Source organism: Rossellomorea sp. LjRoot5 (assembly GCF_964253455.1).
GTDB lineage: Bacteria > Bacillota > Bacilli > Bacillales > Bacillaceae_B > Rossellomorea.
On sequence record NZ_CAXUQN020000001.1, the window covers coordinates 3,787,403 to 3,902,745 of the forward strand.

The 115,343-nt window shown below is 46.5% G+C and carries 113 protein-coding genes and 2 other annotated features (2 of these 115 running past the window's edge); of the genes, 28 read left to right on the forward strand and 85 right to left on the reverse strand.

Annotation, left to right across the window (positions count from 1 at the left end; genetic code table 11):
• A protein-coding gene (locus tag ACSQ2E_RS19445) for a YybH family protein (protein ID WP_435993289.1) crosses the window boundary here: on the forward strand, positions 1 to 36 show its end. 390 nt of this gene lie to the left of the window's left edge; only the last 36 of its 426 coding nucleotides appear in the window; its start codon lies beyond the left edge, outside the window; its stop codon occupies positions 34 to 36.
• A gap of 385 nt (positions 37 to 421) precedes the next feature.
• On the opposite strand, the gene ACSQ2E_RS19450 is transcribed toward ACSQ2E_RS19445, so the two are convergent.
• From ACSQ2E_RS19450 to ACSQ2E_RS19530, 17 genes are all read right to left on the reverse strand, one after another.
• Positions 422 to 1,405 (reverse strand): phosphotransferase, encoded by a 984-nt coding sequence (locus ACSQ2E_RS19450; RefSeq protein WP_435993291.1) that lies wholly within the window; start codon positions 1,403 to 1,405, stop codon positions 422 to 424.
• 217 nt (positions 1,406 to 1,622) lie between these two features.
• On the reverse strand, positions 1,623 to 2,159 hold the full coding sequence (locus ACSQ2E_RS19455) for a GNAT family N-acetyltransferase (protein WP_435993293.1): 537 nt from the start codon (positions 2,157 to 2,159) through the stop codon (positions 1,623 to 1,625).
• A 21-nt stretch (positions 2,160 to 2,180) separates the two neighbouring features.
• On the reverse strand, positions 2,181 to 2,327 hold the full coding sequence (locus tag ACSQ2E_RS19460) for a hypothetical protein (protein WP_435993294.1): 147 nt from the start codon (positions 2,325 to 2,327) through the stop codon (positions 2,181 to 2,183).
• Positions 2,328 to 2,527: 200 nt separating this feature from the next.
• Positions 2,528 to 2,725, reverse strand: a complete 198-nt coding sequence (locus ACSQ2E_RS19465) for an HAD-IA family hydrolase (RefSeq protein WP_435993296.1) — start codon at positions 2,723 to 2,725, stop codon at positions 2,528 to 2,530.
• Positions 2,722 to 3,006, reverse strand: a complete 285-nt coding sequence (locus ACSQ2E_RS19470; RefSeq protein WP_435993298.1) for a hypothetical protein — start codon at positions 3,004 to 3,006, stop codon at positions 2,722 to 2,724. The genes ACSQ2E_RS19465 and ACSQ2E_RS19470 overlap by 4 nt, the downstream gene beginning before the upstream one ends.
• A 30-nt stretch (positions 3,007 to 3,036) precedes the next feature.
• Positions 3,037 to 3,573, reverse strand: a complete 537-nt coding sequence (locus ACSQ2E_RS19475) for a hypothetical protein (protein WP_435993300.1) — start codon at positions 3,571 to 3,573, stop codon at positions 3,037 to 3,039.
• A 24-nt stretch (positions 3,574 to 3,597) separates the two neighbouring features.
• Positions 3,598 to 4,215, reverse strand: coding sequence for an NUDIX hydrolase (locus tag ACSQ2E_RS19480; protein WP_435993302.1), 618 nt, complete (start codon positions 4,213 to 4,215; stop codon positions 3,598 to 3,600).
• Complete coding sequence (locus ACSQ2E_RS19485) at positions 4,212 to 4,808, reverse strand: GNAT family N-acetyltransferase (protein ID WP_435993304.1); 597 nt, start codon at positions 4,806 to 4,808, stop codon at positions 4,212 to 4,214. Before ACSQ2E_RS19485 ends, ACSQ2E_RS19480 begins: the two co-directional genes overlap by 4 nt.
• Before the next feature lie 5 nt (positions 4,809 to 4,813).
• Positions 4,814 to 5,602: a class I SAM-dependent methyltransferase gene (locus tag ACSQ2E_RS19490; RefSeq protein WP_435993306.1), complete on the reverse strand. Its 789-nt coding sequence runs from the start codon at positions 5,600 to 5,602 to the stop codon at positions 4,814 to 4,816.
• A gap of 122 nt (positions 5,603 to 5,724) precedes the next feature.
• Entirely contained in the window at positions 5,725 to 7,497 is a 1,773-nt protein-coding gene (locus ACSQ2E_RS19495; protein WP_435993308.1) for a M3 family oligoendopeptidase, read from the reverse strand.
• A 79-nt stretch (positions 7,498 to 7,576) separates the two neighbouring features.
• On the reverse strand, positions 7,577 to 8,539 hold the full coding sequence (locus ACSQ2E_RS19500; RefSeq protein ID WP_435993310.1) for a DUF2268 domain-containing protein: 963 nt from the start codon (positions 8,537 to 8,539) through the stop codon (positions 7,577 to 7,579).
• A 124-nt stretch (positions 8,540 to 8,663) separates the two neighbouring features.
• Positions 8,664 to 9,107: a cell wall hydrolase gene (locus ACSQ2E_RS19505; protein WP_435993312.1), complete on the reverse strand. Its 444-nt coding sequence runs from the start codon at positions 9,105 to 9,107 to the stop codon at positions 8,664 to 8,666.
• Positions 9,108 to 9,203: 96 nt separating this feature from the next.
• Complete coding sequence (locus tag ACSQ2E_RS19510; RefSeq protein ID WP_435993314.1) at positions 9,204 to 10,295, reverse strand: hypothetical protein; 1,092 nt, start codon at positions 10,293 to 10,295, stop codon at positions 9,204 to 9,206.
• A gap of 21 nt (positions 10,296 to 10,316) precedes the next feature.
• Complete coding sequence (locus ACSQ2E_RS19515) at positions 10,317 to 10,811, reverse strand: NUDIX hydrolase (protein ID WP_435993315.1); 495 nt, start codon at positions 10,809 to 10,811, stop codon at positions 10,317 to 10,319.
• 14 nt (positions 10,812 to 10,825) lie between these two features.
• Positions 10,826 to 11,269, reverse strand: coding sequence for a hypothetical protein (locus tag ACSQ2E_RS19520; protein ID WP_435993317.1), 444 nt, complete (start codon positions 11,267 to 11,269; stop codon positions 10,826 to 10,828).
• 198 nt (positions 11,270 to 11,467) lie between these two features.
• Positions 11,468 to 12,109: an SDR family oxidoreductase gene (locus ACSQ2E_RS19525; RefSeq protein ID WP_435993319.1), complete on the reverse strand. Its 642-nt coding sequence runs from the start codon at positions 12,107 to 12,109 to the stop codon at positions 11,468 to 11,470.
• Positions 12,110 to 12,496: 387 nt separating this feature from the next.
• Positions 12,497 to 13,111 carry an HAD-IA family hydrolase gene (locus ACSQ2E_RS19530; RefSeq protein WP_435993321.1) on the reverse strand — a complete coding sequence of 205 codons (615 nt, stop codon included), beginning with the start codon at positions 13,109 to 13,111 and terminating at the stop codon, positions 12,497 to 12,499.
• Between the two features lie 116 nt (positions 13,112 to 13,227).
• Between ACSQ2E_RS19530 and ACSQ2E_RS19535 the strand changes: the two genes are divergently transcribed.
• From ACSQ2E_RS19535 to ACSQ2E_RS19555, 5 genes are all read left to right on the forward strand, one after another.
• A complete protein-coding gene (locus ACSQ2E_RS19535; protein WP_435993323.1) occupies positions 13,228 to 14,010 on the forward strand; it encodes a CPBP family intramembrane glutamic endopeptidase in 783 nt (260 codons plus the stop codon).
• Positions 14,011 to 14,044: 34 nt separating this feature from the next.
• On the forward strand, positions 14,045 to 14,500 hold the full coding sequence (locus tag ACSQ2E_RS19540; protein ID WP_435993325.1) for a hypothetical protein: 456 nt from the start codon (positions 14,045 to 14,047) through the stop codon (positions 14,498 to 14,500).
• Between the two features lie 14 nt (positions 14,501 to 14,514).
• Positions 14,515 to 15,132 (forward strand): class I SAM-dependent methyltransferase, encoded by a 618-nt coding sequence (locus ACSQ2E_RS19545; RefSeq protein ID WP_435993327.1) that lies wholly within the window; start codon positions 14,515 to 14,517, stop codon positions 15,130 to 15,132.
• A gap of 5 nt (positions 15,133 to 15,137) precedes the next feature.
• Entirely contained in the window at positions 15,138 to 15,332 is a 195-nt protein-coding gene (locus ACSQ2E_RS19550) for a hypothetical protein (RefSeq protein WP_435993329.1), read from the forward strand.
• An 82-nt stretch (positions 15,333 to 15,414) separates the two neighbouring features.
• Positions 15,415 to 15,738, forward strand: a complete 324-nt coding sequence (locus ACSQ2E_RS19555; RefSeq protein ID WP_435993331.1) for a DUF3221 domain-containing protein — start codon at positions 15,415 to 15,417, stop codon at positions 15,736 to 15,738.
• A 179-nt stretch (positions 15,739 to 15,917) separates the two neighbouring features.
• Here ACSQ2E_RS19555 and ACSQ2E_RS19560 read toward each other — a convergent pair whose 3' ends face one another.
• A complete protein-coding gene (locus tag ACSQ2E_RS19560; protein WP_435993333.1) occupies positions 15,918 to 16,286 on the reverse strand; it encodes a YkvA family protein in 369 nt (122 codons plus the stop codon).
• Between the two features lie 142 nt (positions 16,287 to 16,428).
• Here ACSQ2E_RS19560 and ACSQ2E_RS19565 point away from each other — a divergent pair, with 142 nt between their 5' ends.
• Together ACSQ2E_RS19565 and ACSQ2E_RS19570 are read left to right on the forward strand one after the other, a co-directional pair.
• The gene (locus ACSQ2E_RS19565; RefSeq protein WP_435993335.1) at positions 16,429 to 16,755 is read left to right on the forward strand and encodes a YnfA family protein; all 327 of its coding nucleotides are present in this window, start codon (positions 16,429 to 16,431) and stop codon (positions 16,753 to 16,755) included.
• 58 nt (positions 16,756 to 16,813) lie between these two features.
• Complete coding sequence (locus ACSQ2E_RS19570; protein ID WP_435993337.1) at positions 16,814 to 17,386, forward strand: DUF6434 domain-containing protein; 573 nt, start codon at positions 16,814 to 16,816, stop codon at positions 17,384 to 17,386.
• A gap of 91 nt (positions 17,387 to 17,477) precedes the next feature.
• Here the strand turns inward: ACSQ2E_RS19570 and ACSQ2E_RS19575 are convergent, their stop codons facing one another.
• Complete coding sequence (locus ACSQ2E_RS19575) at positions 17,478 to 18,230, reverse strand: hypothetical protein (RefSeq protein ID WP_435993339.1); 753 nt, start codon at positions 18,228 to 18,230, stop codon at positions 17,478 to 17,480.
• 635 nt (positions 18,231 to 18,865) lie between these two features.
• On the opposite strand from ACSQ2E_RS19575, the gene ACSQ2E_RS19580 reads away from it, so the two are divergent.
• Complete coding sequence (locus tag ACSQ2E_RS19580; protein ID WP_435993341.1) at positions 18,866 to 20,608, forward strand: ABC transporter ATP-binding protein; 1,743 nt, start codon at positions 18,866 to 18,868, stop codon at positions 20,606 to 20,608.
• Between the two features lie 44 nt (positions 20,609 to 20,652).
• Here the strand turns inward: ACSQ2E_RS19580 and ACSQ2E_RS19585 are convergent, their stop codons facing one another.
• From ACSQ2E_RS19585 to ACSQ2E_RS19595, 3 genes are all read right to left on the reverse strand, one after another.
• Positions 20,653 to 21,093, reverse strand: a complete 441-nt coding sequence (locus ACSQ2E_RS19585; protein WP_435993343.1) for a hypothetical protein — start codon at positions 21,091 to 21,093, stop codon at positions 20,653 to 20,655.
• Positions 21,094 to 21,261: 168 nt separating this feature from the next.
• Positions 21,262 to 21,972 (reverse strand): YwaF family protein, encoded by a 711-nt coding sequence (locus ACSQ2E_RS19590; RefSeq protein WP_435993345.1) that lies wholly within the window; start codon positions 21,970 to 21,972, stop codon positions 21,262 to 21,264.
• A gap of 115 nt (positions 21,973 to 22,087) precedes the next feature.
• Complete coding sequence (locus ACSQ2E_RS19595) at positions 22,088 to 22,921, reverse strand: SDR family NAD(P)-dependent oxidoreductase (protein WP_435994653.1); 834 nt, start codon at positions 22,919 to 22,921, stop codon at positions 22,088 to 22,090.
• 109 nt (positions 22,922 to 23,030) lie between these two features.
• On the opposite strand from ACSQ2E_RS19595, the gene ACSQ2E_RS19600 reads away from it, so the two are divergent.
• A complete protein-coding gene (locus tag ACSQ2E_RS19600) occupies positions 23,031 to 23,999 on the forward strand; it encodes a helix-turn-helix transcriptional regulator (protein ID WP_435993347.1) in 969 nt (322 codons plus the stop codon).
• A 51-nt stretch (positions 24,000 to 24,050) separates the two neighbouring features.
• Positions 24,051 to 24,983, forward strand: coding sequence for a nucleoside hydrolase (locus ACSQ2E_RS19605; RefSeq protein ID WP_435993349.1), 933 nt, complete (start codon positions 24,051 to 24,053; stop codon positions 24,981 to 24,983).
• A 55-nt stretch (positions 24,984 to 25,038) separates the two neighbouring features.
• Here the strand turns inward: ACSQ2E_RS19605 and ACSQ2E_RS19610 are convergent, their stop codons facing one another.
• Both ACSQ2E_RS19610 and ACSQ2E_RS19615 read right to left on the reverse strand, forming a co-directional pair.
• Positions 25,039 to 25,722, reverse strand: a complete 684-nt coding sequence (locus ACSQ2E_RS19610; RefSeq protein WP_435993351.1) for an MBL fold metallo-hydrolase — start codon at positions 25,720 to 25,722, stop codon at positions 25,039 to 25,041.
• Positions 25,723 to 25,869: 147 nt separating this feature from the next.
• Positions 25,870 to 26,265, reverse strand: a complete 396-nt coding sequence (locus tag ACSQ2E_RS19615; RefSeq protein WP_435993353.1) for a VOC family protein — start codon at positions 26,263 to 26,265, stop codon at positions 25,870 to 25,872.
• Positions 26,266 to 26,498: 233 nt separating this feature from the next.
• Here ACSQ2E_RS19615 and ACSQ2E_RS19620 point away from each other — a divergent pair, with 233 nt between their 5' ends.
• The gene (locus ACSQ2E_RS19620; protein WP_435993355.1) at positions 26,499 to 27,260 is read left to right on the forward strand and encodes a DUF3891 family protein; all 762 of its coding nucleotides are present in this window, start codon (positions 26,499 to 26,501) and stop codon (positions 27,258 to 27,260) included.
• Between the two features lie 33 nt (positions 27,261 to 27,293).
• On the opposite strand, the gene ACSQ2E_RS19625 is transcribed toward ACSQ2E_RS19620, so the two are convergent.
• The 3 genes from ACSQ2E_RS19625 to ACSQ2E_RS19635 form a co-directional block, all read right to left on the reverse strand.
• Positions 27,294 to 28,568, reverse strand: coding sequence for an MFS transporter (locus tag ACSQ2E_RS19625; RefSeq protein ID WP_435993357.1), 1,275 nt, complete (start codon positions 28,566 to 28,568; stop codon positions 27,294 to 27,296).
• Entirely contained in the window at positions 28,568 to 29,173 is a 606-nt protein-coding gene (locus ACSQ2E_RS19630) for a TetR/AcrR family transcriptional regulator (protein ID WP_435993359.1), read from the reverse strand. The genes ACSQ2E_RS19625 and ACSQ2E_RS19630 overlap by 1 nt, the downstream gene beginning before the upstream one ends.
• A 135-nt stretch (positions 29,174 to 29,308) precedes the next feature.
• Positions 29,309 to 29,740 (reverse strand): MarR family winged helix-turn-helix transcriptional regulator, encoded by a 432-nt coding sequence (locus ACSQ2E_RS19635; protein WP_435993361.1) that lies wholly within the window; start codon positions 29,738 to 29,740, stop codon positions 29,309 to 29,311.
• 167 nt (positions 29,741 to 29,907) lie between these two features.
• Here ACSQ2E_RS19635 and ACSQ2E_RS19640 point away from each other — a divergent pair, with 167 nt between their 5' ends.
• The 3 genes from ACSQ2E_RS19640 (at position 29,908) to nagZ (ending at position 32,397) form a co-directional block, all read left to right on the forward strand.
• The gene (locus ACSQ2E_RS19640) at positions 29,908 to 30,291 is read left to right on the forward strand and encodes a CidA/LrgA family protein (RefSeq protein WP_435993363.1); all 384 of its coding nucleotides are present in this window, start codon (positions 29,908 to 29,910) and stop codon (positions 30,289 to 30,291) included.
• The gene (locus ACSQ2E_RS19645; protein WP_435993365.1) at positions 30,276 to 30,968 is read left to right on the forward strand and encodes an LrgB family protein; all 693 of its coding nucleotides are present in this window, start codon (positions 30,276 to 30,278) and stop codon (positions 30,966 to 30,968) included. Before ACSQ2E_RS19640 ends, ACSQ2E_RS19645 begins: the two co-directional genes overlap by 16 nt.
• Positions 30,969 to 31,197: 229 nt before the next feature.
• Positions 31,198 to 32,397, forward strand: a complete 1,200-nt coding sequence (gene nagZ / locus ACSQ2E_RS19650) for a beta-N-acetylhexosaminidase (protein ID WP_435993367.1) — start codon at positions 31,198 to 31,200, stop codon at positions 32,395 to 32,397.
• A gap of 38 nt (positions 32,398 to 32,435) precedes the next feature.
• Here nagZ and ACSQ2E_RS19655 read toward each other — a convergent pair whose 3' ends face one another.
• The 8 genes from ACSQ2E_RS19655 to ACSQ2E_RS19690 form a co-directional block, all read right to left on the reverse strand.
• Complete coding sequence (locus tag ACSQ2E_RS19655) at positions 32,436 to 32,618, reverse strand: DUF4177 domain-containing protein (protein ID WP_435993369.1); 183 nt, start codon at positions 32,616 to 32,618, stop codon at positions 32,436 to 32,438.
• A 168-nt stretch (positions 32,619 to 32,786) separates the two neighbouring features.
• The gene (locus ACSQ2E_RS19660) at positions 32,787 to 33,698 is read right to left on the reverse strand and encodes an MBL fold metallo-hydrolase (protein WP_435993371.1); all 912 of its coding nucleotides are present in this window, start codon (positions 33,696 to 33,698) and stop codon (positions 32,787 to 32,789) included.
• Between the two features lie 23 nt (positions 33,699 to 33,721).
• Positions 33,722 to 34,675, reverse strand: coding sequence for a phosphotransferase family protein (locus tag ACSQ2E_RS19665; protein WP_435993373.1), 954 nt, complete (start codon positions 34,673 to 34,675; stop codon positions 33,722 to 33,724).
• Between the two features lie 83 nt (positions 34,676 to 34,758).
• The gene (locus ACSQ2E_RS19670; RefSeq protein ID WP_435993375.1) at positions 34,759 to 34,935 is read right to left on the reverse strand and encodes a hypothetical protein; all 177 of its coding nucleotides are present in this window, start codon (positions 34,933 to 34,935) and stop codon (positions 34,759 to 34,761) included.
• A gap of 14 nt (positions 34,936 to 34,949) precedes the next feature.
• Entirely contained in the window at positions 34,950 to 35,768 is an 819-nt protein-coding gene (locus tag ACSQ2E_RS19675; protein WP_435993377.1) for a hypothetical protein, read from the reverse strand.
• A 69-nt stretch (positions 35,769 to 35,837) separates the two neighbouring features.
• Complete coding sequence (locus tag ACSQ2E_RS19680) at positions 35,838 to 37,337, reverse strand: malate:quinone oxidoreductase (protein ID WP_435993379.1); 1,500 nt, start codon at positions 37,335 to 37,337, stop codon at positions 35,838 to 35,840.
• A gap of 404 nt (positions 37,338 to 37,741) precedes the next feature.
• On the reverse strand, positions 37,742 to 40,150 hold the full coding sequence (locus ACSQ2E_RS19685) for an MMPL family transporter (RefSeq protein ID WP_435993381.1): 2,409 nt from the start codon (positions 40,148 to 40,150) through the stop codon (positions 37,742 to 37,744).
• Positions 40,147 to 40,599 (reverse strand): MarR family winged helix-turn-helix transcriptional regulator, encoded by a 453-nt coding sequence (locus ACSQ2E_RS19690; RefSeq protein WP_435993383.1) that lies wholly within the window; start codon positions 40,597 to 40,599, stop codon positions 40,147 to 40,149. Before ACSQ2E_RS19690 ends, ACSQ2E_RS19685 begins: the two co-directional genes overlap by 4 nt.
• Positions 40,600 to 40,789: 190 nt before the next feature.
• Between ACSQ2E_RS19690 and ACSQ2E_RS19695 the strand changes: the two genes are divergently transcribed.
• A complete protein-coding gene (locus tag ACSQ2E_RS19695; RefSeq protein ID WP_435993385.1) occupies positions 40,790 to 41,476 on the forward strand; it encodes a GntR family transcriptional regulator in 687 nt (228 codons plus the stop codon).
• A gap of 2 nt (positions 41,477 to 41,478) precedes the next feature.
• On the forward strand, positions 41,479 to 42,096 hold the full coding sequence (locus tag ACSQ2E_RS19700; protein WP_435994655.1) for a sterol desaturase family protein: 618 nt from the start codon (positions 41,479 to 41,481) through the stop codon (positions 42,094 to 42,096).
• Between the two features lie 162 nt (positions 42,097 to 42,258).
• Here ACSQ2E_RS19700 and ACSQ2E_RS19705 read toward each other — a convergent pair whose 3' ends face one another.
• The 13 genes from ACSQ2E_RS19705 to abc-f all read right to left on the reverse strand — a co-directional run bounded on the left by ACSQ2E_RS19705 (position 42,259) and on the right by abc-f (position 56,893).
• Positions 42,259 to 42,435, reverse strand: a complete 177-nt coding sequence (locus ACSQ2E_RS19705; protein WP_435993387.1) for a hypothetical protein — start codon at positions 42,433 to 42,435, stop codon at positions 42,259 to 42,261.
• 149 nt (positions 42,436 to 42,584) lie between these two features.
• Entirely contained in the window at positions 42,585 to 43,676 is a 1,092-nt protein-coding gene (locus ACSQ2E_RS19710) for an ABC transporter permease (RefSeq protein ID WP_435993389.1), read from the reverse strand.
• Positions 43,673 to 44,599, reverse strand: coding sequence for an ABC transporter ATP-binding protein (locus tag ACSQ2E_RS19715; RefSeq protein ID WP_435993391.1), 927 nt, complete (start codon positions 44,597 to 44,599; stop codon positions 43,673 to 43,675). Before ACSQ2E_RS19715 ends, ACSQ2E_RS19710 begins: the two co-directional genes overlap by 4 nt.
• Before the next feature lie 60 nt (positions 44,600 to 44,659).
• Positions 44,660 to 45,088 (reverse strand): DUF6526 family protein, encoded by a 429-nt coding sequence (locus tag ACSQ2E_RS19720; RefSeq protein WP_435993393.1) that lies wholly within the window; start codon positions 45,086 to 45,088, stop codon positions 44,660 to 44,662.
• A gap of 322 nt (positions 45,089 to 45,410) precedes the next feature.
• Positions 45,411 to 45,854 (reverse strand): hypothetical protein, encoded by a 444-nt coding sequence (locus ACSQ2E_RS19725; protein WP_435993395.1) that lies wholly within the window; start codon positions 45,852 to 45,854, stop codon positions 45,411 to 45,413.
• Positions 45,855 to 46,028: 174 nt separating this feature from the next.
• Positions 46,029 to 47,081: a D-xylose ABC transporter substrate-binding protein gene (xylF, locus tag ACSQ2E_RS19730; RefSeq protein ID WP_435993397.1), complete on the reverse strand. Its 1,053-nt coding sequence runs from the start codon at positions 47,079 to 47,081 to the stop codon at positions 46,029 to 46,031.
• 15 nt (positions 47,082 to 47,096) lie between these two features.
• Entirely contained in the window at positions 47,097 to 48,623 is a 1,527-nt protein-coding gene (locus ACSQ2E_RS19735; RefSeq protein WP_435993399.1) for a response regulator, read from the reverse strand.
• Positions 48,598 to 50,058, reverse strand: coding sequence for a sensor histidine kinase (locus ACSQ2E_RS19740; RefSeq protein WP_435993401.1), 1,461 nt, complete (start codon positions 50,056 to 50,058; stop codon positions 48,598 to 48,600). The genes ACSQ2E_RS19735 and ACSQ2E_RS19740 overlap by 26 nt, the downstream gene beginning before the upstream one ends.
• Positions 50,055 to 51,035, reverse strand: coding sequence for a sugar ABC transporter substrate-binding protein (locus ACSQ2E_RS19745; protein WP_435993403.1), 981 nt, complete (start codon positions 51,033 to 51,035; stop codon positions 50,055 to 50,057). The genes ACSQ2E_RS19740 and ACSQ2E_RS19745 overlap by 4 nt, the downstream gene beginning before the upstream one ends.
• A gap of 165 nt (positions 51,036 to 51,200) precedes the next feature.
• Entirely contained in the window at positions 51,201 to 52,373 is a 1,173-nt protein-coding gene (locus ACSQ2E_RS19750) for a sugar ABC transporter permease (protein ID WP_435993405.1), read from the reverse strand.
• Between the two features lie 14 nt (positions 52,374 to 52,387).
• The gene (locus tag ACSQ2E_RS19755; protein WP_435993407.1) at positions 52,388 to 53,908 is read right to left on the reverse strand and encodes an ATP-binding cassette domain-containing protein; all 1,521 of its coding nucleotides are present in this window, start codon (positions 53,906 to 53,908) and stop codon (positions 52,388 to 52,390) included.
• Between the two features lie 76 nt (positions 53,909 to 53,984).
• Positions 53,985 to 55,076: a sugar ABC transporter substrate-binding protein gene (locus ACSQ2E_RS19760; protein WP_435994657.1), complete on the reverse strand. Its 1,092-nt coding sequence runs from the start codon at positions 55,074 to 55,076 to the stop codon at positions 53,985 to 53,987.
• 188 nt (positions 55,077 to 55,264) lie between these two features.
• Positions 55,265 to 56,893: a ribosomal protection-like ABC-F family protein gene (abc-f, locus tag ACSQ2E_RS19765; RefSeq protein ID WP_435993409.1), complete on the reverse strand. Its 1,629-nt coding sequence runs from the start codon at positions 56,891 to 56,893 to the stop codon at positions 55,265 to 55,267.
• A 370-nt stretch (positions 56,894 to 57,263) separates the two neighbouring features.
• On the opposite strand from abc-f, the gene ACSQ2E_RS19770 reads away from it, so the two are divergent.
• The gene (locus ACSQ2E_RS19770; RefSeq protein WP_435993411.1) at positions 57,264 to 58,037 is read left to right on the forward strand and encodes a TerC family protein; all 774 of its coding nucleotides are present in this window, start codon (positions 57,264 to 57,266) and stop codon (positions 58,035 to 58,037) included.
• Between the two features lie 43 nt (positions 58,038 to 58,080).
• On the opposite strand, the gene ACSQ2E_RS19775 is transcribed toward ACSQ2E_RS19770, so the two are convergent.
• The 9 genes from ACSQ2E_RS19775 to ACSQ2E_RS19815 form a co-directional block, all read right to left on the reverse strand.
• Positions 58,081 to 59,202, reverse strand: coding sequence for an NADH-dependent flavin oxidoreductase (locus tag ACSQ2E_RS19775; RefSeq protein WP_435993413.1), 1,122 nt, complete (start codon positions 59,200 to 59,202; stop codon positions 58,081 to 58,083).
• 109 nt (positions 59,203 to 59,311) lie between these two features.
• Positions 59,312 to 60,556: a YecA family protein gene (locus ACSQ2E_RS19780; RefSeq protein ID WP_435993415.1), complete on the reverse strand. Its 1,245-nt coding sequence runs from the start codon at positions 60,554 to 60,556 to the stop codon at positions 59,312 to 59,314.
• 135 nt (positions 60,557 to 60,691) lie between these two features.
• Positions 60,692 to 62,092 carry a 23S rRNA (uracil(1939)-C(5))-methyltransferase RlmD gene (rlmD, locus tag ACSQ2E_RS19785; protein WP_435993417.1) on the reverse strand — a complete coding sequence of 467 codons (1,401 nt, stop codon included), beginning with the start codon at positions 62,090 to 62,092 and terminating at the stop codon, positions 60,692 to 60,694.
• 15 nt (positions 62,093 to 62,107) lie between these two features.
• On the reverse strand, positions 62,108 to 62,977 hold the full coding sequence (locus tag ACSQ2E_RS19790) for a DNA-3-methyladenine glycosylase family protein (RefSeq protein ID WP_435993419.1): 870 nt from the start codon (positions 62,975 to 62,977) through the stop codon (positions 62,108 to 62,110).
• Positions 62,978 to 63,100: 123 nt separating this feature from the next.
• A complete protein-coding gene (gene pdaA, locus ACSQ2E_RS19795; protein WP_435993421.1) occupies positions 63,101 to 63,874 on the reverse strand; it encodes a delta-lactam-biosynthetic de-N-acetylase in 774 nt (257 codons plus the stop codon).
• 194 nt (positions 63,875 to 64,068) lie between these two features.
• Positions 64,069 to 64,641, reverse strand: coding sequence for a DUF4825 domain-containing protein (locus ACSQ2E_RS19800; protein WP_435993423.1), 573 nt, complete (start codon positions 64,639 to 64,641; stop codon positions 64,069 to 64,071).
• A 125-nt stretch (positions 64,642 to 64,766) separates the two neighbouring features.
• Positions 64,767 to 66,323, reverse strand: coding sequence for a fumarate hydratase (locus ACSQ2E_RS19805; RefSeq protein WP_435993425.1), 1,557 nt, complete (start codon positions 66,321 to 66,323; stop codon positions 64,767 to 64,769).
• A gap of 82 nt (positions 66,324 to 66,405) precedes the next feature.
• A complete protein-coding gene (locus tag ACSQ2E_RS19810) occupies positions 66,406 to 66,852 on the reverse strand; it encodes a GNAT family N-acetyltransferase (protein ID WP_435993427.1) in 447 nt (148 codons plus the stop codon).
• Between the two features lie 219 nt (positions 66,853 to 67,071).
• On the reverse strand, positions 67,072 to 67,254 hold the full coding sequence (locus ACSQ2E_RS19815; RefSeq protein WP_034761313.1) for an SE1561 family protein: 183 nt from the start codon (positions 67,252 to 67,254) through the stop codon (positions 67,072 to 67,074).
• A gap of 116 nt (positions 67,255 to 67,370) precedes the next feature.
• On the opposite strand from ACSQ2E_RS19815, the gene yfkAB reads away from it, so the two are divergent.
• Complete coding sequence (gene yfkAB, locus ACSQ2E_RS19820; RefSeq protein ID WP_435993430.1) at positions 67,371 to 68,498, forward strand: radical SAM/CxCxxxxC motif protein YfkAB; 1,128 nt, start codon at positions 67,371 to 67,373, stop codon at positions 68,496 to 68,498.
• A gap of 87 nt (positions 68,499 to 68,585) precedes the next feature.
• On the opposite strand, the gene ACSQ2E_RS19825 is transcribed toward yfkAB, so the two are convergent.
• The 4 genes from ACSQ2E_RS19825 to cax all read right to left on the reverse strand — a co-directional run bounded on the left by ACSQ2E_RS19825 (position 68,586) and on the right by cax (position 73,584).
• Complete coding sequence (locus ACSQ2E_RS19825; RefSeq protein ID WP_435993432.1) at positions 68,586 to 68,762, reverse strand: hypothetical protein; 177 nt, start codon at positions 68,760 to 68,762, stop codon at positions 68,586 to 68,588.
• Positions 68,763 to 68,866: 104 nt separating this feature from the next.
• Positions 68,867 to 69,709, reverse strand: a complete 843-nt coding sequence (locus ACSQ2E_RS19830) for a YfkD family protein (RefSeq protein WP_435993434.1) — start codon at positions 69,707 to 69,709, stop codon at positions 68,867 to 68,869.
• A gap of 231 nt (positions 69,710 to 69,940) precedes the next feature.
• Entirely contained in the window at positions 69,941 to 72,400 is a 2,460-nt protein-coding gene (locus ACSQ2E_RS19835; RefSeq protein ID WP_435993436.1) for a hypothetical protein, read from the reverse strand.
• Between the two features lie 125 nt (positions 72,401 to 72,525).
• Positions 72,526 to 73,584 carry a calcium/proton exchanger gene (gene cax / locus ACSQ2E_RS19840; RefSeq protein ID WP_435993438.1) on the reverse strand — a complete coding sequence of 353 codons (1,059 nt, stop codon included), beginning with the start codon at positions 73,582 to 73,584 and terminating at the stop codon, positions 72,526 to 72,528.
• Positions 73,585 to 73,672: 88 nt separating this feature from the next.
• Here cax and ACSQ2E_RS19845 point away from each other — a divergent pair, with 88 nt between their 5' ends.
• Complete coding sequence (locus ACSQ2E_RS19845) at positions 73,673 to 74,086, forward strand: pyridoxamine 5'-phosphate oxidase family protein (protein ID WP_435993440.1); 414 nt, start codon at positions 73,673 to 73,675, stop codon at positions 74,084 to 74,086.
• Between the two features lie 138 nt (positions 74,087 to 74,224).
• Here the strand turns inward: ACSQ2E_RS19845 and ACSQ2E_RS19850 are convergent, their stop codons facing one another.
• Positions 74,225 to 74,608: an OsmC family protein gene (locus tag ACSQ2E_RS19850; RefSeq protein WP_435993442.1), complete on the reverse strand. Its 384-nt coding sequence runs from the start codon at positions 74,606 to 74,608 to the stop codon at positions 74,225 to 74,227.
• A gap of 130 nt (positions 74,609 to 74,738) precedes the next feature.
• Between ACSQ2E_RS19850 and ACSQ2E_RS19855 the strand changes: the two genes are divergently transcribed.
• The 6 genes from ACSQ2E_RS19855 to ACSQ2E_RS19880 all read left to right on the forward strand — a co-directional run bounded on the left by ACSQ2E_RS19855 (position 74,739) and on the right by ACSQ2E_RS19880 (position 84,422).
• On the forward strand, positions 74,739 to 75,923 hold the full coding sequence (locus ACSQ2E_RS19855) for an MFS transporter (RefSeq protein ID WP_435993444.1): 1,185 nt from the start codon (positions 74,739 to 74,741) through the stop codon (positions 75,921 to 75,923).
• A 213-nt stretch (positions 75,924 to 76,136) separates the two neighbouring features.
• On the forward strand, positions 76,137 to 78,053 hold the full coding sequence (locus tag ACSQ2E_RS19860) for a heavy metal translocating P-type ATPase (protein ID WP_435993446.1): 1,917 nt from the start codon (positions 76,137 to 76,139) through the stop codon (positions 78,051 to 78,053).
• A 414-nt stretch (positions 78,054 to 78,467) separates the two neighbouring features.
• Positions 78,468 to 80,102 carry a PTS transporter subunit IIBC gene (locus tag ACSQ2E_RS19865; protein ID WP_435993448.1) on the forward strand — a complete coding sequence of 545 codons (1,635 nt, stop codon included), beginning with the start codon at positions 78,468 to 78,470 and terminating at the stop codon, positions 80,100 to 80,102.
• Positions 80,103 to 80,105: 3 nt separating this feature from the next.
• Positions 80,106 to 80,903: an endonuclease/exonuclease/phosphatase family protein gene (locus ACSQ2E_RS19870; RefSeq protein ID WP_435993450.1), complete on the forward strand. Its 798-nt coding sequence runs from the start codon at positions 80,106 to 80,108 to the stop codon at positions 80,901 to 80,903.
• Positions 80,904 to 81,068: 165 nt separating this feature from the next.
• Positions 81,069 to 82,790: a pyruvate oxidase gene (locus tag ACSQ2E_RS19875; RefSeq protein WP_435993452.1), complete on the forward strand. Its 1,722-nt coding sequence runs from the start codon at positions 81,069 to 81,071 to the stop codon at positions 82,788 to 82,790.
• A 51-nt stretch (positions 82,791 to 82,841) separates the two neighbouring features.
• Positions 82,842 to 84,422, forward strand: a complete 1,581-nt coding sequence (locus tag ACSQ2E_RS19880) for an FMN-binding glutamate synthase family protein (RefSeq protein WP_435993454.1) — start codon at positions 82,842 to 82,844, stop codon at positions 84,420 to 84,422.
• Positions 84,423 to 84,486: 64 nt separating this feature from the next.
• Here ACSQ2E_RS19880 and ACSQ2E_RS19885 read toward each other — a convergent pair whose 3' ends face one another.
• Positions 84,487 to 87,444, reverse strand: a complete 2,958-nt coding sequence (locus ACSQ2E_RS19885) for a carbohydrate binding domain-containing protein (RefSeq protein ID WP_435993456.1) — start codon at positions 87,442 to 87,444, stop codon at positions 84,487 to 84,489.
• A gap of 419 nt (positions 87,445 to 87,863) precedes the next feature.
• Positions 87,864 to 88,889, reverse strand: coding sequence for a LacI family DNA-binding transcriptional regulator (locus tag ACSQ2E_RS19890; RefSeq protein WP_435993458.1), 1,026 nt, complete (start codon positions 88,887 to 88,889; stop codon positions 87,864 to 87,866).
• 139 nt (positions 88,890 to 89,028) lie between these two features.
• Between ACSQ2E_RS19890 and ACSQ2E_RS19895 the strand changes: the two genes are divergently transcribed.
• Positions 89,029 to 90,714: a hypothetical protein gene (locus ACSQ2E_RS19895; protein ID WP_435993460.1), complete on the forward strand. Its 1,686-nt coding sequence runs from the start codon at positions 89,029 to 89,031 to the stop codon at positions 90,712 to 90,714.
• Positions 90,715 to 90,754: 40 nt separating this feature from the next.
• Here ACSQ2E_RS19895 and ACSQ2E_RS19900 read toward each other — a convergent pair whose 3' ends face one another.
• The 12 genes from ACSQ2E_RS19900 to ACSQ2E_RS19955 form a co-directional block, all read right to left on the reverse strand.
• Positions 90,755 to 91,312, reverse strand: coding sequence for a GNAT family N-acetyltransferase (locus tag ACSQ2E_RS19900; protein ID WP_435993462.1), 558 nt, complete (start codon positions 91,310 to 91,312; stop codon positions 90,755 to 90,757).
• Between the two features lie 112 nt (positions 91,313 to 91,424).
• The gene (locus ACSQ2E_RS19905; RefSeq protein ID WP_156030071.1) at positions 91,425 to 91,598 is read right to left on the reverse strand and encodes a hypothetical protein; all 174 of its coding nucleotides are present in this window, start codon (positions 91,596 to 91,598) and stop codon (positions 91,425 to 91,427) included.
• Between the two features lie 107 nt (positions 91,599 to 91,705).
• A complete protein-coding gene (gene proS, locus ACSQ2E_RS19910) occupies positions 91,706 to 93,136 on the reverse strand; it encodes a proline--tRNA ligase (protein ID WP_435993464.1) in 1,431 nt (476 codons plus the stop codon).
• A 79-nt stretch (positions 93,137 to 93,215) separates the two neighbouring features.
• Positions 93,216 to 93,421 (reverse strand) — a binding site (T-box leader).
• Between the two features lie 46 nt (positions 93,422 to 93,467).
• Positions 93,468 to 94,493 (reverse strand): hypothetical protein, encoded by a 1,026-nt coding sequence (locus ACSQ2E_RS19915; RefSeq protein WP_435993466.1) that lies wholly within the window; start codon positions 94,491 to 94,493, stop codon positions 93,468 to 93,470.
• A 27-nt stretch (positions 94,494 to 94,520) separates the two neighbouring features.
• Positions 94,521 to 95,744, reverse strand: coding sequence for an MFS transporter (locus ACSQ2E_RS19920; protein ID WP_435993468.1), 1,224 nt, complete (start codon positions 95,742 to 95,744; stop codon positions 94,521 to 94,523).
• A gap of 59 nt (positions 95,745 to 95,803) precedes the next feature.
• Positions 95,804 to 96,055, reverse strand: a binding site (T-box leader).
• A gap of 52 nt (positions 96,056 to 96,107) precedes the next feature.
• Positions 96,108 to 96,671, reverse strand: coding sequence for a hypothetical protein (locus ACSQ2E_RS19925; RefSeq protein ID WP_435993470.1), 564 nt, complete (start codon positions 96,669 to 96,671; stop codon positions 96,108 to 96,110).
• Positions 96,672 to 96,739: 68 nt separating this feature from the next.
• The gene (locus ACSQ2E_RS19930) at positions 96,740 to 96,940 is read right to left on the reverse strand and encodes a hypothetical protein (protein ID WP_034761269.1); all 201 of its coding nucleotides are present in this window, start codon (positions 96,938 to 96,940) and stop codon (positions 96,740 to 96,742) included.
• Between the two features lie 327 nt (positions 96,941 to 97,267).
• Positions 97,268 to 98,716, reverse strand: coding sequence for a carbon starvation CstA family protein (locus ACSQ2E_RS19935; protein ID WP_435993472.1), 1,449 nt, complete (start codon positions 98,714 to 98,716; stop codon positions 97,268 to 97,270).
• A gap of 327 nt (positions 98,717 to 99,043) precedes the next feature.
• On the reverse strand, positions 99,044 to 99,757 hold the full coding sequence (locus ACSQ2E_RS19940) for a LytR/AlgR family response regulator transcription factor (RefSeq protein ID WP_435993474.1): 714 nt from the start codon (positions 99,755 to 99,757) through the stop codon (positions 99,044 to 99,046).
• Entirely contained in the window at positions 99,754 to 101,493 is a 1,740-nt protein-coding gene (locus tag ACSQ2E_RS19945) for a LytS/YhcK type 5TM receptor domain-containing protein (protein ID WP_435993476.1), read from the reverse strand. Before ACSQ2E_RS19945 ends, ACSQ2E_RS19940 begins: the two co-directional genes overlap by 4 nt.
• 117 nt (positions 101,494 to 101,610) lie before the next feature.
• Positions 101,611 to 102,453, reverse strand: coding sequence for a YihY/virulence factor BrkB family protein (locus ACSQ2E_RS19950; protein WP_435993478.1), 843 nt, complete (start codon positions 102,451 to 102,453; stop codon positions 101,611 to 101,613).
• Between the two features lie 17 nt (positions 102,454 to 102,470).
• Entirely contained in the window at positions 102,471 to 102,890 is a 420-nt protein-coding gene (locus tag ACSQ2E_RS19955; protein ID WP_435993480.1) for a hypothetical protein, read from the reverse strand.
• A 255-nt stretch (positions 102,891 to 103,145) separates the two neighbouring features.
• Between ACSQ2E_RS19955 and ACSQ2E_RS19960 the strand changes: the two genes are divergently transcribed.
• A complete protein-coding gene (locus ACSQ2E_RS19960; RefSeq protein WP_435993482.1) occupies positions 103,146 to 103,373 on the forward strand; it encodes a DUF1128 domain-containing protein in 228 nt (75 codons plus the stop codon).
• A gap of 74 nt (positions 103,374 to 103,447) precedes the next feature.
• Here ACSQ2E_RS19960 and ACSQ2E_RS19965 read toward each other — a convergent pair whose 3' ends face one another.
• The 9 genes from ACSQ2E_RS19965 to motB all read right to left on the reverse strand — a co-directional run.
• Positions 103,448 to 103,963, reverse strand: coding sequence for a type 1 glutamine amidotransferase domain-containing protein (locus ACSQ2E_RS19965; protein WP_060671407.1), 516 nt, complete (start codon positions 103,961 to 103,963; stop codon positions 103,448 to 103,450).
• Positions 103,964 to 104,038: 75 nt separating this feature from the next.
• Positions 104,039 to 105,346, reverse strand: coding sequence for a lysine N(6)-hydroxylase/L-ornithine N(5)-oxygenase family protein (locus tag ACSQ2E_RS19970; RefSeq protein ID WP_435993484.1), 1,308 nt, complete (start codon positions 105,344 to 105,346; stop codon positions 104,039 to 104,041).
• 886 nt (positions 105,347 to 106,232) lie between these two features.
• Positions 106,233 to 107,240, reverse strand: coding sequence for a class I SAM-dependent methyltransferase (locus ACSQ2E_RS19975; protein WP_435993486.1), 1,008 nt, complete (start codon positions 107,238 to 107,240; stop codon positions 106,233 to 106,235).
• On the reverse strand, positions 107,237 to 108,553 hold the full coding sequence (locus tag ACSQ2E_RS19980; protein WP_435993488.1) for an FAD-dependent oxidoreductase: 1,317 nt from the start codon (positions 108,551 to 108,553) through the stop codon (positions 107,237 to 107,239). The genes ACSQ2E_RS19975 and ACSQ2E_RS19980 overlap by 4 nt, the downstream gene beginning before the upstream one ends.
• A gap of 274 nt (positions 108,554 to 108,827) precedes the next feature.
• Positions 108,828 to 111,260 (reverse strand): PAS domain S-box protein, encoded by a 2,433-nt coding sequence (locus ACSQ2E_RS19985; RefSeq protein WP_435993490.1) that lies wholly within the window; start codon positions 111,258 to 111,260, stop codon positions 108,828 to 108,830.
• Between the two features lie 132 nt (positions 111,261 to 111,392).
• Entirely contained in the window at positions 111,393 to 112,322 is a 930-nt protein-coding gene (locus ACSQ2E_RS19990; RefSeq protein ID WP_435994659.1) for a pseudouridine-5'-phosphate glycosidase, read from the reverse strand.
• A 19-nt stretch (positions 112,323 to 112,341) separates the two neighbouring features.
• Positions 112,342 to 113,436 (reverse strand): carbohydrate kinase, encoded by a 1,095-nt coding sequence (locus ACSQ2E_RS19995; RefSeq protein WP_435993492.1) that lies wholly within the window; start codon positions 113,434 to 113,436, stop codon positions 112,342 to 112,344.
• 132 nt (positions 113,437 to 113,568) lie between these two features.
• The gene (locus ACSQ2E_RS20000) at positions 113,569 to 114,960 is read right to left on the reverse strand and encodes an alanine/glycine:cation symporter family protein (protein WP_435993494.1); all 1,392 of its coding nucleotides are present in this window, start codon (positions 114,958 to 114,960) and stop codon (positions 113,569 to 113,571) included.
• 348 nt (positions 114,961 to 115,308) lie between these two features.
• Positions 115,309 to 115,343: the end of a flagellar motor protein MotB gene (gene motB / locus ACSQ2E_RS20005; protein WP_435993496.1), read on the reverse strand. Its footprint extends 757 nt past the window's final position; only the last 35 of its 792 coding nucleotides appear in the window; its start codon lies beyond the right edge, outside the window; it ends in the stop codon at positions 115,309 to 115,311.

The window sequence follows — 115,343 nt, forward strand, 5'->3', positions numbered from 1 at the left end:
ATGGAGGATGGGAAAGGGATGTTTGGGCTCAGGTAGGAATCATTAGACAGACTTGGAGGACGACATGTACATTCAACAAAATGTTAAAACTTCCCCAGTCTATGGATCTAAAGCTCCCCAGCATGTAATAGGATAAGGATGAATGGTAACAGTGACACTACGATCATTGAAAGCAAACCAATGAAGATTATTTGTTTCAGAGGTAGGTGCCAGATTAAACGAAAAGCTGATCCTATCAATAAAACAACCAGGAAAAGACCAGCAACCGTTCCAACCGGCTCCGTTATCCCGAACTGCGATTGGATAAAGGAGCCTTGATTTACATCAAATGAAGTGAAGTTCACCCCTAACAAAATGAGTAGCAGCAGTCCCATTGCCATTGCAACAAAGCCACTTATCTTTTCACTTATTCATCCCCCGCCTATTTTATTTCCTGGATCCATCTCAGTATTTGGGGCATATGACACGCGTATTCCCTAAGTTCCCCTATCGTTTCGATTACCTGCCTCGTCCCCAACCGCTGCTCTTCTTCATCCGTACATTCCAACCACAATGACCTTTTCAAGTTATATCCCAACCAACCCAATTTTCCAGAGAACCCGTTTGCAAGCACCGCTTCCCAGTCTGCGGTAATGGGCCCGTTTTCACCTTTGTACCCACTAATAAACGATGAAAACCGGTCTTGATTGGTCGTACCGGACCAGTACAAGGCAGTCTCAATCAGATCTTGCATCGGATGGATAAAGCCCGCCGACTCCCAATCAATTACGACCGGTTCCTCCTGTACCCACATCACATTCTTCGGATCTAAATCCCGATGACTCATCACCATATCGCTTCCCAGCCTTGACTCAGCTTCACTGGCCCCTGCATCCCACTCATACAGATTCTCAATGATATCTTCGAAGGACTTCATCCAATCTGCTTTCATATCCTGACCTTTCTGTAGATAGGCATTCCAATCAATCGAGGGACGGACCTCTGTTTCTTCCGGTACTATTCCCAGCTCTTGAAAATCTGTATCATGAATGTCTGCCAGAAGTGACCCTATCAATTTACAATGTTTAATGCCGATTTCATCCTGTTTTACACTTCTGCCTTCTACCCATTCAAACACCAGAAACCATTGGTCCCGCACTTTCTGAATCGCATCCCCATCGAACGTCTTTGCCGGAAGAGCCGGCACATTCTCGGATACGAGTCGGGCTACCTGTTCTGAACGGACGTAATTACCAAGGGCTTCCGGTCTTTTCATAATGGAAGGGTTCAATGCTTTGACGGCATATTTTCCTGTAGTAGTTTCCACTGCATACATGGTATGTAAGAGGCCACCCGACACTTTAACGGGCTCTGTTATCCATTCGCCGAGATGGGTTTGGCGGCAAAGTTCTCTCAATTGATCCATAAGTGTTCACTCCCTTTCAGCAGTAGAATCATCATATTTCAATTCCACATTTCCTTAAAACAAATGCCGACGAAAAATAAACAGCCGGAAGCGCGACTAACCAGTAAAATATATTTTTCGGCATGATTATATTAAAATAGTAAAAAAACAACGTGATCCAACTAAGTATCAATACTATTCCGAGTGCTTTTTTCATCGTTTATGTAAAACCCCTTCGTTAAAATCTTTTCACTAACTCCATATCGGCAAAGCGACCTTCTCCATACTCAGAATCTCCATAGATTCCATTGATCGTATCCAGTCCAAGCTTTGTCCAGAAACGAATGGCTCCCCAGTTCTTCAAAGCGACATTGGCACGAACTTCCTTGAATTCGTGGTGTTTCGCGATTTCCAGTAATTCCTCCACCACTTCCTGCCCCAGTCCTAATTTTTGATAGTCAGGATCAATCGATAGATAGTTGATGTAAAAGGAGTCCAAGAAAGGGTGACCATGATAACTGACAAGCATACCAACTAATTCTTCGGACTCCTTCATACGCATCACCTGAATCCTAAAGTTTTCTTTCGTTCCACACGGCGGCAGATCCCCCTCAAAGAAACAACGCTTAACGAACCCTTCATCCAACGATCCGCCGTCCCATTGATGGATGTAGCTGCCCTTTTCATAGATAGCCTGAACGCGGTGAATCTCCTCTTTTCTGAGATCCCCTACTATTAATCTCTTTGTTTTCCATTTAGTTGGAATAGGTTTCATGAATCGTTCAACCTCCATCTGTTAATAAAATGGCTCGTCATTATCGGTGACAGTCACGAACCATGGCAACACTAGTACATACCCAATGACCCACACCATGAACAAAGCCATGTAGCCAAGCATGAACGCAAGCACAAATAACACGGGTATCAGCAGGGTCATGCCCATCAAAATCCTCTTGGAACGTGAAGTGAAATACAGCCTCTGACCGCAGTGAGAGCACTCCATATCAGGTCTTTTCACAAGCATTAATCTCTTGAAAATATAAAACCAAGCTTGCATTACAATGGATACAGCGTGCCACCTGTCAGCCCCCTTACTCACCCTATAACTCTGCATCTCTCTTATAAAACAGTTAAAAAGAAATACTATAAAATATTTTCCTCTATCAATACTTCTAATAAATTTTTTTCTGCTCTATCTAAATGTACACCCTTAATTCCGACCTGTTCAGCTCCTTGAACATTCTTTATGATATCGTCTATAAAAATACTTTCATTCACAGTAGCTCCCAGTTTATATAATGCTGTATGATAGATGGTTTCGTCTGGTTTTTCCGCATTCACAAAAGCAGATAAAATAATTCATTGGTAAGATCATCTTCTCCAAGTTCTTCAGCAATGGCCCCATAAAAACGTTTGTAGTATTGCTCTTCTTCCTCCCACTTGGTGATAAATGATAACTTCTGCTCTTTTGCTTTTCTGATAGCCTTATTTATTTCTGCTATTTGATATCCTCTTGCCGCCAGCAAGGTCCTTATCCGGTCATCTCCCTTTTGAAAGGTATCAAAAAGGACACCACCAGCGTCAAAGAAGATAAATTTGATATTGCTACTACTTTTCTCCAACTTCTGAACCTCTTTTCCCTGGCAGCTTTTCTATGTTTTTATATTCGCAATAATATTATTTACAATCTTGGATTTAGGAAGAGTCCCATCAACAATCAAATCAGAATTTGGCTTTACTGAATTTAGCATACTAATATAGCCCGATTTCCCTCGAAGCATGTAGTTTTCCAAATCCGCAAGAATCTCTTTTGAAGAACGATTTTGATAATCCCTTATTATTCTACGGGCCAAGGCAATATCCAATGGCGTGTCAATAAATACTGCATAATCAATGAAATCCCTGGTTTCGTTATGTAAATAGGCAAATGGAAAATCTAGTATGATGTAGTCCAGAGGTTCATCCAGTAACTTTTTAATATCTCGAATCAAAGGTGTTAAATTCCACTCATCAGGAGTACAACCATTCTCAATCCACTCTATCATGTCATCTGGACCCTCAAAGTCATACGCATCAAAAGAAAGAACTTCACTTTGATCCAACTTTGTTTTCAAACCAGTTGCTATTGTCGTTTTCCCGCCTCCTGAAACTGCTGCTATGGCAATCACCTTTGGAAATTTATTATTCATATACTCCCGGATCCTTGACGGTATTCAATCATACACAGCTTCCTTCCCACCATCCCTCAAAAATTCAAACATCATCTTAATCTGTGATTCTGTATTTCTTCCAACGGAAAGCACCGGCAAATCGTCTTCTTGAAAAAAACCGATCCCCTTCGTTTCGACGCCACTTTTGGCTTCTCCGCCGGTCAACCTGCATTGAATGAATATTTTGTAGTAATGGTGTGACTGCGGGGGATGGGGATGTTTGTTCAAGTCGAGCAATGCGAGTAATTTTACAGGGGTGACATCATACCCTGATTCTTCCCTTATTTCCTTCACCACGTTTTCACTAGGGGACAGGCCGATGTCACAGAATCCGCCTGGCAACGACCATTTGTCATCGATTTTTTCTTTGACCATCAGTACTTTATCGTCTTTGAACACGACTCCTCTCACATCGACTTTCGGTGTCTGATAGCCTGATTCGTTCGCGAACAAATCTTTTATCTTCGTCATCTCCAAGCCGGTATATTCCTGCATGATTTCCGTACTGATCGCCCTCAATTCTTCATATCTTTCCCGATCGTAAACGTTCTTGGAAAAGGCCAGACCTGATTGAGAAAATGCCTGTATCCGCCTCGCCCATTCCAGCCATTTATCGCTCATCGCTTTGCACTCCTTTCGTATTCCGATTTGTTCATTCGATAATGAAGATAAGGTTCTTCATCAATCGTTACCTGTCCTTGATAAGGAAACCCGCACTTCTCTATTACTTTTAGAGATGCATCATTGTCTATGAGGGCTACGGCGTTTAGGAGGTCAACATTTGTATGAGTAAACAAATAGTCAATCAACCCGATAGACGCCTTGGTTGCATAGCCCTTCCCTTGATGTTCACTGGAAATGGCATACATGATTTCCCGGTTCGGTGCAGGCAGTCCTTCCTTCATCCCTGTACAGCACCACCCGATCATCTCCTCTGTATCCTTTCGAAATACCCCCATTTTCAAAAAATGATCCGCTGCGTTTCCTGTATTATCAGCCGCTTCAAGAAAAGCTATATTTGCCGGAATTTCATAATGGATCAACCACTCGACCCTCTGTTCTACTGTTGATTTCCAGTCAGGCAGGTAATGGGCTATTTCTGGTTGGTTGGAGATTCTTTGTATATGGTGGGCATCTTCAATGGAGAATTCCTGCAGATATATGTCTCCACAATCGATTCTGAAAAGTTTGTGATTCATTCTTTCTCGTCCCATCACGATCACCCCTTCTTCCCCATCTTCACCGACAACCTCGACTCCTCTTTAAACACTCCAGATTCACTCATCTCAAGCATCGCCTCTCTCACTTCACGTTCAAATAGCGGTACATCCGATCCAAGGAAACGCTTTGAACCATATGAAGTCGAGAAAAGGTTCCCGAGCAACGACTCGATCGTCCAGGTGATTTCGTATGTAGGCAGGGTATGTTTTTCAAGGTTGAACTTAGATTGAGAAATGATATCTTCGTGAGGGGTGACGGGATGGGTGTAGGTGGAGTTCCCGGCTTTCCGCTCGTTTCCATACCATTTATGGACCAGTTCATTAAATCTTTCTTGCCATGGTCGCAACGTCTTATTGGGCTCGTAATTGTCTATGATCACTACCCCGCCACCTGGTGTCACGATGTCAAATAATTCATCCAACACCTTTGCCCGGTCCATCCAGTGAAAGGCTTTGGCGATCGTCACAAGGTGGTATTGATGGGAATGGTTGTATTCTTCTAACGTCCCATTGAACCACTGAATATCGCCTGTCCTCATTTCCCGGTGCAGCCGTTCCGCTTCTTCTATCATTTCCGGTTCCCTATCGATCCCGACAATCCTTTTACACCAATCTGAAAACCGAATGGTCAGTTGTCCCGTCCCGCAACCCAGATCCAGGAGGTTCTGATCTCCGTTTAATGAGAACTCTTTTACTAGGAATCTGATTAAAGTAGATGGATAGATGGGTCTGTATTTGGAATAATAGGGTGCTGCTCCCTTAAATAATTCTGTGGCGTATGTATTCATTTTTGTAAACCTCCATCGTAAGCTTCTTACCAATTATTTCAAACAGAAAGGATGAACTCAATCATTTTTCATAAAAAATATGCAAAAAGCAACCTCCTATGACAGAGATTGCTTTCAAAAACTCAACTATACTTTTCCGTCTCTTTCAAATACAGCTCAACCGCTTCCTTCAATGGGCGTACAGCCGCATCCCAGAAGTCCGTCCCTAATTGTTCCTGCAGGAATTCAATGCTCAGTTCGTCCATGGAATGGTTCCCGGATCGAGTAAGGAGCTGGTCGTACCGTTCAGGGAATGTTTCTTTGTCCTGCTGATAGAGTGAATAGACTCCGTTGCTGAATAGATAGCCGATCGTGTACGGCAGATTGTAAAAGGCTTTCTCCGTACTGAAGAAGTGGGGGATGGTCATCCAGTTATGGGTAAACACTTCATCCACGGAGTCATGGAACCAGTCCCTTTCTGTTTCTTCCATCAGTTGAACGATCTCTCCTGCTGAAAGCTTCCTGTTCAGTCTTTTTTTGTAAAAGGCCGCTTCGAACTCGAACTTGGCCGGGATGAATGTGGTGTATTTCAGTCCGTTGGTGATTTTCATCTCTAATAGAGATAGACGGTCCTCTTCTGTTTCCGCCATATCAATCGCCGCATCCAAGACGAGATTTTCCGCGAACGTCGACGCTGTTTCGGCTAGTCCCGTACCCACCTTGTGGGAGAACCCGGGCTGTTCATGAAGCAGGGAATTGTGATAGGCATGGCCCAGTTCATGAGCGATGGTGACGACATCGTTGTAGTTGCCCGTGAATGAGAGCATGACGCGGCTTTCCTTCGCATTCGGGAATGAGGCACAGAAGGCACCGTGCTGTTTGGAATCTCCAGGCTCCGCGTCAATCCATCCTTCTTCAAAGGCCGTTTGGGCAAATTGGCCGAGCTTCTCGCTGAAGCGACGGAACTGCCCGATCACGATGTCTGCCGCTTCCTCATACGTCAAGGTCGCCTTGGATGTGAAGGTCGGAGCATAGATGTCATACCAGCTCAGTTTTTCCATTTGAATCAGTTTGGCTTTTCGTTCAAAAAAACGATGAAGCAAGGATTTGTGTTGATGGAGCGTATCCATCATGGTGTTCACGGACCTTTCACTAATCCGGTTTTGTTCAAACATTTCCTTCAGGGGATTCGTCCATCCCCTCAACCGGTAAAGTTCATTTCGGAAACCGGCAAAATGGTTGAAGATCGAGGCAAACCGGTCGTCGTTCTCACGGCAAACCTTGGAGATGGCTTCACCCATTTCCATCCTCGTCTCCCGGTCATTTGAGAGCATTCCGCGAATATAGGCCATATCAAAAGAAATGTATTCCGTCTTCCCATTATCCGTTACCGGCACTTTCAGTCGGGCGTATTCCTGATCATAATGATCTTCCCAACCGGCAAATCCGTCGACGGAAAGGGCATGAATCAGCTTCTCCATCTCGGGATCAAGCTGGTCCTTCACCTTTCGTCTCTGTTGCTTCAAGAACCGCTCACTGCCCGTCACTTCCCTGCGTCCGATGAAAGCTTTCCAGTCTTCGTCCGCCATATGGGCAAGACACTGACTATACGCGAGGAGCAAGGTGTCCATTTTTGCCTGCAGCTGAGTGCTCCTGGCGTTTAGATCCTGCGCTTCCACATCCAGGACATTTATCGATTGGAGACAGATGATATACTCATCCATGTGAAATGCCTCTGTATAAAGGTCCTGCACCCGTTTCGTGATGTCGACCGCTTCATCGGGATTCATCCCATGCCCCAATGCAGATTGCGCTTCCTCGATATGTAGAAGAATCTCCTGAATTTGATCTTTAACCGGTTGGCTTCCAGGTCGTACACTCCCCAGATTCCACTCTTTGTCACGTACTTGATTCACATTAATCCCCTCCTATTACTCTATTATTATGGTATAGATAAATGGAAAATTTTACATCAGATTAGGGACTGAGATTGTCTCATTCATAGGCCGTGATTTTCTCAAAGTCGCTTCCTGCTATGATTTCGGCTTCGTGCATGCTGGTCCATCTCTCAATCGAGATTTCAGGATGATTCTTCCGGTAGCTTTGGACGATTTCATATCCGATTTTGTAGTTGGCCCATTGGGGGATGCCTTTAGAAGAGTCTCCTTTTCTTAACTTCTCGTATTCCTTCATATCATCGGAGTATCGAAGTTCAGTAATCTCAGCCACTACCTTTTCCTTTTCCTCCGGTGTCATCGGTTTCTGCCAGGGTGCCTCGATCTTTGGATAGATGGTATGGGCAAAGGCATCCGCCTTCCCTTCCACCACAACCCCACCGAGGATGGTCCTTATCATCCCCCGATTACTTTCTTCTGCCATGAGATGGTTGTATTCATGAGCGACAGTGTACTTCAAGATGTCTTCTTGCACGGATGGTGAAAGTTGCAATACAATGACATCCTCTGATAGGGCAAACCCCGATACACCTCCCATTTGTTCCACTATAAACGTATCCTCTGGGTTCGCTGGAAAAACAATAAACTTCTTATCCTTACCTGGAAGCTCTTTAGCTGATTTCAGCAATGCTTCTTTAATGATTCCGCTCGTCGTATCTTTATCCTTTTCCAGATCCTTTATGGATTCTCCAAGCTTGTCCACTTCTGAGGACGGATCAAACGTATATCGTAAGCTGATTTCCTCCATATTGGACTTCTTTTTAAATGGCTCAAACACCTTTTCAATGAACACAGTCTCATTGCTTTTTCCCGTCTTTTCCCGTACGGTGTCTACATACTCCTGCACTTCATCATACATATAAATGATTTCAAAATTCTGTTCCTCTTGGGAGAAGATGATATGCGTTTCCTGTTCCTTCTTATCCACTGGCTCTTTATTGGAGCATCCTACAAACATGAAGCATAATGCCGGTATGAGTAACGCCTTCCCAACAGTCTTCAAGTGTTCCATCTCCTCTATTCATTTCCATTTGTTACTAACTATACGTTTTTCATTTGGAAATAGTTTCAAATAAATACGCATAAAAAAGAACCACCCGATTTCAACCAGGAAGTTCTCATGATCCTCACCCACCGGTATACACACTTGCACACGTCCCTGCCGCCGGTTCATAATAGCAATGATTTTTGAATTGTCCCGTAAAGGGCTGGTCGTACCATGTAGGGGGACAAGGGGCGTAAGGATTGAAGTACCAAAGGGCAAATTTAGCCGGGTGCTGTGCCCAATAATCCAGATTCTTTTTAGCCAGTCTTTTCTCGACCGACCTTGCCCGGTTATAGAAAAGATTTCCTTTTTGGACGGCTTCAAATGAATAGTTCCCACCCTGGACCTGGAAGATGACCTGACGGATGGTTCTTACTTTCTTGAAGTCCAAACATTCCGCCTTCGCACGATTCACGATGACATTGCCCACGTACAGCATCCCCTGTTTCCCTTCGCCTTCCGCTTCCGCTCTCATCATCCTCGCCATCAAGGCCACATCGGCATCGGTGTATTTGACTCTTGGCATTTTACTCACCTCAGAATAGTTTATGAGGAATACCTGGTTTCATGTCAGGAATTATTCGAGAAGATGCAGTCGGATATGCTTTCAACGCCATCCTTCTTAAAATCGTTCAAGCTCCTTTAAAAAGTTACCGATTCGCTCTTGTATCTGCTCCTTCGTCCCGTACCGGATCACTTGCTCACGGCTCAAAGTTTCCTGCTTCAGAAGCAGATCATGTTCATAGGTCATGGTGACGAGCTTCAAGTACACTTCCACGTTCAGGTCATTCCATTTCTGCTTTGAACCGTTCACATACCCCTCCACAAAACCTTCTGCACTGGCCTTCAATTGTGGGATCAAGAGGTGGTATTGGTTTTTGCCATGCCGCTTTGTGTTGTGCAGAGCATGAAATAGTGTCCGGTAGTTGAAAACGTAATTGGCAGCGAGAGAAGTTCCCGTATAGAGAATCGGGAACGGGTCGATCATCCAGACGCCGCTACGAGTGAAAATCATATTCTCAGGCGACGTATCCTGATTCGTAAGGACGAGCTTTTCCCTTTCGACGGACCGGGCGGCAATCAGTTCTTCCCCCGTCCTTCTCACTTTTTCCTTATTAAAAGAATAAGAGCTTTCAAGAAGGGACCCCCATTCTTCCCGGTATTCTCCCGTTTCTTCCCGGATGAACGCACATAGGTCTCCCTCGTATAGTCCTTTTATCTCTCCGTGTTCCCCAACCGTTATATATCCGATGCCTGGAATGGGTGAATCCAGCTCTTCAAGGGCCAGGAAGAACTCACCTAGTTCCCTTCCATAACGTTTCGATTGATCCGGGGTCTGTCCGGCTAGCCCGATTGATTTTCCTACATACGTTTCGAGCGTATAAGTTAATTCCTCAGAGATGCAGTATTCGTAATGTGCAGGACACATCCCCTTTCCCGTCCTGTTGGCATGCTCATAAAAAGCCTTGGTCCCGGCATAATCCGCTTTAAGCTCATCTCTGTTGAAGACGACCTCTTTCTCATAGGCGATTCTTTTCGGGATGCGGAGGACGAGCTGTTCTGCCTCAATCAAATATGCATAGTGCCAGGCACCTTCTCCTAAACTGGTGATCTCGGAATCACTTGAGATTTGTTTTAATCCTTCGTTTTTAAGAGCTTTATTGATGAGTTCTTTTTCTGTTAGTGTTGTGGTTGTTAAAAATAGCTTTAACATTTTTTCTCCTTTTTCACTTCATTATTTTTCTATGTTGGTGCTATGTTCATGATTTTTGAAGTTGTCTTGTATACCGATTTCCTCATTCAGCTTCCACGCTTCCTCTATTGCCCAATAATGATGCTCATGTATCAGGAGCCTTTTCGCATCCTTTCGACCCATCCACACTGGAACATGGTCATCTTCCATTGGTTTCTGCGTCTTTTCATTCAGCTCAACCAGATAAAAGTGTCCTTCCCCAAGGAGCGGATCTCCCTTTTTTGAAACAAAGTAGCACATGGCATTTCCGATATAAGAACCAATCGATACACTGTAACCTGTTTCCTCCATCAGTTCTCTTTGCAGACACTCTACATGACTTTCATTTCTTTCTATGCCGCCACCCGGCAGAAAGTAGTGCCCCGTCTCGTTTCGAACCGTCAGGATTTTGTCTTTTTCATGATGAAAGATGACGGCATAGACACCTTTTCTCTTTTGATAATCCATTCCAGGAACTTTTTCACCGAATACATTCATTACCTCTCCACCCTCTATCTCCCAACATGGGTGTCCTCATTTTGGTGATCTTCCGTATCTAAACTCAAAAAATTCAACACCAACACATAAAAAGGAAAAGCAACCAATGCCCCGATCAACACTAAACCTGTCGCAGGGTTAGGAGCGTCTCCCCCATATGTCGTTGGAAAGAAAGTGGCGATGACGTACGTAAATAGCAGAAAGTATGGAAACCAAAGAACCGACGTCCAATAGCTTGCCCTCCGCCCCTCCATCCACTTCCACGTTAATAAGTAGAGGAAGACCGTTCCCATCAGAAAAATCGCGACAATCAGGAATCCACTGACATCCATCACCACTCCCATTTCCCAGCTCGTCAGTCTCGTCAACCTGTATACATTCACCATCAGCTCCACGGGAACGAGAATCATCAGGGCATAAATCATGCTGACCACATTTAATTTGACAAAATAATTCAATTCGAATCACCTGTATCCTTATGCCAATTATTCCAAATCAACACAATATTCTCAACCCCATAAAAGAATGACCTTGATATGGGGCACTCTGGCTGAGATTCCTATATTATTTGAATCATACGTCAATCCATATGTCGTCTACCCGTTTTTACATAAAAAAAGAATGACCATCCAACGATGATCATTCCTTCCTCTTATTTATACGTTTTTAACGGCTTCTTCTATTCCAGTACTTCCTGAAATAAGATCGAATCCTTTATTAAACGTGCTCGCTTCCGTTAACGATGCCACGATGGTTCTCGCCACATCTTCACGCGGAATGGATCCTCTTTCAAGATTCTCACCCGCCGATACCTTACCAGTACCTTCTTCGTTCAGCAATCCTCCCGGACGAATGATCGTATAGGTAAGTCCACTGTCCTCAAGTGCTCGGTCCGCAAAGTGCTTCGCCACATAATACGGCTTCAGGGAGTCATTCCAGTTCTCACGGTGATGAGCCTGCAGGGCACTCACGATGATGAAACGTTCTATTCCAGCCTCTTTTGCAGCCTCCATCGTTTTCACCGCTCCGTCAAGATCGATGAGAAGGGTTTTGTCTGAACCAGTGCTGCCACCTGATCCTGCAGAGAATACGACGGCATCGGCTCCCTTCAATCCGTTTGAAATTTGATCCACCGTGCCTTCCAAATCAACCAGTGCAGCTTCTACACCGTCCTGCTCGAAAGACTGTACCTGCTCTTCTTTTCTCACGATCGCTCTCGGAGTATGTCCCACTTCCTTCAAGAATCCGACCACTTGCTTCCCGATCTGTCCATTTGCTCCAACAACTGCTACGTTCATAACCTCATCTCCTTATTCCGATAATTTTGGTATGAATTTATCATCACATGTTTGGCAGGGTGATGACAAATCATCTGTTTGGTGTGTGCTCATATAATGTATCCGAAATGGGGAGATTCAAAACAAAGATGAGCACATGCAGTAATAAATGGAGAATGATTTTGAAAAGAAGCAGGAAATTGGTAGTGTCATAGACTCCTGAGAAGTGGATTATATTCATAAGGGGCGTCGGCGGACAGGAATTGCGTCGTTTTTTCATTTATTGCGTCATTTTTCAATTAATTGCGTCGTTTTCACGATAATTGCGTCATTATTTTGTTTTATGCGTCTTTTTCCAAAATTACCCACAAAAGACCATCGAGGTCCGTCCCTCAATGGTCTTCATCCTTAAATAATCTTATACAGTTCCTCCACACTCGTGACCACGTAATCAGCGTGGCGGTTCTCTACCCGCTCATCTGCAAAGTAGCAGGAACTGATTCCGGCATTTTTTCCCGATTCGAGATCCAAATCCCGGTCACCGATCATGATTGCTTCTGATGGCTCGATATCATGTGTGCGGATCAGATACTGAATGGCATTCGGACTCGGCTTCCTCTCAAACCCGTGCTCGGAAGTGATGAAATCAGAGAAGTAACCCGTCAGCCCGTAGCTCTCCAGCATCGTGATGGATGACTCACCTCTGTGGGTGTACAGATAATTTCTGCGCCCCGATTCATGAATATACTTACATATTTCAGCGATTCCTTCAAAGGGCTTGGACAAATCGAACTCGATTTCTTTTCTGCGGGTATTGTAGGCTGTGATAAATTCGTCCCCAATCCCATACATTTCACCATAATGATTAAATGTGTGAGTCATCGATACCTTCATTTGTTTCATGATGTCCTTTAACGGTTCCTCAATCCCCCGGCTGTCCAACGTGTCTTTGAAGGCTCCCGCCATCACGGGATATGTATCAAAAAGAGTGCCGTCAAAGTCCCAAATGATATGCTTGTACATGTCCTAACCCTCTCTCTTATGTAAACTATCTTCATGGTACCACAATGAAAAATGAACAGATACAAAACAGGAAAATTATGCTAAACTATTTTCAACGATTGCCCTAGGAGGACTATATGACCCGTTCACCGCATACCCTTTTCCTTATAAGCTCTGCCTCCCTGTTTTTCTCAGGCATCATCCTTCTTTCGTATCGCGCATACGGATGGGAACTTCTGCCGATGCTAGGGCTTCTCATCCTCTATATATCTACTAAAAACAACCGATCCGTCGTTTCCTTGTTCTTATTCTTCCTTATCGGATTCCTTACCTTTCAATGTGCAACAGGCTGGATGAACGGCTGGGAGATCTTAAAAGAAACGAAAATCCTTTTGAACAGAAGTTTTCTTCTATTCATCCTGTTTGCCTTAGCCGTCTCACAATGGATTGCGAAGGGAAAGGTCCGTCTCTACATGACATTACCGGATTGGAGCAAGCGCATCTCCATGCCTTCACAAACTATTTCACTGCCGCTTTTTTTATTAATCGGGCTTGCGGGATCAAGCACCATCTTCATTCCACTCATCTGGTCGGAGGGAATCAGTGAGTTGAAATCATTATTCCTTTTTGCAATAGGATTCACCATCCTGAACGCTACGCTGGAAGAACTCATCTGGAGAGGCGTCATGCTGTCGTCATTGATCCAAAACACCTCAGTCGTTTATGCCATCACCGTGACAAGTATCGGATTCGGACTCCTGCATCTCTCCATCGGTATCCCGCTCCTCCTCAGTCTTCTATTCTCTTTCGGAGGACTTTTTTACAGCATCGTAGTCTTGAAGACAGATAGCATCTATCCTTCGATCGCCTTTCATATGGTGATGAATATGGGGATGGTGTTAAATGGATGGATAAACTAGACTTACAACCTCAGAAAAGAAAGGATTTGTATGTATGAAACATTTTTTAAGGGCTCTAATCTGTTTATTCCTTATTTTCTCCCTGACAGGTTGCATCGCTGAAGACTATGACTTCACTCCCCCCACTGTTACCCTTATGGAAACGGACAGCGTCGACTCCGTAGAATTAACCGAAACCAATATTGAGTGGCGGGGTGAAAACGGCAAACCATTGGAGAAAGAAACGAAAGAAGTAGTAGACTTCGCACGGGAACAGAAGGAACTGACATTTCCATCCGGGCAGCAGGTAGACGTCCTTTTTGACAGTGAAGACTTTGCAGTGGAGGAATTACGTGCATTCTTATGGATCGGCAATGAAAAGTTGCAGCTGAAAATGGATGAGAACCGTTCCTTCACATTCCCTAAAGGAAAAGGGTCTTACGTTTTGGAGGTCGACCTTCAAACGGATAGAGGCAGTGCACAGTATGTTGGGAATATTGTTATACAGTAAATAGGGAGGGAAAAATGAACAACCGATGGAACGAAATCATTTATAAACTCTGGTCCCCTGTATACGACAGGATTTTTAATACAGGAAAATTCCTTGAAGCCCGTCAAAAACTCTTTCTTCACCCACCATTCCATCCCCACCAACGAATCCTGTTCGTCGGCGTTGGCACAGGGGCTGACCTGGAGCTCTTGAGTCACACTCAATTCCAGATTACAGCCATTGACTATTCCAGTGACATGCTTCAAAAGGCGAAAGACAAATTCAAGGATACCAAGATCGATTTCATTCAAATGGACGCCCAACAGATGAGTTTAGCAGAAAACAGCTTTGATGCAGTAGTAGGCAGTCTCATCTTATCCGTCGTCCCTGACCCGGACCGATGTATGAAGGAAATAATCCGGGTATTAAAGCCTCAAGGAACCATGATCATTTTTGACAAGTTTTCCCCCCCTAAAATGTCGATGATCAAAAAAGTGGTCCGACCCTTTGTAAAGATGATGGGAACTGATATTGGAGTGAACTTTGAGAATTTATATGAACAGAATCGTGAAGCGATCATTCTTAAAGAAGATGAGCCTCTTCTGTTCAATGGAATGTACAGAAAGATCATACTAACCAAAATAAGGAGGTGAACAGCATGGAACTCTTTATTATTTTCATAAGTGTCATCCTCCTCATCGTGTTTCTATTTATCTTCTACATCATAGTGGAACGGGCCGTTCGGCAAGGCATTAATAACTCCGTAATCGGAAGATACCTCGAAGAAAAGCATGGAATCAAAGAACCACAGGGGGATGAAGATTTGTACGACGACACGTTCAAGGGGGAATGATGGTTGTTCGGGATGATTGGGGAAGAAATATGGATGTAACGTCCCTTCCCCTTCTCCCGACTAATTCACTGAGGTGAATTCAATGAAAATGCAAGGCTTATGGATTCTATTAGTATCGACCCTGCTTCTAGGCTGTGAAGACCAAGACTTGGCTTATGACAAAATATCCGACAATAAAACACTGAATGGGAAGGTTCTTGAAAAACGCAGCAAGGGAATAACTCTCGCTTTAGCCGGGGAATCAAGGGGTAGATACTCTGAAACGATTCGTGTATCTGTTCAGGACGAAAATATGATTAAGCTTATAGAGGAAGGACAGGATTTATTTGTATGGTATGACTTCGTTCGGGAATCCGACCCTCCCCAGACTACTGCACTTAATATAGAGATTATAAGGAATAGATAAAAACCATCTCTAATTTAAATTCCCCTTCTAATCTCCCTGCAAATTCGTTGAGAATCTATCTGGCTTTTATTCTTGAATTGTTTGGCAAACTTCATTAAATTCTTTCTATCTGATTCTGCTATTGACTTTTCACCTGAGGATAAAGACATGTCCGTTCACCTCCCCCTTAGAGAAAAAAATCACAACTTCCCGTCAACCTCAGACGTATCCACATCATCACCGAACCAGTCACTCAACTTCGCCTTGGCCTTCCCTTTCACTTTATCATCGATATACATGGATACCTGCAATAACGCGAGACCCAGGGCCCCAAGGTCATCTGTAAACCCTACTCCCACTGCCATGTCCGGAATGAAATCCGTTGGAAGGATGAAGTACCCGAGCGCCCCGATGATGATCATCTTCGTCTTCTTCGGAACATCCGGTTTTTGCAGAACAAAGTAAAGGAGCAGCGCCGTATACACGACGGAATGTCCCGCCTTCAAGCCGTACCTTTTTAACTTGCTCCAGAACTTTTCTTCTGAATAATGCTTTTCATTGTTGTCCATATCAGTTCCACCTCCGTATTGAGACAAGTGACGATCTCTTATTCTTTTCATTGTAGAAGGTTTGGGGAAAATAGACAAATGTTTGCTAACCCGGATGTGCGTTATAATTCAATTACGCAAAACAAATTGAAGGAGTGATCACATGGTAAATGCCATCATCTTATTCATCCTTGCCGGAATCGCGGAAATCGGCGGAGGCTACCTTATCTGGCTATGGCTCAGGGAAGGGAAACCCGCCTATTGGGGAGTCGCCGGCGGGATAGCCCTGGCCCTTTATGGCGTCATCGCCACCTTCCAGTCCTTCCCGTCATTCGGCCGTGTCTACGCTGCTTACGGCGGGGTCTTCATTGTCCTGTCCGTCCTATGGGGATGGGGAATCGATAAGAAGACACCTGATCTGTATGATTGGGTCGGTGCCGGGATATGTATCGTTGGGGTTGGTGTGATGCTGCTTGGACCAAGACAGTAGACAAACAGGAACGCTTGTTCTAAAATGGATGTAAATGGAATTTCAGGAGCTGGTAGCATTGAGACCCACCTTAAACAGGGACACCCCAATTGAAATGTTTAAAAAGTACTATTGGTTGAAAGAAGAACTGCAATCATTCTGCCGCGCTAACGGAATCAATACTTCTGGTTCAAAGATAGACCTATCGAATCGAATTTGCACTTTCTTGGAAACAGGCGAAATCAAAAAGCCCGTCAGAAAATCAAAAGGGATTCGAAACACAAATCATAATGAAGTGTTAAGTCTAGATACCGTCATTACTGACCATCATCGTTGCAGTCAAAACGTCAGAACCTTCTTTAAGTCTGTCATTCCCGGTTTTCATTTCTCTACTTATATCCAAAACTATTTTAAAAATAACATAGGAAAGACGTATCGTGACGCAATCGAAGCTTGGTACGAAGAAGCAAATCGGAAGAAAGACCCGGCATATGAGAAGCAAATCGCACCTCAATTCGAATACAATCAATTCACACGTGACTATTTTGCCGACACGACCAATAAAGGGAAAAAGAGAGCAGACGCCATTGCAGCCTGGAATGAAATCAAGAAGCTTCCGGGGAGTAATAAGTATGTTGGGGATTCTTTATGATTTAATCATGGGTTTTAAAGAGCCTCTATCTACAAATAAAAGCTTGCCCATGGTACGGGAAATCTTTAATGTACCATGGGCAGGTTCTAAGTTACGCTTTTTCCACCGGTATACGGTAATCAGGGTTACTCTGACTCCAGCCCCCGCCCTGTTCAACGGTTCGATCTACACTTGTATCGCCATCACCATCTCTCCAGTACCCCTCTACAAACGTACCGTCTGCTCGATAATGGCCGTCCACCCAATGAGGAGCGACTCCGTGATTGTTCGGATTATCATCCACTATATAGTCCTGATTAATTGTTCCTTCAGTCGCAGAAACAGGGGCATTTGATTGACCTTCCATTGCCAAGGTTCCTGAATCATTGCCACCTCCGTCAATGCCTCCCTCATTCCCATTTACATCCACTACATCTGCAATGTCCAAAATCGATACGCCAAGAGCTCCAACAGCAACGGTTTTCCCAACATCTCTTAGACCCTTTTTCCAGCGATCTTCGTCTCCATCCATCACTCCGCCTGCTACATTCCCCACACTTTTGACAGTAGAACTGATACCTTGTCCTACGGCTTTCGCTGTGCTTCCGACGCCTTCTCCAATATCAGAAATTCCCTTGTCGATTTTAGAATCATCCTTGCTTACCATACCACTTCCTACATTCCAAGCTCCTTCTGCCACGTTCCCCAATTGTTTTCCGGCAAATTCAGTGGATTGCTTTACTCCATCCCCTACTTCCTTAATGAAATCCGATCCAGTCAGTTCACCGACTCCTTTAATGAGTCCTCCTGTCACACCTCCAACCAGTTCTCCTGCACCCTTACCCAAACTCTTTAAAAATCCCATAACCAGACCAACTCTCTCAAAATAATTTATATGTACAATTTACAAAGTAACAACTCTAGTACTTATGCACTATCAATCATATCATCAAATGTAATATACTAGTAGATTCATTTTCACTAAATCACAAATTTATGCTAAAAAGGGATAAAAATCATCTATCATTATTTTCCTAGTTTAGGAAACGTCGTCAATCCCCTACGCGCGCCCGCTACACGCACGTTGTTGGTGTTGTTTTCTCTCTTCTTTCTCTAAAGATCTACAGTCTGTTTTCGCTTGGGTTCCATGGGTGATTCACATCGTTTTTGGCAAGGTGAATAGGGGGTCGCGAGGTTAAGACAAGACCCTTGAATCATTTTATTTTTCTATCTTACATATGTATTGCCCCCCATTCACCCTCACCCTTTATATACTGACTCCAATCAAAACTGGATACCTTTGAAATTACTATCAGAAAATTAACTTTATTTTTCATCAACCCCATCATACAATAAAGGTATCGAAATTAAAGGAGGCTGTTTTCATGAGAAACAAAGCAATGGTAACCGTACATTCATATAAGGGTGGGATACCTTTTTAAAGATGACGGTCTTCCCCCTTATATGTGTTTTGTGAACTAACGCATAAAGGGGTATGTTATGACTTTTCCTTTGAAAAAATTTCTTTCGTATTACAAACCGTACCGTTCAATTTTTTTGATTGTGTTGTTCAGTGCATTGGTCACGTCTTCCCTGACTCTCTTTTTTCCACTGCTTGTCCGTTATGTGACGAAGGATGTTTTGGCCGGGAGTCTTTCTACAGCTTTTGAGGATGTCCTTTGGGTCGGCGTTGTGATGGTGATTCTTGTCGTTGGTCAAAATGTCGGGAATTACATTGTGGATTACAAGGGTCATGAGATCGGGGCACGGATGGAAACCGATATGAGAGGTGAATTATTCGCTCATCTGCAGAAGCTGTCTTACAGTTTTTATGATAAAGAGAAGACGGGCCGGTTGATGAGCCGCGTGACGAATGATCTGTTGATGGTATCGGAGCTTTATCATCACGGACCTGAAGATTATGTGAAGTATCTCGTTCGTTTTCTTGGAGCCTTTGTGATTCTGTTCTGGATCAACGCTCCTTTGACTCTGACCGTTTTTTGCTTCTTTCCGGTCCTCGGGTTCTTCTCCCTTTATTTCAATAAAAAGTTGAACCGGGCGCTGACGGATAATAAAGAGCGGATCGGAGACATCAATGCTCAGGTGGAGGATTCCTTATCGGGCATCCGGGTCGTTCAGTCATTTGCCAATGAATCTCTTGAAATCCGGAAATTCAATGTGGAGAATGAACGGTTTTTGGAAAGCCGCAAAGGAACCTATCGTGCAGAGGCGTACTTCTATAACGGGACGGAAGCATTCATTCAGCTGATTACGGTCACCATTGTCATCTTCGGGTCCATTCAGATTGTGAATGCGTCCCTTGACCTGGCCGACTTGATCACGTTTCTGCTGTATATCGGCTTTATGATCGAGCCCATTCAGCGGCTCACTCATATGAGTACACAATTTCAAGAAGGTGTGACAGGATTTCAGCGATTCATGGAGATCATGAACATCAAGCCTGACATCGAGAATGCCCCAAATGCAAAGACTCTTTCAAGCGTTGAGGGACATATTTCATTGAAGAACATATCATTTCATTATGATTCTGCCTTAGGGCCTGTATTCAAGAATTTAACTCTTGAAGTCATCCCTGGGGAATACGTCGCGATCGTCGGGCCATCGGGAGTAGGAAAAACGACTCTCAGCTCCCTGATTTCCCGTTTTTATGACGTTTCTGAAGGCGGGGTTTTTATAGATGGGGAAAATGTGAAAGACCTCGACTTGCATTTCCTCAGAAGCAATATCGGGATCGTACAGCAGGATGTGTACCTTTTTTCCGGAACCGTCATGGAGAATATCCGCTATGGTCATCCCGAAGCGACAGACGAAGAGGTGATGAAGGCTGCAAAGCAAGCGAACGCCGATGCATTCATTACCCGGTTGCCACAAGGGTATCATTCCGAAATCGGTCAGCGTGGCGTCCGGTTATCAGGTGGTCAGAAGCAGAGGCTCAGCATCGCCCGTGTCTTCTTGAAAAATCCGCCGATTCTCATTCTTGATGAGGCGACGAGCGCCCTTGATAATGAAAGCGAAAGCATCGTCAAGGAATCCCTGGAGTTACTGGCAAGGGGCCGGACGACGCTCGTCATCGCCCATCGTTTATCGACGATCCGGAACGCAGGAAGAATCGTGGTGTTGTCAGATGGAAGGATTGTCGAGGAAGGGACTCATGCAGCGCTACTCGAGCAGAATGGTCATTATTCCAGACTATATTCGAAGCAGTTTGAGGTTCAGGTATAAAGGAGAAAGCTCTCATACCGTTTTGGTGTGAGAGCCTTTTTTGATCACTTCACTTCCACCGAAAACACATAACTCCCGTCCCCCTGCTTCCAATGGGCCACTAGATGATAGACATAGATCCCTTTCTGGTCAGGAACCACAATCGTATGATTCTTTATGTTCACGCTTTCTACCTGTTCTTCCCCCACCCACTTCTCTGCACCGATCTGTTGAGGTTTCTTTTTAAATGTCACTGTGATTTCCTCACCTGGGGACACAGGGGTTGGTTGATCTTCCCCTGCCATCGCCACTACACTTGAATAAGCTTTATCCACACATCCCCCTGAAAGGAGTCCGTCCCAGCAATAGGAACCTTTCGTTGTCGGGATACTGACTTCTCCTGCTGTTACATTTGGAGTCGGAGGCGCTGTTTGGAAAGGTTGGATGATAAAGAAGACAATGCCAACCACCGCCAGAATATTGCCTATAGCCAACCATTTTTTCAAGGGAGTTCACTCCTTTTTTTAACGCATGCATTTTTTCGGAATTTCAGGTGCCGAGATAGCTTGTATTCTGATATATGAGCCCGTTTATCATTTTATGAGTTGTTTAACGAAAACTCATCTTCATTCCAATGCTCCTTTTTACAATAGACGAAGAAAACAGGGGAAGAGTTACCCTTTAACCCTCTCCCTCCTCACGAGCATCCCCATCGGTACATACGTCATGAAAAACACGACAAGTGCCGCAATTTCGAGATTGATATAATAGATGATCCCCGATCCGAAAAAGGACAAGATTGTTTTCGATTCTGTGGGATTGGCCAGATAAAAGAAGTTCGTATCAAGAAGGATGTTCAGGAAAAAGATCGGCAAAGCGAGAAGGTTGACCATGAGGAAGCCGGTCCATATGGCTTTCTTTGGGACCCGGTAGCCCTCATATACAATGAAATAAAGGACGGACCACGCAATGGCTGCATGATGAAGGAAGTATTTCAGAAAGCGGTAATGGGGAAATTGATAAGTCATTTCAGGTGTCACCATGCTTAATATTGGGGGGAGGAATCCGATAAAGAACAAGAGATAAAAGGCCTTCTGATTCTGTTTCAAGAATAAATAAATGGCGATGAACGTACTGACGGAACAGAGCTGCAGAGGCAGGTCCCCCATCTCCCACTGTCCCGTTGACACCAGCCATATATGCCAGGACACTTCACTCAGCACCAGCATCCAAAATATCGTCCATTTCAAAACCGATTGATACCTCTTTAGGAAATGCCTGAAGTACACAAGCCAAAATGATAGTGCCACAAACATCAAAAGCACCGAGATATGGGGAACAGAAAACAACTCGAACGTCTGCATCTCTGTCACGGAAAACATCATGCCACCCCTATTCGTTTTGAAAAGTGGTTATCATGGATAGTTTATTCGGCACACAGGATGGTTAAGAACGGATTTCAGAAATTGAAAAAGCCCCCTTCGAGAGGGGACATCCATTCTATAACGTAAACGGCGGAATATACCGTCCATCCACATCCGTAAACTCATATTCTTTCGCAAGGTCACCCGCTTTCAACACCTGTCCCGTCTTTCGCATCACTTCAGGATCCTTCGCCAGGGCCGTGATGGCGCGTCCCACATAATAAGGGGTTTCAGATACCTTCAAATCTTCTGATTCCTTCCAGTTTTCCTCGTCCACGCCCATATGTTTGAGCACAAGCTCTGTTCTCATAAATCCTGGGGATACAGCCATGACCGCAATCCCGTCTTTTTTTAACTCCTCCGAGAGACCATACGCCATGCGGATGAGTGCATTTTTTGCCAGGTCATAATAGAATTGTCCGGTGTACTTGCCTTCATCCCAGAACGTCGTATGAACAATAAGGGCTTCTTTATTTTCCCGAAGCAGAGGAATGGCAAAGTGATTGGTGGCTAACTGCGCCCTCACACCTGCCGTGAACATCGTATCCCAGTTTTCAAGGGATTGTTCCCAGAATGCTCCCGGATTCACACCGATATCATGTGCGCCCCATACGTTATTGATAAGAATATCAAGCTTTCCCTGTTCCTCCCTGATTTGTTCAATGACCTCTTTCGTTTCGGCATCAATGGTATGATCACAGCGTACCGCGATTCCTGTACCACCTGCTTCATCAATCTGGGCAGCCGTGTCATCGATGGTACCCGGAAAGTTCTGCGTGACATTTCCTTTCGTACTGCGCCCGGTGACATACACCGTCGCGCCTGCTTTACCAAGTTCAATGGCGATTGCACGCCCTGCTCCCCGGCTTCCCCCTGTTACGAGTGCTACTTTTCCTGCGAGTGATTTCATCCAACCATTCCTTTCAACATCGAAGATAACCCTATTATACGATTCCATTCTTGACATCCTTTGTCATATTTCATTAAATAAAAGAAAATCCAAGAAAAAGGTGACCAATATGAGAGGCGACCGATTAGTATCCATTCTGTTACTACTACAAACACACGGCCGAATGACCGCGAAGGAACTGGCGGAGAAATTGGAGGTGTCTGAAAGGACCATTCACCGTGACATGGATGCACTTAGCGGCACCGGGATTCCCGTTGTGGCGGAGCGAGGGCAAAACGGGGGCTGGTCGCTCCTTGAAGACTACCGGACGGATTTGACCGGGTTGAAGGAATCGGAAATCCAGGCACTGTTCGTGTCTCCTTCCGTTCACCTCCTGGACGATCTCGGCCTGACCCGCACCACCGAAGAAGCACGGAACAAGCTCATCGCCTCCCTCCCGTCCACGTACCGGAAAAATGCGAAGGACGTGTGGAACCGGATCCATATCGACACGAGTTCCTGGCGAAAGCAGAAAGACAAGACAGCCTCCCTTGAAATGATCAAAGTGGCAATCTTCCAGGAAATCAAACTGGTCATCACCTACGAACGAGCTGACGCCGAAATCGATGACCGGGTGGTGGAACCACTCGGGCTCGTGGCGAAAGGGGATCTCTGGTATCTCGTCGCAGCGAAGGAAAACGGGGATATTCGTAACTACCGGGTCTCCCGGATTCATCATACCGAAAAAGTGGACGAGACGTTTCAAAGACCCGAGGGCTTCGACCTGGCACAGTACTGGTCATCTTCCACACAATCTTTTATCAAGAGGCTTCCCTCTTTTGAAGTGAAAGTCGAGGTGGCGCCACAAATGTTATCCAGGCTAACCTTCACGGGCCGTTTCGCCCGGGTCCTTGAAGTCGGGGAAAGGAGAGGTGCGGAATGGATACCTGTGACGCTTTCTTTTGATACTGAAGAAGAGGCAAAAGGCTATCTGATCGGGTTCGCCGATCAAGTCAACATCGTTGAACCGGCTTTTCTCAAGGAGAAAGTCCTGAAAATGGCTGAGGCTACAGTTTCATTTTATCGACGAATGGAATAATTCTTCCCGTTCTCCGATATATTTTAAAAAACGGTTGCCGAGGTGAATCCCATGAAAAACATTCTTTTATTTGCCGATCCAGGTATTGATGATTCTGTGGCCATCATGTATGCCCTCATGAATCCGGACATTAACATACTCGGCATCGTATCCAGTTACGGAAATGTCGAAAAGAAGCAGGCCACCGATAACATCGCCTATCTGCTCAAGCTTGCCGGAAGGACGGATATTCCGATCATCGGTGGTTCAAACAGCCCATCTTCGGGGGAAGTTCCCACCTATTATCCCGAGATCCATGGAAAGGATGGGCTGGGTCCGATACGTCCGCCCGAAAACTTCTCCGGTGAACTCACCAATTTCTCTAAACTTTACACTATCATAAAAGAAAATAAAGACGTCACCATCGTGGATGTCGGGAGGAATACGTCACTCGCTTCCCTTTACCTGTTAGGCGAAGACATAGCTGAAAAAGTAAAGGAATTTTATATCATGGGAGGGGCTTTTTTCGTACCTGGTAATGTGACTCCATCAGCCGAAGCAAACTTCTACGGAGATCCGACTGCATCAGAACTCGTGGTCAAGAATCTCGACAATCTATACATCGCTCCTTTAAACGTCACGAACAAAGCCATCGTCACCCTCGAACACATCAAAGCCATCCAGGAGATGAACGGCAACCCCCTCGTTCAGATCTTGGATGACGTCATGACCTACTATATCGATGCCTATAAGAAACTCATCCCCGGCATAAACGGCGCCCCGCTCCACGATGTCGTCACCCTCTCCCTTATGGTGAATCCGGACATGGGGAAAACGATCAGAAGGGACGTCGAAGTACTGACCACAGGCCTCGGCCAAGGCACATCCATCGCTGATTTCAGGGTCAGTTCCAAACCGGCTGAAAAGAATATTAACATCTATCTGGAGATCGACTACCAATTGTTCGTGGAAGATTTCATAGAAGTCATGACAAGAAAAAGTTAATTTAATGAAAATAAGAAGGGATTGGCCTGTTAACTCCTGCCAATCCCTTCTTATCCTACTGACTCTTTTCCCCAATTGCGATCAGCTCCTGGAGAAACACGTCAATCTCCCCCACCAACACGCCTCCATGACCTGTACACAGTACATCCGCATCATATTCCTTCATGATTCGGAGGCCGTCCAGGAATACAGGCAGATCCTTGACCCCGCCACCCTGAAGATACTCAATCCAGGCTTGTCTCAGGTCATCCCCTTTTGAAACAAGCCCTCCATCTGACAAAGGATCGCCAAAGAAACAGAGGAAATCCCCTGTGAACAGTGTCCTGGTCGGTCGATGAAAGAAAAGGACAGAACCTGGAGAATGATACCCGACTCTCGTGTAGTCGTAATCCCCAATCGTTCCCCTGTCAAGGAGCTCTCCTCTTATGGAAGACTCAGCCGGCAACGTCTCATCAGCATGAATGACCTTCCTTGCCTTCGTAAATAATGCCGCCCCTCCCACATGGTCCTCATGACCATGGGTGATGAGCATCAGCCTTACATCGTCTGCCGTTTTCCCGATTTTGTTTAAAGCGTGCTTGAGGAACACCAAGTGACCTTCTTTACACGAATCGACCACTGTCAATCCAGCTTCTTCCTCAATGAAGTACGCATTCGTATAGGTATTCCACTCAGCATCCCATATCGCCAGCACATATATTTGATTATTCACATGTTCCAATTGATACTCCACTTTCACTTCCCCCTCCTGATTTCCACTTGAATCAATTCCACAAACAGGGGGCATTCTCCTTTTCATGATCGTAAAATTAGTAGATAACGCCTTTGATGGAGACGAGGATTAAAAAAAGGGCCTGACCCCCGATTCAGGTCAGACACCCCAACACTACTTCGCGTCCTTATCCGGCTGATGAATCCCGAACACATTTCCTTCAGTATCCACATAATACCCCTGCCACGCCATTCCCGGAAGAGCATACTTCGGCATGGCCACCTTGCCGCCTTGCTCAAGGATGAGTTTCTCGGTTTCATCATAATTCCCGACGCCCATCGTGCAGGAATATCCGTTCATCGGCTGATTCGGTTGAGGTGGAGGACTTTGACGCTGCATCAGTGCACCATTGATCCCCAGCTCATTCTCATCCCCTGTCACAGCCCCCACATAAGGCATTCCAGCGTATTCGCTCCAGTCCTCGAACTTCCAGCCGAATACCTCTCCGTAAAACGTTTTTGCCCGTTCCATATCATCCACATGCACTTCAAAATGTACCATTCTCCCCATTGTTCATACCTCCCATATACTGTCTTTCATTATAATGATTTCGATGTTCCGAGGAGAAAACCTTTTTTTATATTTTTAAACATACAGTTCATTCTAGTGGACTTGCTTTCTGACATATGAAATCACAGAAGGCTAATCCCAGGATCGAAAGCCCATGCCGTTTTCTATCTTTTTGTCTGATAGCGCCATTCAAGTTTTGCTATAATTAATAATAAAAAGGGGATGTTGACTCTATGATTATCCGAGAAAACGAGGATTCCTTCATCATGATCAAACAACACGACCACGCCTATGTATCCGGCGAAACGATCAAACACATCAATCGCAATCTATTAAAATCCGATCAGTTTTTCGATGACTTCGTTTACGCATCCCATCAGCACGACCGGAGCTGGATCGGACTCGACGACACGCCGATTTGGAACGACGGGAAGCAGATTCCCTTCACCTTCTCAGACTATCCCCTCCACCCAAAACTTGCATTCTATCAAATCGGGCTGAATGAAATCGAGGAGACTAACCTCTATGCGGCACTTCTATGCAGCCTTCATTTCTGTTCATTCTTTGCCAAATCGAAGGATCCTCACTGCCTGTCATTTTTACAGGATGAAGCAAACAGGCAACAGAACATCCGAAAGCAGATGGCGAAGTTCGATGAAGCACTGCTCACCCAGCACTTCCAGCTTCTTCAACTTTCAGACAATCTATCACTCTACTTTTGCTTGAACGAGCCGGGGGTTGTGAAAGAAAACGAGCATCCGTGGTTCAAGGACGGATTTAAGAATACGGAAGGGTTCCATTCTGGGAATCAAAAGCTTAAAGCCAGGTGGGTGAATGTGCATGAGGTGACGTTTGATGATTATCCTTTTAAAACGGATTTTCAAGTAACGCTGCCTTATAAAAAAGTGGACAAGAGGGCGATCCGGAAGATGGGCATCGCAGAGGCTTATGGAGAGAGTCAGTTGGAGAAACATACGATACTCATTAGAAAGTAAAGAAGACCCTGCAATCAGGGTCTTCACACTTTATTAAGAAGAAACCGATGCCTTCACTTCGACTTCCGGCACCGCTTTTGATTCCAGCGTTTTCATGATGACATGATACATGACAGTCCCGGCCATCCCAAGAATCAACAGGATGCCGCCCATCATCAGCGGACTGACCCATTCCCCTACGATGATGAGGAGGGATGCGATGATCATGGCGCCATAGAAGGTCAGGCTGTAGAAGGCCATATACGTACTGCGGGCGTTGGACGGCGCCAGGTCCCCGATCATCGCCTGCTTGATCGGCACATACATGAGCTCCCCGAACGTTCCGACAAAGCCCAGGATAAAAAGGAATAAAATATTATTCGTAAAAGCAAAGGCGCTGAAACAAAGGGTAAAGATGAACATCCCCGCAACAAGCGTCCAGCGGTCACTCCACTTTTTAAACAGAAATAGTACGACGGCGGATAAGAGCACGACGATAATGGTATTTTCCGTCCGCAGGAATCCAAGCATCCGTGTCCCATCAAGCGTGAAGTCGAATCCAAACAGAGAAGCCTGCTGCTCGGGGATATCCCTCTCAAGGCGGATCCCGACGTAATTGGTCAACGATTGCTCCAGGGTAAAAATGAAGACGGCCCCGATGATATACATCATGAATAATTTATCTTTCAATACGGTTGAATAGCTTTGAACCATCTTATTGGATGAAGAAGTGGTTTCAGTGGTGACATGTTCCGGTGTGTAGGTTTCTGTGATGAAGAAAATCGTGATTAGGACGGACAGGAGTGTGATCCCTGAGATCCCGAGGAATAATTCAAACAGGTACGTTTTAAATAGAAAAGCGCCGATGATCCCTCCGATCGCGGTGGCAAGATTCCCAAGCCAGTAGCTGACGGTGAAAACAAGCTTCCGTGAATCGGAATCCGTCACATCGATGATCATCGCCTGAGCTGCAGGCTGGAACATCCCGCCGGCAAACATATTGAGAACGAAGAAAGCCGCCGTGACATACGGAAGGTCGAACCACGGTGAATTGCACAGGGCAATGAAGAAGAACGTCACCATGATGCCGAGTTCCGCCAGAATCATGATCTTACGGCGTCCGATCTTGTCGGAAATATGCCCGCCGATAAATCCACCGATGATCCCGCTAATGACGATCAGGACAAGGATGCCCCCCGTTTGGGTGGCTCCGATCTTCTGGGCGAAATAGATGGCCATGAACGGAATGACCGCCATGGTAACAAGTCCTCCGAGGAACTGCATGGCAAGCCGCAGTTTCAGGTTCGGATGAATATCACGTATTCGCATCACACATCCCACCCTTCCGTCACAGGACCGAATAAACGCAGTGCCTGTATTTTCATGTTGCTCCAGATCAGATTCGTATGGTCATCGATGAAGGTCAGCCGTAACCCGTTCAATAAAGAAATATACGATTGAGCCATCAGCACCGGCGACCCTTCATAGAAGCATCCCTCCTTCTGCCCTCTTTCAATGACAGGATGAATGCGTTCAGCAAACACATCGACAAAGGCACTCAATTCTGCGAACAAGACGGGATACCGGTCCGGCCTCGCCAGTACCTGTTGGGAGAGTCGCAGGAAATCTTTCTTTCTCGCAAACACATCCAGCTGACAGTCGATCATATTTCGTACCATCTCCATCGGACTCCCACTGTACCGTTCCTCTATTTCACTAAAATATGGCTTGATCTCTTCCAACGGTTCAAGGATCGCCGCTTCAAAAAGTACCTCTTTCGTAGCAAAGTATGTGAACACGGATCCGAAGCTGACCCCCGCCTCCTTCGCAATGGACGAAATGGTCGTCTCGGCAAATCCGTTTTCGCTGTATGTTTTGACGGCCGCTCCCAGGATCGCCGCTCTCTTTTTCATCATTTTTTCCTCTCGTGACATGTTGTTCTCCCTCCTTTTTCAAAATTGATTGATTAATCAATTTTTATTTTACTGTTAGATATTTCCAAAGTCAACGATTATTTTTCGACAAAAAAATCCGCTTCCTGGTGTGCAACAACAGAAAGCGGATCTATTTTATTCGTCAAACGCCCCGTTCATCCTGACCAGCAGTTCCCCGAACATGTTCTTCTCTTCACCCGTCCAACCTTCAAGCAGGCCCTCATACCATTCGAGCCTCATGCGGCTGTCGAGAGCAAGCTTTTCCCTCCCCAACTCAGTGAGGTCAAATAAACTTACACGTCCATCCTTCGGGTCTGAAAACCGCTGGATGAGTCCCTTCGATTCAAGGGCAGCCGCCTGTCTAGACAAAGTCGAAATATCAAGTTGGAACGCTTCGGCCAATTCCTTCAGCCGGGACGGTCCGTGTTCATCCAGCTGCCTCATCAACAAGTATGCCGACCTCTCCAATATCCCGATTTTCCGTTCGGATTGATCACGGAAGACCGCTTTCCGGATCAAGCTGGTCAACTCATACTCAATCCGTTCGACTGCGTTCTCTTTGGACATAGGTATCCCTCCTTTTTACGTCAATCAACCTGACAGATTCATTGACAACGTTTCAAGTACTTGTATAATACAAGTATATAGTTGTATCGTACAAGTAATCCCAGGAAAAGTAAAGCGTTTTCATTGAAAGGTGGGAAAAAGGGCTTCCTGTCGGGAGCTCCTGTGTTATGAAAATCATTCGAATTATCATCCAAATCGGCATTCTTTATGCTTTTTCATTTATAGGCGGAGCCCTCGAGGAGCTCCTCCACCTTCCGATACCCGGAAGCATCATCGGCCTGATCCTGCTCCTCGCATGCCTGTCGTTGAAAATTGTTCCCGTGATCATCGTAGAGGATGGCGCAAGCTTTTTACTCGCGATCCTTCCCTTATTATTCATCCCGGCCATGACAGGGGTCATGAACTACCCCGCTCTTTTATCAGGGACCGGTGCCATGCTCTTTCTCATTGTCGTCGTGAGCACCGTCGTGACCATGGCCGTATCCGGTTTTGCCAGTCAGCACTTAGAAAAACGATCTGAAAGAAGGGAACAAGCATGCAGCAAGCACTGATCGCAATCCTGATCATTACCCTCACCGCCGTCCTTTATTTTGCCATGGTGAAGGTGTATCAACGGTTCTCGTATCCCGTATTAATTCCGGTCCTGACGACCACGTTCGTGATCGTCGGACTGCTGATCTCTATGCATATTCCGTATGAGGAGTACATGATCGGCGGGAAATGGATTCACTCTCTGCTTGGTCCTGCCGTCGTCGCCCTTGCGTACCCCCTGTATAAGCAGCGGAAGATCCTGATGAAGTATCGCTTCCCGATCATCGGAGGCGTCTTCGCTGGACTCTTGACCGGAATGGTGAGCGGACTCCTATTTGCACGGATTCTCGGCATCGACCATGAGTTGATCCTGTCCATCGTTCCGAAATCCATCACGACACCCGTCGCCATCCAGATTGCATCAGGTCTCGGCGGCGTCCCGGCCATGACCGTCGTCTTTGTCATGATCGCCGGATTCTCAGGCGTCATACTCGGGCCGGTGATCCTGAAAATGGGCCGCATCCATAGCTCACTCGGACGCGGGATTGCCTTAGGCAGCGCGTCCCACGCCCTCGGTACGTCGAAAGCGATGGAATACGGGGAATTGACCGTCTCGATGAGTTCCGTATCCATGACGTTAAGCGCCCTGTTAGGTTCGGTGTTTGGCCCGATTGTGGTGTGGGTGTTTCAGGTGTGATGGTGTTTTGGCCACAGAGATTTTCAAAAAATCGGATTGAATATCCTGATTATATAGAAATAAAATCAGCTCATATTAGAGGAACAGCATGTATCCAATAGCAGAGAAACCGGAATAAATCGTACAAAAGGACCCGTACCCACCGGGTCTTTTTCTATTTTTCCGTTTACGGCACACGAGATACGAACAGAATGATACCAAGTATCCAACATTGAAAGGAACATATGATATGTCGAAAAATAAGATTGGCTATTCCCTTTTAATCGTCATGATCCTTGTATTCATTCTGTCCTATTTGGCCATTAACCCAATCGGGGGTAAGGATCGAGAAGGTGACGCCGGTTCCCTGATCTCCGACATGACCCTTGATGAAAAAATCGGCCAGATGCTCGTAGCCGGCGTCAACGGAACGCAAATGGATGAGCCGACGAAGAATTTGATTCAGAAGCACAAGGTCGGCGGATTCATCTTCTTCTCGGACCATTTGAAGAGCCCTGAACAATCTGTTCAATTTGTGAACCAACTGAAAGAAGCAAACGCCGATAACCCCCTTCCCCTCCTATTAAGCGTCGACCAGGAAGGCGGGAATGTGACGCGACTCCCTGGAGGACTCGCCGACTTCCCTACCAATCAAAAAATCGGGGACGCGAACAATCCCGACATTTCCTATGAAGTGGGGACCCTTCTCGGCAAAGAGCTGAAAGAGTTCGGGTTCAATTTGAACTTCGCTCCCGTCCTTGACGTGAACAGCAATCCGGATAATCCGATCATCGGCGACCGCTCCTTCAGCCCGGACCCTGATATCGTCAGTGAATTAGGGATCCAGACGATGAAAGGGATTCAATCCCAGAATACCCTGTCATCAATCAAACACTTCCCTGGTCACGGCGACACATCCGTCGATTCACATCTAGCGCTTCCCGTAATCAACAAGAGCCTGCAAGAACTCGAGTCCCAGGAACTGATTCCATTCAAGCGTGCCATCGCTGACGGAGCCGATCTTATCATGGTCGCACACATCCTGCTTCCCAAACTCGATGACACCTATCCGTCATCACTCTCTGCGGCCATCGTGACGGATCTTTTACGAAAGAAACTGAACTACAAGGGTGTCGTCATCACCGATGATATGACCATGAAAGCCGTGGCCGACAACTACGGAATGGGAGAAGCTGCGGTGCAATCCGTCAAAGCCGGCAGTGACCTGATCCTCATCGCCCATGATGCTCGTAAAGCCGTAGCGGGGATTGAAGCACTAAAATCAGCCGTTAAAAATGGAGAAATTTCAGAGAAGCGAATTGATGAAAGCGTAAAAAGAATCATCAATCTTAAACAAAAGTACCATTTGAAAGATACCCAAACAGGAGAAGTCGACCTGACGGAACTAAATCAAGCGATTCAATCAGTGAATTCGAAAATTTCACCCTAATAAAAAGCGAATCTCTCTTAATGAGAAATCCGCTTTAATTAAGATAACGGTCTTTCAAATATGATCTCATAATCAGTCGGTTTTCCGTTTCCGTTGTACCTAAGTGGAAGCACCTGGACCAGCCGCCATCCGTCAGCGGCATATTCCTCAATGATTTCCCTGTGCTTCGGCTCGGTAAAAAAGCCGCCCAGACTTGTTTGGACGTATGCGTATCCGTACATGGTTGCACCTCCGTGGGGTTTTCTTACTTTACGTATTCACGGGCCTTGTGGTTTCAAATTTCTCGTCGGAATGGACAAGTTCCATCAGCTGTTCAACTGCCTTTATAACCAGCAGAGGCTCATCCCTTTAATGCAACGTCTTGATCCAGCCGTGCTCTAGTCATTTCTTTAAGTTCTCTCTTTAATCTTCACACGTTTAATATTCTGAAAGTATACCTCTGGAGACGCCCAATTTTTATAAAGAGGAGGGATTTCAGTACTTTCTTTATGTTGAACAGATAAGAGGTGTGTCAAATAAAGAATCATTGTATCAATATCCTCTTTCGTCCCAATATCGCCATGTCCTGGAATGACTGTTTCAATATCCAGCTTCTTTACTTCTCGTAAAATATCGATCCACTTTCTTGTATCGGTTTCATCAAAGAATGTCGGGTGACATTGAACAAATACCAAGTCCCCCATAAAGATCACTTTCTCTTCCGGAAGGTACAGCATGCTATCACAAAAGGAGTGCCCCCCTCCCAATGTAAATAGTTTTGCGCTTCTCGTTGTTCCCTGTAATGTCTTTTCTTTCTTGAAAGTTTCATTGGGCAAAGTCAACTCCAAGTCAGGTAACGACCGTTTCATTTCATGTAAAAAGCTTACTTGGTCTTGAAGGGTGGATTCCCCGGAATCACGAAGTTGCTTTTCAAGAGATTCTATATATTGAGTAAGGCCGTCGATGTCCACTTTCTGTTTCTCTATTCTGGAAGGGTGGATTTCTTTCATTTTTGCTAAAGTGGTCTCGCTTGAAAGAATAGAAGCGTCCTTGAACGTTTGATTGCCGCGAATATGATCTCCGTGATAATGGCTATTTACAACCCACATGACATTCTGATTCGTGATTCTTTCAGCGGCATCTCTCAACTCTTTCGACGCCTGTTGCGTGTTAAACGTATCAAACACGATTACTCCGTCGCCTAAATCAACAAATCCGGCATTTGCAACTGCACCGCCACCTGGTTTTGAAATTGCTGCATAGACGCCCTTTTTGACCTCATTAAGTGTAAAGTGTATGTTATTAAACTCATCATTTTTCATCCTCTTCCCCCTTATTAGAGATGTTAATGACTAAACTTGTTTTTCCTATCCATTACTTCAGATTGCACCCGCTCAATCTCCCCAATCTTCCATTCTATGATTCCGCGAATCCTCTTTTCGGATAGATGCCCCTGAAAATACTTCTCCACTTCCCAGGCAAGCATCATCGTCAAATGGTCTATGTATAGATAGCTCAGATCACTCCAAAAATCGTCATTATCCAGAATGAACCCCCGTTCCCTCAAGCATTGCAAGTAGTATTCAGGGACATAAGAAATCAGATCATCGTCATATATATCCTGCATCAAGATCGTCACGTCCCTTAAGGGAGACCCGATGGCTGCCCATTCCCAATCGATGAGCCAAATTCTTTCATCTTTATAAAAGACATTTTCCAGATGGGGGTCCCCGTGGGTTATGACGGATGGACATTTCGATTGATAATGAGGGATATCTAGTCGATCATTCACTTCCTGGATTGTTCTCTCCCATTTTGGACTGGCCCACGATTTTCTTGAGCCTAACTTGCCCAGTTGCTCTAAGCACCAATCCTTCCATTCCGAGCTTAATTGATGAATAGGGAGATTGGTTTGAACGGCTTCCACACAATGAAGAGAAGTTAATACTTTTAAAATATCACTGATCAAAATTTTCTTTTCACCTATAGGCAATGCTTCAAATCCGGCTTTAACTGGGTACCCCAAATCCCACATCATCATCGCTTTTGGGGAAGTCTCCCATACTTTCACGACTCTACTAAATGGCGTCAGTATTTCTTCTATATTCTTATGAATCTCAACTTCCTGATCCCGTTTCTCAGCAAATTCCTTGTAGATGTAGTGCTCTCTCGTATTCTCATTTTCACTTAGAGCTTCGACTTTACAAATGTTTCCTGCATGGGCACCACCAATCTCCTTCATGCTCAGAATCTCCAGGTTCATCTCCCTCAACCTGCGTTCCATATGCCTCACGTGCATCCCTCTCTCCCGAATTCATTATATTGTAATTATTTCAAATTACTGGTACAAACACAAATAAAGACGGCATCTATTTGAGCCGCCTACTGGTCTTCACTGTTTTGTTTATCTAACTTACTATTAATCTCATGCATTAGGTACAACCCTCTCACCAGACAACCCGTGATGATTCCAAACCCGATGGCAAGGCCATATACGTGTAATGGAATCAATAAGAATCCGATGATGGAGGCTGTGATGATTAGGAATAATAAGAACAAATCTTTCCCTCCACCTATTTAATCGCTTCCTTCATTTGAACATAATAAGCATCCCAGTCTTTTTCTCCATTCTCGATAAGCAGGTGCCTAACCGGCAAAACTTCAAGAATCCGCAACTCCAAATTCCTGCGCATCTCCAAAAACTCCACAAGCCCTTGATATCCCTTCAACCCATTCTCTTTTCCATACCCTTGATTCATATGATAATCCGTGAAGAACTCACGCCACTCCTGACTGCGCTCTTCATATACATGATGGAAGGATTGATCCAGGTTTTCCTGATAAAAATAAATCAACAGAGGATTCAATGGTGCAATCAACGAGCTGATTTTCTTTAAATGATTCTCAAGCCTCTTTGGCTCTGCATTATGCATGGCAATGAACTTGGTAAAAGGATTTTGCAGGAAACAGCATTCAAATATGTATACGTCATCGCTAAATGCCGTTACTTCCACAAATTCCTTCCAATAGTTATAGGAGACGTCTTCAAACGTATCCAGATCCAATTCGTAGACATCATACGAAGACAAGTATTCAACAAGAGAAGAATCCGTATCAAGAAAATGATGGTACGAAATAAAATAGTGATCTCCTTTCTTCTCGGCGTACTCTTTGATACTCTCCCAACGGGCAGGAAATTTTTCAAGTATAGCGTTAAACTGTCCCTCATTTAAACAAGCGGTCGATTCATAATCAGCAGGGTGGCTGGTGTCTCCTTCTTGATAGAGCTTAGCCTTTATTCCTTCTTTCTCCAAATGCTCTTTAATAAAATTCGCCGTGGTCGACTTGCCTGACCCCGGTATCCCTTCGACGATAATTAAATTGGTGTTCACCCCAATCCCCCCCATTCTGTATACAAAAAACACCCTGCGAACATCCACAGGGCATTCCTTCTTATTCAATTAACTATACGCAACCTCTTTATCCCTCAAACCCAACGCCTTCGCAGTTGACGTATGGATCTCCCTGAAGAGTTCAGGATTTTCACTTAATGCCACTCCATAGGATGGGATCATTTCTTTGATCTTCGGCTCCCATTCTTTCATGTGCTGCGGGAAGCATTTGTCCAATACTTCCAGCATGACGTGAACGGCTGTGGAAGCACCCGGAGATGCCCCAAGGAGGGCAGCGACGGAGCCATCGGCGGAACTGACCACTTCTGTACCGAACTGGAGGGTTCCTTTGCCTGCTTCTGTGTCCTTGATGACCTGCACCCGCTGGCCTGCTACGACGATATCCCAGTCTTCGCTCTTGGCGTTCGGGATGAATTCGCGTAATTCTTCCATGCGTTTTTCGTTGGACAGGAGGACCTGCTGGATCAGGTATTTGGTCAGTCCCATTTCCTTCACTCCAGCTGCAAGCATGGTGAAAAGGTTATTCGGATTGACCGATGTGATCAAATCCATATTCGATCCCGTCTTCAGGAACTTCGGTGAGAACCCGGCAAATGGTCCGAACAGAAGAGATTTCTTGTTATCGATGTAACGGGTATCAAGATGCGGAACCGACATCGGAGGAGCTCCGACCTTGGCTTTTCCGTAGACTTTCCCGTGATGCTTTTCGATGACTTCTGGGTTATTGCACACCATGAAGAGCCCAGATACAGGGAATCCACCGATCTGCTTCGACTCAGGGATACCTGTTTTTTGCAATAACGGAAGACTTCCGCCACCGCCTCCGATAAAGACGAACTTCGCCGTATGATATTCCATCTTGATGCCGTCGATATCATGGACCTTCACTTCCCATGAACCGTCGGATTTGCGTTTGATATCTTCTACACTGTGGTTGTAGTTGATCTCGACGCCTTTATCATTCAAATGGTCGAACATTTTGCGGGTCAGTGCCCCGAAATTGACGTCCGTCCCTGAATCGATCTTCGTCGCTGCAATCGGATCATCCGATTCACGGCCATCCATGATGAGAGGGATCCATTCCTTCAATTTCTCCGGTTTATCGGAGAATTCCATGCCTTCAAATAACGGACTCGCTGACAGCGCTTCCAAACGTTTTTTCAGAAACTCCACATTTTCTTCACCTTGAACCATGCTCATATGCGGGATCGGCATGATGAAGTCCTGTGGTTTACCAATAAGATTGCGGTTGACGAGATAAGACCAGAATTGTCTTGAAAGTTGGAACTGTTCATTGACTTTGATTGCTTTCGTAATGTCTATAGATCCATCAGGCTTTTCGGATGTATAGTTCAGCTCGCATAATGCAGAATGTCCGGTTCCGGCATTATTCCATTCGTTCGAGCTTTCTTCCCCAGGCTTCGCGAGCTTTTCAAACACTGTGATTTCCCATTCCGGCGCCAATTCTTTCAGGATCACCCCTAAAGTCGCACTCATGACACCAGCACCAATTAAGATAACATCTGTTTTCTTCTGTAAGCTGCTCATTATAACCTTCCTCATCCACTATATTTGCAGGCGCTTTCAACCCAGCACCTTCATGTGTCTAAAAAAAACCATACCATCTTCTATTATAATGATTCATAGGGTAAAATATCTAGTATTATCTGATTATTATAAACTATTTTACGAAAAAACAAAAGTGAAAATAGTGGTATGAATGCTTGGTGATAAAGGTTTGGAAGTACCCTCACCTTTTCTGAACCCTTATATGTCAAAGAGAAACCCGACAACTTCAGTAGAGATTCTGATTAGTTTTTCAGAAAAATATTTTTTCCTATTAATCGAACTAAAATTCAGAGTATTTCGTTTGTTTTTCACTTCGTTTTTGTCTGAACTAGTCTTTCACTCAAAAGACAGCCCGCTCTATATTAGAACGGGCTGCTATCAATCTACTTTTCCTTCTTCGGTCGGAACGGCCACCAGACCCCATTCCCGAATGACACGGTCATGGCTGGTATCAACAGTGGCAAGACAATCAGTCCATACAGAAGCAGGCCGGTTATGACGATTGTCGCGATCTGCACGAGACTGAGCACGCCCGATGGTACCATGGCACCGAATGTACCTGCGAGGATGATAGCTGCCGTAATGATGACAGTTCCCATCTTCGCCATCGATGCTTTGATGGCGTCGGTCACCGTCATGCCTTCTGATGCCTCTTCACGGAAACGGTCCATGAGAAAGATCGAGTAGTCGACTCCAAGGGCCACAAGCATGACGAATCCGAAGAACGGAACGGCCCAGCTGATGCCGTCATATCCAAGTCCCTCCACGAAGATCCACTCGGCTACGGCGACGGACGTGAAGTACGTCAGTAGAAGGGATGCGATCATGTAAAGCGGCATGATGAATGAACGGAACAGGATCGCCAGGACGACGAACAAACTGATAAGCATGATCGTAACGGTCTGGGTGAAGTCACTCGTTGAGATATCGCTAAGGTCACGGTTGATGCTTGAGACTCCTCCGATAGCGACTTCGGTATCTTCAAGAGGCGTATCCTTGATGACGCGTTCCGTCGTTTCATTTATCCGGTCCACGGTGTCGATGGCTTCCGGTGAATACGGATTATCGGACAGGATGACTTCGAGCTTCATCCCTTTTTCTTCTCCAAAAGAATACCGGTCGATCACCTGGGCAAATTCTTTATTTTCCAATGTACCCGGTGGTAAGTATAACCCGGTATCGCGGATGGTCTCGCTGTCACTCATCCCCTGAAGCTGATCTCCGGCCTGATTCAATCCACCAGTGATCTGGTTCAGACCCTCGAGTGGATTTGGCGCTCCCGGTTGAGGTGCCTGACCCTGACCTGCTAAGGCTGCCTGCTGGCTGAGTCCTTTTACGACCTGATCGAGACCATCAGCCGCTCCGTTCACACCTTCAGCAATCTTTCCTACCTGATAATCCGCATTAAATTCTTCGATTGCATCGCCAGCAGGACGTGTGATGGACCGTACACTCTTCACCCCGTCGACTTTCGCAAGCTCACGGCTCAACTTTTCAACGTAAGGAACGGTATCCTCGGTCACAAGCTTCTCATCGCTTGAAAGCAGAACCTGGACCGGCAGGGAATCCCCTTGACCGAATCCGTCTTCAATCGCCTGCAGACCTTTGACCGAATCATAGCTGTCCCCGATTTCATCCACCGTGTTGAAGGACAGGGCATCGTCATACGTAAACAACAATGGCACCGTGATAACAGCCACTACGGCCATGGACAATAGCGGACGATTGACGGAAAGCTTGCCCATCCATGCCCATAACTTGCTGTCATTATGAGAAACGGATTTCTTCGATGGCCAGAACAATTTTTCCTTCAAGGTAGCCATGAAGAACGGCATGACCGTGCTCAAAACCAGAAGCAGAACCGCAATTCCAACTGCCACGGCCACGGCTGACTTAAAGATCGGGAAGTCGGCAAACCCGATGGCAAAGAACCCGATGAATACGGCAAGTCCGCTTATGTAAAGCGTGCGTCCCGCGGTCTTATACGTGCGGATAATCGCCTCATTGATGGGCTGACCCGTTCCAAGCTCCTCCTTGAACCGGCTCAGCAACAGGATGCAATAATCCGTCCCGATTCCGAACAGAATGGCGACCAGGAATATCTGCGTATAGTTCGAAACAGGAAACCCGAACCAATCAATGAAAAACGCGACGATCGATTGGCTGAGTAAATAAGTGATCCCGACTGCCACTAACGGAATCAATGGGGTCACAATTGAACGGAATACGGCTAGTAAAAGGGCGAAAATCAAGACGACCGTAATGATCTCCGTCCGTTTCAGTCCTTCCTGTGCGCTCAGATTCACATCGTTGTTGATGATCGCTTCCCCGGTGAGGTACACGGATGACTCGCCTTTCAGGATGTCAGATTTGATGGAATCCGCGAGCTCCACCACTTCCTCCTGTGTTCCGTCAACCGTGATCGGAACAAGGACGGTCTTTTTGTCTTCTGAGACAAGCTGATCCTCCAGTTCCTCGCTTTCAAACGGATCAAGAACCGAGCTGACTGGATCCCCAAGTTCTTTCAATTCATCTACATTTGACGCAATGTCTTTCTTTGCTGAATCCGTCAATTTTTCGTCCAGTGCATACACAAGGGATATCGTTTCTTCCCCTGCCCCGGCGTCATTCAGCATTTCCATCGCTTTCTTCGATGCTGCATCATCCGGAAGTTGGAACGTCCCAGCATCTTCTGCCTGCTTCGACAGATTGGGCGAAATCACAAACAATAAAACCGTTACTATAAGAAGACCGATCGTAACCGGCCACTTGAATTTGATGATGGATTTCATCCTTTTTCACCCTCCAATTTCAAAATCGATCTGATCTTCCGAAACATGGTCAGGAATTGATCCAGTTCCTCGTCCTTCACGTGATCGGCGAATAAGTCTTCAATATAGGCATAAACCGCTTGATCTGACTCACTTACGACCCTGCGCCCATCATCCGTGAGGCATACAAGCTTGCTTCGCTGATCTCCTTCTGCCTTCACGATTTCGATGAGACCCTTCTCTTCAAGCCTCTTCAAACGATTTGAAATCGCACTCTTATGAACCCCCTGGAGCTCGGCAATCACACCCCCTGCAAGTGGGCCGTTCTTATTCACAAGCTTCAGCACCTGGATCTGCTCAGGTGAATATTCCTGCCACACGTCAGCTTTTACATTCTTCAGCACCCGATCTGTCCCGAACACCATTACATCCTCGAAGAGCTCGACTGCTTCAATTAACCGCTTATCCAACTAGTTGACCCCCTAAACTAATGATTCTATTTTATAGTTTAGGGGGTCAACTAGTTACAGTCAAGAAATAAGGTGTTCGAAAAAGTAACCTTATAAAATTTCAGAATTTATTGACAAATACATCCACTAGAATCATATAATGGTATTACCACATTTTAAAATTGGTAATACCAACCAGGAGGTACACTCAATGAAAGAACGTTCTTCCCATCTCATTGCCCGTGACATTACCCGGTCCATACTGGGTGGGGAACTAAAGATTCAGGAACCCCTTCAATCAGAAAGAGATTTGGCTTCTCGTTACAAAGTGGGGCGCCCTACCATTCGCGAGGCACTGCAAAGATTGGAACGGGACGGCTGGACCCGGAGCCGGAAGGGAATGCCTGCAGTCGTGAATGATTACTGGAAGCAAGGGAACCTGATGACCATCGCCACGATCCTTCAGCATGAAGAAGAAATCCCGGATGAATTCATCGTATATATGCTCCAGCTGCGCGTCTCCATTACCCCCACATATTTCAGGGACGCTATGGAGAACAACAAGCTGAAGGTCATTTCCCTCTTCGCTCCGTTTGAAGATATTGATGACAAAGCTCTTACGTATGCGGAATTTGACTGGCATATCCAGCATCGGGTTGCCATGCTGTCGCCGAATCCGATTTATCTCTTGATTCTGAACAGTTTTAAGGATGTGTATATCAGGATGGCGGAAAAATATTTCAGCGATCCCACCCATCGCGCCGCTTCACGGGATTATTACGAAACACTTCTTAAATGGATGTTAGATGGGGATCTTCACCAAGCCGAACAAACCGTCCGGGACATGATGGAAACGAGCATACGTCTATGGAAACAAAAAATGAATGGAGGTAAGTAATGATGAAAAAGAATCGATTGTATCGGGATTTCTTTTTACACTTTGATATTTTAGTCATGGTGGGCATTTTTCTCGTGGTACTCGGCTTTTTGTTCACGAAGGAGCTATCCCTATTCAGCTTCTTATTTTTTGCCGTCGGGATCGTCACCTATACGTTCAGCGAATACCTCACCCACCGCTTCCTCTTTCACATCAAGTCACCGAAGAACCCTTTTTTACTGAATTTAATCAAGCGCCTGCACTATGATCATCATAAGAAGCCGAATGACCTGAAGCTGCTCTTTCTGCCGATCTGGTACAGCGCACCCAACCTCTTTGTCCTGTGTCTGTTGTTTTATTTCCTGACCGGTTCGATGTCATTCACCCTTGCTTTCACCACCGGGATTCTCTTCATGTTCTTTGTATATGAATGGAAACACTACGTCGCTCACCGTCCCATGAAGCCGAAGACGCGGTTCGGCCGCTGGCTCAAAAAGACGCATCTCCTCCACCATTATAAGAATGAGAACTATTGGTACGGGGTCTCCACCCCATTTGTCGATGTGTTGTTTGGAACCTACAAAGAAGGAAACGACGTGCAGATGAGTGAGACAGCGAAGGATTTGGAGAAGAGGGCATGAAAAAAGTCCAGTCGGGTAGATCCGATTGGACTTTTTATGTATCCTTTTTACACTCTAAATCTATAAGAATCTTAAAAAGATAATACTTACACTGAAACGAACTTAGGTAGTTATAAACTTCGTCCTCGTCTCGACCTGCCTGTAACAAACTAGTTAAACTGACTACTTGCATCTTCGTTTGTTCAGGATCCTTTCAGCGTTTTGTATTCTATCGGTTTTGTTAAGCTTTAGATCGTTAAATACACCTGTACTCTTAATCACCGTACGTGGAGAGGAAATAATTTTTCTGGAATCATCCTCATCCAATGTATATTGTTGAGAAACTGTTTCAGTAGTCATTTTACCATCCTCCTTCTCACACATACCCATCACCCTTTTCAAACAAAAGTAGTAATTAGTATATGCATCTATTAGTAAAATTATAACATTTCCCGTATCACTATTCCACTTTGGAAGACATTGTTAACTTATCTGTTGAATAGCTCTCTCTATTCCCACTTAAACACATAACTAGCCAATGCAAACCCGCCAACGAGCCAAGCTCCAAGGACCAGTGTCTCCGTTCCAAGCTCCAAAAACGGTGTCCCGAGATTCATCGTCCCCCTCAGCGCGGAACTGAGGTGAGCGATCGGCAGCACCTTCACGATGGGTTGGATGATGTCCGGCATATTGTTGATCGGGAAGAACACACCGCCAAGAAACAGCATCGGAAACGTCACGAAGCCCGCAATCGGCCCTGCACTTTCCGGGTTCTTCGCCATACCCGCAATAATGAAGCCGAGAGACATAAACGCCAGGGTCCCAAGGATGATGAAGAAGATCATCGCAAGCCATGAGCCAGCTACGTTAATGTCAAAAATAAGATCGGCAATCAGTACGACAAGGAGGGCCTGGGTCCCATTCAGCATCAGTCGTGCCGTGATTTGGGCTGCAATGAAGGTGGATGCCTTCAGCCTCGTTCCCTGCATGCGGCGGAGGATGCCCCGTTCACGCCAGGCAGAAATTTGACCGGCCACCCCGTTCATATTGTTGCTCATAATCATCATGGCCACGATCCCCGGTACGAGGAAATCGACATAGCGAATGTTCAATGCCTCGATCCCGACTTTCTCGACCGTGACGACAGGCTTATAATCGACGAGTTCCTTGCTGTATTGATCGATGATTCCGTTTACAACCGTCAGTCCAAGCTCCGCGGTTGTCAGGTTTTTCTCGTTATAGTAGACGGGAATCGAGAACGCTTCGTCCCTGTCCTTCACGTTTTCCCCATATCCTTTCGGGATTGTGATCAGAAGCTGGATATCACCGTTTTTCACGGCTTTTTTTCCCGTTTTGACAGTATCAAATTTCTCGGTTTCAATTCCATCATTTTTTAAGAATAAGTTCTTTAAATCCTTTGAGGCATCGGTTTGATCACTGTCGATTATCCCCACCGAGAGCGTTACCGAGTTCCCTCCGCCTGCGAATGATCCGAGGGCTACCATCAGGATGACCGGGAAGAGCAGTGTGAAGAACAATACTTGTTTGTTTCGTGCAAAGATCCGCAATTGTGCCAGTGTCAGCTGCCAATACGCTCTCATGATTCCCTCAGCCTCCTTCCTGTCATATGAATGAAGACATCCTCGAGCGTCGCCTGACGCGTCTGGAGGTCCTCGATTTCCAAATCATGCTCTGTCGATAAGGTAATCAAGGACGTCAACGCCCTTTGCAGTTCATCGGTGTAAAGCTGGACGAATGAATCCTTGATGGCGACTTCTTCCACTCCCTCCATCTTCATGAACCAAACTTGTTCAGGAGGATTGTCCAGATGGAATTCAATCGTGCTTGTCGACTGTAACGTTTTCACGAGATTTCCAGGTGTATCGAGGGCGATGAGCTCCCCCTGGTCCATGATGCCGATCCGATCGCAGAGCACATGGGCTTCATCCATATAGTGAGTTGACAGGATCACCGTCTTCCCCCGCTCTTTAAGTCGCAGCACAATATCCCACAGCGTTCTTCTTGCCTGAGGATCCAGTCCCGTCGTCGGTTCGTCGAGAAATACAATATTCGGATCGTGGATCAGTGCCAGGGCAATCGCCAGACGCTGCTTCTGCCCGCCTGACAGTCCCTTGATCCGGTCCTTCCGCTTCTCCGTCAGCAGCATATCTTCGATCAATTGATCGATGTCCACATTTTTCGGATAAAAGCTCGCATACAAATGAAGGATTTCCTCCACCTTGAGCAATTCAAACAGTGAGGTCGACTGAAGCTGGACCCCAATCACTTCTTTCACCCTATTCACATCTTTCCGCACGTCGAAGCCGGCTAAGCTTGCCGTCCCCGCGTCCGGCTTTCGGAGTCCCACGAGCATCTCGATCGTCGTCGTCTTCCCGGCCCCGTTCGGCCCGAGCAATCCGAAGATTTCCCCCTTCTCCACCTGAAAGCGGACTCCCTTCACCGCCGTAAAGGAACCATATCTTTTCACTAAATCTTTTACATCCACCATGATTTCGTTCGGCATAACGAGCCTCCTTCTAAAAAAACGTAACCGCCCATGAATGAGCGGTCCAATCCTTGTTGTTTATACGCGATGATGATCTGCACGCCAATTCTGTACAGCTTTCTTAATGTCATTGGGTGTTAAATTTTCCGCCAGTGTCCGTTCGACCAACGCCGGGAATTCTTCATCCGGAGCAAACCTGAGTGCGATGATCTGCTTCAGGGATAGTCGGCTATCCATTTCATTCCCTGTGAGACGGTAGTAACGGAATTGCTCTTCCGCACGGATCACCCGGTCCTGAACTTGAAGGGCATATGTCCGAAGTCTCACCCCGACCAGGATCAATGTGATCACGACCAGTAGTACGACAAAGCTAAGCAATGTCTCCGTGCCCACATTCTTCACGAAAAATGTAATCGTCAAAATAAGGGTGATAAGGGCTGACAGGGCAATCCCTACATGAAACACCGGATCGACCTTGCTGTGATTTTCATAGTTTTGCGGTTTCATATGTACCTCCTGAAGGTGATAGATTCATTATATACCAGATGGATAAGGGATTGTGAAAAAGGCTCACTTAGACATCATATTCGAGGCGGGGTATGCCGTATGACATTTTGTTGTAACTTAGAGAAGTTGATCCTAATGAATCAGTTGGAATTTTTTGTTAAAAAAATCAATGATTAAAATAATGACGTAATCCCCTTCTACTGACGCCTCATCCACCCTATACTCAAGCTTCTCACCCCTCTTTTTATCCCCCTAAACCTTAACGAACACCATTCTATGCCGATTCTATTTAAAAAAAGCATCCGAATATGGATGCTGCCGTTCAGTCTTTCATCGAAGCCCTTGCCTTATTTACTTTATATTCCGAAACCTGCACGATCCCAATGGCATCCTCTTCCCCGTCACACCCCTGCAAAGAGATGAATCCGGTCCTTTCTTCTATTCCGTCGCAAACCGCACTTCTCTTTTCTTCCCCGGTACCGGTCTTCAACACATAGTTGACTTTATTTCCATCGTACGTTATTTTATTCACACTTACCTGGTTGTTGAAAAAGTTGGATACCGTCACTTCAGACTCTTTCTTCTCCTGTACCCCATCTACAAAACGCAATAGTTTGTCCAGATTGGTTACTTCCCCTTCTTCATCCACGAGCGTGTCACCATTGTCAGTTGCTTCCTTCACGGTGTATGCATCTGCCTGTTCTGTATTCGAACACCCTGCAAAGAGTAAAGAACCTGTCAGGAACATAAAAGCCATTTTTCGCACGATTTCCCCATCCCCCATTCCATTCATTTATGTTGAGTATAACGGAATTGGAAAAATTATGAAAGTGCTATTTTTGCAGAGTTCTTCCCCCTTTCTTGATGAGAAGCTCGATTTTCCATCGGTTTCTATAAAAAATAATAGCACCCGATATTCGGATGCTTTTCACGCACAGAATCACTTATACACGTCCTCCCTCGAATGAAAACCATCCGCAATGATGGTGCGATCGAGGTTGTCCCGGTTTACGGCAATGGGTTCAAGGAGGACGGATGGGACTTCGATTTTACCATTGTTGATTTTTTTATCGGTGTCGATGTATTCGTCTTTGGCGAGTGCGATGGCAAGGGATGCCGCTTCACGGGCAAGGGTGTTGATCGGTTTGTAGACGGTCATTGTTTGTGTACCGCGAACGATCCTTTGAGCTGCGGCAAGCTCTGCGTCTTGTCCTGCGATGGGGACTTTCCCTTCGAGGCCTGCTTCTTCCAGTGCCTTCAATGCCATTCCGGCGGTTGCATCATTGGCTGCAATGACTGCGTCTATTTTATTGTGGTTGGCTGTCAGGGCCTCTTTCATATTGGAGTAGGCGTTTCCGGGCAGCCAGTTATCTGTCCACTGATCATAGACGATCTGGATATCCCCTTGGTCAATTAGAGAGTCCAGGACGCTGAAGACGCCTTTTTTCATCAGGTGGGCATTGTAGTCGGTATCGGCCCCTCCAATGTACACATACTTCCCCTTAGGGACACGTTCTGTAAGGGCCTTTGCCTGGATCTCCCCTACCCGTTCGTTATCAAATGAGACATACAGATCGATGTCGGCATTTTTCACAAGCCGGTCATACGAAACCACCTTAATGCCGGCGCGATGGGCTTTCTGCACGATGGCCGCCGCGGCTTCCGCGTTATAAGGGACGATGACCAGCACATCGATTCCCTGACTGATCAACGTTTCTGCCTGAAGGACTTGAAGGGCATCGTTTCCTCTTGCCTCCGTGATTTCCACTTCTGCCCCCAGGTCTTCAACGGCCTGTTTGAATAAATCACGATCCCTCACCCATCGTTCTTCCTCGAGTGTATCCATGGAGAATCCGATCTTCACGACGTCGGGAGAGGCTTTCTCTTCTTCCTTATGCACCTGTTCGACGGGATCCCTCTGAACGCATGCAGCCAGTATCAGCACAGTGATCACTATCCAACTTATATTTATCCGTTTCTTCCAATGGACCATGACGTCTTTTCCCCTTTATGCATGTTGGCCAAGCAATGTCTTACGGTACTCTTTTGGAGAATAATGGGTCATTTTCTTAAAGACCTTGCTGAAATAATTCGGATCATGGTATCCCACTTCGAAGGTGATTTCCTTTATGCTTTTCTCCATGTCACCGAGTAGCGTTTTCGCCTTCTCCATACGACACTCCGTCAGGAAATCAATGTAGTTGACTCCTTGTTTCTCCTTGAACATCTTACTAATATAAATAGGGCTCAGGTTCACTTTTTGTGCGAGGGAATCCAATGATATGTCTTGATGGGAGTGATCTTTGATGAATTGTTTGATCTGTTGGAACGTGTCGCTCTCCATTCGGTTGAAGCGTTCTGTATACGAGTCCTTCATGCCGCTTAAGAGCCGTTCGGTTTCTTCCCGCAGCTGACGGTAATCCATCGGCTGTACCGTGAAAAGCGGCGTAGCCGTTTCGACCCCGCATTCACTCAAGGTCCGGGAAATCATCCACAGTACCTCAAGGGTCCGCTGCTGGGTGTAAACGAGGGGCGTCCGCTCTTTCTCCAATAATGTGAAAGAATTCATGATCCGGGCATGCACCTGATCCCACTTCCCCAGTCTGATTTTCTCCATTAAGTCCTTCTGATCCATCATGGCTTGTTCCCGTTTCCCGGGCTCGAGGGGGATTTCTTCGAAAAAGCGGTATTTCTTTCGCACCTGTGTATCAACCGTGGCAAGCATCGCTTCCTGATAGGAATGACGCACTTGATCCATTGAAGGATACACCTTTCCGATTCCGATGAACCATTCCTTTTCATTGCCTTTAGCAAGTGAAAGCAGCTCCCTTGCCAGGGCGATTGCCTGGGACCTGAAGGTTGTCGCAGGCTGCCTGAACACGATGATGGGGAGCTGCCTGCCGTATAACGCCCCGGTCCAACCACTTTGTAACACTTTCTTCCGGATGGCTGAGTACTGTTTTTCGCCTCCTTCAGGAAGGTGCAGGACCATCACGAACATTTCCTCAGACGAAGGGATTTCGAGCATATCCATGAGCATATCGACATGAACGTCATGGACGTGATCGAATAATAACTGGGTGACCACATCGGTTTCAACAAGCATCTGTGTCTTTTGCCATTTTTCCTTCTGATGCAGGGTTTCTACATGCCGCTCACGCTCTTGTTCAATCTGTTCGAGCACCTTGCTGATCGTATGGACGATCTCAGAAGCTTTGCTCGGCTTCAGTACATAGTCCTTGACGCCGAGCTTGATAGCTGCCTTCATGTACGAAAAGGTATCATAGGCCGTCACCATGATGAATTTGATATGGGGCTGTTCCACGTTGATGATTTCCATGGCCTCGAGCCCATTCATGACGGGCATTTTAATATCCATTAAGATCAGATCAGGACAATATTCCTTTACCATCTCCACAGCCATCATTCCGTTCTTCGCCTGCTGAATCTCAAGCCCGGGGAAATTCTTCTGTAAAATCGTCTGCATTCCTTCACGTTCCAACTGCTCATCATCCACTATGAGAAGCTTGATCATCCGTACCTGCTCCTTCCCTTTTAATCCTCAGCGAAATTTTAGTACCCTTGCCTTCTTCACTTTCAATTCGGAAGACATCTTCAAACCCATAAAATAATTGAAGCCGCTTTACCACATTGCTAAAGCCAATCCCTGTTGAATGGCCGTCATGGGATCCTTCTTCATGGAGAATCTGCCGTATTTTCTCCTGCGACATTCCCACGCCATCATCCTGTATCTCAACAAGGATGATGCTGTCTTCTTCTCGGACGCGAAACCAGATCGTCCCCCCATCCTCTTTCGGTTCCACCGCATGTATAACAGCATTTTCAACGATGGGTTGCAGGGTCAACGCCGGTATTCGAACGTCCATGCAGGCTTCATCCACTTCCAAGTGCAGTTGCAATCGATCGGTGAAACGCGCTTTTTGAATGTGCATATATTGTTCCAGTACATGAATCTCGTCCCTTAATGTAACAGACCTGTTCTGCCGTTTCAGATTATAACGAAGGATTCCCGCCACGCTCACCAGGAGGTCGCTCGTCTCTTCTGATCCTTCTAAGTACGCTTTTTTTGAAAGGGTATTTAACGTATTAAATAAGAAATGGGGATTGATTTGACTCTGGAGGCTTCTAAACTGGCTTTCTTGTAAGAGAAGCTTACTTTCCTGAAGTTCCCGTTCCAGTGCCGCTTTCTGCTTGATTTCTGAGATTAGATTGTTGATATTGATCCTCATGCGGTCGAACGTCTTTGCCAAAAAGGCGATTTCATCGCTTCCCTCCACCTTTACCTGCCGGCTGAAATTCCCCTTTGAGAGTTCATTTGCAGCCCTCGTCAGCTGAAAGACCGGACGCGTGATCCCGAGTGAGAACCAATAGGAAGCAATCAAGAGCAGACAAGTAATGAGAAGGAGCATCCAAATCCCAAGCTTGATGACCTCCGCCGACTGCTCCATGATCCCCCTGTACATCACATTGTACGTCGTCAATTCTTTATCTATCAACGTAAGGGTCATCTCAGAGATATAGCCTGATATCCGGTTTGCCTCGGCAAACTCCTGTGCAGAAGCTTCGGCATCCCTTTCTTTCTGGAACAAGATCAATCGGTCCGTCGTTTCTACCAGACTATCAATCAAGTGAAGATAGTTGGTCAGGGTAAAGTCGTTATCCCGGTTTCGCAGGGAATAGACACCAGACTTGGCCGATACGACCCCTTCCTTGCTTTTTTCCAATTGTTTAAGGGTTTTATCATTGGTGTCGACCATATAGTTATTCAAGTCGTTGACCACCTGCTGACTTGCCCTTGATACTTCATTCATGTTCAGATAGCGCTTGAGAATCTCATTGTATTGCTCATGCGTCCTATAATTATAGTAAGTAAGGGCGAGCCAGATGGCGGACATGATGATCATGACCACCGTGGTGAGGGTGAGGATTTTTTTCTGGATGTTTGTCATTGGTCCTTCTCCACTTTCAATATCTTCAATTCGGTCAGATACCCTTCCTCATCAAGGGGAACGGTCTCGCCATTCAGCCATTCCTCCATGAGACGGACGCTCATCCCTCCCATTTTCTCAGGCTCCTGTTCGACCACACCGTCGATCATCCCCCGTGATAATAGGGTCAATGATTCCGGTCCATCGTCAAAGGAATAAATAAAATACGACTCCTCTTGAGAGCGCTTACTTATTTCATCGATCATGGCCCCGAGATTACTCGCATTGACAGAGATGAACGCATCGATATCCGGAAAGCGGTTCATGACATCCCTCGTTGTCGTAATGATCTGATCACGGTCCCTTCCTGTTTCCCCAACCACAAGTTCTATGGAAGGATATCCCTTCATTACATCGCTGATGCCCCTGACCCGTTCTTTTTGATAATATTCCTGATCACGATCCACCATGAGGACAATCTTGCCCCTATCCCCCATTTTACGGACAAGCTCTTTTGCAACCAGCTTCCCTGCTTCATATTGATCAGACCCTACATATGTACGACGCAGGCTCTCCTCCATCGGAACATCATTGGCGACCGTTATCACGGGAATCCCATTAAAAGAAGCCTTCACCTTTGTGAGCTCCTTGAATTCAGGTGTATCCGTCCCCTGGATCAGGATTCCATCGACCTTCGATTGAATGGCGATTTCAATGTTTTTCAGGAACTCCTCCTGGTTTTTCCCGAAGCTTCCCCATACTTCAAGGCTCACACCTTCTTCTTCTGCCTGCCGCTTCGCCCCCTTCGCTACCTTGTCCCAAAACGGCGTCCGGGTATCCTGAGTAATCAGCACGAGCCTGTGCCGATCTTCACCAGAAATCCCCATCTCCCCGGGTAGATGCGCGTCGGCTTCGAAAACCCTTTTTGCTGATAAAAATGTTAAATGACACAATATAAGAACGACCACTAAAAGGCCGACAATACGGATCTTACGCACCCCACAAGTCCCCTTCCCCACGGTGAAAACTCCTACTTTTATCATAGCACAGGAAAGATGTGGAAGGATCCAGTACTTTCTCATATTTTTCAAATTCCCCTTTTGATTTATTGGAGAAAAAACAACGCAACAAGGCCGGACTCCTAAGGAACCCGGCTGCTTCGATTATCTTTTCTTACGGGTCATCACATCAAAGATGACAGCTCCTGCAAGCACGCCTCCACGGATCATATATTGATAGGAGATCCCGACGCCAAGGAGGTTCATTCCACTTGTCAATGAAGCCATGACGATGGCTCCGATGATGGCACCCGTCACTTTCCCGACGCCACCTGCAGATGATACCCCTCCCACGTAAGCAGCAGCGATGGCGTCCAGTTCAAATAATGTCCCCGCAGTGGTCGTGGCAGATTGAAGACGAGATGTGAACAATATACCGGAAAGGGCAGCAAGCATCCCCATTGACCCGAAGACGATATAGGTGATTTTCTTTACGTTGATCCCGCTGAGATGAGCCGCTTCGGGATTGCTTCCCACGGCGTAGATATGGCGGCCAAGGACTGTTTTGGAAGTCAGGAAGTGATAGACGACCACAACGATCAGAATGACGATGACCGTCCAGGAAAACCCGTGATACCCCGCAAGAATCCAAGTCACATATCCGATGATGGCGGAAACGAAGACGAGCTTCAAGGCAAAAATCGGTGAAGAGATGACTTCAAACTCGTACTTGATCTTATTTCGTCTTGTCGAGATTTCACTATAAATATATAGGATGATCCCGACGAGCCCCACAAGCAGGGATAGAAGATGGAGTCCGCCTACTTCCATCAGGGATGGGATAAACCCGTTTCCGATGGCATTAAAATGATCATCCTGAATGATGATGGTGCCCGTCTTCTCCGTCACCTGAAGCAGCGCCCCGCGGAAAATAAGCATTCCGGCAAGGGTTGCTACGAAAGACGGGATCCCGATTTGGGCCACAAGCAGACCGTTGAACAACCCGACGATGGCTCCGATGATAAGAATGATCGGAATCGTAAGCCAAGTAGAGAGACCTGCCTGTGTGAGCAGGATGGCGGCAATGGCACCAAGGAATCCCGCCGCATATCCAACGGACAGATCGATATGCCGGATGACGATGACCAGGGTCATCCCGACAGCAAGCACGGCGATATAGCCTGCAGAGTCCAATAGATTACTAATGTTCCTGGACGTTATGAATAAGCCGTCCGTCATAAACGTAAATGTAAGTATGATAGCGAATAGCGCAATATACATGCCGTAATCACGGATGTTGTCGCGAATCAGCATTCTTGTTTCTTGAAAGATATTCATATGTGTTTACCCCCTTATTGCGTTGCAAGTTCCATTATTTTTTCCTGATTGGCGTCTTCCACCTGTAATTCCCCTTTGATTTCACCCTGGGCCATGACGTATACACGATCACTCATCCCGAGTACTTCCCCGAGCTCGGAAGAAATCATGATGATGCTGAGTCCCTGTTCGATCAGCTCGTTCATCACCGTATAGATTTCGAACTTCGCCCCGACATCGATTCCCCTGGTCGGTTCATCCAGGATGAGAAGCTTCGGTCCGACGAAGAGCCATTTCCCGATGGATACTTTCTGCTGATTTCCCCCGCTCAAGTTCCCGACGAGCTGTTCAAGGGAAGATGCCTTGATATGAAGAGAAGAATGATAGCGCTCAGCCACCTTGATTTCCTCATTATCATTGATGATCCCTTTGGAGGAGATCCCGCCTAAATTGGCAGCCGATATATTACTTTTTATGTCTTGCAAAAGGAAAAGCCCGTCATCTTTACGATCCTCTGTGACATAAGCGATTCCTGCTTTGATGGCATCCTTTGTATGTTTGAGTGTGGTAAGGTTGTCATTCCATACAAGGTTCCCTTCAAGCTTGTATGATTTCGCATTGCCGAATATGCTCAAGGCAAGCTCTGTTCGACCTGATCCCATGAGACCCGCAATCCCGACGATTTCCCCTTTTTTCACATGAAGGTCCACATTCTTGATCACCTGTCTGCCAAGCTGCGGGTCATAAGCAGACCAGTTTTGAAGTTCCAAAATAGGTTTACCATGGGATTTATTCGGTCGTTTCGGATAGATATCTTCAATGGAACGGCCCACCATATTCTTAATGATGATCCCTTCAGATACTTCCTCTTTAGATGCATCCAGGGTGCAAATGGTCTTACCATCCCTGATAACGGTCGCCTTATCGGCGATGTGAATGACTTCCTTTAATTTGTGGGAAATCATGATACATGTGATGCCTTGTTTTTTCAGATCCTTCAGTAATTCGAGCAGATTCTCACTGTCGTCTTCATTCAATGCTGCTGTCGGTTCATCCAAAATCAATAATTTCACGTCTTTGCTCAAAGCCTTCGCTATCTCGACCAGCTGGCGTTTCCCTACACTGAGGTCCCTCACAAGAGTATCGGGATTCACATCCAGCTTCACTTTCTTAAGGAGCTTCTGCGCCTCCACGATGGTCCGATTCCAATCAATGAAGCCTCCAATCTTCACTTCATTCCCTGCAAAAATATTTTCATAAACGGTCAGATCCGGAAAGAGAGCCAGCTCCTGATAGATGATGGCAATCCCTGTGTTGACACTGTCACTGATTTTGTTAAATTGCTGAACGGCTCCATCGAACACGATGTCGCCCGTATACGTCCCATACGGATACACCCCGCTCAGCACTTTCATTAGCGTAGATTTCCCAGCACCGTTTTCACCTATCAAGCAATGAATCTCCCCTTCTTCCACCTTGAAATTCACATCACTCAGTGCTTTGACACCCGTAAATTCCTTGGAGATATCATTCATTTCTAACAAATACTTATTCATCGCACTTAACCCCCTTTAACAAAAACAATGACAATACAGGATGGCGGCGGTTTTCCGGCCACCATCCCGCTTATTGTTATTCCTTTAATCCTGTAAACTCATCCGCTTTGTAATATCCTGAATCGATCAGTTCTTCCTTCACGTTCTCTTGATCGACCACGATGACTTCCGTTTGCTTCGCTTCTACATCTTTCTTACCGTTGTCATATGAACCTGTCGTTTCAGGTGTTTTTCCATCCAGTACGTCAACGGCAATACCCATCGCATCCGTTACAAGCGTACGTACGTCTTTGAAGACCGTCATGGCCTGCTTGCCATCGACCACATATTGTACAGATGCTTTTTCAGCATCCTGACCTGTGACGACGAAGCTTGTTACTTCTTTGTCGGATGCAAATACATCGGCAATGGAACGGGCTGTACCATCATTCGGTGCAAGAACGGCCACATTCCCCTTCATATCTGTGCCTGCTGCTGTCAGATGGGTTTGTGCTTTGTTCTTCGCTTCGTTCGGATCCCAGTTCGTTGTCACCTGACCAAGGATTTTACTCATTTCGTCACGGCTCAACTCAGCTGTATCCTTAAGCGATTCTGCTTCGCTTGAATTCGCGATTTTAAATGTTCCATCTGCAATTTTCGGTTGAAGGACTTTCCATGCTCCTTCAAAGAACAAGAACGCATTATTATCAGAAGCTGCACCGGCATATAGGTAAAGCGGTACATTGTTGCCCTCAGCATGATCGATCAAGTATTGTCCTTGTGCTTCCCCAACGGCTACGCTGTCGAATGTCACATAATAATCAACCGCATCTGTATTCGTGATCAGACGATCATAAGAAATGACTGTAATGCCTTCCTTCTTCGCTGACTCCACGGCAGCTGCTGCTGCATCACCATCCTGTGGAGTGATGATCAGTACGTCGATCCCTTTATTGATCAGAGTTTCTACATTTTCTTTTTCCTTAGCAGAAGAGCCTTGGCTGAACAGAATTTCCGTTGTATACTCGGAATCCTTCAACGCATCTTTAAAGCGCTTTTCATCCTGCACCCATCTCGGTTCGTCTTTTGTCGGCAGGACGATTCCTACACTGACACCCTTCTTACCACCCGTACTGCTACTGTTGCATGCTGCAAGCATACCCATGAATAGAATGAGAACCATTAACATTGAAACAACTTTAACCGTTTTCCTCATCTCTTACTCCCCCTTTGTTATCAAGCTCAAGGTTAATTATATTGAGAATTCGGAATGTTTGTAATCGCTTTCACTAGCACTCTTTTGGTATTGTCTGGACTTTTTTGGTATAGGAGATAAAAAAAGGGACGTTCCAATGTCGAATCGGAACGTCCCTTTTTTTACTTCAACTCATTAATCCGTCTAGTCAATTCAATAAATTTCCTGTCGAGTTCTCTATATCCCTCATCCTCATGTCTCATAAAACTAAGACGCCCCAGCACTTCCTGTCTCTCCGTCTCAAGTGTCATCCGTTGTTCTTCATTGTAATCCCTCTCGGATGCCGGCTCATCCACCTCCTTCTTGATGGTCTCGTTTTCGACCACAAGCTTGATGTCCGTCGTTTTCTCAAGAAAATAGCGGTCATGGGAAACGATGACCAGCGTTCCATTGTACTCGGAAAGGGTTTCCTCCAGCTGTTCACGTGAAGCGAGATCCAAGTGATTCGTCGGTTCATCCAGTATTAAGACATCCCTTTCCTCCAGGATATATTTCATCAGCTTGATCTTCACCCGTTCCCCCATACTCATATTCCGAATCGGTTCCTTCCAATGAGATGTCTGAAACCCAAGATGCTTCATCAACGTCTGGACTTTCCCTCTTTCCGAGAAGGTTTCTTTATAAAAAAGCTCTCCCGGGGTCTGGTCTAGGGGCAAATCGAACACTTCCTGAGTAAGGTAACCGATACTCGCTGACGGCGACATCCACACATCCCCTTCTGCCGCTTCCGCTCCCAGGATGATCTTCAGCAGGGTCGTCTTTCCGCTTCCATTCGGTCCTGTGACCGCAATCTTTTCACCATGCTGGATGGTAAAATGGACGTTCTTGAACAAGGTCCGTCCCTCAAAGGATTTTTCCAGATTCTTCACTTCAAGGACCCGTTTCCCTGTTTTGTGTGTGGATTGGATGCTGAAACGGACGTTATGGTCTTCTTCGACCTCTGTCACTTTTGTTCTCTCCAGTTCCTTCTCCAGGCGCTTTTGTTTGGATTTGACCTGGGTGTCCATGCGTTTTGCCTTGACGCGGTAATGCTCTTTATACCCTTCCTGTTTCGTGGACTCGGCGTGGGCTTTTTTCGACCAGGAGGTGAGTTCCTTCATCTGGCTCTCGATCCGCTCCACCATTTTCTGCTGCTTTTCATGCTCCCGCTGCTGCGTCAACCTCCGCAGCTTTCGTGCCTCCATATAACTGGAGTAATTCCCGTTATGCTCAATGAGCTTCTTTCCTTCGATGGACCAGATCTTCGTCACAGCCTCATCTAGGAAATAGCGGTCATGGGAAACGAAAAGAATGGTCCCTTTGTAGTCCCTGATATGTTTGGTCAACGATTTCAGGCTTTCTTGATCAAGATGATTCGTCGGCTCATCCAATAACAGCAGATCAGCCTGTTGAGAGAACCCTTTAGCGAGTCTCGCTTTCAGCTTTTCTCCCCCGCTCAACTCCCCGTATTCATGCTTCGGCACCTGCCATTTCTCCCGTAGCTTACTTTCAGAAGGGGTCAGTCCTTCCGAAGAATGGGTTTCCGTTTCCTGCTCCACCATGGTGATCGTTACATCACGAAGCCATTGAATCTGCCCATCCGTTGCCGTCCGTTCACCTGCGATCAGTTGTAGCAGTGTCGACTTTCCTGCACCATTATTTCCGATGATCCCGATGACCTCCCCTTCCTGCACGCCGGCATTCACCCCTTCAAAAATCTTCCTGTCCATCACTTCATAACTTATATTCGATAATTTCAACATTTCTCTCATACCATCTTCCCCTCTCTTTAACAAGGGAGAACAAAAAAATCCTCCCAATGGTTCTGGAAGGATTAGCACTGCGCGCACAAAGAAAGCTACGAATGAACAATAGCTAAAAACATGTATAAAAATGGGCAGACTAATCCTATTTAGGTTAATTTGAAATATGGAATTTCAAACGTCTCGAAAATAAGATTAGTTCTTCATCGTCCACCCATCACTCCTGTCATAATTAGTAAATTTACTATACCATGAAAACCTCCTATGGTGCAAAACCATTTTAGATTCGTATTAGATGGAAAATAAGTGGTAAGATAAGCTAAGAACTAATTTTTCAGTGAAAATACCCGTTTTCATCTTATAGATAGGAGAGTTGCACTTGGAATCAATTTGGTTGGAATACGGTTGGACTTTGTTAGTCCTTATCGGCCTCGAAGGTTTATTATCAGCAGATAATGCCCTTGTCCTGGCCGTGATTGCAAAACATTTATCCGAAGAGGAGAAGAAGAAAGCCATTAAATATGGAATCTTCCTGGCGTTCGCCTTCCGGTTTGTGGCCCTCTTTGCCATTTCTTTCATCGCAAACGTCTGGCAGATTCAGGCGGTCGGGGCAGCTTATCTGCTTTATTTGGGTCTGAAACATGTCATCAAAGCGAAGTTTGGGAAGGACAATGAAAAGAATCAGGAAGAAACGGAAGAAGAAGCAGCAGGCAAAGGATTCTGGCCGACGGTTGGTAAAATCGCCCTGGCAGATCTTGCTTTTGCCATCGACTCAATCCTCGCTGCTGTCGCCCTTGCCCTTGGCCTGCCTGATTCACCACTCGGGGATTTCGGCGGCATGGACGGTGGCCAATTCATCGTGGTCGTACTTGGCGGTATTGCAGGATTGATTCTTATCAAATATGCAGCCACCTGGTTCGTTCAGCTTCTGGAAAAACGCCCGGCACTTGAAACGACGGCTTATGCCATTGTCGCCTGGGTCGGTGTGAAGCTTGCGGTCATCACCCTTGCCCATGAGGATATCGGGGTGCTGGATCATGATTTCCCACATAGCACCGTGTGGACCTTGATTTTCTATGGAGTCCTCGTGGGGATTGCCCTTTTAGGATGGTTTGCTCCTGGGAATAAAGGATCTAAGCAAAGTTCAGTGTAAAAGAAAACGTCCTGTGAACGAATCACAGGACGTTTTTTTCATATTATACTCCAGGGAACCAGCCAGGAGTGTTCACAATCGCATTCCATAACGGATCAGGAACGACCAATTCTTTCTGCTTTCCTTTGTCGATCTCCGTCACGATTTCATCTTCTTTTCCTTCTTTGATTTTTTTCAGCCAATCAGGATCGATGATGAGTTCGCGGCCGAGAGCCAGTAACGGGACGCCTGACGCGAACGCTTTATGGGCATCGTCTGCAGAGTAGATCGAACCTACCCCGATCAAAGGCGCGCGGTTACCGATCGTTTCCAACAGATAGTCCATTCTTGTTTTCTCCAGATCCGCAACGCCCCTTCTTGGCTTCGAGAAGAAATCGAACAGGGATACATGAAGGTAATCGAGATCCTTGTCTGCCAGTGCATCCACAAGGGTAAGGGTATCCCCCATCGTGAATCCATTGTCTTCAGGCTCCTCTGGTGAGAAACGGTATCCAACGAGGAATGATGGATCCGCATGCTTCTCGACCACACTCTTCACTTTGTCCACAATGGCAAGTGGGAACGTCATGCGATTTTCAAGGCTTCCGCCAAAACGATCTTGTCTCTGATTGGTCAACGGTGAAAAGAACTGATGAATCAAGTACCCGTTCGCTCCATGAATCTCGACACCATCATAGCCTGCTTCAATCGCGCGGCGGGTCGTCTCACCGAAGGCTTCGATGATATTCTCGATTTCTGCTTCCGATAAGCCTCTCGCTTTCTTCTCTCCATTTTCACCCATTACGTCACTTGCGCTCACAACATCCCCATCAGGAACCAGGTCAGGTGGGCATTGTACACCTCCGTGGAAAATCTGGAGAACGGCTTTAGCGCCTTGATCCTTGATTCCTTTCGCCAAACGTTCAAGGCTTGGGATCATTTCATCGGAATCCCCACCAAATTCACCGGGGAACCCCTTACCATCAGGCGTTACGTATGTGCATGCCGTAATCACCATGCTGACATCCTTGGAACGTCTCGCATAGTAAGTAACCTCAGCGTCCGTGACGTTTCCATCCTCGTCCGAAGAAAAATTCGTCATCGGTGCCATGATGATCCGGTTCTTTAATTCGACTCCGTTTTTAAATGTATAGGGAGATACTAACTCTTTATATTTGCTGTTCATGATTTTGCCTCCTTGTTGTTGTTCAAGGGAAATATTAATAGATGTTTAGCTATTTGAACAGACATCTGCTTGGCGGGTGTGTTTTTTAGGCTTTGGGATTTTTGCCTCCTTAATTTCTACCGCAGCAGTGATTGTATTTCTTCCCACTCCCACAAGGGCAGGCATCATTGCGCCCAGTCTTTTTGCTATTTAAGTCTTCTTCTTTCGATGGGGCTGCTTGATTCATCACATTTACTTTCGATGGGGCTGCTTGATTCATCACATTTACAGGCTGTTTATTTTCTGCTTTCAATCTGATTTCAATCGGAGTGTAACCCTTCAATACCCATATACGGGTGTTATTCCATACGTTTATAAGACGATCCGTCAGCTGCTCAAATACTTCTTTTGACGGAATTTCTAGAAACGATTGCAGGTAGTCCAATACATACTCTAACGAATGCTCTTGGTTAATCATGGTGATCACTTTTTTCGCGATTTCGATCAGACGTTCATCTTCCATGTCATAGAAGTAGTCGATGAACGCAAGAAATTCGATCATTTCTGGAGTAGCATCGAAATGATTTTCTTTCCCAGCTTCCATGAGCTGCTTTTTGGTGAAGGGATAATAGTCTGCCTGATTCCTCTTCTCGAGCTTCTCTTCGTACATTACTCTCGTGTCTTTATATCCATAGGCTGACGAAAAACTGATTCTTTTATAATAATCCATCGACTCATGGATAACTGAGGAATATTCACGAATATCGAGTGGGTCACTCACGAGTCTTTCAATGGTTTCGATCCGTGCTTTACTACTCATGACCCCGTAATAATAATGAAGACCGTTTGTGAGCATGATCCATTCCGTATTTCTATTGATGATTTTATGGAGGGCAGGGCCGTCAAGTTTACGGAAACACTCCTGTAACTCCTGAGGTACCACCAATGCTTTTTGTCCGTTATGACTGCTTCCAAACACAAGGCATCTCGTCATGAGGGTAGTCAATTTTTTAGTAGAGAAATCGTGGTCCAGAATTAAAAAACCATCTGATTGTATGATTCTTTTCAATAAATCATATCTTTCCTGGTCCAAGCGATGAAGCATCTTCTCGAAGGAATGTGGAACCAACATGGAAACCTCTAAAGCCATTTCAGCTTTTTTCAGTGAGCTCATCCCTTGGAATTCATACGCTTTACGAATCGAATCTACTTCATCCTTCTTGAGTATACTCAGCGCTTCAATTAATGTAGATCCTGGTTTGATATCCTTCCAAATTCCCCGTGCCCTCTTCGCTTCCATGTCTTCCTGCATTTCCTTTAAGCCCTTTAAGCCTCTTAAAAGAGCATCCCTTGTTTTTTTATCTGCTTTTTTCATCTGTCTCCCTGCCTTTCTTTATTCCGAAGTCCATCCCTATCTAAAAAAAGAGGATCCCTCCTATGACGTTGGGACACCCTTTTAGTTGTTTTTGGTTTGAATCAGGTTTTCAAAATCATTCTCTGAACCTGGTCTTTATTTCAGAACCAGCTTCGCCACAACCTCCACATGCGCAGTCTGCGGGAACATATCGACCGGCTGCAAATATTCCACCTGGTACTGCTTCTTCAAATAGTCGATATCCTTCGCGAGGGTCGACGGGTTGCAGGAGACATACACGAACGTCTTCGGCTTCACTTCTTTCAGCGTATCCAGAAGCTTGTTGTCACAGCCCGTCCTCGGCGGATCGACCACGACGACATCTGGACGCCAGCCTTCGTTTTTCCATTTTGGCATGAGGGTTTCGGCACCGCCGACAAAGTATTCGGCATGCTCGACTCCGAATTTCTTCGCGTTCTTCTTTGCGTCATCGATCCCTTCCTTGATGACGTCCATGCCGCGGATTTCTTTCGCTCCGTCTGCAAGCCATAACCCGATCGTTCCGACACCACAATAGGCATCGACGACTTTTTCTTCACCTGTGAGGGCCGATGCTTTCTTTGCTTCGTTATACAGCTTGCTCGTCTGGAGCGGATTCAGCTGGAAGAAGGCCCGTGCGGACAGTTCATAGGTGAACTCTTCCAGACGTTCTTCGATACTTTCTTTACCAGACAAATGGATTGTTTCGTCCCCGAAGACGAGGGCCGTTTTCTGCGGATTGATGTTTTGGGCGATGGAAACGACTTCCGGAAGACGTTTCTGGATTTCCGAAATCAGCAATTCCTTGCGGGGGATTTTTTTCTCGGACGTCACAAGTACAACCTGAACTTCCCCTGTTTCAAACCCGACACGTGTCACAATCGTTTTCAGGATCGGCTTTTTCTTTTTATCATCAAAAACAGGGATGTTGAAGTCGTTGATGATCCGCTTGATTTCGTTTGTCACTTTATTCGTGAGCGGGTGCTGCACGATGCACTCATCGATGTCGATCAGCTTGTTGGAATTCATGCTGTATAAGCCTGCAATGGCCTTTCCGTTTTGTGTCCCGACCTGGAACTGACTTTTGTTCCGGTAGTGCCACGGGTTGTCCATGCCGATCGTCGGACGAATATCCATATCTTCAAGTTTGAGCTTCGTATGGCGCTCAAGTGATTGAAGAAGGATATCCCGTTTGGCGTCGAGCTGTCCTTCATATGACAGATGCTGAAGCTGGCATCCTCCGCATAGCTCATAGACCGGGCATGGCGCTTTCACACGCTCGGCTGACTTCTTCCGGATCTTTTTGATACGGGCTTCGGTGAATTTCGGGTGGACCTTGGTCACTTCAACGACCACTTCTTCCCCTGCAAGGGCTCCCGGTACGAAGACGATCTTGCGCTTGAAGAAACCGACTCCTTCCCCGTTGATGCCGATTTTCTTTATGGTCAGAGGAAACTGTTGTTTCAGCTCGATTTTCACTTCATTATGTTGTGGCTTTTTTGCGTATTGTTTTTTCATTGGTTCACGTCCGTTCTATTCGATACTTCTCCATAAATACAGTGATGCATAGCTTAAATAAGGGTGCCAGGCCGCGCTGAATTCATCCAGCTCGTCCATGGTCGGCTTCTGTTCCATTTGGAATAATTTTTTGATGGCGTTTTGAATGCCGATGTCCGCTTTCGGGAAAAGGTTCGGCCTGCCGAGTCCGAATAGCAGGAAGCTTTGAGCCGTCCATGGTCCGATGCCGCGGATTTTTGTGAGCTCTTTGATGACCGCTTCGTCCGTTTGTTCCGCCAGTTGATTCAGGTCCAGTACCCCACTTGACACCTTCTGTCCAATTCCGATCACATACTCCGCTTTTCGCTGACTGAACTGGAGCTCCCTGAGTTCTTCCACTGTAAGTCCCGCTACTTTTTCCGGTGACGGGTAGAACCAGACTCCACCCTTTTCCCAGCCATATGTGGTGACGAATCGATGGGTAAGGGTGAAGGCGAACTTGAGATTCAGCTGCTGATGGATGATGCTTTTGATGATGGTGGCGAAGGGATCGAACTCCAGGACAAGTGGTGTTCCGACATGCTCCTCAAAGATCGGCTTCAGATCGGTTTCCAGGAAATGCGTGTGCATGTCATGGAGACCTGTCTGCCATTGAAAAATGTCTGAGATTCGGTGTTGCTTCGCTTCCAGATTTTCTTCATTTTCAAACGTGATCCTGAATTCAGGCTCATCCGTTGTTCCTGTTGCCTGAATCTCGATGACCTCACCATATTCCCCGCCATGATAATAGGGGACCTTCACGCTTCGATCCTCCTGATCCACTGCATTCAACGGATCAAGCGCCAGCCTGTCCAGCACACGGTCAAAATCATACGGACCTTCAATCTTAACATTCCTAACTGCCATACTCCTCACCCTTCCGCACAAAACTTGTATGTGTATTATAGCACATGCGTGGTGTAACGCATCAAGAAGAGGGACGGACCTCAATTCCTAGGACCTGGTCCTAGGAATGAGGGTCCGTCCCTCTTATTTCATCATCGGATGCTCATCGAGGCTTTTGAAGGTGTAGCCCCGTTTTTTGAGGTCCTGGATGGCTTTTTCGAGTGCGTCTGCGTTGTCTTTGGAGACGGAGTGCAGGAGGATGATGGCACCGGGATGAGCCTGGGCCATGATGTTGTCATAGGAATACTTCCATCCTTTTTGCTGGTCTGTCTTCCAATCGATGAAGGCAAGGGACCAGAAGACGTGGGTGTAGCCTTCTTCTTTCGCGATTTGAAGTGTGCGTTCAGAGAAGACGCCCCTTGGCGGACGGAGGTACTTCATTTCCTTCTGTCCTGTCAGTTCTTTCGTTTCCACTTTCACTTTTTGGAGCTCTTCCCTGATCTTCTGGTCGGAACTTGCGGTGAAGTCCGGGTGATGCCACGAATGGTTCCCGATAATATGTCCCTCTTTCACCATTCGCTTGACGAGATCCTCGGCACTGAGCAAATAGTGACCGGTCACGAAGAAGGTGGCTGGTACTTTTTCCTGCTTCAATACATTGAGAATCTTTTCCGTATAGCCATTTTCATATCCGTTGTCGAATGTAACGTAGAGCACTTTTTTATCTGGTGAACCTTTATAAAAGGCATCGTACTTATCGAGCAGCTGGTCATAGGCAGCGCCTGCTTCCGGCTGCACCTCATTTTGACTCTTTTTGAAACCCCAGCCGATCGGATTATTGGATACTGCATAAGCCTCCGCCGGTATGAGCAATACTAAGATTGCTGCTATGATCAACACTTTTAGTGATTTTCGCAAAATTGAACCCTTCTTTCCCTTGCGTTTCCCTTAGTTTTTGAGAACGGGAAGGATTCATGTGTACTAATAGTATCCAGAAATGGGTGTTCATCTTGTGATTTTAATTTGATTTGGGACCGAAGCACATGATGGATCCGCTCTGTGGCGGCACTTCATTAATTTTTACGTCGCTTTCAAACCCAAGGTCCCTCCCTCTACTCAAAAAACGTCTGATATTTCGTTGCCATTTCGGTCAGTTTGCCTTCGTGTTCTTCGATGAAGGTGGAGACGGTCTTTCTGTCCCAGATGTCGTCGCCTTTCGGGAAGTCGCTGAATTCCTTGGATAAACCTGCGACCATTTTATCCCTGGAGACTGATACCATGGATTCGTCGACGGTGAAGTGATATTCTTTCGCATTCGGTACAAGAAGCGTGAGGTAGATCGCGTTGTAGTAAAAGTTTTTCCGGTTGACGTTGCTGCCGTCAAACCAATACTCATTCACATCGCTTTCAGATAACTTCCCTTCTTCTTCATAGCCGTATGTCACCTTCACCATTTCACCGGAAAGATCGATTTCCTTGATCGTTTCAGCCCCTGGCAGCTCTTGTAGGATCGCCTGTACTTTCGAGTTATCTCCTACATAGGTTCCGCTATTTTCTTTCAATGTATCCACACTCACATCGTCAATAGACGTGATATCCGCTTCTTTTTCAGGATTGGCCGCACATCCTGATAAGAAAATCATCAAAGTAAGAATCAACATGCCAAATAATTTATTAAAAATCATACTCACCCTCCAACTCCTGTTTATATGTCATACGAATGAACGCTCGTTAAAGTTTCATCCTGATTTTAACATATATAACCAATAAAAAAACCACCCCGCAGCATGAACAGGATGGTACCAATTTCTTATTTAAAAACCTTTTCCTTGAACTGTGCCAGTTTTTCCAAAGAAGATTTGTCGACTTCCGCGTGCAGGCTGTTTCCGTGTGAATCCATCGTCACAACCGCCGTGAATCCTTCTACATTCAGATGCCACATCGCTTCCGGGATACCGAACTGCATCAGGTCGACTCCGTCTACGCCTTTGATACAATCTGCGTAGTACTGGGCCGCTCCACCGATCGCATTCAGGTACACCCCGCCATGATCCTTCAGAGCGGCAAGGGTTTTAGGACCCATTCCGCCTTTACCGATGACGGCACGGATACCGAAGCGCTTCATGATATCGCCTTGATAAGGCTCCTCGCGGATGGACGTTGTCGGGCCGGCCGCTTTCACGTGCCAGTTGCCTTTATCGTCCTTCAGCATCACGGGGCCACAGTGATAGATGATCTGTCCGTCGAGATCAACCGGGGCATCGTTTTCGCTAAGATACTTGTGAATCGCATCACGGCCAGTGTACATGCGGCCGTTGATGTGAACGACGTCTCCCATTTTCAGTTCACGGATTTTCTCTTCCGTGATCGGAGCTTCGAGGACCACCACATTTGGCTGTTCCCCAGAAGTTGCCGCAGCCGTTTCAAGCTCAGCAACTGACCTTTCTGTCAGGTCGATCTTATCGCCTTCCTGATAGAACCACTCATCGACTCCGCCTGTTGTTGCGTCAAGCTTCACGCCCAGACGACGGAACGCCCAGCAGTTATAGGCAACAGATACGAAGAAGCTTGCAGGAATCCGGTTCATGACGCCCACTTTACAGCCAAGAAGGGTCGTTTCCCCGCCGAATCCCATCGTGCCGATACCAAGCTCGTTCGCATTGTCCATCACATACTCTTCCAGCTTGCGAAGATCTTCATTCGGATTCACATCCTCAACGGAACGGAATAATTGTTCTTTTGCAAGATCATAACCGGAAGAACGGTCTCCGCCGATTCCGACGCCGATGAACCCGGCGCTGCAGCCCTGTCCCTGTGCCTGATACACCGAATGCATCACGCATTTACGGATTCCGTCAAGGTCGCGCCCGGCACGGCCAAGTCCTTCAAGCTCACAAGGAAGGCTGTACTGGATGTTCTTATTTTCACAACCGCCGCCTTTTAAGATCAGGCGCGCATCGATATAATCCTTTTCCCACTGTTCGAACTTGATGACAGGCGTCCCAAGACCGAGATTGTCCCCTGAGTTTGCCCCCGTCAATGAATCAACAGAGTTCGGACGAAGCTTCCCGTCCTTTGTTGCTTCTACCATGGCCGCATAGATCGCTTCCTTGATTTCAAGCTGATTCACGCCGACCGGAGTCTTTATTTTAAAAGTAGGAAGTCCTGTATCCTGACAAATCGGGGATACATTGTCATCCGCCATCTTCACGTTATTTGAAATCGTGTCCAGGCTCATCGCCGCACGGGTCCCTGCATTCTCACGGGATTTCGCCGAGCGGATCGCACGCCGTACATCTTTCGGCAGATTCGTGGACGTTTCCACAATCAAATCGTACATACTTTGCTGTAATGTCTCTTTATTCATCGTTCTCCCCCTCTAAAGATCTCAAACAGTCTCAATTTTCATTCATTATTATACTCCTATAAGAATAAGATTGAAAGGGATTTCACAATGGAATTTCCTTCTCGAAATAACACGAAACCTCGTCTTCTTCCATATAAGTAAACCCGTTATTTTTATAAAATTTGATGGCGTCCGCCCACTGTTTGTTTGTTTCGAGAATGAGTCTGTGTGCGCCAAGGGATCGCGCTTTGTTTTCGAGATGCTCGAGCATAAAGCGGCCAAGTCCACGTTTTCTGTAGGAGGATAGAACAGACATCCGCACAATGTGATACGTATCTTCTGATTCTTTCCGGATTGCTCCCGTACAGATGATGTGGTCATTCTCTTTACCTACAAAAAAATGATGCTGCGTACCATCATACTCTGTGGAAATGTCATGAATATCGGGGTTCAGTGTGTGATCGATGAATCCGAACCGCTCAAGGAATCCGGAGAGGATCACCTCTTTCGCCTGTTCGCTTTGTTTTTTTTCGATGGGTGTGATGATCATTGGGGTGTCGCTCCTTTAATAGATGGTTTTGTATTAAAGTTTGACATGTTGATAGGGAAATCCTGCTTGTGCATTCCTGTCTTATATGGGACATAGGATGGAAGATGGGGACATCAACTGTTAAGGGGATTTATCGACCGTTCTGCGAAAAACGACAAATACCGACTTCCCCCACCAAGGTCCGTCCCTCCAAAAAAATAAGAGTCCCACAAAGGACTCCTACTCACTCTTCTTAAATTGCTCGCATTTTACTTCTATGTCATCGATCATGGCGATCAGGCGATCGATATCGTCAATGTCCGCTTGTTCCGGGTCGATTGAGTCCAGCACGTCGACGAACAGGTTCAGGCGTTGTTTCAAATAGCTTACTTGTGAGTCTTTATCATTGATAGCTTTACCCAAGAGTTCTCTCTCCTTTCAATACGTTTACTATGGTAACCAATAACTTTCCGATTGACAAGGGCTGACCCTTTCTCAATAATGGATAGATGACCTAATATTAAAGGAGCTTTTTCAAAATGAAAACTGACACTCTCCCCAAGAAAATGTCGATTGACCATGACCCTTGGGAGGCTTATTTAGACGTGGATGAGCATGGTTATATTACGCTTTCCAATATCGAATTCACCACCACCACGCTTTGCAATATGAGATGCGAGCACTGCGCCGTAGGATATACATTATCACCGAAGGACCCGAGTGCCCTGCCAATTGAACTGATCCTCGGGAAACTCGACGACATCAAAACGCTCCGTTCCCTTAGTATTACCGGCGGGGAGCCGATGATGTCAAAGAAATCGGTTGAACATTACGTTCTCCCACTACTCAAGTATGCACATTCCAGGGGCGTACATACCCAGATCAACTCGAACCTGACCCTGGACCTCGACCGCTACTTGATGATCGCCCCGTACCTCGATGTCCTGCACATCTCCCATAACTGGGGAACGATCGATGAATTCATCGATGTCGGCTTTGCCAATATGGAACGGAAGCCAACGAGGGAACAGCGCCGTAAGCTGTTTGACCGCATGATTGAAAACAGCCGTGCCCTATCCGAACGGGGTGTGCTCGTGTCTGCGGAGACTATGTTAAATAAAAACACCCTGCCTTATTTAGAAAAAATTCATCGCCAGGTAGTCGATGAAATGAAGTGTGGGCGTCACGAAATTCATCCTATGTACCCTTCCGACTTTGCATCAAGCCTTGAAACTCTTTCATTGGAGGAAACGCGTGAAGCGATCTCGGATATTCTTAGGTTCCGCGATGAGAAGGTGTGGATGCTATTCGGCACTTTGCCATTTTATCCATGCAGCTCTTCACAGGAAGACTTGGATTTTCTGAAGGAACTTTATTCTGCGAAAAAAGTGAGTGTGAGAAATGACCCCGACGGCCGTTCCCGTCTGAACGTGAACATTTTCACCGGCGATGTCATCGTCACCGACTTTGGGGACACACCGCCACTCGGGAATATCACTAAAGATACACTGCCTGATATTTTCGAAAAGTGGAAGGAGCAGCCTCTCGCAAAAGAACTGAACTGCCATTGTCCCATGGCCCGCTGCCTCGGACCAAATGTACTCGTGAAGTCAATGTATTACAAAGATGTAGACTTTTCGAAGCGTGAAGCGAAGATTTCCCGATAAAATGAAGGTTGAAAGCTCAAATCTGTTATGGACTCGGGCTTTTTTTGGACGCAAAAAAACACCACGGATATTCATCCGAAGTGTTTTTTATCCTATGGGTTTGCGGTCGCTGTTTGAGGTGGTGATTTTTTCGAGTGCCGGGTCCATGACGTTGTATTTTTGTTTCTTTATTTCTGCGTAGATCCTCGCTCTTCTTGCGCCGAACCATACGCGAAGTGTGATGAATGCCACCAGCAGCCCGCCGAATAGTAATAGATACTCCATGTAAACCCTCCTTTAATTCAGAATATTCTAATTATTATAACATATTAACAGAAATAATAAAAGAGTGAAATTAGGTTTTACCCGATTTCACTCTTCCTTAAACATTATCTTGGAGATTCGCTTGCCATGAATCCGAAGTGGACATGATCTTGAACAGGAATCCAGGCTCCGACTCCTTGTGAGGTAACGTTTTTGACGACGATGGAGCGCTTGGTTCCTTTCATGACGAGGAACACTTCACCATAGGTTACTTTCCCTTTTTCGTTGATGGCTGGTGCATATGCATATAGGTAGCCCAGTCGTTTAGGAGAGATGTTGTACACTTGATCCTTTTTTGTCCCTGCCCCCACGATGGTTTGGAAGGCGAGTGGCAATTTTGATTTTTCCATGGCTTTGATGAGCATCATTTTTTCCACATCATCTGCATGGGGAACTTTTGCCGTGAGTCCACCCTTTACGACCTTTTGTGCTTCCTGGACGTAGTGAATTTGATAGTTGGATTTTCCTCCGCGGTTATCAAAGTAATTCGTGTTGACCTTTTGATACTCCCAGTTCGGGGAGGTTTCCGTTGATGCATAGTTCAGCGGCCATTCCCCAAGATAAATGGTGGCACGAAGCCCGATCGTCGGTGCTTTATTGACCGTGGACTCGTTCAGGATGCGGATCAGGTTCGGGTTTTCGATCCTCACATTGGAGGTCTCGATCAGCTCCTGACTCCATTCGCTCGGTTGCAGATAAGGCTGATCCTGTGTAGAATTTGGATACGTATTTTCCTTGGCGATATTCAATACTGAGTTCGGGATCTTCACGCTCGAATCCTCAGTTGATGCCGGTGCCTTCTCCGTTTTTGGCTTCGTTTCCTTTTTAGGACTGTTTTGGGCGTGAATCCCTGTAGTTGCAACGAAAAATGCGAGTATGACCATAAGAGCAGTGCGCATTAGTTTCATGTATTTGACTCCTTTCAAGCGTATAAGGGTTTGCCGTTAGTTTTTCCTAGAAGGTGCAGCTTATCCAAAAAACTTAATTTGAAAGAATATTTACAAAATTCTCATTTTGTTTTATACTATCATTATTGAAGCGGGAACGTCCGAGCTTCTCCTACAAAGCAAATCGGCGTTTCCGATCATTCCTGCATTCCCTATAAAAAGCCATGGAATCCCTAAGATTCCATGGCTTTTTTAATCGTCATCCATTTTTTTCGAAGAACAGGCAAGAATGGTGCAACCCGGATGGGATACGATCCTTTTTCCTTTCCAAAAGATGAATGCCCTGATTGTGATACTCTCGGTCATACCGTGTTTTGGGGTGATGTCTGCTGCATAATTCCCGTCTTTATCCGGGATCGCAGGATTTGGCATGATGAGACTTTTCAAATGTTCCTCCAGCACTTCAAAGTATACTTCGATCTGTTTCATATCTTCACACTGGACTTTTCCCGTGAGGCACCCTCCCCTGCAGCTTACAACCACTGGAACATTCAGGGATAAACACGGATGCGCAGTTTCCTTGAAATCTGAGATCTTCTCCTCTTCTTCATAAATGTTTTCAGTTTCTGCATTCGAAGACACGACGTCATTTGAACGACTTTCTTTATCTTCGGGTAAGTTTTCAGGAAGGAGCATTTCGCAGTCTCCCGGAGTTCCTCTGTCACACTCTCTAATCCCGCTACTTTCTTCCCAGCAGTCAATTGGTTCCATTTCATCCAGGTCGTCCTTTGGGTGAGAGCATGTGCAATGAATGTTGATTATTTTCTCCTCAACGATTATTTCCTTACCATCAATTAAGGCAATTGCCTGAACCACAGCTTCTCCGGATACATGTGAATCCGGGGTAAGCACAGCTTCATATTCCCCTTTTGCATTCGTTTTGATTTTATCGGGGGTAATGGACGCAACGTCAGGGGTGACTTTCAGCTTGATCCCGGCATTGGCGACAGGCCTTCCATTACAAGTGAATTTCCCTGTAATCGCTGCTCCTTCGCATTCTACACAATCCGGTACACATAAAGTCAGCTTAGGCTTTTCGCAAATGAGACACCCGGCGTAGACGAATACCATTTCCGATACCGCTTTTCCACCTACCACAGCTGTCGCCGTAAATGGGACCTCCCTGAATGGGGTATTCGGAGGAACAAAGGCAAGGGTTGAAAATTCCCCGTTCTCATCAGTAGTGACAACCTGTGGCTTAAAGGTTAACACTGGACTTGAAAACGAGACCTCTTTATTCGTCAGTGGAAATCCTTCACAGGAAAGACAGCCTGAAATGATCCCTTTACAATTCAGCTTTTTGTTCTCTTTTATATGAATCTTTGGATGCTTGCATCGACAATCGATGGTGATCTCCCCGGATGCGACGACCTGCTCTCCGAAGGCGGTGGCCGACGCTTTGATCATGATCGTTTCATGGACTCCGAGTCGTGGGCAGAGCTCGGTGACATATCTGCCTTCTTCATCGGTAAATGCCGGATTCGGATCGATCTCCACTGCACCTGGATCCGTGGCCGTGACCGTAAACGAAATCCTGGCATTCTTAACAGGCGCCCCGTCGCAAGTCAGCCTTCCCGTCAATTTCGTTCCTTCGCATGTGACGGTCTCACATGGGACTTCAAGGGTCAACTTAGGATTACGGCACTTTTTGCACCCTGCTATGACGGTATCCGTGGCACTGATGGTTTTCCCATCGATTACGGCTGTAGCTGTATAGGAAGCGGTTTGAAACGGTGTCCCTTTTTTCACGGTGACAACAGATGAAAATCTTCCGTTCTCATCCGTGACGGGATTCGGTGTCTGGAACATCAGGATGGATGAACCTGTCAATGTGACCGGTACATTCGCCTGTGGGACTCCATCACATGTGACCTTACCTGAAATGGTTGAGCGGCAGTCGATTTTCTTCAACTTGTTCAGCTTGATGGCCGGATTCTTACATTTCACACATCGCACAGCCACTTCCCTCGTTTTCGAAACGACCTTTAATCCGCCGATTTTCGTCACGGCCGTAATGCGGATCGTTTCATCCACATCGGGAAAAAGAACCAATGTCGCCGTGTATCTCCCGTCACTCTGTGTAATCGCGGGATTCGGGGTGATGACGACACGGTTGGAGGCGGATTCGATGATAAATGATATCGCTGCATTCCCGATTGCCTGGCCGTCACAAATAAGTCTGCCTTTGATCTGTGTGCCCTTGCAGCCGACCGGACAAGGAATCGGCTCGAGTGTCAGCACTGGGTTTTTACATAGGATACAATCCACTCTTACAAAAATCGTATCACTGATGGTCTTTCCGATCACGACCGCCGTTGCTGTGATCCTCACATTCGGTGTAATCGGTGTCCCTGGGGGCACGGTCACCCTCGTCGAAAACCGGCCCGTGCTGTCAGTGACCGGTGTCATATCCTCAAATACGAGCCCCGGAAATGAAGAGGTAAGCGTAACCGTCACACCTTGCAGGGGCTGATAATCGCACAGTACCCTTCCGCTGATGATGCCTTCGCAGCTGATGATGCCGATATCATCCAGTTGAATGGTTGGATTCGTGCATCCTTCGAAAGGAAAAATCCCTGGACATCCTCTCGGAGGTAAATCGATTTTGCAATCAATGGCTTTACCGTTCGTCGGTTTTTTCTTTTTTCTCACGCTACTCATTCCTTTACACAAAAACTCTCCTGTTATCTTATTCAAGAATGAGTAGGCGGTTCTCACGGAATTGATTTTCCCGCAAAAAGACCCGGCAGAAATCCTGCCGGGTCTTATCTTGACAACTATAGTAAATAAAATCCGATTCCCATGATGAAGTAAGCGGCTAGAAGGGTCAATCCTTCAAACCAATTCGTTTCCCCATCATTGGAAATGATCACTGTGAGCAGGACGGCTGAGACCATTGCCACGAGTTCCGGTAATGTAAACACGAGTGACATGCTTTTTTCAAAAAATAATGAAATCAGCACGAGCACTGGTGCGACGAACATGGCGACCTGCAGGGTGGATCCTACAGCAATCTCGACAGCGATATCCATCTTATTTTTATACGCCATGATTACGGCTGAAGCATGCTCCGCCGCATTCCCTACAATCGCTACAATGATGACCCCGATAAAGAGCTCGCTCCAACCGAAAGCTTCCCCTACTTCTTCAAACGTATGGACAAGGCGTTCCGATACATAGGCGACCGCAACAGTCGAGAGAGCGAGGATGAGTAACGCTTTCCCCTTGTTCCATTCTGGTTCCTCATCATGTTCGAGGGCTCCTTCGCTGTTCTCACTTTGATACACACCGCGGTGCGTCACGAGTTTGAAGAACAGGGCGAATAAATAAAGGAGAATCAAGATGACCGAAATCCCGATGGAAAGGGTCATCGTCCTCCCTTCATTCATATCCATGGAGAACACTTCCGGAATCACGAAGGCCACGATGATGGCGAACATGAGGAGCCCTGAGTTATGGCGCGCATCGAACACATTAAACTTTTGACGCTTGAACTTCACGCCTCCGACAAAGAAGGACAGTCCTGCCACCAGGAGAAGATTCCCAAGGACGGACCCGGTCAGGGAGGCCAATACGACCCCGATCAACCCTGCTTTCAAGGCAAAAATAGAAATGATCAATTCTACAGCATTCCCGAAAGTCGCGTTTAACAGCCCACCGATACGGGGACCCGACACGACGGCCAAGCTTTCCGTCGCCCTTCCCATAAACGCCGCCAGGGCAATGATCGTGACGCAATAAATAACAAACATAATGACACTTGGCCAATGAAGCAGAGAACCGATCACCGAAACCGGGACCCCTGCAAATACAAGCAGCGTAAATACTTTATTCACGTTTATGATCCATCCTTTTTTAAGAAATTTGGTTAAAACAAGTCTGTTTAGACACATTATAGATAGAACCTGATTAGGAGGAATATCCATGGCACAAACCTTAAAAGATAAAATAACAGAACTGTTTTCCCATCATAAAATTGGCACCCTTGCCACCATCCGTGACAATAAACCGTACTCACGGTTTATGATGTTCGATCACGACGATCTTACTCTGTATACGGCAACCAACGAACATGCCCACAAGGCAGAAGACATTGCACAGAACCCTCATGTGCACATTCTCCTTGGCTATGACCGTGATTCTGATCATGAACACTATGTAGAAATCGAAGCTGAGGCGTCCGTCGAAGACTCCCCGGAACTGAAAGCGAAATTCTGGAAAGAAGAGCTCAAACACTGGATCGCAAGCCCCGATGATCCCGAATACCAGCTCCTCAAACTCATCCCCAAAACCATCCTCTACTACTCAAAACCCGGCAGCGAACCCCAGGAGCTGTAGGTGTAGAGGACTCTTGAGGGACGGACCTTCAAATGGTTAGACGCATGGCCGTGTTCTTTCCATTTAGAGGTCCGTCCCTCTCCTCTTCACGCATTTCGCTCAAAAATCCTCTCATTGAGGGACGGACCTCACCTTTCTTTACCCCACCAACTCAAACGTTTCTTCAATCTTGATGCTGTCCTGCACCGATTGCACCATGGAGCAGTTTTTGCGTGTGAGCTTCATGGCTTTCTCGATCTTGGCTTCGTCAAGGTCCGTCCCTCGGATTGTAAAGTGGAGGGAGATGGCTTCGACGCGGTTGGCTTCGTCTTCGTTGCGGGTGACGTCGGCTTTGATGTGGATGTCGTCGAACTCGATGCGCATTTTTTCAAGTACTTTACGTAGTACGCCACCGCTGCATACGGCGACAGATGACACCAGTAATTGAAATGGGCGGAAACCATACTCTTCGTTACCCGATACTTCCAGCTTTCCAAACCCTAAATCACTGTAAAATCCGCCTTCTTGCATTTTATATTCCATTTCTTCATCATTCCTTCCTTAATATGCTAGTAGATGTTTTGATTTTACTCTATTCCCCCCATATTGCCAAACATTGAAATTGGGGGTACCATCAAAGAAGATATTTACTATGATTGGGAGTTTTGACAAAATGAATCAAACATTAGCCTTCCGTTTCAAGGTACTGGTCGGGATCGTCGCCATTTCCGGTTTCTCACAGGGAATGCTCCTTCCCCTCATCGCCATCATTTTCGAACAGGATGGACTGTCCTCTTCCCTGAACGGCTTAAATGCAACTGCCCTCTACATCGGAATCCTGCTGGCCTCACCATTAATGGAACGACCACTGCAGAAAATCGGCTATAAACCGATGATCATCATCGGGGGGATCATCGTTGCCGTATCGCTCTTACTGTTCCCGGTCTGGAAATCCTTCTGGTTCTGGTTCGCCCTTCGCCTTCTCATTGGGATCGGGGATCACATGCTCCACTTTGCCACCCAGACGTGGATTACGTCGTTTTCGCCGAAAGAACGCCGGGGACGGAATATATCCATTTACGGGGTATCCTTTGGGATCGGATTCGCCGTCGGGCCGATGATGACGCAGCTCATCACGATCCATCAAGCCTTACCGTTCATCATTTCTTCCTTATTAAGCCTGACGGTATGGATGTTCGTCTTTCGATTACAAAATGAATTCCCCGAAGAGCAGAACATCGGCAGCGCCTCGTTCCTCGGATCGTTCCATCGTTTTGGAAAGGTTCTCCAGTATGCCTGGGTCGCTTTGCTGCCGCCTCTCGGATATGGCTTCCTGGAAGCGTCATTAAATGGGAACTTTCCTGTATTCGCCCTGCGAAACGGTCTTTCCATTGAAGCCGTGGCCATCCTCCTCCCTGCTTTTGCAGTGGGAAGCATCATCTCACAGGTGCCCCTCGGTATTCTGAGCGATAAATATGGAAGACAACATGTCCTCCTCATTGTCATGATGATCGGATTCCTCTGTTTCTCGGCTGCGGGAATCGTTTCTGAGTCCACGGTCGGACTGTTCATTTGCTTCACGTTAGCCGGCATGGCTGTCGGTTCGACGTTTTCACTCGGCATCAGTTATATGACGGATCTCCTCCCGAAAGAGCTGCTGCCTGCCGGAAACATCATGTGCGGGATCTTCTTCAGCTTCGGCAGCATGATCGGCCCTTTCATCGGTGGAATCACGATCGACTGGTTCAAAGGGTCCAGCTTCTTCTATTTGATCGCCAGCATGATGCTGATGATTTTTGTGAGCCTCCTTGTCTTTTCCCTGCAAAATCGGCGTGGAGAAATAACCGAGAATAACTAGCACAAAATGCTTCCCATCCTCATATACATGTGGTAGGATTAGATTATAATAATTACAAATTACTAACTTTATATACTTTCAGCTAAGAGCACGTGCCGTTTTGCTGTCACCTTTCACTGGTGGCAGCTTTCGTCGTTTTATAGGGGTAATGACGTTGATTATTATTCTCAATGAGAAACCCCCATTTTCATTTACTAAAGAGGAGGAATACTTATGAGCTCACAATCCAAAGCACTATCCATGGGGACACCTAAAGATAACATACACTTCATTGAAAAAATGAAGCCTCATGCCGAATTGATCGCTGCCCTCATCAGCGGTGTGTTCATCCTAGTCGGCTGGCTGACATCCAATGAGGACTCAAGCATGAGCACCATCTTCTACCTCCTTGCTTTTGCCATCGGAGGTTTTGCGAAAGCGAAAGAAGGAATCGAAGAAACCATCGAAAACAAAGAACTGAATGTGGAAATGCTGATGATTTTTGCCGCCGTCGGATCCGCCATCATCGGTTACTGGACGGAAGGTGCGATCCTGATCTTCATCTTTGCTGTCAGCGGAGCCCTTGAAACGTATACGATGAATAAAAGTCAGAAGGAAATCTCCGCCCTCATGCAGCTCCAGCCGGAAGAAGCATGGCTTGTCACAGGCTCTGGCGAAAAGAAAGTCAATGTTTCAAGCCTCGAAATCGGTGATCACATCCTGATTAAACCGGGTGAACGGGTACCGACGGACGGTGTGGTCGTAAAAGGCACCACGTCCATCGATGAAGCAGCGATCTCCGGTGAAGCCGTCCCTGTGACTAAGGGGCAGAGGGATGAAGTGTTCGCCGGGACCGTCAATATCAACGGCGCCATCACGGTGGAAATGACCAAACCGAGCAGCGAAACCCTCTTTCAAAAAATCATCGACCTTGTCCAATCGGCTCAAAGTGAGAAATCCCCTTCCCAGCAGTTCATCGAACGCTTCGAAGGAACCTATGTAAAAGTCGTCCTTGCCGTGGTGTTCCTGATGATGTTCCTCCCTCACTTCCTCCTTGGATGGAGCTGGACGGAAACATTCTACCGGGCCATGGTCCTCCTTGTGGTAGCATCACCGTGTGCCCTGGTTGCAGCCATCATGCCGGCAAGTCTTTCGGCCATCTCAAACGGCGCCCGCCACGGGATCCTTTTTAAAGGCGGTGCCCACCTGGAGAACCTGAGTAACATCAAGGCGATTGCCTTTGATAAAACAGGAACACTGACGAAAGGGAAACCCGTCGTGACGGATATCCTGATTGCAGATACTATGAATGAACGTGACGTGATAAGCGCGGTTGCTTCCATTGAAAATCAGTCGAACCATCCACTCGCACAGGCCATCGTCGGACACGCAATCCGAGAGTTCAACGTACAACTATTCCAGCCTGATTCCCTGGAGGATGTATCCGGATGGGGAGTCAAAGCCCTTGTCGACGGATCAGAATGGAAAATCGGGAAAGCCGACTTTGTGGATAAACTGTTGGCAGAACGGTTTATGAACGGAGCATACGGAAGAATCGCCTCTGAAGGAAAGACGATCGTTTTTGTAGCAAAAGAAAATGAAATCGTCGCATTGATCGCCTTGAAAGACGTCGTCCGGAATGAAACCATCGAAGCACTGAAGCTTCTGGAAAAAGAAGGCGTCCAGACCATCATGCTGACAGGAGACAATGGAAAAACGGCCCGTGCCATCGCAGAAGAAGCGGGCGTCGCTTCTTTTATTGCCGAATGCCTGCCGGAAACGAAAGTAGACGAACTGAAAAAGTTGAAGGATCAATTCGGTACGGTCGGTATGGTCGGAGACGGAATCAATGACGCACCGGCCCTCGCAACGGCCAACGTCGGAATCGCCATGGGAGAAGGCACCGACGTCGCCCTTGAAACAGCCGATGTCGTACTGATGAAAAACGACCTGACCCGGATCGCCGAAGCCATCAAGCTATCGAAAAAAATGAAGCGCATCGTCCAGCAGAACGTCATTTTCTCCATCGCGGTCATCATGCTGTTGATTGCCTCCAACTTCCTGCAGATCCTCGACCTCCCCTATGGAGTCATCGGGCATGAAGGAAGTACGATATTGGTTATTTTAAATGGATTACGTTTACTGAAATAATGATAAGGAGCATCCAGCCTTGGTTGGATGCTCCTTTTTTGCATGAACGACCAATTTATCCACATGTGAATACCCCCCTCCCACCATCGGACGTTATCCACAACCTCACACCCACTACTAAACAACTATCTCTCAATTCCCCGCCCCCTCCTCCTACCAAGGTCCGTCCCTCTCACCATTAATATTTTACTAAAATACTATTTTGTTATTGCTTTCTTGAAAGGGATATCATAAAATGTGTTTAGCTAGTGCAAACGGTTGCATCTACCTTGCACCCATTTTTATGTACATAGCACCATACCATGAAGACACAGCGACACGCATTTCATTTTAAGCTGAAATGTAAACGCACACATGTCATCCAATGTAAGAAATATAGTTCAATAGATTGATGTTAAAGGAGGAAACGGGTTTATGAAGAATGTATTGTCATTTGATTTTTGGCAGAAGTTCGGGAAAGCATTGCTTGTGGTCGTGGCCGTCATGCCAGCTGCAGGGATCATGATTTCCCTCGGTAAGTTGATTGCAATGATGGGTGGAGACATCACATTTGTGCAAACGATTGCAAGAGTTATGGAAGATATCGGGTGGGGAGTCATCACTAATCTCCACATCCTGTTCGCAGTCGCAATCGGGGGCTCATGGGCGAAAGAACGTGCAGGAGGTGCCTTCGCTGCCCTGATCGCCTTCATCCTGATCAACCGGATTACAGGAGCGATCTTCGGAGTGAGTGGGGATATGCTAGGTGATCCCGAAGCAACGGTCTCTTCCCTGTTCGGACAAACGCTGGTCGTTTCAGATTATTTCACATCGGTCCTTGGTGCACCTTCCCTTAATATGGGTGTGTTCGTCGGAATCATTTCCGGTTTCCTTGGAGCCAACCTTTTCAACAAGTATTACAACTACAGCAAATTGCCTGATGCCCTTTCCTTCTTTAACGGGAAACGTTTCGTACCGTTCGTCGTGATCGTCGGATCGGTCATCATCGCCGTCATCATGTCGATTGTATGGCCATTCATTCAAGGACTTCTGAATGACTTCGGTCAGTGGATCGCCACATCGCGTAACACGGCGCCTATCATCGCCCCATTCGTATTCGGCGCATTGGAGCGTCTGTTACTGCCATTCGGTCTGCATCATATGCTAACGGTTCCAATCAACTACACGGAACTTGGCGGGACGTATACCATCTTGACAGGTTCAAGTGCAGGATCGACGGTTGCGGGACAAGATCCACTATGGCTTGCCTGGATTGCCGACCTGAACAATTTCCTGGCAGCAGGAGACACGGCAAGCTACAAACAATTGTTAAACGATGTGACACCGGCCCGTTTCAAAGTCGGTCAAATGATTTTATCCACAGCTGCCCTGATCGGTATCGCATATGCCATGTACCGCAATGTGGATAAAGATAAGAAGAAAAAATACAAATCCATGTTCTTCTCAGCTGGTTTAGCTGTATTTTTAACAGGTGTTACCGAACCGATCGAATTCATGTTCATGTTCGCTGCTCCATTGTTATATGTGGTGTACGCAATCATGACGGGACTTGCTTTCGCGATTGTGGATATCGTTCACATCCGCGTTCATTCTTTCGGATCCATCGAGCTTCTCACCCGTGTACCGATGATCATCAAAGCAGGCCTGTGGGTCGACCTTGTAAACTTTGTCATCGCGTGTCTCGTGTTCTTTGGTTTGAACTTTGCCGTTGCCAACTTCCTGATCAAAAAGTTCAACTTCCCGACACCGGGTCGTAATGGAAACTATATTGAAGATGAAACGACAACCGGCAGCGGAAGTGTAAGTGCCGATTCAATTGCACCTAAAGTCGTTGCCATGCTTGGCGGCAGTGACAACATCGTGGACGTTGATGCCTGCATGACCCGTCTTCGTGTAACGGTAAAAGACACGAGCCTTGTCGACACTGAACAGGAATGGAAGAAAAACGGGGCACTCGGCCTCATCCTGAAAGATAAGGGCGTCCAGGCCATTTACGGTCCGAAAGCAGACGTCATCAAGTCGGACATTCAAGACCTACTGGGAGCATAATCCATGAAATTACTCACGCTGAATTGTCACTCATGGCAGGAAGATAACCAGCTCGGGAAAATCTCGATTTTAGCCGATGACATCGCGGAGAAATCCTACGATGTCATCGCCCTTCAGGAAGTCAGTCAGCTGATTGAAAGCGAAATCGCCCATGGCATGGTCAAAAAAGACAACTTTGCCTTTGTACTCCTTGGAGAACTGAAGAAGCGAGGCGTAACAGATTACACACTTGTCTGGGACTTCGCTCATATCGGCTACGACGTCTATGAAGAAGGCATCGCCATTTTGACGAAGCACCCCGTCGTGGAGGAACATCGCTTCTTCATCTCGAGAAGCCATGATCAAGCCTATTGGAAAACCCGTAAGATCGTAGGGGCCACCATTTCTTATCATGGTAAGCCCCTCACCTTCTACTCCTGCCACCTCGGCTGGTGGAGGGACGATGAAGAACCATTCAAGTACCAGGTAGACTCCTTAATGGAGCAGGTCACCCCTGAATCCCCGTACTTCTTAATGGGCGATTTCAATAACAATGCCCTGGTTCGTGATGAAGGATACGATTATCTCCTTTCCAAAGGGCTACTGGATACATTCGGGGAAGCCCTTGAACGGGACAGCGGCATCACCGTCCGGGGAAACATTGCCGGTTGGGATGAGAATACAGTTGATTTGCGACTCGATCTCATCCTCTCCAGTGAAAAAATAGATGTAGCTTCATCCCGGGTCATCTTTAACGATGATAATAAACCTGTCGTGTCGGATCATTTCGGAGTGGAAGTGTTGTTAGGAGAAAGCAACTGATCGTGGATCGGTTGCTTTTTTATTTTGCGTTCGGAGAAGGTCTCGTGGAAGGATATCGACCGTTCTACATCTATCGACAAATTTCGCAACCACCCTCTCTCCCCCACGTTTAACAAATCCACATCAGTGGTAAAAAATCACTATACACAATAAGGAGGTTCAACTATGGGACATAAACTCGCAGGGCAGGCAGCTGCAGATATCATGGAACAATGGAAGATCAAGCATGTATTCGGTCTTCCCGGTGATTCCATCAATCACTTTGTCGACGTACTACGAAGTGAAAAAGAGGAAATTGAGTTCATCCAGGTCAGACACGAGGAAGTCGGGGCACTTGCCGCCTCGTCGTATGCGAAACTCACGGGGAACATCGGGGTATGTTTATCCATTGGCGGACCCGGGGCCATCCACCTGTTAAATGGATTGTATGACGCGAAGGCCGACGGGGCACCCGTGTTGGTTTTGGCCGGACAGGTCGCGACTGCGGAGCTTGGCATGGACTCATTCCAGGAAGTTCATCTGGACCGGGTGTTTGCTGACGTTTCCGTATACTGTGAACGGGTGTCTTCACCTGAGTCACTTCCCGATCTCATGAATCAGGCAATCAGGACCGCTTATGCCAAAAAAGGGGTGTCCGTGCTGATCATCCCGGACGATATCCCTGGTCAAAAGATCAAGGACACCATAAAAGACACATCCAGTATCCCGGCAGCGACCATCGCCGCTCCCCTGGAACAAGATGTGAGGACCGGACTGGAATACGTACATAAAGCACAACGTCCGGTCATCCTAGCAGGAACGGGTTCCAGGCATGCCGCCCGTGAACTCGAGGCTTTCGCCGAAAAAATCGCGGCTCCGGTCATCTTTACACTTCCGTCTAAAGGAATATTCCCTGACAAGCATCCCCATAATCTCGGACAGCTCGGTCAAATCGGGACGAAACCCGCATATGAAGCGATGGAAGAAGCAGATCTTCTCATCATGATCGGTACGTCGTTCCCTTATCGTGATTTCCTACCCGATGATACGCCCGCCGTTCAGATCGATGCGGATCCGGCACAAATCGGAAAGAGATATCCCGTTTCCATCGGGATCGTCGGAGATTCGAACCTTGTTTTGAAGCAATGGAATAAACAGCTTCCCGTCAAGGAGGACCGATCCTTTTTAGAAGAATGCCAGAACAATATGAACCACTGGTGGAAACATGTTGAAAAAGACGAAGTCGAAGCGACGACGCCCATGAAGCCTCCTCAAGTCATTGCGGCCCTTCAGAAGATTGCAGACGACGATGCAATCCTGTCCGTCGATGTCGGCAATGTAACCGTCTGGACCGCGAGACATTTTAAAATGACCAACCAGAAAATGATTATTTCCAGCTGGATGGCAACCATGGGCTGCGGACTTCCTGGTGCAATCGCAAGCGGCCTGGCAGAGCCTGAGCGCCAGTCCATCGCTGTATGCGGAGACGGCGGATTCACCATGGTGATGCATGATTTCGTCACGGCCGTCAAATACAAGCTGCCGATCATCGTCGTCATCATGAACAATCGAAAGATCGGCATGATCAAATATGAACAGGAATCCATCGGCCACCTGGAATATGAAACGGATCTCCAGGACATAGATTTCGCCCAGTTCGCCAAAGCATGCGGAGGGGAAGGCTATCGCGTCATTAAACATGAGGATCTTCAGCCTGCCTTTGAAATGGCAGCGAAATCCAATAAACCGGTCATCATCGATTGTGTCATTGAAGATCAGCCACCCCTACCCGGTAAGATCAACTTCGAACAGGCGGCGGGTTACTCAAAGCATGTCATGAAAAAATTCTTCAAGAAGCATGAGGCCGAAATGCCACCGTTACGCAAAGCCATGAAACGACTATTTTAATAAGAAGATGAGCCTTTAAAAGGGCTCTCTTCCCCTATTGGAGGAATGAATATGAACAGTATATCCATCATTCAGTGGATTCTCCTTACCGTCATCATTCTCGCACTGCTTATCCCTGCTGCCCTTATTCTCTATTTATGGATGACGGATGAGAAACAAAAAGAACATGCCGTGTTAAGGAACTTCCCGGTTCTTGGAAAAATGAGATACATCCTCGAGAAGATCGGTCCTGAACTGAGACAATACCTCTTTCATAATGACAACGAAGGAAAACCCTTCTCGAGACTTGAATACACGAATACCGTCATGGCGGGAAAATATAAATCCCGGATGCTGGGCTTCGGATCGGAACGGGACTTCGAAAAGGAAGGCTACTACATACGCAACACCCTTTTCCCTGTCCAACGTGACGAACTGCGCATTGATAACTCACAAAAAGTCAAAACCAAAATCTACAAGCTTGATAAAGATAATTTACTCAGCCGCAGGGAACATCGCGAAGAATCTGAAGCAGATCCCTTTCTCCTGAAAGACGAAGATGCCCAGGTCATCGGTGAACACACCTGCCGATACCCCTTTACAGCGAAAGGCCTCGTCGGTCAATCCGCCATGAGCTACGGGTCCCTCGGTGAACAGGCCATTACGGCATTGTCAACGGGTTTAAACCTCGCTTCAGGTTCCTGGATGAATACCGGTGAAGGCGGATTATCCAAGCATCACCTGAAAGGCGGAGTCGACATCATCTGCCAGATCGGCCCGGGCTTATTCGGCGTCAGAACGAAGGACGGCGAATTTTCATGGGAAGAATTCAAGAAAAAGAGTGAACTCAAGGAAGTGAAAGCCTTCGAATTGAAACTTGCTCAGGGTGCCAAGACCCGTGGCGGTCACGTTGACGGAAAAAAAGTGACACAAGAGATTGCCAACATCCGAAACGTGGAACCTTGGAAATCCATCGACAGCCCGAACCGGTTCAAGGAATTCAGTAATAATGAACAAATGCTGGATTTCATCGAACAACTCCGGGAAGTGGGCGGCAAACCCGTCGGAATCAAACTGGTCGTCGGGAACACGAATGATATCGAAAGCCTCGCTTCCTATATGGCCACGTCAGGAAAACATCCCGACTTCATCACGGTGGACGGCGGGGAAGGAGGAACAGGTGCATCGTATCAGGAACTGGCGGCTTCAGCCGGGGTCCCGATCAAATCGGCCCTTCCCTTCCTTCACGACACCCTGGTGAAACACGGTGTCCGGGATAAAGTGAAGATCTTCGCTTCTGGAAAATTGTTAACACCCGACAAGATTGCCTTTGCACTCGCACTCGGTGCCGACTTTGTCAATATCGCCCGTGGACTGATGTTCTCCGTTGGCTGCATCCAGGCTCAAGTATGCCACACGAACAACTGTCCTGTCGGCGTTGCCACCACCGACAAGAAACTGCAGCGGGCACTGATCGTCGAAGAAAAGTCATTTCGCGTCTGCAACTACATCATCTCCCTCCGCGAAGGCCTGTACAACCTGGCCGCGGCCGCTGGGATCGATACACCGACAAAATTCGGGCGTGAGCACCTCGTATTCCGGGATGAAGACGGACGATTGCATCCGATCAAGCCGGAAAAGGCACTGTCATAATGGAAAGAAGCAGCCGAGCCGGCTGCTTCTTTTTTTGAGGTGACAAGACACCGTGCCCCAACTCCTACTTCAATTCCACATTGTCAATCACCACGTCATGAACACCAATCGGCGAACCGCTTTTACCAATCAGGAACTTAAGACTCGTGTCCTCGCTCACTGGTGTCGTAAACGTATACTCATAATGCGTCATCGCTCCACTCAACTGAGCGATTTCTGATAAATAGCGCGTATACGTAGCATTTTCGATCGTCACTTCCATCGTCCGGCCAACCGTCGAACTCGCGTCGAAGGAAAGGGTGTATTCCACTCCCGGCTTAAGCTTCAGTCCTTCTTGAAAAAGCTGAACACTCCAGGTTTCGTTCCCTTCGTTGCCGATCGAGATCTTTGCCTGACCATCTTCAGAAGAAATACCCGCAGAAGCATCGAAATGAATGTAATTTGCCCAAAATTCTAAATCGGAATCAAACGATCCGTTCTGTAGGACATTTTCACCCGCAGGTCCCGCTTTCTTCTTTAACCAAAGGTTATCGATCTTCACTTCATCGGTACTGCCACCAAGATCAATCACCAGCCGGGACTCCATATCCGTCACATCGGGCATCGTGAACGTCATGGCATGCTTCTCCCAATCAGCTGTGAAAGGGATTGTTGCCGCTGCATATACTTCTTCCCCATCCTTGCTTCTCAACTCGACCTGAATATCACGACCTCTTTCTGCCTCACCGTCAAACGTCAATTCATATTCATTCAACGCCTTAAGCTGGATCCCTTTTTGCAAAAGCCCTGCCTCGTCCGTTTCGCTGGATGGCTTGGACGAGAATACCCGCTCGTCAGGGTCCACTCCTTGGGCTTCCCCGGAGCCTGCCAGATGCCAATAGAGAAGGCGGTCAGGGAATCCCTGGTCGAATGTTCCATTATAAATAAGGTTCCCCGTCGGCAGTTCAGGTTTTGAAGCATCCGGATCCACTTCGACCGGAGGGATTTCTTCCACCCGGATATTTCCTAGCCACACAGGGAGCTTGGACAATCCGAGATTAAATTCCACACGGGCTGCCAAATCATTTTCCTCGGTCATCTGGAACACCATTTCATAGGATTCCACCCTGTCTTTCAGTGAAAAGGATTCACTGTTTGAATAGGCACTGTATCCCCTCTTTTCACCGCCTCCGACTTTTACATTGACCTTGCGTGATCCGGTCGATTTCGCATCGAAGGATACCCGGTAGTAACGGCCCTCCCCGAGTGAAACGTCCTGGATGAGCTGAACGGAATAAGGCTGGCTTCCCGGTTCTTCCACATCCACTTTGGCAAAATTCCTTCCCTCGATCTGATCGACCGAGACATTGGCTTTCCCTCCGAAATCAGGGACGGTCAAGAAGTACCAGTAATCCGTATTTTCCACTCCAGGAATGCCGTCAACATCTTCCCATTCCTGATCAAACTCGGTATTGTACATAAGGTTTCCATCTTCAAGGGGCTGCTTCGCATCGTCAGGCAATGGAGCTTGTTCAAATTCCGGCAGTTCCGGCGTTTGATACGGTCTTCCCGTCAAGTCATACACACGTACATAATCCACATCCATGGATTGAGGGAACATCGTCTCTTCCGTCGGTTCACCGTCGAAATTCCCGCCGATCGCAAGATTCAACAGCATATGGAAGGATTGATCAAACGGTGCAGGGTACGTGAAGTTGGCAGCGTTACCGGTCCCTTTGCTGTACCAATTGTTCTGGGTCTGGCGGAGTTTCCCGTCCACATACCAGCGGATTTCCCCCGGCTCCCATTCAACGGAGTACACATGCTCGTCGGCAATCGTCGATCCATCTTCAAACCTATAGTGATCACCTGTATATTTATTATTCGGCCACGATTCCCCGTAATGAAGCGTCCCGATCGCTTCACCCGGATTGCTGCCCTGTGCTTCTAAAATATCAATCTCACCTGAAGCAGCCCATCCGCCATACCGGTCATCTTCCGGAAGCATCCAGAACGCCGGCCAATATCCTTTTCCAACCGGGAGGGAGGCCTTCATTTCAAATTTTCCATATGTTTTGGAAAACAGGCCCTTCGTCTTCAAACGGGAAGACGTATAGCCGTATCCTTGATAGTTTTCTTTTTTAGCCGTAATCAGAAGCTTCCCGTCTTCAGTCCTTGCATTTTCAGGACGGTCCGTGTAGTATTGCTTTTCATTATTCCCCCATCCTGAAATGAAGGTACCATTCGCATCGGTATATCCGTTGCCGATATCGAACGTCCACTTGTCACGATCGATCTCATCCTCATTGAATTCATCATTCCACACGAGGGACCATGGCGTGACAATAGAAGAGGCGTCACTCGTTTCTTTTCCATTCCATGTGATGATACTATCCAAAGTGGCTTTTTCGATGGAACCTTGTCCAGCGATGGCCGATCCTTTCCCTGATTTCGATACGAGAAGCTCCTTCACCACACCGTCAGACGTAAGAGAGATATTTGAAAGCGCGTTCAATTCTACCCGATTGGCAATTCCGTCAAGCTCTACTTGTGCTTCTCCCTTTTTCCCTGTCGTCGAAATCGTATCGAATTCACCTTTCAATTCGGCTTTTTTCGTTTTTACATTTGATGCTGAGACCATAACATCTTGAAATCCTAAGGAAGTAATCTCGTTTTCTTCCAATAACACATTACCTCCCAGGATAGTCTGTTCAACGACCGAATCCCCGGAAACCGTGATCTTCGACAAATGACCGGGTCCTTCGACTGAAAGACTCTTCAACTCGGAATCTGTCAATTGTAGGGTATCGGGTGCTTCTCCCTTGATCAGCGTCTTTCCTTCTACCGTCACGTTGTCAAGGGTAATGTCCTTTCCGGCAGCCGGTGTGATCACGAGGTCGCCTTCTATCGTTCTATCTTTTAAGGTTGAATCTTTGAGGTGGAAAGGTTTGTCTTTTTGTGGTGAGGCTTTTCCTATATTCGCGGGTGGCAGAGTCATGATGAGACATGCAGCGGTAAACGAAGTGACTGCTTTTTTTAACATGTGAACTCCTCCTGTTTTCATTTATGTCTCACGTGGGACATTTGTATATAACTATAAAACCACTTGGTTCGTTTGACAACATTTTTCTACCATAATGATTTCCCTTTTACTAGAAAAAGCCCGTCCTTAAAGGAATGAAGAAGAACCAGCTTAAGGAGAATAAGCGGAATTTTTCCGGTTACATTCTGAGTGGAACTTATTTTGGGGATAAATAAGGGAAGGTTTTCCGCTTATGTGGTGGAAAACCTTCCCTTATTTGCATTGTTTGAGTCCATAAGCGGAATTTTTCCGTCTATTCCAGCCTTTATTTACCTTTTATTACTAATTAACCGGAATTTCTCCGTCTATTGATCAGCTTTAGTGCTTACCCTGATTTCCCAACCGATAAGTACGGCCCCTCTTGAACCCAGGTGCTAGAATCAGGCTTTTTTCTCTGAACAGGATTTCCTGATGACCAAAGAAGCTTGAAAAGGACTCATCGTTTCATATGGCTCCCCTTCAACCCTTTGTATCAGCTGCTCTACTAACGCAACCGCCATCTCCACTCTTGGAACGTTCATGGTGGAGAGTGCAGGTGATGTGTATTCTGTCAGCAAAATATTATCAAAACCGATGAGAGAAACGTCCCCGGGGACATCCCGTCCCGCTTCCTTCAGTGCCTTGAGGGCCCCGAAAGCGATATGATCATTGGAACAGACGATAGCGGAAGGAAGGTTCCCCTCCCGGATCCAATGATGGACGGCCTCCCTTCCCGATTCTTCTACGAACCTGCCCGTATAGATGTACTCGGGCTTCACACTGATTCCTGCTGCTTTCAATGCCTTTTGGTAGCCATTGAAACGCTCCACCGCTGCAGGATTATCTTCATCACCCGTAATGATCCCGATCTCTTCATGCCCAAGCTGAAGAAGGTGACGGGTCGCCTCCATGGCACTCGCTTCATTTTCCAATACAGGCATGGGAATGGAAGGAGTACGATGGGTCAGATTGTTCTGATCGAAGACACCGACCAAAAAGTTGACGGAAAGGATTTCATCAACTATCGACTGGACGTTGCTCCAGCTTATGATAATGCCCGCATCGATGCTTTTTTCCCGGTAAAGCTTCAACACGGGAGACGGATCATCCACCTCCGTCATCGTCACGAGCACCTTATATCCCCGAAGAGAGCAGGCATTGATCACCGCCCCGATTATCACGCTGTAAAAAAGATCATCGGAATAGATCCGATCCTTCCCTGGATCCTGAATGATGAATAGCCCGACCGTATGGGTTTTTTTCTTCACCAGTCTCCGTGCTGAAACATTCGGCTGATACTGATGCTCCTCCATGATCTTCAATATCCGCTCGCGGGTCTCGGTCCGTACCTGGGGCGAATCATTCAACACGCGCTGAACCGTTTTCCGCGACACCCCAGCCAGCCTTGCTATATCAAATATATCCATATTTTCCTCCTGAATGGTTGCTTCTTCCTATTATAACGGATGATGAGTGGGTTATGCGGTAAAAAACAAATGAAACCTCCCTGCCCCCTCATCCGTATATACACTATAAACAGAATCACAACCTTGAAAGGGGAACACTATGGGAAACATCTTACTATTTTCATTGATTGTCGGATTGGTCATGGCCTTATTGCTCGTACCGATGGCCGTCATGAAAAAACAAAATAAAAAAGAGGGATACCCATCCTTCCCGGCACTATTTGGAGCCACATTACTCATCACGACCGTTGTGGTATTCCTGTTCTATTATCTCTCGAATCTCGATCAGAACTTCACGAGCATATGGATCCTCCTGATCATTGCATCAGGATTCGGGGCAGCCTTTGCCACGGGGAAAGAACGGATGGTAAAAGGGCTTCTGTTCCTGGCGAGCATCTTCGTCGGTGCTTACTTCCTGACTGCGTTCGTCTTCAATGCTGATGAGAAATTCGAATCGGCGAAAATGGATGTCAAAACAGAGATCCAGGCTTTTGATGAAAAGGAGACGCCTGCAAGCGTACCTCCTCAATTCGCCCGTAATAAAATGAAGAAAGCGTTCGGTCAGGTTCCTAATACAAGTTATTATGAACTCGGCAACCTGCAGATCCAGAAAGTGGACGGTGAGTATGTCTACATCGCCCCTGTTGAATTCTCCGGTTTCTTCAAATGGTTCAAAGGGGACGAAACTCCCGGGTACTTCAAGCTGAGTGCAACGGATTCAAACGCCAATCCTAAATTCATCAAAGAAGAAATGGTGTACACACCTTCTTCTTACTTTAATAAAAAAGTGGAGCGACATATCCGTTTGAATTATCCGAAGGAAATTTTCAACGGGGATGTGCAGCTTGAAATCGATGATGATGGAAAACCTTTCTATATCCAGACGTACGGAAACTTCATCTCTGCCCGTAACGGTTTCGATGTGGAAGGAATCGTCCTGGTCGACCCGCAAACAGGGAAGACGAAGTCCTATGCCATCAAAGACGTACCGGCATTCATCGACGGCGCGGTTTCTCCTGAAACGGTCAGCCTTCAGAACAGTTATTTCGGTAACTATGTGAAAGGTTTCTGGAACAGCCGCTTCGGTAAATCGGATGTGAAACTTCCATCAGATGAAGGAACCGAGGCGAATGTGAGCCCTATTTTCGACGAAAATGGTGACATGTACTACTTCACCGATTTCACGTCACCTAAAGAAGGCGTCGATTCCATGCTCGGATACTCCCTGACGAACTCAAGAACGGGAGAAGCAACGTTCTACACAGGAAACCTTGAAGAATCGTACATGGATTCACAAGGAGCCCTGCAAATCATCCAAAAGAAATTCATCGAAAAGAAATGGGACGGCGAAATGCCTGTGCTCTATAACTTCTACGGTGAAGCAAGCTGGCTGACACCGGTGCTTGATGCGAATGGTTTCTTACAGAACTACTTCATCGTATCAGCCGCCAACCCGGAAATCTCAGCTTATGCGAACACGCCGAACCAGGCATTGAAAGCTTATAAAACGGCTCTGCAACGCGGAGGCGGAAGCGTCGACGGCAGCTCGAAAGCCGAGGAGAAGCAAGCAAACGGTACGGTTGTCCGGGTGTACAAAGAAAAATCCGGTGATTACACCGTGGTATCCTTCCTTCTGAACAACGGGAAGAACTACATCGTTTCTTCTGAAAACAGCTTGCTCGCGATCTATCTGAAGGAAAATGACAAGGTAAACGTCACATATATGGATACCGGAGAAGCCTTCCTCCCTGTAAAAGACATGACGATCGAAGGATTACAACAATAAAGAAAAAGGCCGGAATCATCAACTGATTCCGGCCTTTTCTCTATTCTCCCGCATTCACATAATACACGAGGTTATCCGTCCACTCCTCAAACTCATAAATGAACCCTTTACGTGTGCACTCATACTCCATGCCCACGGCTTCCGCAAGACGGATCGAAGGCGTATTGTCCAGATTGATATGGGCTTCGATCCGGTGGAAATTCAATTTCACGAATGCCAGCTGAAGGGCTGCCTTCATCGCTTCCTTCCCAAATCCTCGGTTCCAATAGCGATTATGTATCGTGTAGCCCGCCCTGCCCCAGTTAAAGTTGTACCGCATGAGCGTCGAGAAATCGATCGTTCCGATGTTCGCTTCATTCTCTTTCAGAAAGATCCCGAGGATATATACCTGATCTCCCTCGATCATTTCGTCATGTTTCTCAAGCATTTCCCTGAACCAGAACTCCGTGCACTCACTCATATCCTGATAGCCGACATCATACTTATGCTGTGACGGGAGCCTGTTCAGATGTTCGCTCAACCAGTTTTCATAATCACTGTTCACAAAAGGTCTGATGACCAACCGTGGTGTTTCGATGGTTAAGTCCTTATGCTTCATCTCTGCGCCTCCCTCTTATGTAATAAGTTAATAGTACCAACCACCTAAGTAGATTGGTAGTTCTTTTTCATAAAAAAGGAAGGCGCCTCTCTACGGAGAAACGCCTTCATCGTTATTTCTCATTATTCCACTCTTCCTCTAATTCCTTCTCGATTTCCTCATCGGATAAATACTCCTCATCAAGCTGCTGTACATGCTCGGTGATCCGGTTGAGCTTGGAATGCACGATCCATAGGCTGATTACCACGAATACCATAAAGAAAATAACGATGAGTCCCACATCCATATTAATCGACGCCTCCTTTACCTATATTTATTAAGTAAACATAGAAAAAAGAAGACTTTAGTCAGAAAAAGCCAGAAAGGTCCGAAAGTCCCCTGCTTATGTGGAACTCAATACGCCTTCGCCCAATACACCAAGTGTTTCGCATCCTTTTCACAGCAAACGCATGTATCGGACACCTGCTCCTGTTCAAACGGCATGCATCGTGATGTGGCACTCGTTTCTTCCTTTATCTTATCTTCACAGTCTCGATCTCCGCACCACATCGCTTTGATGAAACCCCCCTTTTCATTCACCGTCGTTTTGAACTCATCAAACGTTTTGGCGATCGTTGTTTTTTCTTCACGGTGTTCTCTCGCTTTTTCCAATAGATTGCGTTGGATGTCTTCAAGCAGTGCTGCTACTTTCCCTTCCAGCTCTTCCAACGTGACCGTGTTTTTTTCACCGGTATCACGTCTCGCCAAAATAACCTGCCCGTTCTCGATGTCCCGTGGACCGACTTCCAAACGGAGTGGGATTCCCTTCATTTCGTACTCATTGAACTTCCAGCCAGGCTTTTTGTCACTGGCGTCAATCCCGACGCGGGCAACACCTGAAAGCTGTGTCTTCAAATTATAGGCAAAATCAAGGACGCCTTCTTTATGCTGGGCAATCGGCACAATCATCAGCTGTGTCGGAGCAATCCGTGGCGGTACGACAAGACCCCGGTCGTCCCCGTGCACCATGATCATGGCCCCGATGATGCGGGTCGTGAGTCCCCATGATGTTTGCTGTACATATTGAAGCTTGCCGTCACGGTCCGTGAACTGGATGCCGAATGATTTTGCAAATCCATCCCCGAGATGGTGGGAAGTCCCCGATTGCAAGGCTTTTCCGTCATGCATCAAACTCTCGATCGTGTACGTATACTTCGCACCGGCAAACTTCTCTTTCTCCGTTTTCTGTCCCTTTATGACAGGAATCGCCAGCATCTCTTCACAAAGCTCTGCGTACACTTCGAGCATCTGAACCGTTTCCTCATGGGCATCCTGATCGGTCTCGTGACATGTATGTCCCTCCTGCCACAGGAACTCAAGCGTTCTGAGGAATGGACGGGTCGTCTTTTCCCAGCGGACCACATTCGCCCACTGGTTGTAGAGCTTAGGCAGATCCCGGTAGGAATGGATGATATTTTTATAATGCTCACCGAATAGCACCTCGGACGTCGGACGGACACAGAGTCTTTCCGCTAACTCCTCATCACCCCCATGGGTCACCCATGCGACTTCCGGTGCGAATCCTTCGATATGATTCTTCTCTTTTTCCAGCAGGCTTTCCGGTATGAAAAGGGGCATATACACATTTTCATGCCCGGTTTCCTTGATTTTCCCGTCAAGGGCATCCTTGATATTTTCCCAAATTGCATATCCATAAGGTCTGATGATCATCGAGCCCCGGACGCTCGAGTAGTCGATCAGCTCCGCCTTCGTCACGACATCGGTATACCACTGGGCAAAATCTTCATCCATGCCCGTTACATCTTTTACAAACTCTTTAGCCATTTGAGAGCACCTCGTTTTTTTAGTTGGATTGGTTTTAACTGCGAATCCCCCGACAGAAACAAAAAAAGCCCTGCTTCTCATCAGGGACCATTTCTGGCGGTACCACCCTGATTCAAAGCAAAGCTTTACACTCATTCCATGATAACGGTTTCGGACCGCTGATATCTTCATTCGATACAGAACTTAGAGGCAGGTTCAAAGGTTCATCTATGGGAGCTTCTCACCAAATTGGCTCCCTCTCTTAAAAGACAAGATCCCTTTACTGATCCTCTTCAATGTTTCAGTTATTTTAGATGATTATATAGAGATTCTATGGGGGTGTCAATATCTGCTAGAGGGAATAAATTCGGTCCATTTCCCGTGCAAAGAAATCATTACCGTTCCTCGCATCAAAATCTTCCGCTATTTCCTCCGCCACTTCACTCATCACGTCCATGGCAAACCCCGGGCGATGCCCCGCTTCCAGGAGCTTCCTGTGGAGGACGATTGCACTCATATAAAAATAGAACATCCCATACGGGTCTTTCCCGCTGTCGGCATACTCGATGTGACGCTCCAGTACCTTGATGCCCCTGAGAGGTTCCGTTAAAGCAAGAAATCGGATATGCTCGGAGGCCTCAATGAGAAAGTGGGGTTTATCGTAAATGAAAAAGTATCCCTCGGATTGGTAACGTACGGCTTCCTCCACGCGGCCGTCCTCATAATAAGGAAGGAGCAGCTTGCTGTACGTAAGATGCGGAATTTCTCCGCAGCACACTTCTTTGGATAATAACAGCTTTTCGATGGGAGCCGCTTTTTCCTTTTCCCCTGTAAAATAGAAGTACTCAAGCTGTGTCTGATATTCACACGCTTCACAATCCGACAGGGAATCCCGTTCTGCGGCGAGCCATTTATGATAATAGGCGTGGGCGTCCTCCACTTCGCCAGTCTTCAAAGCCCGTTTATGCTGATGCTGATAATAAGGGCGCAGACTGTATCCGTAGCGGTCATAGGCTTCCTGAAAATCATTGAAAAAAGTCTCCAGGAGCTCCATTTCAATGCCCGGCATCTTCACCAGATGCTCCGCCGTCCATTTATAGATCCATAGGAAGCTTTCCACCCAATCCTCCAAGTTCTCTTCATTATCTAAAAAGAATCCGTTGCACCATTCGAAATGATCGAATAATTCCTCATACTCTCCAAGATAGTTGACGGTCCTCATGATTCCGAACCGACAGCAGAATTCCTTATAGAGATCCCCTTCTTTTTGGGCGATGAACAACAGATCCTCCAACCCATCCCACTTCTCAAAGCTCGCTTCTTCCCGACTCATCAATTCTTCCCATTTATCCCAATATTGATCCACCGTCATCTTCATCCGCGAACCCCCTTCATGAGTGCGTTTTTATTTATTATAACATTCTGAATTATAATTTAACTGTTTTTTCCAAGAATTCTTCCTCAGTGCTCCCCATAAAATCAGGGTGACCACGAGCATGACAATCGAACCTGCAACGACGGCACCCCGAACCGACACCCCTTCTGCCCCCACTCCGATCAGGACCGTCAGTAAGATGACGAGGACCCCTTCAAGCAATCCATACAGGCTCCCTACCCGCCCCATGATCTCAACGGGGATATGTTCTTGATAAAAAGTCTCGAACCCTGTTGTCGCAAAGGCCAGGGCAAAGGATAAAAGAGCGAATCCAATCGCAATCGTCAAGAACCCGTGTGAAAATGCATACACGATATATCCAATAGAGACGATGACAGAGCCGACACCCATGAGGTGCATATGATGAAGCTTATGAGAAAACGCCGCATTCAGGAGAGATCCCAGTACAAATCCTCCCCCTGCAATGCTCACCAGATATCCGTAGGTGCTATTGGAGAGATGCAGCACATCCTTAGAAAAAGCGGCTTCAAGGGAATCGATGGCGGCGGTCATCACAAGCATGCATGTGAACAATACGTATAGGATCATCACGTAAGCCGCTCTCTTGCTGAAACCCCACACCACCCGCCAATCATCCTTAATGATTTCCCACTCAAAGGTACTTGTTTCTTTCAATGAATCCCCCTCAAGTTTCGGTAAAAACAGGGTGATCACTCCTGATAACAAAAGGGCAAGAGCATTCATATATAGGGCAAAATCCGGTGTTCCCATCAGGAATAATATCCCTGCCACCCCGGGCCCGATCAGAAATGCCCCCGATCCGACCAGTCCCCGAAGAGCATTGAACCGCTGCCTGTTCCCCTTCGGAATCAAGGTCGTGATGTACGCCATCGACGCCGGATAAAAGACGGCACTCCCCATATTGATGAAAAGCACGACAACATACATCCACCAATCCGTCGCAAGGAAAGGCAACGCCCCTATCAATACCGCCCTGAAAAAGTCCAATGCCGCCATCAGATTCCGCTTATTGACCCGGTCAATCAAACTCCCGGCCCAACCATTTGTGATAAGCGCCGCAAATGGCTTCAATACATATAACATCACCACCGCCACAGGCGATCCCCACTCATCCAATACAATCAAATTCAGGGCGATCAGATAAATCCAACCCCCGATACTCGAAATCCCGATACCCGATAAAAGCAACATAGGATCCTTCCACTTTTTCATCCACTATTCCTCCCCGCGATTTTTGTAAAACAAAAAAATCCCACCCCCAAGACGTTGGTCTTGGGGGCGAGATTATTGATCGCGGTGCCACCCCAGTTCACCAGCATGTCACCATACCGGCCTTTTCGGGTACGGTCCATCGGCGTATACCCTAGCTCCGTAACGGGAGCTCCCGTCACACCATCCCCGTTCCCGGTTCCGATGCGCTGCTCAGAGCCTTGGTTCAATACCGTCCTTCCTGCCCCTTTTCAGCTGCCGGAGCTCTCTTTAAAGAAGTCTTTGATATCTACTCTTCTCTTCATGGCATTTTTTTGAAATTTTTATTATGGTAGCATGGATGGGGTGAGAATGTAAATAAAAAAATCACATGATCATCTTTTGTTTCAATAAACCTTCATACCCTGGTTTTCGTTTGATGATGTGGATGATAAGTTCTCGAAGTTCATCCATTTCCCTGGCGTCAGCAGTCGTATTGCAATCAGAATACCGGTATTCATACATCTTTTTATTCATCCTGATTTTCATGGCATAGCTTCTACTCGGTTGGATATAACAATTTCCCTCATCAGAAAGATATTTTTCTTCTATTAAATCCAAACTCTTCACTTTTGTAAAAATCTCCTCCGTCTCCTGTTTTGTAAAGGTCAACTCTTTCCTCTCCCCCTCCTCGCTAGTCAGGGAGTCAGAGAAAGTACTTATCTTCATTCCGCCATCGTACAGAATCTCCACATCAAAATTAGACTTATTGGTAAAGAAACCACTCAGCTTCTCGCTCCCCAGGAATCCCCATTGTTCACCCTTCACTACAGCAAACCCGAATAGGAGGATGAAAATCATCCCCAAACTGATAAAGGGGGCATACCATCTGCGTCGATATTCTTTTCTCGGTACTTTACCGCCTGCTTTATTTCTGACCTTTTCCTTCATAACGTGTACACCTCCCCCAAAAATCCACACAAAAAAGAGCACTCCAAAAGAGCGCTCCTCTCCCCCAATTAGCTACCCATCTTCCGGCGGGTATTACTCGGCTTCTTCGTTTGCTGACTTTGCATGCGTTGGTTGGATGCAAGACCGCCTGTTGCCTGCTTGCCGCCTGCCTGTGCTTCTTTCTTCTTCGCAAGCTGCTGCTTCATCGCTTCCTGAAGGCTGATTTTTTTCTTTTCTGGCTGTATTTGTTGATCATTAGTATTCGACATAATGGGATCTCCTTTTTGAGACTACTAAATTTTTGAAACTACCTCCATTATAATACATCCTACCGGATAAAGACATCTGCCAGAAAAAGAAAATAAGCCAACCCCATAAAGGATTGGCAAAAAATATTTCTAGTGATATCCATTCTGTCCGTTTGCAGATCCGGAAGTTTTTTGTTTCGGTGTGTGTTTCCCGTTTTGCTTCGTACCGCCGTCTTTTTTCGTTTTCTTTGTCATGCTGAATCACTCCTACCATATAGTTTGTGAATCAATATTATTTTGTGCAAAAAAAGAAAAGAGTTTCCCGGTAATAACCGGAAAACTCTCCATTTACGCTGCTGGCTGCGGTACCTCTTCGTCGACCTGGATGACCGAACCATCGTTTAAGCGCTTTCTCAATGTGTAGATAAAGGCCAGGATTGACACAATCGTTATGACTGCAGCTCCCATATAAGCTGTGCCCATGGAAAGCCCGAATCCGATCGGAGCGTTCAGGATATACGTGAACGTGACCATGGTCATAAAGATAGCCGGGATCGTTGCGACCCAGTGTGGTTTCTTTTGCAGGGCCAGGTACATGGCGCCTACCCAAAGAGCAATCATCGCCGTCGATTGGTTTGCCCAAGAGAAGTATCTCCATAAGAGATTGAAGTCCATGCGTGTTAGTACGACTGAAATCACGAACAGTGGAACGGCAATCCAAAGGCGGCTGGACATTTTCACCTGTCCGACCTTGATGTAATCAGCAATAATCATCCGTGCACTTCGGAATGATGTATCCCCGGAAGTGATCGGAAGAACGATGACGCCAAGGATGGCAAGCGTTCCGCCGATGGAACCAAGCATCAGAACAGACACTTCACTCACGACTGCCGCAGGTCCTCCGTCTTTCAAGATCGCATTCAGTTCACCAGGCTCGAACAGGCTCATGGCTGCCGCTGCCCAGATCATCGCAATGATCGCTTCTAAAATCATCATACCATAGAAAATTTTGCGTCCGTTCTTCTCGTTTTGAGTCGTTCTTGAGATGATCGGTGACTGTGTTGCGTGGAAGCCTGAAAGGGCACCACACGAAATCGTCAAGAATAGTAAAGGAAAAATAGCGATAGAATCAGGATGCATATTCGTTAAAGATATTTCAGGAATATCCGCTCCCGTAATCACCAATCCTGCTCCGATACCTACCGCACTGATCAGAAGTAGAGCTCCAAACAGCGGGTATACTTTACCGATGATTTTATCAATCGGCAATAACGTTGCGACAATATAATAAATGAAAATGGCAGCGATGATCACGCCAAGTGAAATCCATGCTGGAGTCAGATTCGCAATCAGGGCTGCAGGTGCGGTAACGAACACCGTACCAACCAATACTAGTAACAGAATCGAGAATGCGTTGACCACATGCTTCATCGTTTTACCAAGGAAACGTCCTGCAAGCTCCGGTAAATGAGCCCCTCCGTTACGGATCGAAATCATTCCCGTTAAGTAATCATGAACCGCTCCGGCAAAAATCGCTCCGAGTACGATCCAAAGGAAAGCGACCGGTCCGTATAACGCTCCCATGATCGGACCGAAGATCGGGCCGACACCAGCGATATTCAACAGCTGGATCATGGAGTTCTTACCTGTTTTCATCGGAACATAGTCCACTCCATCCGCCTTTGCATAAGCAGGGGTGGAACGACTTTCATTCACTCCAAAAATCTTTTCAATCAATTTTCCATATGTGAAATAACCAATAATTAAGACAACAATTGAGACCAGGAATGTGACCATGTATATGATCCCCTTTCGTTCAGTTATGAATACGCTTTCATTATAGCAAGCATATTCACATTTTCGTCACATTCTGTCCAAGATGTTAAAAATCAGTGCTGAAATGCAGGAAGCAGGGATTGACGTGCTTTTGGAAATGGCCGGTGCCTGGTACTGATTGCGTAATTCGTGCCTGGTACAGATCGAGTGTTTTGTACCAGGCACCCATCAACCATTTTGTACCTGGTACAAAAATCAAAAATGTACCTGGTACAAAAATCAAAAAATGTACCTGGTACAAGTCCCTCCGATTGTACCAGGTACACCCAAACTACACTACAACTACAACTACAACTCCAACCGCTCCCGCAATTCCTTCACATAATTCCGGCTCACAGGAATCGCCTCATCAGCCCCATGAACCTTCAACTGGTATACGCCGCTCCCCCATGGAATCAGTTCTTCCACGAAGGGCAGCTGAACGAGATAGCTTTTGTGGACGCGGAAGAACGGATAGGTGCTGAGTTTTGCTTCCAATTCCTTGATTGGCAGCCTGCACGTGTATTTCTTTTTTTCCGTACAGATGAATGTTTCCCGCTCTTCCCTGAAAATGTAGAGAATATCCTCCGGCTTGACGAATACAATCTTATCCTCATCATGCACGGCCAGTTTCCCCAGGGATGGATTCTCACGGTGTTCGATCTTTACCAGGGACTTCAACCTCTCCATCGTTTGGGCAAGCTGATCCTCTTCAAAAGGCTTCAGCAGATAATCGACAGCCTCGACCCTGAACGCTTTAAGGGCATAGTCAGGGTAAGCCGTGGCAAAGACGATTTCCGGCTTATGCTTCATGTTCTGAAGGGTCTCGGCGAGATCCACTCCGCTCATGCCGGGCATCTCGATGTCCAAGAACAGGACGTCAGGTTCTTTCGTCAAAATGATTTCGAGGCCCTTCTCGGCTGAGCTTGCTTCCCCGACCACTTCCGCCCAGGGATAACTGCCGAGGAGATGCTTTATTTCCTCCCGGCTGTATGGTTCATCATCGATGATCGCGATTTTCATTCCTTTTCACTCCTTAACGTAAAGGCAACGGTGGTTCCACTTTCCTTTGAAGATGAGATCTTTAGCCCTGCTTCTTTTCCCATCATCATTTCCAGGCGTTTGTTCACATTGTATAGACCGATCCCTGTGCCTCCCTGTGATTCCACGGGCTCCGATAATAGCTTACTCATTCTGCCTTCAGCGATGCCACATCCATTATCCGTCACGCTGACGTTCACTTTCTCTCCTTCTTTCCTTATGGAGATCGTTAACATAAACCCTTCTTCTACATTTTTCATCCCATGCTTGATCGCATTTTCTACCAGGGGTTGCAGGGTGATGGAAGGGACTTTCACCTGTAAGGCATCTTCATCGATCTGGTACACGACTTCCAGCCGGTCAAAGAATCGTGCTTCTTCAATGGCCAGGTATGCTTTCACATGCTGTCCTTCTTCTTTGAGAGTGGACGTTGATTTCGTGCTCCCCGTCAGATTCTGGCGGACGAATTGGGAAAGGGAAATAAGCAGTGTCCTGGCCTTATCCGGATTGATCCGCGTCAATGACACGATGACATTGATCGTATTGAACAGAAAATGGGGATTGATCTGGGCCTGGAGCGCCTTTACTTCGGACTCTTTCGCAAGCTCCTTATGGGTATCGATTTCCGCAAGCTCCAGCTGATGACTAAGAAGTGTCGCAATCCCCTTGGTTAACTCCATCAATATCGGTGAAATTTCCTTTTCAGAGTGAAAATAGAATTTAAGGGTCCCGACGATGTCGTCCCCTTTTAAAAGCGGGGCCATGATGGCCGCTCCTAATGGACACCCGCTCCGGTCACACTGGATATCCTCCCGTCCCACCTTCATCAGGTCACCGGTTTCGATGACCCGTTTCGTTGCTTCCGTTTGTATCGGGCGCCCTTCATGGTGGTGATCAGAAGCAAGTCCGACATGAGCGAGGATGTGGGATGTATTCGTGATCGATACGGCCAGGGCATTGACATCCCTCATGAGGATTTCACATGTTGCCCGGGCTGACGATACGTTCAATCCTTTTCGCATATATTTCACCGTGCTGTCTGCCAGGCGCAGTGCTTTCTGGGACTGAGCAGCCCCCATCCGTTCCTCTTCTTGAAATACACTTTTAATGATAAGCAGGAAGATCCCTGTCCCGACAGCATTGGCGATAATCATCGGCCAACCGATATCAGACACGAGCAGGTAAGCATCGTCAAAGGGTTTCGACAATAACAGAATGAGAAGCATCTGCATCCCCTCTGCAATAAAGCCGACAAGAAACGCTTTTTTAGGGGAGACGAGCCTATTTTTCTTTTCGCGCTTTCCTATCCAGCCTGCCAACAGACCTGCGAGCACCGTCGAAATCCCGCATGAGAACGCCGTGAATCCCCCAAGGAAATACCGGTGGACACCCGCTACCAATCCGGCCCCGAGACCGATCCATGGACCACCGAGGAGTCCTGCTACCACAACGCCGATTACCCGCGAGTTCGCAATCGCTTCATTTTGTTGAAGATGCCATTGCCATTTCGTATATTCTTCCTGAAACGGATTCACGATCAACCCTGTATATGTACCAACGATTCCGAAGAAACCAAACAGCAGGATAAGGAGGAACGTCTGGGATTTCTTCACATGTGTTCGCTTCTCGATCAGATGCCGGAAGAAACTGATCCTCGTCATCACAAAGGCAATCGTGACGATGATGCCGAGCCGTTCTACCATTGCAGCAATTAACATATCCCCCACCTCACTTTCTCTATCACATAAAAAAAGAAGACCCCTTAAACACGAATGTTTAATAGAATCTTCCCCTACTCCAACCTTTACTATGTCAGGGGAATGATTTCCCCTATTTTAACACGAATCTTTGTCTTTAATCGTGACGAGTGCATTGATTTCTCCACCAATCATGATGATGATTCCCGTCAAGTAGAACCAGATCATGAGGACGATGATCCCACCGATGCTGCCGTATGTGGCGGAATAATTTCCAAAGCTCCCTACGTAATACGAAAAGGCCAAGGACGCGAGTACCCAACCAAGCGTCGCAAAGATCGCTCCCGGAAACGCACTTAAACATTTGATCCGTTTACTTGGAGCAAAAAAATACAATCCGACGAAAATGATAAAGAGAATGATGGGCGTGATGGCCCAGCGAATTCCGTTCCATATCGTTAAAAATTGATCTGAAAATCCGAATTGAGAAAATAGGAAAAGACCAATCTGCTTACCGAATACCGGAAGCAGGAGAGCGATGACAAATACCAGGATCATGGCGAATGTCAACAGAATGGACATCAGGCGCGTGGCAATGAACGACCTTGTTTCCTCGACATCATATGCCCGGTTCAAGCTCTTCACAATGGCATTCATCCCATTGGAAGCCGACCAGATCGTGGCGATGATACTGACGGAAAGTAAACCTGAATTGCGGTTGGACATGACGTCCTGCAGCGTTTCCTCAATCATCGACATCGTTTCACCCGGGGCAAAGTCCCTTACCAATCCAAGAATATCCCCCTGTTCAAAAGGCAGATACGGAAGAAGGGTGACAATAAATATCAGCAGTGGGAAGAGCGATAAAAGAAAGTAATAGGCAATTTGCGCAGCAAGGCCCGTTACGTCATTCGCACTGATATTGGCGAAAAGACTTTTCGAAAATCCTTTCCATTCTCCTTTGACCGTCTCATCCGACATGCTTTCACCTCATTTCGTTAATACCCCTTAAATGAAGAAGCAACCGGCTGGCTCTCTTCATCCTGAGCAGTTAGTTCATTCGATGGTTCTTGACCTGAAAATGTATCTTTATACGATTCTGAAGAGTCTTCAAACGTTTCTTTCGTCTCCTCGATGATCTCTTTCACCTGAGGGGTCATCCCTTTGATTTCATCTACTTTTTCACTGATGAAGTGAATGTCCCTCGAGACTTGATCGGCCGTCATGCGCAGTTTCTCATACACTTCCCTGGAAGATTCAAATAATCTCTGAGGATTTTTTGAATAGGTGGATATATACTGTCCACTGTTTTTTAAAGTAGAGCCCACTTCCTGACGTGTCGACCTGTCCAGTAGAGACAGAAGCCCTCCTGCAACAGCACCAAGCATGACCCCTTTGTAAAACTTATTTCTTCCCATATGTATTACCCTCCTTCAAATGATTATCGTTTTTTATTCAGCAATCGGCTGCAGCCGGATTCCACTACACCATATACTTTCTGGCGGCATTCTCACGTATTAGCTTATCTACTCATTTCCCATTCCTTTATAGTGTAAAACATTCTCCGAAAAAAATCCTCCAAGAGTCACTTCTATCCATGCCTCATTGACAAGATGAAGGAATCATGGAAAGATAAATGTACTACATTGCACGTCAGAAAGGACGATTCGAAGATGGATTTATCACAAAACACAGCAGAGAACATCGAATTCATGGTCACATCGATTAAAGAAAAATTAAGAATGGTCAATGCAGGTGCCGTCAAGCCTGAAGATTTCAATGAAGAAATGTACGAAGATCTCCACGACCTTTATGTCATGGTGAATCGCAAGGATCATTTCAGCCCGAGCGAAATGAACGCGATCATTGAAGAAATGGGTAACCTTAGAAGAAAAGCGTGATCAGTGACTAAAAAAAGGGACATTCCCACAAAGGTACAAAATACCTTGGGGAATGTCCCCTTTCATTTATCTGCCTATTTTGATAGAAGCGCCAGTGATTCACGGTTGAATGCCGGAATATCATCGGGCGTTCTGCTGGTTACAAGCTGATTGCCGCACACGACGACTTCTTTGTCCTCGTATGTCACACCGGCATATTCCATATCGACTTTGATGGACTTGAAGCCTGTTGCTTTTCGTCCTTCCAGCGCTTTTGCCGTAATAAGTAATTGTGGTCCGTGGCAAATCGCGAATACCGGCTTTTTCTCATCCATGAAATGCTTGGTGAATTTCACGAAACGATCATCTGCACGCAGCTGATCCGGAGAAAATCCGCCTGGTAATAATAAGGCATCAAAGTCTGCAGGATTGACATCATCGATGCTTTCATCGATTTTCACCGTTGCATCGCCCTGTTTGCCTTTGACTGATTTTCCTTTTTCTTTTTCAATCGTCACGACTTCGTGGCCTGCTTCTTTAAACGCTTTTTCAGGATCTGTAAATTCTACGTCTTCAAACATGTCTGTAATTAATGTTGCAATCTTAGCCATAAAATAGAACACTCCTACTATTGTTTGATTTATTATCACACTTATACTTTACCCGGCTCACAAAAATTAAAACCCTTAATTATCCATCGTGAATTGAGAGAAGATTGTATCCCTTTGTACTTCATACACTTCTTTCCCCACGATGTCATTAATGATATGAATATTCCGGTCGACGGCCAATCCAAGATTCGTCGCCCCGGCACCGTGGGAGTGCTCCAGATTCGTCACTGTGTAAAAATGATGATCGCGATCCGGCTTTTCTTTAAACTGAAGCTTATAGTTCCGGGAAACCTTAAATTTCTTATCATCTTCCCACACGATGTTGTCTTCAAATTCTTCAAAAAACCATTCAGGAATATTCGGCTTGTACCCTGTCGCTAAAATCACTTTATCGCTTTGATAAGTGAATTCACGGTCTTCCTGCCATTGGCGGCAACTCAATACGTAACCATCCCCTTTATTCCGGATCTTGTTCACTTCCGTCAGGGGCTGGATGGTCGTGCGGGGGGACTGATCGCTGCCGGAATGGTTATAGAGAATGTTATAAATATTGTTAAGGGTGTCCGGATCGATCCCGTTCCTGAGCTGATCGAGGGTTTTCAAGGCTTCCATCCGCTTTTCATACGTCAGTCCATGGAAATAGTCCACATAATCAGGGGCAAAGAATTCCTGCCCGAGCTTCGATGACTCAAGCTGCAGGATCCCCTCTGAACGGGTCAGCCATGTCAGCTGATATGAATGATTTTCCTGCTCCTTCAATAAATCATAGAACACCTCGGCTGCACTTTGACCAGATCCCACAATCGTGATGGAGGCCCCTTCCATCGTCGTTTTTTTATGGAACAGATACTTGCTCGTATGATGGACGTCCTCATCCGGCAACCCTTCCATTTCATCTAAAATAAGAGGCTTGCTTCCCGTTCCCATCACAATATGCTTCGCATAATAAACCTCACGCTCATCTTCCAGCCGGTTATCGACCACCACTTTATAACAATCGCCAACATCCTTTACCCCGATCACTTCACTATGAAATTGGCATGAACTCAGCTGACCCGAGACCCAGCGGGCATACTCATTGTATTCCTGACGCGGCATTTCAAACTTTTGAAAAAAGAAAAATTTATATAAACGATTATGGGTATGTAAATAATTCAAATAACTATACCGGCTCTGTGGATTCGCAAACGTCACCAGGTCTGCGATGAACGGCACCTGCAAATCGGTCTGGTCGATCAGCATCCCCGGGTGCCACTGAAACTCCGGAGTCTGATCGAAGAACTTCACTTTCAGATCTGTCCTCTCCTCCATCAGGGCAGCCAAACTCAAATTGTACGGCCCAATTCCGATTCCGATACAATCATATATTTCATGTTTACTCAATCGGCTCTCCTCCACATTCATGATCTACTTTTCTATTTTTACCCTAAAATAACGAGTGATTACCCTGTTACATAAAAAAATTATGATGAATGTGTGACCATGGTGTTCAGCAGCTGAATCTCTTTAGGTTTTTGACAGGTGAAGCTCTGGCGTTATTCAGCTGCTGATTTTCATCCACTATTCAGCAGCTGAACTATAAAGCAAACCCCAAACAAAAGAAGCTGGGACATAACTAAATCCGCTTCTTCTAGAGACGAACAATCAAAAAATAGTTAGGGATCACTTGTTACACCGCTTTTGATTTCCGTGCAAGACTTCGCTTTCCTCGGGCGGAAGGCAAGCCTCCTCGTCACTGACGCTCCTGCGGGGTCTTACCTATTCCGCTTTTCCCGTAGGAGTCTTCGTCTTGCACTCCAATCAATAGCTAGAACCTGCTATATAATAGGCAAATTTCACCAAGGTCTTTGTTACTCATACATAGACTATAATTTTCAAATGTTCGATCATTCAGGCAGTGTAGGTGCAGAAAAAGTATTTGTATAAGCAACGGTTATCGGTCACTGCAACTAATAGAATAAGAGTTGGTGTATGCAATGGGGAAGCAATCTCGACATTACAATGTTATAAGTGAAACACTTACGCTTCGAAAGTTGATTGGAGCGGAAGGTGCTCGACTCCTGCGGGAAACGCTGGACAGGTGAGACCCCGGAGGCGAAGCCGAGGAGGCTCACCGCCAGCCCCGCGGAAAGCGAGCACCTGGAGCGGAAATCAACCACTACTTACTACATCCAAAAGTAACAATATGTATGTAAACATCCAAATGAAAAATCCGAACGATTTCGATGTATAAATAAAATTTCGAATGATCGTTCGGTTTTTCTTTTAACTAAATACTTTTGTCCCAACCTCTTTTCCTGAATATCATTACGTACCATCCGCCTTCTTTCACGATCGGCTCGACGGACTCGACTTTGAAATTGGTTTTCCCGGCGAGTGTCTCCATTTCCTTCTGGGAAGGAATCGGGTACAGGTTCTGGAATGTCATGAAGAAACTGTTGAAGGCACTGGAGAATTGTTTTCCATGCTTGGATTTCTGCATTGGTGTCAGGACGAAGAAGACCCCTTCGGACCCGAGCCACGCAGATGCTTTTTCAAAAAATTGCAGACGTTCGGATGGATCGATATAGTGAAAGAGATTATTGGCCATGATCATATCAAAGTGCTGTTCGGGCTCATATTCATGCAGGTCTCCACAGTGGATATCGATATTTTCGAAGTCTTTAAGAGACTTTTCTGCCGCTTTGGCAACGGCTTGATGGATCTCGACCCCCACCATTTTCTTATCAGGATAACGCTCTCCTATCCTCTTCACATACCCTCCTTCACCGCATCCCAAGTCCAGTATGGAGTCCGCATTGTATTTCTTAATCGCCTTCTGCACCTTTGGAAAAGCAAATCGTTCCAATAGGATCGACGTTTTCGCTACGGTTGAGCCGTGGACATCCGAGTTAAAGTGCTGTTTCGTCTGATTCCGGAGTAGTTGAGGGTACGATAACAGGGCCGGGATATGCAACTCCATCATTTCTTTCAGCAGGATCCCCGATGAGTGGGGATCTTTTTTGGATGTAGGAAGCTTCCATCTGTTCCTCGTCGTGACTTTTGCGTCCTCCACCCGTTTCAAATGCTTAATGGTGATCCCTACTTCCACCCATTGTTCAAGGAGGTCCATTTCGATGTTTTGAGAGAGCGCCACTTCCTGAATGGAAGCAGGCTTTGTAAATTGATCGAACAGATCCATTTCATATCCGACATAGGCATGCCAGCTGTATAAGAAAGGGACATTCTTTTTCATCCAGGTACGCGCCCGCCATACCTTTACCATTTCTCCAATCATTGTAACGCCTCCTTTCCTTTCCAGGGATAGTCCTGCTTTTCAGTAAATGCAGTCGTTGATTTTTCTTCTTCTGTTAATGAATCAAGTCTGATCGGAAGCATGCCCCCCTGGATCATCCGGTCATAAAGGGTTTCCCTCCACACGCCGAGACCTGAAATGTTCAGCATCTGTTTGTAATGGGAAATCGAATCCTTTTCCATCCTCTGCAGGCTCTTATTCCGGAGCCAGCCGACGGGTCGGTAAGGATAGGAATAGACGAGGGCCGATAAGTGACTGAGGTGCATCTGATGGGCGACCCTCTTTTTTCTTACCTTTGGATACCATTCCAAATTGGCCGGATCTAATTTCCCCTCTTTATACATGTCACATAATAGCTCACCGAGGATACTGCCATCCTGAATCGCCATATTCATCCCTTCACCCGCCATGGGATGAACCGTATGGACGGCGTCTCCGATAAGGGCGAAATGATCCTTCACATAGGTCTCAGCATGATATTTCAATGGGACCATGAGCTGAATTTTCTTCCAATCGTCTATCTGATTCACATACCCGTCAAGATCCGGGCACATGTCAATATAAAGTTTATGAAACTCTGAAATCGGTTTTTTCCGGAGTGTTTTGTATTCACCTGCCGGGATAAGATAAACCGACCTCACCTCATTGTCCGGTAGTGGAAACAAGCCTAAAAATGACTGATATGTAGAAATGATGCGCCCCTTCACCATTTCCTTTGGTCGTGGGAATGTAACCGTGAGGAAATGATGATTGTACTTTTTCTCTTTCACATCCACTTCCATATAGTCGCGGGTGACTGAGCTCCTTCCCTCTGCCCCGATAATGAAGTCACTGTGAATCTCAGTTTCTGCCTTCGACTCCCGGTCCAGGACAGTCACCGAATGACCATTTATCTTTTTACAGACGGTATTCGCCCGATAATGGAAGGATGGATATGCTTCCCCTTTTTTTCGCAGGATGCCCTTTAGCGTTTCATGATGGATCATGAGGGAAAATGGATACGGAGTCGGGAGGATGGAATAGCTCATGGTTGAATGTTCTGCCTTCGATTTGGCCCGTTTCAATTCAATCAGTTCCAGATCGGAAATGCTGTGTCCGTTCTGGAAGACATCGTCTATGACACCCAGGGAATCGAATATTTCCAGGCTTTTCGGCTGGAGAAGCTCACCCTTGTAAACGGAACCCGGCCCCGGCAACCGCTCTACGACGGTTACATCGATGTTACACTGGGCGAGTTTCAGTCCGAGTGTCAGACCTCCAATGCCTCCACCGCTTATAAAGACGTTCGTCTTCATCTCTCTTCACCTCTTTCCATTCATTTAACCTATTTCCAGGATGTTGAAACTTGCCGGTGTGCTCCCGACAAGAGGTGACAAGTTCCTTCCAAGAAAACCTTCATGAAGAAATTTGTAGAAGAGGCTATTTCCCGGGAAAATATCAGCGTTACCACTCACTTCCCTCCAAATTCTTTTTCATTATTTGTCGGATTATTTCATTTAAAAAATCGACAATACCCGTGTAAACAAAAAAACTCCACGACAAGATTCATCTCTCATCGTGGAGTACTTTCTAATGATCTTTGGCAATCGGCAAAAGGATCGTGACGGTGGTCCCTTCGCTTACGTTGCTTTGAATCGATAGTGAGCCGTGATGCTCCTTGATGATTTTCTGACAAATCATCAGTCCGAGTCCGGTCCCTTTTTCTTTCGTGCTATAAAACGGTTCGCCCAGGTGCTTCATGCGCTCAGGAGGGATCCCGCTCCCGTTGTCCTGAATCGAGATTTTCCCATGGCCATCCACCTTTTCTAACTGAACATTGAGGAGTCCCCCGGCAGGCATGGCTTCCAGGGCATTTTTCATCACATTCAAGATGACCTGTTTCATTTGATGGGAATCACAGTGAATTTCGGCTTCTTCCACAGAGAACCTTACATCGACCCCCTGCTTCAGGCATTCCATCTTGATGAATTCAACAGAGCTCGTGAGAAGGGTTGTCAGGGATGTCAGGGAAAACTTGACGGCCCTTGGTTTTGCCAATGCCAGAAACTCATTGGTGATGATTTCGATCCGGTCAAGCTCACCCTGGATGACACCAAAATAAAAGTCATCTTTTGCATTTTCCTTCATGAGTTGTAAGAATCCTTTCAGAGTCGTCAGGGGATTCCTGATTTCGTGAGCCACGCCCGCTGCAAGCTGACCGATCATCGCCAGCTGCTCTGACTTCTTCAGCAGGTCTTCGTTAAGCTTCTTCTCGGACAGATCACGTATGATGGCAGAAATCCCGATCAGCCTGTCATTATCATTCAAGATTGGATTCATATTAAACGCAATCTCAACCGGTGAGCCGTCTTTCCGGTACCGGATGGTTTCATAGTCTTTGATCCGTTTCCCGGCCATCACTGTGGCCAGGTTTTGTTTGAACTGACCGACCTGATCTTCCTGATGGAGAAAGGTGATTTCCCTTCCTGTGATTTCATCCTTTGTCCACCCGAACATCGATTCAAACTGTTGATTCACTTTTAAGACCTTTCCTTCCGGATCCAGAAGGGCGATCCCGTCTCCTGCATGCTCGAAATAGGCTTCAAGCAGCTCTTTCGCTTCTTTCAGTTCTTCTTCCATCTGCAGTTTCTCCGTGATGTCCTGTCCAAATCCGTAAATCCCGATCACCTTATTCTTTACACGGATCGGGATGTTGGTGACGGCTACATGTCTTTTGCCACCTTCTTCATTTTCAAAGGTGGTCACGAATCTCGACGCTTCTCCTTTAAGGGCGACTTCAAATTTCTTGATGGCCGTTTTCTTACTGCCCTCTGCTATGAACTCACTGAAATGGCTCCCGATCATATGCGGTGAAATGTGGTCCCACTGGGTTTTCACCGCGGGATTCACCTCTTGTATGATTCCGTTTGTATCGACCATATAGATATTATCGGGACTGTATTTTACGATTGATTTATATTTCTGTTCGCTTTCGATCAGTTTTCTCTGGATATCCTTGATCAGGGAAATGTCTGATATGGACACGATGATTTCCACCACGGCACCTTTTTGAACTACCGGGACGATGGAAGCCAAATACTCCAATTCCTTGTATTCGTCTTCATAGGTTAACTCTTCTCCCGTTTCCCATATCCGCTTTAGCTTCGGCTGGATTTTCCCTAAATGGTGGGAATCGAACACTTCCTGAATCGTTTTCCCGATCACTTTCGAAGGAGTCAAATTCAGCTTATTCAATAGCTCACCCGCTGCCATTTCAATGACAAAGTCCTGATCGCTTTTCTTTATCTTGTACGTGATGGTCTTTTGAAGGCGGAGGGTATTTTCAAGTTCCACCTTCAAGGACATCAATTCATTTTCATATTTTTTCTTTTCTGTGATGTCGTGAAGGATGATCCCCACACTGTCCACCGTTCCATCACTCTGATAATTGGCTGGAGAAATGGTGATGTTACAGGTGATTTTCCGATGCATACCCATATCGAAAGTAACTTCTTCTCCTGTCGTATTCAAGCCTTTCAAGCCATTTTTCACAATGGAACGAAAGGGTTGATTCTCTAGGGGCTGCTGCTGACAGAGGGGTTCTCCAAGAATGGCATCAGAAATCTGAAACAGCTCCTGGAAAGACTGATTCATTTCCATCACGTTTCCGTATTTATCAATGATACATACGCAGGTAGGAGTGTTGTGGATAAGGGCTTCATAAATCGCCGAATGAGAATGATTGGAATCGTCGTGTGAAACACCGGACCCCAGTGGGATCATCATAACCAATTCTTTGGACGCATCAATCTGTTTTCTCTTGAATCCGTAGTATTGATGATGCAAGCGAATGGAATAATCATCATCCTCTAACATTTTCAGGAGAAGATTGTCTTCCTTGAGGGTGATCCCCCTCCATTCTTCATTTTGTTCTATAAAAGATGGTTGTGTCACATCGATTATTGCTGCCGGGGCTGGAATTGAATCTACATTCAATGCATGATTAGGGTGCATTTGAGCCATAGTACCTTCCTTTATCGTAACGTTATTACCACCATTTTACCCTACCTTTTCGAACATATAAACGACGAATGTCAATTCACACGAAAAACCCGGGCACATCTTTCTGCCCGGGTCATTTACAGTCAACTATATTCAAATCGCTTCAATCCGGCGAAGTTCGGAGTACCGAACGGCAATCTCTGCCCCGATATGAGCATTATGCTTCACGAGGGCGATATTGGCCGTCAGGCTCTTCCCATCCGTCAGCTCCTTTACTTTTCCAAGCAGGAAGGGAGTGGCTTCCTTTCCTTTGATCCCTTCTGAATCCGCTTCTTTTAACGCGGCTTCAATGATACGATCCACCTCCTGTTCATCCATGGCATCCTCTTCAGGAATCGGATTGGCTATAACCACTCCACCCTTAAGACCAAGTTCCCATTTCGCTTTCAGTATGCCTGCAGTCTCTTCTGCTGATTCAACTTTATAATTAACGGAATAAGGGCTGCTTTTTGTATAAAAGGCCGGCAATGAGTCGGTTTTGTATCCTAACACGGGTACTCCCTTTGTCTCCAAGTATTCCAGGGTCAGGCCGATATCCAATATGGATTTAGCCCCGGCACACACGACAGCGACATTCGTTACAGCCAGTTCCTCAAGATCCGCCGAAATATCCATCGTCACTTCCGCATTCCGGTGTACCCCTCCGATCCCGCCCGTCACAAATACCGGGATATCAGCAAGTTCTGCACAAATCATCGTTGCCGCCACCGTCGTCGCCCCGTCTTTACCGGAGGCCAGGATATAAGGGATATCACGGCGGCTCACCTTGGACACGTCTCTTGCCTGCCCTAAATATTCAAGCTCCTCCTGAGATAATCCGATTTTAATCTTTCCATTCAAAATCGCGATCGTTGCCGGTACCGCGCCTTTTGATCGAATGATATCTTCAACTTCCCTTGCCGTCTTCACATTTTGTGGATATGGCATACCGTGTGAGATGATCGTTGACTCCAATGCCACAATCGCCATGCCCTTCCTTTTTGCTTCTTTGACTTCCTCTGAGTATTCCACATATGAATGGATATTCACAACCATTTCCCCCTTAATAATAGAGACTGAACTCCTGTTGCAGCTTACTTTCGTTAAGAGTTGGCGCCACCGTATGCCTCGACTGAAGGGTGATCGAAGAACAAATCACACCGATCCTGCACGCCCCGTCCGTATCGGATCCCTTTAAGTAGCCGAATAATATACCGGCTACGAGGGCATCACCCGCCCCGGTCACATCCTGTACCTCAACCTTTGGAGGCAGGATGGCCGTTGCTTCCTTGTATGTAGTGTAATAAATCAGCCCCTGATCTCCACGGGTAATGACAGCACGCTCGGCGCCTCTCATCGTCAGGTCCTTCGCCGCCTTGAAATAATCCCCCTCGGTTTCAATCGTCATATTCAGATACATCTCTGCTTCGCCTTTATTGCAGATGAACCATGACACCCCTTCCAATGAAGGAGGGAGTTTCTTCACCTTTGGAGCCGAGACAGGGATCACTGCCAAAGGAACCCCTTCGGATTGGCATCTCCGGATAATGTACTTCAATACGTCTTCCGGAAAATTCGTATCGAGCAGCACCATTTCTGAAGAGGCAATCAAGCCCCATCGTCTTTCTATAAAGCCAATGTCAACGCTTTCATAAATGTTCATATCAGCCAAGGCAAATAACAGTTCACCCTTTTCGTCCAATACGGCAGAATAAGCCCCAGTGCTTTCATTTAATAGCCTCTGGGACCCGGACACATCAGCGAAGGTTTTCGTCTGGTCCATGAGCCAGCTGCCTTCTGGGTCTTCCCCTACGACGGTGATGAGATTAGTAGACTTTCCGAGTCTCCCAAGATTCTCAGCAACATTTCTCGCCACACCGCCACTCGTCTGTTCCGAGCTCGCAGGATTGGATGTCTCCGGGATCATCTCACCCAGCAACTGCATCTTGCGGTCGACGTTGGCTCCCCCTATGCAGGTGATCCCGTTCCTCTTTGGTATCACATACGCTCGCCCTAAAATTTTCCCCTGTCTGACCAGATTGGATATATAACCGGCTACGGCCGATCGCGAAATCCCACTTCTCTCGGATAATTCCTGCTGCGTCATAAACGGATTCTCTTCGATGAAAGACAATAAAAGCTTTTCTTTCTCGTTCACTTTCTCCCACCCCTATAAAGAAAAGTAACTTTTGTTAATATTCTAAACTTTTGTTTTATTTTACACAAGTTGGAAGTTTGGTTAACAGAAAAAAAGACTTGCTCTTCCCATTGGAAAAACAAGTCTATCAGTTTAAGATATTTTCTTTTCTTTTACCTTACCCGTGTCCTTTAAATAGTATTCTTCGGAAGTAAAGAACTCATTGGTGAGTCTTTTAACCTCTTTACTTAATAAAAGGACCGCGATGATATTCGGAATCAATATGGCTGCAAGGGCTAAATCAAGGAACTGCCAGATGACCTTTGCAGCTCCGACCGATCCAAGGACGATGGCAACGGTATAAACCACTTTGATTCCCTGAGCCGCCTTCCAGCCGAACAGGAATTCAGCCTGCTTTGCACCATAAAAGACAATGACGATGATCGTGGACAAGACGAAGAAAATCAATGAAATCGTGACAAGAATCCCGCCAAACTCACCGAAATAGCTCGTAAATGCCTCCGTTGTCAGGGCTGAAGGATCATCGAGGGCATTTTCTGAGGTCCACACTCCTGATGATAAGACGACAAAAGCAGTAGCTGTACAGACAATGATCGTATCGATCACAATCCCCACAATCGCCCAAAGACCCTGTCGCACAGGATGATCCGTTTGCGCCGCTGCATGAGCAATCGGAGCAGTTCCGAGCCCTGCCTCATTGGAGTATAATCCCCTGGCAAATCCCCAGCGGATCGTCTCTGCGATGGCAACCCCGGCAAAGCCTCCCATTGCAGACATAGGTTGAAAGGCATGTGACAGAATCAAACTGAAGAATTCAGGTACTGCCTCAATATTCATAAACAAAATCACTAAGGCGCTCCCTACATAAATCAGGGCCATGAACGGAACGAAGATCTCCGTCACCTTACCGATCCTTTTGATACCGCCGAATACAATCAGCACGACGATAAGCGCAACGACAATACCCGTAATCAATCCATCTACCTTAAAAGTTTCTTCTACGGTAGAAGCTACAGCATTCCCTTGTACCATGATGCTTGGAATCAACTCGATCATAAGGGCAAAGGCGAACCAGACGCCAAGCCACCTCATGTTCAATCCTTTCGTCATATAGTACATGGGACCGCCCACATATTCCCCTTTTTCATTCTTCTCACGATAGCGGACCGCAAGTACACTCTCCGAGAACTTAAGCGCCATCCCGATAAGGGCAATGACCCACATCCAGAAAATAGCTCCAGGACCACCAAACATGATCGCAGCCGGGACCCCAACGATATTCGCCGCCCCGATCGTGGACGACAGTGCGGACGTCAGCGCCTGGAGGGGAGTGACCGTCCCTTCTCCCTTCGGCTCTTTAAACACACTTCCAACCGTTTGCTTAAAAATGTAAAGAGGATACCTAAATTGTATAAATTTCAATAAAACTGTTAAGTACAAACCCGTTGCACCCAGGACGATGATCAATGGTGGACCCCATAACCACGCCGAAATTTTACCTATGATGTCAAAAAACGTACTCAATCGTGCTCCTCCTTTGATAGAGGCAGTGGCTAACGTTTGGAATAAAAAGCGGGGGAATAGCTGTTTCCTACGTATGTATAAAACCTATCATTTAATTAACACAGACCCCGAATCCTGAAAAATCAGCCACTACTTCTACATGCTTTTCCAGACTTTTTCCCTAATAGAGGGGCTGTAAAACATTTTGAGGAGAATTCTTATTTAATGCGTTCAGAAGTCCCCTGTGGGAGGTCATCACCATGAGAAATCAGTCATTCTATGAGTGACTTCCTTCGACAAGATCCCTCCATTTCCCCGGAAATACGTCAAAAACCTGCAGCCGACGATCCATCAGCTGCAGGTTCCCTTCTATTCTGTCACCCTCGGTAATATCAACACTTCCA

What these genes read in the sequence shown, in the direction of transcription:
- ACSQ2E_RS19450 (WP_435993291.1), bottom strand. Translation starts at nt 1,405, where the DNA reads ATGGATCAATTGAGAGAACTTTGCCGCCAAACCCATCTCGGCGAATGG.
- ACSQ2E_RS19455 (WP_435993293.1), bottom strand. Translation starts at nt 2,159, where the DNA reads ATGAAACCTATTCCAACTAAATGGAAAACAAAGAGATTAATAGTAGGG.
- ACSQ2E_RS19460 (WP_435993294.1), bottom strand. Translation starts at nt 2,327, where the DNA reads ATGGGCATGACCCTGCTGATACCCGTGTTATTTGTGCTTGCGTTCATG.
- ACSQ2E_RS19475 (WP_435993300.1), bottom strand. Translation starts at nt 3,573, where the DNA reads ATGAATAATAAATTTCCAAAGGTGATTGCCATAGCAGCAGTTTCAGGA.
- ACSQ2E_RS19480 (WP_435993302.1), bottom strand. Translation starts at nt 4,215, where the DNA reads ATGAGCGATAAATGGCTGGAATGGGCGAGGCGGATACAGGCATTTTCT.
- ACSQ2E_RS19485 (WP_435993304.1), bottom strand. Translation starts at nt 4,808, where the DNA reads ATGGGACGAGAAAGAATGAATCACAAACTTTTCAGAATCGATTGTGGA.
- ACSQ2E_RS19490 (WP_435993306.1), bottom strand. Translation starts at nt 5,602, where the DNA reads ATGAATACATACGCCACAGAATTATTTAAGGGAGCAGCACCCTATTAT.
- ACSQ2E_RS19505 (WP_435993312.1), bottom strand. Translation starts at nt 9,107, where the DNA reads ATGCCAAGAGTCAAATACACCGATGCCGATGTGGCCTTGATGGCGAGG.
- ACSQ2E_RS19510 (WP_435993314.1), bottom strand. Translation starts at nt 10,295, where the DNA reads ATGTTAAAGCTATTTTTAACAACCACAACACTAACAGAAAAAGAACTC.
- ACSQ2E_RS19515 (WP_435993315.1), bottom strand. Translation starts at nt 10,811, where the DNA reads ATGAATGTATTCGGTGAAAAAGTTCCTGGAATGGATTATCAAAAGAGA.
- ACSQ2E_RS19525 (WP_435993319.1), bottom strand. Translation starts at nt 12,109, where the DNA reads ATGAACGTAGCAGTTGTTGGAGCAAATGGACAGATCGGGAAGCAAGTG.
- ACSQ2E_RS19530 (WP_435993321.1), bottom strand. Translation starts at nt 13,111, where the DNA reads ATGTACAAGCATATCATTTGGGACTTTGACGGCACTCTTTTTGATACA.
- ACSQ2E_RS19535 (WP_435993323.1), top strand. Translation starts at nt 13,228, where the DNA reads ATGACCCGTTCACCGCATACCCTTTTCCTTATAAGCTCTGCCTCCCTG.
- ACSQ2E_RS19540 (WP_435993325.1), top strand. Translation starts at nt 14,045, where the DNA reads ATGAAACATTTTTTAAGGGCTCTAATCTGTTTATTCCTTATTTTCTCC.
- ACSQ2E_RS19545 (WP_435993327.1), top strand. Translation starts at nt 14,515, where the DNA reads ATGAACAACCGATGGAACGAAATCATTTATAAACTCTGGTCCCCTGTA.
- ACSQ2E_RS19550 (WP_435993329.1), top strand. Translation starts at nt 15,138, where the DNA reads ATGGAACTCTTTATTATTTTCATAAGTGTCATCCTCCTCATCGTGTTT.
- ACSQ2E_RS19555 (WP_435993331.1), top strand. Translation starts at nt 15,415, where the DNA reads ATGAAAATGCAAGGCTTATGGATTCTATTAGTATCGACCCTGCTTCTA.
- ACSQ2E_RS19560 (WP_435993333.1), bottom strand. Translation starts at nt 16,286, where the DNA reads ATGGACAACAATGAAAAGCATTATTCAGAAGAAAAGTTCTGGAGCAAG.
- ACSQ2E_RS19565 (WP_435993335.1), top strand. Translation starts at nt 16,429, where the DNA reads ATGGTAAATGCCATCATCTTATTCATCCTTGCCGGAATCGCGGAAATC.
- ACSQ2E_RS19575 (WP_435993339.1), bottom strand. Translation starts at nt 18,230, where the DNA reads ATGGGATTTTTAAAGAGTTTGGGTAAGGGTGCAGGAGAACTGGTTGGA.
- ACSQ2E_RS19580 (WP_435993341.1), top strand. Translation starts at nt 18,866, where the DNA reads ATGACTTTTCCTTTGAAAAAATTTCTTTCGTATTACAAACCGTACCGT.
- ACSQ2E_RS19590 (WP_435993345.1), bottom strand. Translation starts at nt 21,972, where the DNA reads ATGATGTTTTCCGTGACAGAGATGCAGACGTTCGAGTTGTTTTCTGTT.
- ACSQ2E_RS19595 (WP_435994653.1), bottom strand. Translation starts at nt 22,921, where the DNA reads ATGAAATCACTCGCAGGAAAAGTAGCACTCGTAACAGGGGGAAGCCGG.
- ACSQ2E_RS19600 (WP_435993347.1), top strand. Translation starts at nt 23,031, where the DNA reads ATGAGAGGCGACCGATTAGTATCCATTCTGTTACTACTACAAACACAC.
- ACSQ2E_RS19605 (WP_435993349.1), top strand. Translation starts at nt 24,051, where the DNA reads ATGAAAAACATTCTTTTATTTGCCGATCCAGGTATTGATGATTCTGTG.
- ACSQ2E_RS19615 (WP_435993353.1), bottom strand. Translation starts at nt 26,265, where the DNA reads ATGGGGAGAATGGTACATTTTGAAGTGCATGTGGATGATATGGAACGG.
- ACSQ2E_RS19620 (WP_435993355.1), top strand. Translation starts at nt 26,499, where the DNA reads ATGATTATCCGAGAAAACGAGGATTCCTTCATCATGATCAAACAACAC.
- ACSQ2E_RS19625 (WP_435993357.1), bottom strand. Translation starts at nt 28,568, where the DNA reads ATGCGAATACGTGATATTCATCCGAACCTGAAACTGCGGCTTGCCATG.
- ACSQ2E_RS19630 (WP_435993359.1), bottom strand. Translation starts at nt 29,173, where the DNA reads ATGTCACGAGAGGAAAAAATGATGAAAAAGAGAGCGGCGATCCTGGGA.
- ACSQ2E_RS19635 (WP_435993361.1), bottom strand. Translation starts at nt 29,740, where the DNA reads ATGTCCAAAGAGAACGCAGTCGAACGGATTGAGTATGAGTTGACCAGC.
- ACSQ2E_RS19640 (WP_435993363.1), top strand. Translation starts at nt 29,908, where the DNA reads ATGAAAATCATTCGAATTATCATCCAAATCGGCATTCTTTATGCTTTT.
- ACSQ2E_RS19645 (WP_435993365.1), top strand. Translation starts at nt 30,276, where the DNA reads ATGCAGCAAGCACTGATCGCAATCCTGATCATTACCCTCACCGCCGTC.
- nagZ (WP_435993367.1), top strand. Translation starts at nt 31,198, where the DNA reads ATGTCGAAAAATAAGATTGGCTATTCCCTTTTAATCGTCATGATCCTT.
- ACSQ2E_RS19655 (WP_435993369.1), bottom strand. Translation starts at nt 32,618, where the DNA reads ATGTACGGATACGCATACGTCCAAACAAGTCTGGGCGGCTTTTTTACC.
- ACSQ2E_RS19660 (WP_435993371.1), bottom strand. Translation starts at nt 33,698, where the DNA reads ATGAAAAATGATGAGTTTAATAACATACACTTTACACTTAATGAGGTC.
- ACSQ2E_RS19665 (WP_435993373.1), bottom strand. Translation starts at nt 34,675, where the DNA reads ATGCACGTGAGGCATATGGAACGCAGGTTGAGGGAGATGAACCTGGAG.
- ACSQ2E_RS19680 (WP_435993379.1), bottom strand. Translation starts at nt 37,337, where the DNA reads ATGAGCAGCTTACAGAAGAAAACAGATGTTATCTTAATTGGTGCTGGT.
- ACSQ2E_RS19685 (WP_435993381.1), bottom strand. Translation starts at nt 40,150, where the DNA reads ATGAAATCCATCATCAAATTCAAGTGGCCGGTTACGATCGGTCTTCTT.
- ACSQ2E_RS19695 (WP_435993385.1), top strand. Translation starts at nt 40,790, where the DNA reads ATGAAAGAACGTTCTTCCCATCTCATTGCCCGTGACATTACCCGGTCC.
- ACSQ2E_RS19700 (WP_435994655.1), top strand. Translation starts at nt 41,479, where the DNA reads ATGAAAAAGAATCGATTGTATCGGGATTTCTTTTTACACTTTGATATT.
- ACSQ2E_RS19705 (WP_435993387.1), bottom strand. Translation starts at nt 42,435, where the DNA reads ATGACTACTGAAACAGTTTCTCAACAATATACATTGGATGAGGATGAT.
- ACSQ2E_RS19710 (WP_435993389.1), bottom strand. Translation starts at nt 43,676, where the DNA reads ATGAGAGCGTATTGGCAGCTGACACTGGCACAATTGCGGATCTTTGCA.
- ACSQ2E_RS19715 (WP_435993391.1), bottom strand. Translation starts at nt 44,599, where the DNA reads ATGCCGAACGAAATCATGGTGGATGTAAAAGATTTAGTGAAAAGATAT.
- ACSQ2E_RS19720 (WP_435993393.1), bottom strand. Translation starts at nt 45,088, where the DNA reads ATGAAACCGCAAAACTATGAAAATCACAGCAAGGTCGATCCGGTGTTT.
- xylF (WP_435993397.1), bottom strand. Translation starts at nt 47,081, where the DNA reads ATGGTCCATTGGAAGAAACGGATAAATATAAGTTGGATAGTGATCACT.
- ACSQ2E_RS19735 (WP_435993399.1), bottom strand. Translation starts at nt 48,623, where the DNA reads ATGATCAAGCTTCTCATAGTGGATGATGAGCAGTTGGAACGTGAAGGA.
- ACSQ2E_RS19740 (WP_435993401.1), bottom strand. Translation starts at nt 50,058, where the DNA reads ATGACAAACATCCAGAAAAAAATCCTCACCCTCACCACGGTGGTCATG.
- ACSQ2E_RS19750 (WP_435993405.1), bottom strand. Translation starts at nt 52,373, where the DNA reads ATGAATATCTTTCAAGAAACAAGAATGCTGATTCGCGACAACATCCGT.
- ACSQ2E_RS19755 (WP_435993407.1), bottom strand. Translation starts at nt 53,908, where the DNA reads ATGAATAAGTATTTGTTAGAAATGAATGATATCTCCAAGGAATTTACG.
- ACSQ2E_RS19760 (WP_435994657.1), bottom strand. Translation starts at nt 55,076, where the DNA reads ATGTTAATGGTTCTCATTCTATTCATGGGTATGCTTGCAGCATGCAAC.
- abc-f (WP_435993409.1), bottom strand. Translation starts at nt 56,893, where the DNA reads ATGAGAGAAATGTTGAAATTATCGAATATAAGTTATGAAGTGATGGAC.
- ACSQ2E_RS19775 (WP_435993413.1), bottom strand. Translation starts at nt 59,202, where the DNA reads ATGAACAGCAAATATAAAGAGTTAGTATCTCCCTATACATTTAAAAAC.
- ACSQ2E_RS19780 (WP_435993415.1), bottom strand. Translation starts at nt 60,556, where the DNA reads ATGAAAAAAGCAGATAAAAAAACAAGGGATGCTCTTTTAAGAGGCTTA.
- rlmD (WP_435993417.1), bottom strand. Translation starts at nt 62,092, where the DNA reads ATGAAAAAACAATACGCAAAAAAGCCACAACATAATGAAGTGAAAATC.
- ACSQ2E_RS19790 (WP_435993419.1), bottom strand. Translation starts at nt 62,977, where the DNA reads ATGGCAGTTAGGAATGTTAAGATTGAAGGTCCGTATGATTTTGACCGT.
- ACSQ2E_RS19800 (WP_435993423.1), bottom strand. Translation starts at nt 64,641, where the DNA reads ATGATTTTTAATAAATTATTTGGCATGTTGATTCTTACTTTGATGATT.
- ACSQ2E_RS19805 (WP_435993425.1), bottom strand. Translation starts at nt 66,323, where the DNA reads ATGAATAAAGAGACATTACAGCAAAGTATGTACGATTTGATTGTGGAA.
- ACSQ2E_RS19810 (WP_435993427.1), bottom strand. Translation starts at nt 66,852, where the DNA reads ATGATCATCACACCCATCGAAAAAAAACAAAGCGAACAGGCGAAAGAG.
- yfkAB (WP_435993430.1), top strand. Translation starts at nt 67,371, where the DNA reads ATGAAAACTGACACTCTCCCCAAGAAAATGTCGATTGACCATGACCCT.
- ACSQ2E_RS19825 (WP_435993432.1), bottom strand. Translation starts at nt 68,762, where the DNA reads ATGGAGTATCTATTACTATTCGGCGGGCTGCTGGTGGCATTCATCACA.
- ACSQ2E_RS19830 (WP_435993434.1), bottom strand. Translation starts at nt 69,709, where the DNA reads ATGAAACTAATGCGCACTGCTCTTATGGTCATACTCGCATTTTTCGTT.
- ACSQ2E_RS19845 (WP_435993440.1), top strand. Translation starts at nt 73,673, where the DNA reads ATGGCACAAACCTTAAAAGATAAAATAACAGAACTGTTTTCCCATCAT.
- ACSQ2E_RS19850 (WP_435993442.1), bottom strand. Translation starts at nt 74,608, where the DNA reads ATGGAATATAAAATGCAAGAAGGCGGATTTTACAGTGATTTAGGGTTT.
- ACSQ2E_RS19855 (WP_435993444.1), top strand. Translation starts at nt 74,739, where the DNA reads ATGAATCAAACATTAGCCTTCCGTTTCAAGGTACTGGTCGGGATCGTC.
- ACSQ2E_RS19860 (WP_435993446.1), top strand. Translation starts at nt 76,137, where the DNA reads ATGAGCTCACAATCCAAAGCACTATCCATGGGGACACCTAAAGATAAC.
- ACSQ2E_RS19865 (WP_435993448.1), top strand. Translation starts at nt 78,468, where the DNA reads ATGAAGAATGTATTGTCATTTGATTTTTGGCAGAAGTTCGGGAAAGCA.
- ACSQ2E_RS19870 (WP_435993450.1), top strand. Translation starts at nt 80,106, where the DNA reads ATGAAATTACTCACGCTGAATTGTCACTCATGGCAGGAAGATAACCAG.
- ACSQ2E_RS19875 (WP_435993452.1), top strand. Translation starts at nt 81,069, where the DNA reads ATGGGACATAAACTCGCAGGGCAGGCAGCTGCAGATATCATGGAACAA.
- ACSQ2E_RS19880 (WP_435993454.1), top strand. Translation starts at nt 82,842, where the DNA reads ATGAACAGTATATCCATCATTCAGTGGATTCTCCTTACCGTCATCATT.
- ACSQ2E_RS19885 (WP_435993456.1), bottom strand. Translation starts at nt 87,444, where the DNA reads ATGTTAAAAAAAGCAGTCACTTCGTTTACCGCTGCATGTCTCATCATG.
- ACSQ2E_RS19890 (WP_435993458.1), bottom strand. Translation starts at nt 88,889, where the DNA reads ATGGATATATTTGATATAGCAAGGCTGGCTGGGGTGTCGCGGAAAACG.
- ACSQ2E_RS19895 (WP_435993460.1), top strand. Translation starts at nt 89,029, where the DNA reads ATGGGAAACATCTTACTATTTTCATTGATTGTCGGATTGGTCATGGCC.
- ACSQ2E_RS19900 (WP_435993462.1), bottom strand. Translation starts at nt 91,312, where the DNA reads ATGAAGCATAAGGACTTAACCATCGAAACACCACGGTTGGTCATCAGA.
- ACSQ2E_RS19905 (WP_156030071.1), bottom strand. Translation starts at nt 91,598, where the DNA reads ATGGATGTGGGACTCATCGTTATTTTCTTTATGGTATTCGTGGTAATC.
- proS (WP_435993464.1), bottom strand. Translation starts at nt 93,136, where the DNA reads ATGGCTAAAGAGTTTGTAAAAGATGTAACGGGCATGGATGAAGATTTT.
- ACSQ2E_RS19915 (WP_435993466.1), bottom strand. Translation starts at nt 94,493, where the DNA reads ATGAAGATGACGGTGGATCAATATTGGGATAAATGGGAAGAATTGATG.
- ACSQ2E_RS19920 (WP_435993468.1), bottom strand. Translation starts at nt 95,744, where the DNA reads ATGAAAAAGTGGAAGGATCCTATGTTGCTTTTATCGGGTATCGGGATT.
- ACSQ2E_RS19925 (WP_435993470.1), bottom strand. Translation starts at nt 96,671, where the DNA reads ATGAAGGAAAAGGTCAGAAATAAAGCAGGCGGTAAAGTACCGAGAAAA.
- ACSQ2E_RS19930 (WP_034761269.1), bottom strand. Translation starts at nt 96,940, where the DNA reads ATGTCGAATACTAATGATCAACAAATACAGCCAGAAAAGAAAAAAATC.
- ACSQ2E_RS19935 (WP_435993472.1), bottom strand. Translation starts at nt 98,716, where the DNA reads ATGGTCACATTCCTGGTCTCAATTGTTGTCTTAATTATTGGTTATTTC.
- ACSQ2E_RS19940 (WP_435993474.1), bottom strand. Translation starts at nt 99,757, where the DNA reads ATGAAAATCGCGATCATCGATGATGAACCATACAGCCGGGAGGAAATA.
- ACSQ2E_RS19945 (WP_435993476.1), bottom strand. Translation starts at nt 101,493, where the DNA reads ATGTTAATTGCTGCAATGGTAGAACGGCTCGGCATCATCGTCACGATT.
- ACSQ2E_RS19950 (WP_435993478.1), bottom strand. Translation starts at nt 102,453, where the DNA reads ATGTCGGATGAGACGGTCAAAGGAGAATGGAAAGGATTTTCGAAAAGT.
- ACSQ2E_RS19955 (WP_435993480.1), bottom strand. Translation starts at nt 102,890, where the DNA reads ATGGGAAGAAATAAGTTTTACAAAGGGGTCATGCTTGGTGCTGTTGCA.
- ACSQ2E_RS19960 (WP_435993482.1), top strand. Translation starts at nt 103,146, where the DNA reads ATGGATTTATCACAAAACACAGCAGAGAACATCGAATTCATGGTCACA.
- ACSQ2E_RS19965 (WP_060671407.1), bottom strand. Translation starts at nt 103,963, where the DNA reads ATGGCTAAGATTGCAACATTAATTACAGACATGTTTGAAGACGTAGAA.
- ACSQ2E_RS19975 (WP_435993486.1), bottom strand. Translation starts at nt 107,240, where the DNA reads ATGATTGGAGAAATGGTAAAGGTATGGCGGGCGCGTACCTGGATGAAA.
- ACSQ2E_RS19980 (WP_435993488.1), bottom strand. Translation starts at nt 108,553, where the DNA reads ATGAAGACGAACGTCTTTATAAGCGGTGGAGGCATTGGAGGTCTGACA.
- ACSQ2E_RS19985 (WP_435993490.1), bottom strand. Translation starts at nt 111,260, where the DNA reads ATGGCTCAAATGCACCCTAATCATGCATTGAATGTAGATTCAATTCCA.